This window comes from Corynebacterium sp. 045007 (assembly GCF_040743205.1).
GTDB lineage: Bacteria > Actinomycetota > Actinomycetes > Mycobacteriales > Mycobacteriaceae > Corynebacterium > Corynebacterium jeikeium_D.
Genome location: NZ_JBFLKW010000001.1, coordinates 114,626 through 229,968 on the forward strand (window position 1 = coordinate 114,626; position 115,343 = coordinate 229,968).

The 115,343-nt window shown below is 59.6% G+C and carries 97 protein-coding genes (2 of these 97 running past the window's edge); 30 read left to right on the forward strand and 67 right to left on the reverse strand.

All coding sequences use genetic code 11. From position 1 onward, the window contains the following. From AB1Z34_RS00540 to AB1Z34_RS00600, 13 genes are all read right to left on the reverse strand, one after another. Positions 1-476 carry the beginning of an acetyl-CoA C-acetyltransferase gene (locus tag AB1Z34_RS00540; RefSeq protein WP_256881076.1) on the reverse strand. 733 nt of this gene lie to the left of the window's left edge, so only the first 476 of its 1,209 coding nucleotides appear in the window; it begins with the start codon at positions 474-476; its stop codon lies off the left edge, out of view. 58 nt (positions 477-534) lie between these two features. Then, complete coding sequence (locus AB1Z34_RS00545; protein ID WP_005509864.1) at positions 535-1,203, reverse strand: CoA transferase subunit B; 669 nt, start codon at positions 1,201-1,203, stop codon at positions 535-537. Further along, positions 1,204-1,956, reverse strand: coding sequence for a CoA transferase subunit A (locus AB1Z34_RS00550; RefSeq protein WP_367157746.1), 753 nt, complete (start codon positions 1,954-1,956; stop codon positions 1,204-1,206). 4 nt (positions 1,957-1,960) lie between these two features. Continuing rightward, positions 1,961-3,715, reverse strand: a complete 1,755-nt coding sequence (locus AB1Z34_RS00555; protein WP_016422174.1) for an AMP-binding protein — start codon at positions 3,713-3,715, stop codon at positions 1,961-1,963. Positions 3,716-3,819: 104 nt separating this feature from the next. After that, positions 3,820-4,698 (reverse strand): CoA ester lyase, encoded by an 879-nt coding sequence (locus tag AB1Z34_RS00560; RefSeq protein WP_311505422.1) that lies wholly within the window; start codon positions 4,696-4,698, stop codon positions 3,820-3,822. A 7-nt stretch (positions 4,699-4,705) separates the two neighbouring features. Beyond that, positions 4,706-5,248, reverse strand: coding sequence for a MaoC family dehydratase (locus AB1Z34_RS00565; protein ID WP_070706027.1), 543 nt, complete (start codon positions 5,246-5,248; stop codon positions 4,706-4,708). Between the two features lie 2 nt (positions 5,249-5,250). Next, entirely contained in the window at positions 5,251-6,420 is a 1,170-nt protein-coding gene (locus AB1Z34_RS00570; protein ID WP_048731615.1) for an acyl-CoA dehydrogenase family protein, read from the reverse strand. Between the two features lie 79 nt (positions 6,421-6,499). Beyond that, positions 6,500-8,593: an acetyl/propionyl/methylcrotonyl-CoA carboxylase subunit alpha gene (locus AB1Z34_RS00575; RefSeq protein WP_150961137.1), complete on the reverse strand. Its 2,094-nt coding sequence runs from the start codon at positions 8,591-8,593 to the stop codon at positions 6,500-6,502. A 53-nt stretch (positions 8,594-8,646) separates the two neighbouring features. After that, entirely contained in the window at positions 8,647-10,227 is a 1,581-nt protein-coding gene (locus AB1Z34_RS00580; RefSeq protein WP_367157747.1) for a carboxyl transferase domain-containing protein, read from the reverse strand. Between the two features lie 306 nt (positions 10,228-10,533). After that, the gene (locus tag AB1Z34_RS00585) at positions 10,534-11,127 is read right to left on the reverse strand and encodes a TetR/AcrR family transcriptional regulator (protein WP_038627845.1); all 594 of its coding nucleotides are present in this window, start codon (positions 11,125-11,127) and stop codon (positions 10,534-10,536) included. A 199-nt stretch (positions 11,128-11,326) separates the two neighbouring features. Then, entirely contained in the window at positions 11,327-12,874 is a 1,548-nt protein-coding gene (purH, locus tag AB1Z34_RS00590) for a bifunctional phosphoribosylaminoimidazolecarboxamide formyltransferase/IMP cyclohydrolase (protein ID WP_070862611.1), read from the reverse strand. Continuing rightward, a complete protein-coding gene (gene purN, locus AB1Z34_RS00595) occupies positions 12,871-13,524 on the reverse strand; it encodes a phosphoribosylglycinamide formyltransferase (protein WP_070438550.1) in 654 nt (217 codons plus the stop codon). The genes purH and purN overlap by 4 nt, the downstream gene beginning before the upstream one ends. A gap of 57 nt (positions 13,525-13,581) precedes the next feature. After that, positions 13,582-15,402 carry a DUF6350 family protein gene (locus tag AB1Z34_RS00600; RefSeq protein WP_367157748.1) on the reverse strand — a complete coding sequence of 607 codons (1,821 nt, stop codon included), beginning with the start codon at positions 15,400-15,402 and terminating at the stop codon, positions 13,582-13,584. A 533-nt stretch (positions 15,403-15,935) separates the two neighbouring features. Between AB1Z34_RS00600 and AB1Z34_RS00605 the strand changes: the two genes are divergently transcribed. Next, positions 15,936-16,643, forward strand: coding sequence for a M23 family metallopeptidase (locus AB1Z34_RS00605; RefSeq protein ID WP_016422164.1), 708 nt, complete (start codon positions 15,936-15,938; stop codon positions 16,641-16,643). 151 nt (positions 16,644-16,794) lie between these two features. After that, positions 16,795-17,286, forward strand: coding sequence for a hotdog fold domain-containing protein (locus AB1Z34_RS00610; protein WP_038627827.1), 492 nt, complete (start codon positions 16,795-16,797; stop codon positions 17,284-17,286). Between the two features lie 21 nt (positions 17,287-17,307). Here the strand turns inward: AB1Z34_RS00610 and AB1Z34_RS00615 are convergent, their stop codons facing one another. Next, entirely contained in the window at positions 17,308-20,013 is a 2,706-nt protein-coding gene (locus AB1Z34_RS00615; RefSeq protein WP_367157749.1) for a UvrD-helicase domain-containing protein, read from the reverse strand. 65 nt (positions 20,014-20,078) lie between these two features. On the opposite strand from AB1Z34_RS00615, the gene AB1Z34_RS00620 reads away from it, so the two are divergent. Beyond that, positions 20,079-20,453 carry a chorismate mutase gene (locus AB1Z34_RS00620; RefSeq protein ID WP_049171980.1) on the forward strand — a complete coding sequence of 125 codons (375 nt, stop codon included), beginning with the start codon at positions 20,079-20,081 and terminating at the stop codon, positions 20,451-20,453. Between the two features lie 22 nt (positions 20,454-20,475). Here AB1Z34_RS00620 and AB1Z34_RS00625 read toward each other — a convergent pair whose 3' ends face one another. Further along, entirely contained in the window at positions 20,476-21,957 is a 1,482-nt protein-coding gene (locus AB1Z34_RS00625; RefSeq protein ID WP_367157750.1) for an NAD-dependent succinate-semialdehyde dehydrogenase, read from the reverse strand. Positions 21,958-22,181: 224 nt separating this feature from the next. On the opposite strand from AB1Z34_RS00625, the gene pgi reads away from it, so the two are divergent. The 5 genes from pgi to AB1Z34_RS00650 all read left to right on the forward strand — a co-directional run bounded on the left by pgi (position 22,182) and on the right by AB1Z34_RS00650 (position 26,527). Then, the gene (gene pgi / locus AB1Z34_RS00630; protein WP_049190297.1) at positions 22,182-23,819 is read left to right on the forward strand and encodes a glucose-6-phosphate isomerase; all 1,638 of its coding nucleotides are present in this window, start codon (positions 22,182-22,184) and stop codon (positions 23,817-23,819) included. A 168-nt stretch (positions 23,820-23,987) separates the two neighbouring features. Beyond that, the gene (locus AB1Z34_RS00635; RefSeq protein ID WP_049190299.1) at positions 23,988-24,743 is read left to right on the forward strand and encodes a 3'(2'),5'-bisphosphate nucleotidase CysQ; all 756 of its coding nucleotides are present in this window, start codon (positions 23,988-23,990) and stop codon (positions 24,741-24,743) included. 16 nt (positions 24,744-24,759) lie between these two features. Continuing rightward, positions 24,760-25,596, forward strand: a complete 837-nt coding sequence (locus AB1Z34_RS00640) for a thymidylate synthase (protein WP_149421026.1) — start codon at positions 24,760-24,762, stop codon at positions 25,594-25,596. A 23-nt stretch (positions 25,597-25,619) separates the two neighbouring features. Next, positions 25,620-26,150, forward strand: coding sequence for a dihydrofolate reductase (locus AB1Z34_RS00645; RefSeq protein WP_149421027.1), 531 nt, complete (start codon positions 25,620-25,622; stop codon positions 26,148-26,150). Between the two features lie 98 nt (positions 26,151-26,248). Next, positions 26,249-26,527, forward strand: a complete 279-nt coding sequence (locus tag AB1Z34_RS00650) for a mycoredoxin (RefSeq protein WP_088611943.1) — start codon at positions 26,249-26,251, stop codon at positions 26,525-26,527. 98 nt (positions 26,528-26,625) lie between these two features. Here AB1Z34_RS00650 and AB1Z34_RS00655 read toward each other — a convergent pair whose 3' ends face one another. Then, positions 26,626-28,035, reverse strand: a complete 1,410-nt coding sequence (locus AB1Z34_RS00655; protein ID WP_016422155.1) for an NAD(P)H-quinone dehydrogenase — start codon at positions 28,033-28,035, stop codon at positions 26,626-26,628. A gap of 75 nt (positions 28,036-28,110) precedes the next feature. Continuing rightward, positions 28,111-29,337, reverse strand: a complete 1,227-nt coding sequence (locus AB1Z34_RS00660) for a M20 family metallopeptidase (protein ID WP_126107898.1) — start codon at positions 29,335-29,337, stop codon at positions 28,111-28,113. Between the two features lie 196 nt (positions 29,338-29,533). On the opposite strand from AB1Z34_RS00660, the gene AB1Z34_RS00665 reads away from it, so the two are divergent. Further along, entirely contained in the window at positions 29,534-30,217 is a 684-nt protein-coding gene (locus AB1Z34_RS00665) for a hypothetical protein (RefSeq protein ID WP_141744775.1), read from the forward strand. Between the two features lie 9 nt (positions 30,218-30,226). Here AB1Z34_RS00665 and upp read toward each other — a convergent pair whose 3' ends face one another. Then, entirely contained in the window at positions 30,227-30,862 is a 636-nt protein-coding gene (upp, locus tag AB1Z34_RS00670) for a uracil phosphoribosyltransferase (RefSeq protein ID WP_016422152.1), read from the reverse strand. 345 nt (positions 30,863-31,207) lie between these two features. On the opposite strand from upp, the gene AB1Z34_RS00675 reads away from it, so the two are divergent. From AB1Z34_RS00675 to AB1Z34_RS00685, 3 genes are all read left to right on the forward strand, one after another. Further along, a complete protein-coding gene (locus tag AB1Z34_RS00675) occupies positions 31,208-31,528 on the forward strand; it encodes a hypothetical protein (protein WP_367157751.1) in 321 nt (106 codons plus the stop codon). Continuing rightward, on the forward strand, positions 31,528-32,571 hold the full coding sequence (locus AB1Z34_RS00680) for a C40 family peptidase (RefSeq protein ID WP_070628792.1): 1,044 nt from the start codon (positions 31,528-31,530) through the stop codon (positions 32,569-32,571). The genes AB1Z34_RS00675 and AB1Z34_RS00680 overlap by 1 nt, the downstream gene beginning before the upstream one ends. A 132-nt stretch (positions 32,572-32,703) precedes the next feature. Then, positions 32,704-33,945 carry a hypothetical protein gene (locus AB1Z34_RS00685; RefSeq protein ID WP_038627792.1) on the forward strand — a complete coding sequence of 414 codons (1,242 nt, stop codon included), beginning with the start codon at positions 32,704-32,706 and terminating at the stop codon, positions 33,943-33,945. Between the two features lie 30 nt (positions 33,946-33,975). On the opposite strand, the gene AB1Z34_RS00690 is transcribed toward AB1Z34_RS00685, so the two are convergent. Then, on the reverse strand, positions 33,976-35,205 hold the full coding sequence (locus AB1Z34_RS00690) for an adenosine deaminase (protein ID WP_367157752.1): 1,230 nt from the start codon (positions 35,203-35,205) through the stop codon (positions 33,976-33,978). A 156-nt stretch (positions 35,206-35,361) separates the two neighbouring features. On the opposite strand from AB1Z34_RS00690, the gene AB1Z34_RS00695 reads away from it, so the two are divergent. Beyond that, positions 35,362-36,612, forward strand: coding sequence for a D-alanyl-D-alanine carboxypeptidase family protein (locus AB1Z34_RS00695; RefSeq protein ID WP_193394157.1), 1,251 nt, complete (start codon positions 35,362-35,364; stop codon positions 36,610-36,612). Here AB1Z34_RS00695 and AB1Z34_RS00700 read toward each other — a convergent pair whose 3' ends face one another. The 3 genes from AB1Z34_RS00700 to AB1Z34_RS00710 form a co-directional block, all read right to left on the reverse strand. After that, the gene (locus tag AB1Z34_RS00700; RefSeq protein ID WP_016422146.1) at positions 36,613-37,638 is read right to left on the reverse strand and encodes a YhjD/YihY/BrkB family envelope integrity protein; all 1,026 of its coding nucleotides are present in this window, start codon (positions 37,636-37,638) and stop codon (positions 36,613-36,615) included. It lies immediately after the preceding gene. A 62-nt stretch (positions 37,639-37,700) separates the two neighbouring features. Then, positions 37,701-38,756, reverse strand: a complete 1,056-nt coding sequence (trpS, locus tag AB1Z34_RS00705) for a tryptophan--tRNA ligase (RefSeq protein WP_049171954.1) — start codon at positions 38,754-38,756, stop codon at positions 37,701-37,703. A gap of 96 nt (positions 38,757-38,852) precedes the next feature. Then, complete coding sequence (locus tag AB1Z34_RS00710) at positions 38,853-39,284, reverse strand: hypothetical protein (RefSeq protein WP_016422144.1); 432 nt, start codon at positions 39,282-39,284, stop codon at positions 38,853-38,855. 190 nt (positions 39,285-39,474) lie between these two features. Between AB1Z34_RS00710 and AB1Z34_RS00715 the strand changes: the two genes are divergently transcribed. Next, positions 39,475-42,162 carry a DUF6541 family protein gene (locus tag AB1Z34_RS00715; protein ID WP_367157753.1) on the forward strand — a complete coding sequence of 896 codons (2,688 nt, stop codon included), beginning with the start codon at positions 39,475-39,477 and terminating at the stop codon, positions 42,160-42,162. Positions 42,163-42,190: 28 nt separating this feature from the next. On the opposite strand, the gene AB1Z34_RS00720 is transcribed toward AB1Z34_RS00715, so the two are convergent. Continuing rightward, positions 42,191-43,147 carry an exodeoxyribonuclease III gene (locus tag AB1Z34_RS00720; RefSeq protein WP_070603504.1) on the reverse strand — a complete coding sequence of 319 codons (957 nt, stop codon included), beginning with the start codon at positions 43,145-43,147 and terminating at the stop codon, positions 42,191-42,193. Between the two features lie 43 nt (positions 43,148-43,190). After that, positions 43,191-44,501, reverse strand: a complete 1,311-nt coding sequence (locus AB1Z34_RS00725) for an MFS transporter (protein WP_367157754.1) — start codon at positions 44,499-44,501, stop codon at positions 43,191-43,193. Between the two features lie 395 nt (positions 44,502-44,896). On the opposite strand from AB1Z34_RS00725, the gene AB1Z34_RS00730 reads away from it, so the two are divergent. From AB1Z34_RS00730 to AB1Z34_RS00745, 4 genes are all read left to right on the forward strand, one after another. Next, positions 44,897-45,886: a molecular chaperone DnaJ gene (locus AB1Z34_RS00730; protein WP_070604440.1), complete on the forward strand. Its 990-nt coding sequence runs from the start codon at positions 44,897-44,899 to the stop codon at positions 45,884-45,886. A 265-nt stretch (positions 45,887-46,151) separates the two neighbouring features. Further along, complete coding sequence (locus tag AB1Z34_RS00735) at positions 46,152-48,374, forward strand: NADP-dependent isocitrate dehydrogenase (RefSeq protein ID WP_367157755.1); 2,223 nt, start codon at positions 46,152-46,154, stop codon at positions 48,372-48,374. Positions 48,375-49,050: 676 nt separating this feature from the next. After that, positions 49,051-50,373 carry an O-acetylhomoserine/O-acetylserine sulfhydrylase gene (locus AB1Z34_RS00740; protein ID WP_048731554.1) on the forward strand — a complete coding sequence of 441 codons (1,323 nt, stop codon included), beginning with the start codon at positions 49,051-49,053 and terminating at the stop codon, positions 50,371-50,373. Between the two features lie 45 nt (positions 50,374-50,418). Beyond that, on the forward strand, positions 50,419-51,555 hold the full coding sequence (locus tag AB1Z34_RS00745) for a homoserine O-acetyltransferase (RefSeq protein ID WP_070595947.1): 1,137 nt from the start codon (positions 50,419-50,421) through the stop codon (positions 51,553-51,555). A 6-nt stretch (positions 51,556-51,561) separates the two neighbouring features. On the opposite strand, the gene AB1Z34_RS00750 is transcribed toward AB1Z34_RS00745, so the two are convergent. From AB1Z34_RS00750 to AB1Z34_RS00770, 5 genes are all read right to left on the reverse strand, one after another. Then, a complete protein-coding gene (locus AB1Z34_RS00750) occupies positions 51,562-51,930 on the reverse strand; it encodes a DUF3017 domain-containing protein (RefSeq protein ID WP_005510063.1) in 369 nt (122 codons plus the stop codon). Positions 51,931-51,950: 20 nt separating this feature from the next. Continuing rightward, a complete protein-coding gene (locus AB1Z34_RS00755) occupies positions 51,951-52,808 on the reverse strand; it encodes a bifunctional methylenetetrahydrofolate dehydrogenase/methenyltetrahydrofolate cyclohydrolase (RefSeq protein WP_049169923.1) in 858 nt (285 codons plus the stop codon). A 67-nt stretch (positions 52,809-52,875) separates the two neighbouring features. Next, positions 52,876-53,415 (reverse strand): tRNA (cytidine(34)-2'-O)-methyltransferase, encoded by a 540-nt coding sequence (locus AB1Z34_RS00760; RefSeq protein ID WP_049169925.1) that lies wholly within the window; start codon positions 53,413-53,415, stop codon positions 52,876-52,878. Positions 53,416-53,446: 31 nt separating this feature from the next. Beyond that, complete coding sequence (locus AB1Z34_RS00765) at positions 53,447-55,411, reverse strand: alpha/beta hydrolase family protein (RefSeq protein WP_367157756.1); 1,965 nt, start codon at positions 55,409-55,411, stop codon at positions 53,447-53,449. 18 nt (positions 55,412-55,429) lie between these two features. Further along, positions 55,430-58,669 (reverse strand): error-prone DNA polymerase, encoded by a 3,240-nt coding sequence (locus AB1Z34_RS00770; protein WP_367157757.1) that lies wholly within the window; start codon positions 58,667-58,669, stop codon positions 55,430-55,432. 248 nt (positions 58,670-58,917) lie between these two features. Here AB1Z34_RS00770 and AB1Z34_RS00775 point away from each other — a divergent pair, with 248 nt between their 5' ends. From AB1Z34_RS00775 to AB1Z34_RS00785, 3 genes are all read left to right on the forward strand, one after another. Beyond that, positions 58,918-59,784, forward strand: a complete 867-nt coding sequence (locus tag AB1Z34_RS00775; protein WP_016422131.1) for a MetQ/NlpA family ABC transporter substrate-binding protein — start codon at positions 58,918-58,920, stop codon at positions 59,782-59,784. Between the two features lie 64 nt (positions 59,785-59,848). Beyond that, a complete protein-coding gene (locus AB1Z34_RS00780; protein ID WP_049190340.1) occupies positions 59,849-60,898 on the forward strand; it encodes a methionine ABC transporter ATP-binding protein in 1,050 nt (349 codons plus the stop codon). A 65-nt stretch (positions 60,899-60,963) separates the two neighbouring features. Continuing rightward, positions 60,964-61,596, forward strand: a complete 633-nt coding sequence (locus AB1Z34_RS00785) for a methionine ABC transporter permease (protein ID WP_224433327.1) — start codon at positions 60,964-60,966, stop codon at positions 61,594-61,596. A gap of 24 nt (positions 61,597-61,620) precedes the next feature. Here the strand turns inward: AB1Z34_RS00785 and AB1Z34_RS00790 are convergent, their stop codons facing one another. Next, a complete protein-coding gene (locus tag AB1Z34_RS00790) occupies positions 61,621-62,532 on the reverse strand; it encodes a sucrase ferredoxin (RefSeq protein WP_070549721.1) in 912 nt (303 codons plus the stop codon). Between the two features lie 164 nt (positions 62,533-62,696). Between AB1Z34_RS00790 and AB1Z34_RS00795 the strand changes: the two genes are divergently transcribed. Beyond that, complete coding sequence (locus AB1Z34_RS00795; RefSeq protein ID WP_070549720.1) at positions 62,697-63,377, forward strand: hypothetical protein; 681 nt, start codon at positions 62,697-62,699, stop codon at positions 63,375-63,377. A 40-nt stretch (positions 63,378-63,417) separates the two neighbouring features. Here the strand turns inward: AB1Z34_RS00795 and AB1Z34_RS00800 are convergent, their stop codons facing one another. From AB1Z34_RS00800 to AB1Z34_RS00810, 3 genes are all read right to left on the reverse strand, one after another. Beyond that, positions 63,418-65,082 (reverse strand): DNA polymerase Y family protein, encoded by a 1,665-nt coding sequence (locus AB1Z34_RS00800; RefSeq protein ID WP_070549719.1) that lies wholly within the window; start codon positions 65,080-65,082, stop codon positions 63,418-63,420. Further along, positions 65,082-65,777, reverse strand: coding sequence for a hypothetical protein (locus AB1Z34_RS00805; RefSeq protein WP_048731702.1), 696 nt, complete (start codon positions 65,775-65,777; stop codon positions 65,082-65,084). Before AB1Z34_RS00805 ends, AB1Z34_RS00800 begins: the two co-directional genes overlap by 1 nt. A 216-nt stretch (positions 65,778-65,993) precedes the next feature. Beyond that, positions 65,994-66,299: an antibiotic biosynthesis monooxygenase gene (locus tag AB1Z34_RS00810; RefSeq protein ID WP_070549744.1), complete on the reverse strand. Its 306-nt coding sequence runs from the start codon at positions 66,297-66,299 to the stop codon at positions 65,994-65,996. Positions 66,300-66,364: 65 nt separating this feature from the next. Here AB1Z34_RS00810 and AB1Z34_RS00815 point away from each other — a divergent pair, with 65 nt between their 5' ends. After that, a complete protein-coding gene (locus tag AB1Z34_RS00815) occupies positions 66,365-67,126 on the forward strand; it encodes a hypothetical protein (protein WP_016422123.1) in 762 nt (253 codons plus the stop codon). Between the two features lie 4 nt (positions 67,127-67,130). Here AB1Z34_RS00815 and guaA read toward each other — a convergent pair whose 3' ends face one another. The 4 genes from guaA to guaB all read right to left on the reverse strand — a co-directional run bounded on the left by guaA (position 67,131) and on the right by guaB (position 73,315). Next, positions 67,131-68,705, reverse strand: coding sequence for a glutamine-hydrolyzing GMP synthase (guaA, locus tag AB1Z34_RS00820; RefSeq protein ID WP_048731530.1), 1,575 nt, complete (start codon positions 68,703-68,705; stop codon positions 67,131-67,133). Between the two features lie 13 nt (positions 68,706-68,718). Then, positions 68,719-70,467, reverse strand: a complete 1,749-nt coding sequence (locus AB1Z34_RS00825; RefSeq protein ID WP_070549717.1) for a GMC family oxidoreductase — start codon at positions 70,465-70,467, stop codon at positions 68,719-68,721. 119 nt (positions 70,468-70,586) lie between these two features. After that, positions 70,587-71,735: a GuaB3 family IMP dehydrogenase-related protein gene (locus tag AB1Z34_RS00830; protein ID WP_016422120.1), complete on the reverse strand. Its 1,149-nt coding sequence runs from the start codon at positions 71,733-71,735 to the stop codon at positions 70,587-70,589. Positions 71,736-71,785: 50 nt separating this feature from the next. Continuing rightward, positions 71,786-73,315, reverse strand: coding sequence for an IMP dehydrogenase (gene guaB / locus AB1Z34_RS00835; protein WP_016422119.1), 1,530 nt, complete (start codon positions 73,313-73,315; stop codon positions 71,786-71,788). A 263-nt stretch (positions 73,316-73,578) separates the two neighbouring features. Between guaB and AB1Z34_RS00840 the strand changes: the two genes are divergently transcribed. Continuing rightward, on the forward strand, positions 73,579-73,947 hold the full coding sequence (locus AB1Z34_RS00840; protein WP_038629374.1) for a DUF5319 domain-containing protein: 369 nt from the start codon (positions 73,579-73,581) through the stop codon (positions 73,945-73,947). Positions 73,948-74,084: 137 nt separating this feature from the next. Then, on the forward strand, positions 74,085-74,408 hold the full coding sequence (locus AB1Z34_RS00845; RefSeq protein WP_016422117.1) for a WhiB family transcriptional regulator: 324 nt from the start codon (positions 74,085-74,087) through the stop codon (positions 74,406-74,408). A 118-nt stretch (positions 74,409-74,526) separates the two neighbouring features. On the opposite strand, the gene groL is transcribed toward AB1Z34_RS00845, so the two are convergent. The 10 genes from groL to AB1Z34_RS00895 form a co-directional block, all read right to left on the reverse strand. Further along, on the reverse strand, positions 74,527-76,131 hold the full coding sequence (gene groL, locus AB1Z34_RS00850; RefSeq protein WP_070858131.1) for a chaperonin GroEL: 1,605 nt from the start codon (positions 76,129-76,131) through the stop codon (positions 74,527-74,529). A gap of 19 nt (positions 76,132-76,150) precedes the next feature. Beyond that, a complete protein-coding gene (groES, locus tag AB1Z34_RS00855; protein ID WP_005510054.1) occupies positions 76,151-76,450 on the reverse strand; it encodes a co-chaperone GroES in 300 nt (99 codons plus the stop codon). 156 nt (positions 76,451-76,606) lie between these two features. Next, on the reverse strand, positions 76,607-77,251 hold the full coding sequence (locus AB1Z34_RS00860) for a hypothetical protein (protein WP_049193258.1): 645 nt from the start codon (positions 77,249-77,251) through the stop codon (positions 76,607-76,609). A gap of 103 nt (positions 77,252-77,354) precedes the next feature. Continuing rightward, positions 77,355-78,434 (reverse strand): tRNA (adenosine(37)-N6)-threonylcarbamoyltransferase complex transferase subunit TsaD, encoded by a 1,080-nt coding sequence (tsaD, locus tag AB1Z34_RS00865; protein ID WP_070438201.1) that lies wholly within the window; start codon positions 78,432-78,434, stop codon positions 77,355-77,357. A gap of 58 nt (positions 78,435-78,492) precedes the next feature. Next, positions 78,493-78,921 carry a hypothetical protein gene (locus tag AB1Z34_RS00870; RefSeq protein ID WP_042388422.1) on the reverse strand — a complete coding sequence of 143 codons (429 nt, stop codon included), beginning with the start codon at positions 78,919-78,921 and terminating at the stop codon, positions 78,493-78,495. A gap of 55 nt (positions 78,922-78,976) precedes the next feature. Next, positions 78,977-80,713, reverse strand: a complete 1,737-nt coding sequence (locus AB1Z34_RS00875) for a pyruvate dehydrogenase (RefSeq protein ID WP_069359418.1) — start codon at positions 80,711-80,713, stop codon at positions 78,977-78,979. A gap of 38 nt (positions 80,714-80,751) precedes the next feature. Next, a complete protein-coding gene (gene rimI, locus AB1Z34_RS00880) occupies positions 80,752-81,231 on the reverse strand; it encodes a ribosomal protein S18-alanine N-acetyltransferase (RefSeq protein ID WP_016422111.1) in 480 nt (159 codons plus the stop codon). Next, a complete protein-coding gene (gene tsaB / locus AB1Z34_RS00885) occupies positions 81,228-81,878 on the reverse strand; it encodes a tRNA (adenosine(37)-N6)-threonylcarbamoyltransferase complex dimerization subunit type 1 TsaB (RefSeq protein WP_367157759.1) in 651 nt (216 codons plus the stop codon). The genes rimI and tsaB overlap by 4 nt, the downstream gene beginning before the upstream one ends. 30 nt (positions 81,879-81,908) lie before the next feature. Further along, entirely contained in the window at positions 81,909-83,522 is a 1,614-nt protein-coding gene (gene alr, locus AB1Z34_RS00890; protein WP_367157760.1) for an alanine racemase, read from the reverse strand. Further along, positions 83,519-85,189: an NAD(P)H-hydrate dehydratase gene (locus AB1Z34_RS00895; RefSeq protein ID WP_367157761.1), complete on the reverse strand. Its 1,671-nt coding sequence runs from the start codon at positions 85,187-85,189 to the stop codon at positions 83,519-83,521. The genes alr and AB1Z34_RS00895 overlap by 4 nt, the downstream gene beginning before the upstream one ends. Before the next feature lie 24 nt (positions 85,190-85,213). On the opposite strand from AB1Z34_RS00895, the gene AB1Z34_RS00900 reads away from it, so the two are divergent. After that, a complete protein-coding gene (locus tag AB1Z34_RS00900; protein ID WP_367157762.1) occupies positions 85,214-86,275 on the forward strand; it encodes an esterase/lipase family protein in 1,062 nt (353 codons plus the stop codon). A 218-nt stretch (positions 86,276-86,493) separates the two neighbouring features. Further along, positions 86,494-87,846, forward strand: a complete 1,353-nt coding sequence (locus AB1Z34_RS00905) for an HNH endonuclease signature motif containing protein (RefSeq protein WP_367157763.1) — start codon at positions 86,494-86,496, stop codon at positions 87,844-87,846. Here AB1Z34_RS00905 and glmS read toward each other — a convergent pair. Continuing rightward, positions 87,829-89,703, reverse strand: coding sequence for a glutamine--fructose-6-phosphate transaminase (isomerizing) (glmS, locus tag AB1Z34_RS00910; RefSeq protein ID WP_088611931.1), 1,875 nt, complete (start codon positions 89,701-89,703; stop codon positions 87,829-87,831). The two genes, AB1Z34_RS00905 and glmS, sit on opposite strands and share 18 nt — an antisense overlap. Before the next feature lie 111 nt (positions 89,704-89,814). Between glmS and AB1Z34_RS00915 the strand changes: the two genes are divergently transcribed. Continuing rightward, positions 89,815-90,666, forward strand: a complete 852-nt coding sequence (locus AB1Z34_RS00915) for a dienelactone hydrolase family protein (protein ID WP_367157764.1) — start codon at positions 89,815-89,817, stop codon at positions 90,664-90,666. Between the two features lie 15 nt (positions 90,667-90,681). Here AB1Z34_RS00915 and AB1Z34_RS00920 read toward each other — a convergent pair whose 3' ends face one another. The 18 genes from AB1Z34_RS00920 to eccCa form a co-directional block, all read right to left on the reverse strand. Further along, on the reverse strand, positions 90,682-90,963 hold the full coding sequence (locus AB1Z34_RS00920; RefSeq protein ID WP_049190377.1) for a hypothetical protein: 282 nt from the start codon (positions 90,961-90,963) through the stop codon (positions 90,682-90,684). Continuing rightward, positions 90,963-92,258, reverse strand: coding sequence for a hypothetical protein (locus tag AB1Z34_RS00925; RefSeq protein ID WP_367157765.1), 1,296 nt, complete (start codon positions 92,256-92,258; stop codon positions 90,963-90,965). The genes AB1Z34_RS00920 and AB1Z34_RS00925 overlap by 1 nt, the downstream gene beginning before the upstream one ends. Continuing rightward, positions 92,258-92,593: a hypothetical protein gene (locus tag AB1Z34_RS00930; protein WP_049169972.1), complete on the reverse strand. Its 336-nt coding sequence runs from the start codon at positions 92,591-92,593 to the stop codon at positions 92,258-92,260. Before AB1Z34_RS00930 ends, AB1Z34_RS00925 begins: the two co-directional genes overlap by 1 nt. A gap of 99 nt (positions 92,594-92,692) precedes the next feature. Next, positions 92,693-93,883, reverse strand: coding sequence for a hydroxymethylglutaryl-CoA synthase (locus tag AB1Z34_RS00935; RefSeq protein ID WP_367157766.1), 1,191 nt, complete (start codon positions 93,881-93,883; stop codon positions 92,693-92,695). Between the two features lie 210 nt (positions 93,884-94,093). Further along, the gene (locus AB1Z34_RS00940) at positions 94,094-95,149 is read right to left on the reverse strand and encodes a hydroxymethylglutaryl-CoA reductase (RefSeq protein ID WP_049190384.1); all 1,056 of its coding nucleotides are present in this window, start codon (positions 95,147-95,149) and stop codon (positions 94,094-94,096) included. Between the two features lie 93 nt (positions 95,150-95,242). Further along, a complete protein-coding gene (locus AB1Z34_RS00945; protein ID WP_367157767.1) occupies positions 95,243-96,328 on the reverse strand; it encodes a phosphomevalonate kinase in 1,086 nt (361 codons plus the stop codon). A 12-nt stretch (positions 96,329-96,340) separates the two neighbouring features. Next, positions 96,341-97,318: a diphosphomevalonate decarboxylase gene (mvaD, locus tag AB1Z34_RS00950; RefSeq protein ID WP_367157768.1), complete on the reverse strand. Its 978-nt coding sequence runs from the start codon at positions 97,316-97,318 to the stop codon at positions 96,341-96,343. Further along, complete coding sequence (gene mvk / locus AB1Z34_RS00955; RefSeq protein ID WP_101687816.1) at positions 97,315-98,340, reverse strand: mevalonate kinase; 1,026 nt, start codon at positions 98,338-98,340, stop codon at positions 97,315-97,317. The genes mvaD and mvk overlap by 4 nt, the downstream gene beginning before the upstream one ends. A 4-nt stretch (positions 98,341-98,344) precedes the next feature. Further along, positions 98,345-99,001, reverse strand: a complete 657-nt coding sequence (gene idi / locus AB1Z34_RS00960; protein ID WP_016422095.1) for an isopentenyl-diphosphate Delta-isomerase — start codon at positions 98,999-99,001, stop codon at positions 98,345-98,347. A 16-nt stretch (positions 99,002-99,017) separates the two neighbouring features. Further along, a complete protein-coding gene (gene glmM, locus AB1Z34_RS00965) occupies positions 99,018-100,361 on the reverse strand; it encodes a phosphoglucosamine mutase (protein WP_016422094.1) in 1,344 nt (447 codons plus the stop codon). Positions 100,362-100,462: 101 nt separating this feature from the next. Next, the gene (locus AB1Z34_RS00970) at positions 100,463-102,151 is read right to left on the reverse strand and encodes a VanW family protein (RefSeq protein ID WP_367157769.1); all 1,689 of its coding nucleotides are present in this window, start codon (positions 102,149-102,151) and stop codon (positions 100,463-100,465) included. A gap of 43 nt (positions 102,152-102,194) precedes the next feature. Continuing rightward, positions 102,195-104,117 carry an acyltransferase family protein gene (locus AB1Z34_RS00975; RefSeq protein ID WP_070858120.1) on the reverse strand — a complete coding sequence of 641 codons (1,923 nt, stop codon included), beginning with the start codon at positions 104,115-104,117 and terminating at the stop codon, positions 102,195-102,197. A 219-nt stretch (positions 104,118-104,336) separates the two neighbouring features. Beyond that, positions 104,337-104,897: a 30S ribosomal protein S9 gene (rpsI, locus tag AB1Z34_RS00980; protein WP_016422091.1), complete on the reverse strand. Its 561-nt coding sequence runs from the start codon at positions 104,895-104,897 to the stop codon at positions 104,337-104,339. Next, positions 104,894-105,337 carry a 50S ribosomal protein L13 gene (gene rplM, locus AB1Z34_RS00985; protein WP_005509852.1) on the reverse strand — a complete coding sequence of 148 codons (444 nt, stop codon included), beginning with the start codon at positions 105,335-105,337 and terminating at the stop codon, positions 104,894-104,896. The genes rpsI and rplM overlap by 4 nt, the downstream gene beginning before the upstream one ends. A gap of 317 nt (positions 105,338-105,654) precedes the next feature. Further along, entirely contained in the window at positions 105,655-105,942 is a 288-nt protein-coding gene (locus AB1Z34_RS00990; RefSeq protein WP_016422090.1) for a WXG100 family type VII secretion target, read from the reverse strand. 73 nt (positions 105,943-106,015) lie between these two features. Then, a complete protein-coding gene (locus tag AB1Z34_RS00995) occupies positions 106,016-106,342 on the reverse strand; it encodes a WXG100 family type VII secretion target (RefSeq protein ID WP_005510029.1) in 327 nt (108 codons plus the stop codon). A gap of 202 nt (positions 106,343-106,544) precedes the next feature. Continuing rightward, positions 106,545-107,933, reverse strand: a complete 1,389-nt coding sequence (locus AB1Z34_RS01000) for a type VII secretion-associated protein (protein WP_367157770.1) — start codon at positions 107,931-107,933, stop codon at positions 106,545-106,547. Further along, positions 107,933-111,760: a type VII secretion protein EccCa gene (gene eccCa / locus AB1Z34_RS01005; protein ID WP_367157771.1), complete on the reverse strand. Its 3,828-nt coding sequence runs from the start codon at positions 111,758-111,760 to the stop codon at positions 107,933-107,935. The genes AB1Z34_RS01000 and eccCa overlap by 1 nt, the downstream gene beginning before the upstream one ends. Before the next feature lie 221 nt (positions 111,761-111,981). Here eccCa and eccD point away from each other — a divergent pair, with 221 nt between their 5' ends. Both eccD and mycP read left to right on the forward strand, forming a co-directional pair. Then, positions 111,982-113,373 carry a type VII secretion integral membrane protein EccD gene (gene eccD, locus AB1Z34_RS01010; RefSeq protein WP_070603531.1) on the forward strand — a complete coding sequence of 464 codons (1,392 nt, stop codon included), beginning with the start codon at positions 111,982-111,984 and terminating at the stop codon, positions 113,371-113,373. Positions 113,374-113,387: 14 nt separating this feature from the next. Next, positions 113,388-114,626 (forward strand): type VII secretion-associated serine protease mycosin, encoded by a 1,239-nt coding sequence (gene mycP, locus AB1Z34_RS01015; RefSeq protein ID WP_367157772.1) that lies wholly within the window; start codon positions 113,388-113,390, stop codon positions 114,624-114,626. On the opposite strand, the gene eccB is transcribed toward mycP, so the two are convergent. Next, positions 114,585-115,343: the 3' portion of a type VII secretion protein EccB gene (eccB, locus tag AB1Z34_RS01020; RefSeq protein WP_049190399.1), read on the reverse strand. The gene runs 684 nt beyond the window's last position; only the last 759 of its 1,443 coding nucleotides appear in the window; its start codon lies off the right edge, out of view — the gene reads right to left on this strand; the stop codon is at positions 114,585-114,587. The genes mycP and eccB overlap by 42 nt on opposite strands.

Below are 115,343 nucleotides of genomic sequence, written 5' to 3' on the forward strand. Positions count from 1 at the left end.
GAGTCGACCAGACCGTCGCGCTCCAAGGTGTCCTCCAGCTTCAGCGCACCGAAGGACTTGCCCTGACGAACACCGCGTGCAACGTGCGGAGCGTGCGTCATGGACTCCTGACCACCTGCAACAACGACGTCTGCATCACCGAGACGAATCAAGCGAGCGGCGTGAATGACAGCGTTTAGGCCCGAGAGGCAGACCTTGTTAACGATCTCAGCAGTCGTATTCCATGGCAGACCCGCCTTAATGGCGACCTGTCGAGCCGGGTTCTGGCCAGCACCTGCGAGAATCACCTGGCCCAGAACGACGTGCTGAACCTCTTCCGGGGCAACGCCGGAACGCTGGACAGCGTGCTTGACAGCATGAGCGCCAAGTTCGACGGAAGTAAGCGGTGCCAGCTGACCGAGCAGCTTGCCCTGCGGGGTGCGGGCACCAGCGAGGATAACGACATCATTCGGGCTGGGAGCTGGAAGGTTACTCATGGATGGATTCTCCTAAGTCAAAACTGATGAGTGTGGACTGACCATGATTGCTGCGTATTTAATTCTCGAGGTCAACCACGTATGCGGCTTCGGTGTTGGCCTCGATATCTGCCAGCGTCACCCCAGGTGCCAGCCTGCGTAGCACCAGGTGATCATCAGCGACATCGAAGCTTCCCAGGTTGCTAATAATCCTTTTCACTACTTTTGCACCTGTGAGGGGCAGTTCGCAGGCTTTTACCAATTTTGGTTTGCCATCTTTGGAAACATGATCGGTCAAAACCACCACTCGAGGGGTACCGGCGACCAAGTCCATCGCACCGCCCATGCCCTTGACCATCTTTCCCGGAATCATCCAATTGGCCAGGTCACCGCACTGGCTCACCTCCATCGCACCCAACACGGCCATTTTCACGGCACCGCCGCGAATCATGCCGAAACTGGTGGCGGAGTCGAAGATTGCCGCGCCCGGCACCAATGTCACGGTCTGCTTCCCCGCATTGATGAGGTCAGCATCCTCTTCGCCTTCATATGGGAAGGCACCCATTCCCAGAATTCCGTTTTCACTCTGCAGCAGAACGCGCACGCCTTCGGGAATATGGTTTGCCACCAGTGTCGGAATGCCGATACCCAGATTCACATAGTCGCCATCGCGCAGCTCTTCAGCGGCCTGCTGTGCCATCTCGTCACGGCTCCAGCCCTTGTCCATAATTGTCTTCGCAGGTGCCATTTAAATCTCCTCCCCTGCTGCCGCGTCACCGGCATCGTGGCTGGAATCGGTATTGCGTGGCCGAGTTGTGCGCTTTTCAATGAGCTTCTCGCGTCCGTCACCGCGAACGATGTGCTGGATATACACACCCGGAGTCATCACCAGATCCGGGTCGATCTCGCCGCGGCCAAGCAAGTACTCCACCTCTGCAACGGTCACCTTGCCGGATGCTGCGCACAGCGGGTTGAAGTTCTGCGCGGTCCGGCGATAGACAAGGTTGCCGTCAATATCGCCGTGGTAGGCGTGCACCAGGCCGATGTCGGCAACGATGCCACGCTCCTGCACGTAGGTCTGTCCGTCGAAGTCGGCGTGGGGCTTGCCCTCTGCAACGAGCGTGCCGACGCCGGTTGCGGTGTAGAACACGGGAATACCTGCGCCACCTGCGCGAAGACGCTCTGCCAGAGTGCCCTGTGGGGTGAACTCCACCTCGATTTCTCCTTCGAGGTACTGGCGAGCAAACTCCTTGTTCTCGCCGACGTAGGAGGCCACTACCTTTGCCACCTGCTTGTTCTCCAGCAGAATGCCGAGCCCAGTACCGTCAATGCCCATGTTGTTGGACACGATGGTGAGGTCTTTTGCCCCGGAGTCGCGCACGCCCTCGATGAGGGTATATGGCACACCGCAAAGGCCGAAACCGCCGACTGCCAGGGTCATTCCATCAGTGACGAGGCCTGCGACAAGCTCGCGACCGGTCTGATCAGTTGTTTTTGACATTGTTCTACACCCAGCCCAGGATTCGCGGAGCCATCTCACGCATCTCAACCTTGCGAACCTTGCCCGACGCGGTCATCGGAAACTCCTCGACGACGTGGACGTAGCGCGGAATCTTGTGACGCGACAGCTTGCCGTGGGCAAAGGCCGCCACGTCCTCAGCGGTGAGGTCTTCCACATCGTCGTGCAGAATTACCCATGCCATGATTTCTTCGCCATACTTGTCATCCGGCACGCCGATGACCTGTGCATCGACAACAGCCGGGTGAGTGAACAGGAACTCTTCAATCTCGCGCGGGTAGATGTTCTCACCACCGCGGATGAGCATGTCCTTGATACGTCCGGTGATGGACAGGTAGCCCTCGTCGTCAAGCACACCCAAGTCGCCGGTGTGCATCCAGCCGTCGGCGTCGATGGCCTCGGCAGTCTTTTCCGGGTGCTCCCAGTACTCCTTCATCACGGAGTATCCACGGACGACGACCTCGCCCTGTTCACCTCGTGGTAGGGTCTCGCCGGTTTCTTCACAGATGATGCGGGCTTCCAGGTGCGGCATGATCTGCCCGACGGTGTTGACGCGCTTTTCCAGCGGGGAATCCGCGCGGGTCTGGAAGGACACCGGCGAAGTCTCGGTCATGCCGTAACAGATGGCAATCTCACGCATATTGAGCTTGTCCATCACATCACGCATGGTCTTCGACGGGCACGAGGTACCTGCCATCACACCTGTGCGCAGCAGCGACAGGTCGTAAGGGGAGCCGTATTCCTCCTGGTCGTGGGCTTCTTCAAGCTCATTGATGAACATCGTCGGCACGCCGTAGAGGCTGGTGGCCTTAGCCGAGTGCACAGCCTTGAGCGTTTCACGCGCCTTAAACGACGGAGCCGGAATGACAATAGCGGCACCGTGGGTGAAGGCAGCGAAGGTGCCAATCACCATGCCGAAGGTGTGGAAGAACGGCACCGGCACACAGATGCGGTCGGCCTCGGTGTAGCCCAACAGCTCACCGATGAAGTAACCATTGTTCAGCAGGTTGCGGTGCGTCAGCGTAGCGCCCTTGGGAAAGCCTGTCGTGCCCGAGGTGAACTGGATGTTGATCGGATCATCCGGCTTCAGCTGGGAGGTGTACTCGCTCAGGTCATCGATTTCGCTGTGCATGTGCTCGTACCACTCGGAGGAGCCGAAGTAGATGACCTTGTCCAGGCGCACACCGCGCTGCTTGGAGGCCTCGATCAGCATGGTTCGGTAATCGGAGTCCTTGTAGCGGCGGGCGGCAAACACCATACGCACACCTGCCTTTTCCAACACGTAGTTCAGCTCGTGCTGGCGGTAAGCCGGGTTGATGTTGACCAGCACCAGGCCGATGTGGTGGCAGGCGTACTGCACCACGGTCCACTCCCAGCGGTTGGTGGACCAAATGCCGATACGATCTCCTGGACGGTAGCCCTCACGGATGAAAGCGCTGGCCAGACGCAGAACTCGGTTGTAGAAACGCTCAAAGGTAAAGGAGACATCCGCGTAGACGTCAACGACGGCGTCGCGGGACGGGAATTTCTCCACAATCGCACGCAGGTTCTCACCGAGAGTCTCATCGCGAAGTGGAGCGGCACCTTGCTCGACACCGGCGCCGAACACGTGGCTCATCTTGTTGCCATCAGCATCGACAACATCCTTGCCGTATGGTGCCGGCACAGTGGTGAAGCCCTCCGGCAGCTTCGAAGGATCAGCAGTGCGCTGTTCTGCGTGGTTCTTCAATGTCGCGGTCATGGGGAGATCTCCTTGGTTTAAGTGACTCCGCATAGTGCGGAGTGTGAGAGGGAATTGTGTTCTTTAGGGGGGGGATAAATCAGTGGTAGTTACCGGCTGTGGGACTAACCGGTTACAGCGGCTCGCCGAGCAATGGCTTCTGCTTGACGGAAGAGCGGCGCATCCACCATCTGGCCGTCAAAACTGAAGGCACCGGTGTTCTTTTCCGCTTCCGCCAAGAGCCGACGCGCCCAGTCAATCTCCTCGTCGCTAGGGCGATAAGCCTGGCGGATTGTCGGGACCTGACCTGGGTGAATACAGACGGTGGCAGCGAATCCCAACGCAGCGGCATCGGCTGCCTCCGCAGCTAGCCCATCCGCGTCGGAGATATTGACGTAGATGGAATCCAGACTGGCCTTACCGTGCGCCGCTGCCGCCAGGTGAACGTGGCTGCGGGTATGCACCGCCACACTGCGGTAGCTGCCCGCATGGATACGGCCCGGCGCGAGTGCAGCCTCTGCTTCGCTAAAGCGTGATGACGTTCCCGCCAAGCCCGCCACCAGGTCCTCTGCGCCCCAGAACAGCGCAACGACGCCATCGGCCTGCGCCAGCTCTTCGGCGCGCATGACCCCAAGCGGAGTTTCGATAAGGGCAATGACCTGGGTCTTCTCCCCCAGTGCCGCTACCAACTGATCCACTTGCTGCGCCGAGGAGGCCTTGGGCAGCATCACCTGGCGGAAAGCGGTGCCACGCAGCATGTCAATATCCGCTGCGTAGTCCTCAACCTCCGGTGGATTGACACGCACAATAGTGCGGGCCGGATCGAGGTCACAGGAGACGATAGCCTCGCGGGCAGCCTCACGGTTTTCTGCGCGACAGCCGTCCTCCAGGTCCAGGATCACCATGTCGGCACGGTCAGCAGCTTTAGCGAACCGTTCCGGCCGGTCGGCTGGCGCAAACAGAATTGCAGGACCCAGGGGCTGCCAGGAGTTATGCGTAGACATGGGTCACTCACTTCCCCGCTGAAGCTGCGTTCTCGGAGCCGTCGTCAAGCGAAATCGGTGCGCATTGGACGAGCGTGGAACGGACTGCGCGGCAGACGACGGTGCCGTCCTGGTTGCGTCCGATGTGCTCGAGCTCGACAATGCCCTGGTTGGGGCGGGACTTGGACAGGCGTTTGTTACGGCAGACGGTCTCTGCGTACAGGGTGTCGCCGTGGAACATCGGTGCGGGAAACGCCACTTCGGTAAAGCCGAGGTTGGCGACGATGGTGCCGAGCGTGAGCTGCCCGACAGACAGCCCGACAACCGTCGACAGCGTCCACATCGAATTGACCAGGCGCTCGCCTCCGAATCCCGGCTGCTGGCTCGACCAGTGCGCATCCAGATGCAATGGCTGGGTGTTCATGGTCAGCGTCGTGAAGAGGACGTCATCGGTTTCAGTGACGGTTCGCCCCGGACGGTGCAGGTAACGCGCGCCAACCTCGTACTCTTCGAACCACAGTCCGCGCTGCACGACGTCGCGGGTGACTTCGGTTGCGTTGTTGTCAGCCATTTTTACAGCCCCAATCCGCGTGCGATCAGCATGAGCTGCACTTCTGTGGTGCCCTCGCCGATCTCCAGGATCTTGGAGTCGCGATAGTGGCGTGCCACGCGGTACTCGTTCATGAATCCGTAGCCGCCGAAAATCTGCGTCGCGTCGCGCGCGTTGTCCATCGCAGCCTCCGAGGCAATCATCTTGGCGATGTACGCTTCACGACGGAACTCTGCGCCCGCGGCCATCTTTGCGGCTGCGTCGTACCACGCCATCCGTGCGGCATGCGCACGCGCTTCCATACGGGCAATCTTGAAGGAAACAGCCTGGTACTCGCCGATTGCACGGCCCATGGAGTGACGTTCCTTGGCGTGGCGAACCGACTCATCAACACAACCCTGCGCAGCACCGGTGGCAAGCGCTGCGATTGCGACACGCCCCTCGGCCAAGATGGACAGGAAGTTAGCGAAGCCGCGACCACGGGTGCCCAGCAGGTTCTCCTGCGGGACGCGAACATCGGTGAAGGTCAGTGGGTGGGTGTCGGAGGCATTCCAACCGACCTTGTCGTAAGCTGGTTCCGCGACAAAGCCCTCCGTGCCACTCGGCACGATGATGGTAGAAATCTCCTTCTTGCCATCTTCCTTCTGGCCGGTGACTGCGGTGACAGTAACCAGCGAAGTAATATCCGTGCCGGAGTTGGTGATGAACTGCTTGGCGCCGTTGATGACGAAATCATCGCCGTCTTCACGGGCTGTGGTGCGGGTGGCGCCGGCGTCGGAACCTGCATCCGGCTCGGTGAGACCAAAGCCAGCGAGCTTCTTACCAGCAGTCAGCTCGGGCAGGTAGGTCTCCTTCTGCTTGTCATTGCCGAAGTGGAAGATTGGCATGGCGCCCAAACCAACGCCGGCTTCCAGGGTGATAGCGACCGACTGATCGACTTTAGCCAGCTCCTCCAGGGCGATACCGAAGGACAGGTAGTCACCGCCCATGCCACCGACTTCCTCGGGGAATGGCAGACCGAACAGGCCCATTTCGCCCATCTGCGAGACAATCTCGTACGGGAAAGTGTGGTTGCGGTCGTGCTCGGCGGAAACCGGGTCGACAACTTCGTTGGCAAATTCGCGAACTACTTTCTGCAGTTCCACGTATTCGTCGTCGAGGATCGCGGTTGCAATCTTGGTGCTTTCGGACATGATGAGTGCTCCTTAAAAGATTTTGTAGGTGTGGGACTTGATTGGCGTTAGACCTGGTTGGTGCGTTTCGTGTGGGTTTTTATTCCTCGGCTTCGGCCACAGTGATGACCGCCAGCTGCTGGTCACCGGTGACCTGATCGCCCGGCGCGACGGTGAAGCTGACCTCACCCGCAATTTCGGCAGTGAGAGTGTGCTCCATCTTCATGGCCTCCATGACCAACAGAGCATCACCAACTTCGACGCGGGTTCCCTCCTCCACCGCCAACGCGATAATCGCGCCGGGCATCGGAGCTTGGATGACTCCCGAGCCTCCGGCATCGGCTTCGGCTCCGGTGGTGACTACCTCGGTGCGAGGCAGCACCCACGTGCCGTGAGCGCCGGCGACGACGTATTCTTCATGGTTCGCAGCCCCCGCATTGTCGATGGTCTCGACCAGGAAGTGCTGTGCGACACCGTCGCGGACGATGCGCAGGTGTTCCCCGTCGCGGTAGACCGAAACCTTGTAGTTTCGCGGTTCTGGAACGTCGATCTCTTCGTTCTCCGCCTCGGCGGACAGGCCCGCGACCACATCACCAACGATGACGTCGGCGCTCGACGGCGTGCCCACAATCGAGATCAGACGCGAGTCCTCCCCCGTTCCGAAGCGGATGCGCTGCGCGGCCGGGGTACTGGCGCGCCAGCCGTCCGGGGTCAGCCACGGCGAGTCGGTGGCCTCTTCAAAGCGAGAAGTCAGCCAGTCCATCGCAGCGGCGAGGTAGACATCGTCCGGTGTTTCGGAGGTGGCGAAGCCTTCCGCCACACGGTCGAGCAGACCGGTATCAAGATCGCCGACGCGAACCTCGGGGACGTTCAGCAGGTAGCGACAAAAGTCGATATTGACACCGACACCTGCGACAACGGTGTCTCCGAGCGCCCGGTCCAGCCGCTCGAGCGCCTGCTCACGGTTTTCCCCATGGGAGATGATCTTCATCAACATCGGGTCATAGAGGGATGAGACCTCGGAACCGTCGACAATGCCGGAATCCACCCGGATTCCCGCCCCGCTCGGCTCGACGACACGTGTGACCGTGCCACCGGTGGGCAGGAATCCCGCCGCTGGGTCTTCGGCATACACGCGAGCTTCAATCGAGTGACCGGTGAGAGTTACATCTTCCTGAGCAACCGGCAGTGGTCGTCCCGAGGCAATGTCAACCTGCAGTGCCACCAGATCCAGGCCGGTGACCTGCTCAGTTACCGGGTGTTCAACCTGCAGACGCGTATTCATCTCCATGAAGAAGAACGACGACGGGTCCTTCGCCGGCACAATAAACTCCACCGTGCCCGCACCGACATAACCAACCGAGCGGGCCGCGTCACAGGCCGCTTCACCGATTGCGCTGCGCGTTTCCTCATCCAGCAGGGGGCTCGGCGCTTCCTCGATGACCTTCTGATGGCGTCGTTGCAGCGAGCACTCACGCTCGCCCAGGTGGATCACATTGCCGTGTTTGTCTGCGAGGATCTGTACCTCGATATGCCGCGGGGTGTCGACGAAGTGCTCGATGAACAGGGAGTCATCGCCGAAGGCACCCGCCGCTTCACGACGAGCCGTTGCGAGCGCAGCCGGCAGGTCAGCAGCGTTTTCCACGCGGTGCATACCCTTGCCGCCACCGCCTGCCGATGGCTTAATCAGGACTGGGAAGCCGATCGATGGGGCTGCCTCAATGAGGTCCTCGTCGCTAAGCCCTGGGCGAGATAGACCCGGCACGGTGGGAACATCGCGGGCTTCGACGGCAGCGCGGGCGGAGATTTTGTCACCCATGGTGTTGATGGCGCTGGCCGGTGGGCCGATGAATTCAATACCTGCTTCCTCACAGGCGGTCGCGAAGTCAGCGTTTTCAGAGAGAAAGCCGTAACCGGGGTGGATTCCGTCCGCGTCGCAGCGGCGAGCGGCATCGATGATCTTGTCGATAACTAGGTAGGACTCGCGTGCCGGAGATGGGCCAATGTGGATGGCCATATCCGCCATGCGTACGTGAGGGGCGTCGGCATCGGCATCCGAGTAGACCGCGACGGAGCGAATTCCGTTGTCACGAAGGGTTCGGATAATGCGGCAGGCAATCTCCCCACGGTTTGCGACCAATACGGTACTCAGGCTGCCGCCAGCTGCGTGGGGCTGCGTGTTGTGCGCTGTCATGTGCCCTGTGTTTCCTTTCAGAAAATGCGGTGTCGAGAGTTTTTAGCTGGTTACTACATGCGGAAGACGCCGAAGCCCCGTTCATCCAGGGGTGCACCACTTGCCACGTCGAGGGCCATGCCAAGAATTCGGCGGGTATCTGCGGGGTCGATGACACCGTCATCCCACAGGCGAGCCGATGAGTAATAGCAGTGCGACTGGCGCTCAAACTGCTCGCGGATCGGAGCTTCAAACTCCTCCTGGTCTTCCTGCGACCAGCTCTCACCTGAGCGTTCAATCTGGTTGCGACGAACCGTCGACAGCGTCATCGCCGCCTGTGGACCGCCCATGACGGAAATGCGAGCATTCGGCCACATCCAGAGGAAGCGCGGCGAATATGCGCGACCGCACATGGAGTAGTTGCCGGCGCCGAAGGCACCGCCGATGACTACGGTGAACTTGGGCACGCGGGTGGTAGCCACGGCGTTGACCATCTTGGCGCCGTGCTTTGCGATACCGCCGGCCTCGTATTCGCGACCAACCATGAAGCCCGTGGTGTTCTGCAGGAATACCAGTGGGATGCCGCGCTGATCACACAGCTCGATGAAGTGCGCGCCCTTCTGTGCAGATTCCGCGAAGAGAATGCCGTTGTTGGCGATAATGCCGACGCGGTGCCCGTGAATGCGGGCGAAAGCAGTGACCAGGGTCGTACCAAATTCGGCCTTGAACTCCTGGTATTGGCCTCCATCCACAATAATTTCAATGACCTCGTGAACGTCGTAAGGCACTTTGGCATCGACGGGGACGACATCGTAAAGATCGGTCTGGTTGCGAGTCGGCGCGACGGTGGGCTCTGTGTCCCACGGAACTTCCGGGTCCTTGGGGAGCGTTGCGACGATATCGCGGACACGACGCAGTGCGTCGGCATCGTTAACTGCGAGATGGTCAGTAACGCCGGAGGTCTTGGAGTGCAGTTCGCCGCCACCGAGTTCCTCTGGTGTGACATCTTCACCAGTTGCAGCCTTAACCAGTGGTGGGCCTGCCAGGAAGATGGTGCCCTGGTTTTTCACAATGACCGCTTCATCGCTCATCGCCGGCACGTATGCGCCCCCGGCGGTACAGGATCCCATCACGGCGGCAATCTGCGGAATCCCGCGAGCGGAGAGGTTGGCCTGGTTGTAGAAAATGCGACCGAAATGATCGCGATCAGGGAAAACTTCATCCTGGTTGAGAAGCATGGCCCCGCCGGAGTCGACCAGGTAAATGCACGGCAAGTGGTTAAGGCTGGCAATCTCCTGTGCGCGCAGGTGCTTCTTGACAGTCAACGGGTAGTACGTTCCGCCGGAAACGGTTGCGTCATTGGCTACAACCAGGCAGCGACGACCTTCGATGATGCCAATGCCGGCGATGACGCCAGCAGCCGGAACCTTGCCGCCATACATTTCGTGGGCCGCTAGAGGTGCGACCTCAAGGAAAGGGCTGCCGGGGTCAAGCAGTTGGTTGATGCGCTGACGTGGCAGCAGCTTACCGCGGGAAATATGGCGAGCACGGGCACGTTCGGAACCACCGCGTGCTGTCGTGCTGAGCAACTCTTTGAGCTCTGCGACGAGCTCTTCGTGGCGCTGTCGGTTGGTCAATGCTGGGGCGTGAGTCATGGGCGAAATACTTTCCGTTAATGACTATTAACTTTCTTGACGGAAAGGTTAATGTGACCACAGTCACTTCACAACAAGTTTTGTTTCCTAGGTCATACTTTTACCCCCGGATGCCTTTCAGACAGCTTGAAGTACACACCCCTCCCTGAGGTCACAACATGTTTCCAATAGAGATTTAAGTTTGTCCTAGAAATCTGTTTCGGGGGTAAATTCACTTGGATAAGACCGACCGCTCCACACAATAAAACCGCCTGACCTCACACTGCTGAGCACAGTGAGGCCAGACGGCACAAGAATAAATACGGATTATTGGTTGTTAATGCCCAGCGCAGCAAGGGCCATCTCAAAGGCATTATCCCTTGTCGCCTCGGGACCCGCCCATTTGAGCACATGTCTGGAAGAGTTAATCAACCCAGCGGTGAGCTGGACTTTAAGCTGCGCCTCGTCGGAGGTGAGTTCGGGCTGTAGTTCACGCAGAGCGTCCACCCATAAGACCATGTAAAGACGCTGCAAGGAACGCACTTTTGCGCTCTGCTCTGGCGCTAGATTTCCGCCTTCGCGTTCTTGGACACGAATGCGATCGGGCTCCGTGACTGCAAAATGCACGTGATGCGCAAGGAGGCCCCGAAGAGTCTCCTCTGGACCCCAGTCATTGCTCTTTGCTCGATCGAGAACTGCTCGCGCACCATCGACAAGTCGGATAGAAATATCGATGAGGATCTGCGCCAACAGCTCTTCCTTGCCGCTGAAGTAGCGGTAAAGAGCTGGGCCAGAAATGCCAACAGCGGAGCCAACATCCTCCAACCGAGTCTGATGAAACCCTCGGTCGGCCAGGATCGCAGCAGCAGCGGAGAGAATCTCTGCTTCTCGACGCCGTCGCGCTTCGGTTCTACGTGACATAAGCCCTTATGTTAAACGCATTGGAGCCATTTCGTCTGCATAATTACCACCAGCGCCCGCCCTCAGCGTGTGTTCACATAGACCACGGCTCGACAACAGACACACATCCTCGCCCACAGGTCCCCACACGTCCGGGTAGAGAAAAACCGCCGAGGTGATAGTTAGCACCGCGGCGGTTAGCCCCTAATCCAGCAAGGAATTAGTGGAAGAAGTGGCGAGTACCTGTCATGTACATAGTGACGCCAGCTTCCTTGGCAGCAGCGATGACCTCTTCGTCACGGATGGAGCCACCTGGCTGGACAACTGCCTTCACACCGGCATCAATCAGGACCTGCAGACCGTCAGCGAACGGGAAGAAGGCATCGGACGCAGCGTAGGCCCCCTGGGTACGGTTTTCTCCGTCGGCAAGCGTATTTGCGCGCTCAACGGCGAGCTTTGCGGAGTCCACACGGTTGACCTGTCCCATGCCGACACCGACGGTGGCGTTGTTCTTGGACAGCAAAATGGCGTTGGACTTCACAGCGCGGACGGAGCGCCATGCGAATTCGAGCTCAGCCAGCTCTTCGGCATTCAATGCCTCGCCGGTGGCCAGCTCCCAGTTCTCCGGCTTATCGCCCTCTGCCTGGTAAGTATCCGGCTCCTGGGTGAGCAGGCCGCCCGAGATGAACTTGTTCTCTGCGGTCGGTGCTTCGTACTCAGCGACAAGAATGCGCAGGTTCTTCTTGGCCTTCAGTACCTCAACGGCACCGTCTTCGTAGGACGGAGCGACGATAACCTCGGTGAAGATGTCCTTGACCTGCTCGGCCATCTCAACGGAGACCTCGCGGTTGACGGCGATGACACCACCGAATGCGGACATCGGGTCACATGCGTGAGCTGCGCGGTGAGCTGCGGCGATGGACTCATCCGAAACTGCGATACCGCACGGGTTAGCGTGCTTGATGATTGCCACACACGGACGCTCATGATCCCAGGCGGCACGCCATGCGGCGTCGGCATCCTGGTAGTTGTTGTACGACATCTCCTTGCCGTTCAGCTGCTTGGCGTTAGCCAGCCCCTTGGTACCAATGCGGGTCAGAGTTGCCGACTGATGAGAGTTCTCGCCGTAGCGGAGCGGAGTCGGGGCGGCCCCCTCAGCGCCACCGAGCTGCTCAACAAACCAGTTGGACACAGCTGCGTCGTAATCGGCGGTGTGCAGGAATGCGTCACGAGCGAACTCACGGCGCTGCTCCAGGGTGAAGCCGCCTTCCTTCACGGCGGTAGCGACATCGCCGTAGCGAGCCGGGTCGACCACGATAGCGACCGACGGGTGGTTCTTCGCCGCAGCGCGAACCATCGACGGGCCTCCGATGTCGATCTGCTCCACGCACTCGTCGTAGGAAGCGCCCGAGGCAACGGTCTCACGGAACGGGTACAGGTTAACGACAACGAGCTGGAAAGCCTCCACGCCGAGCTCCTTCAGCTGAGCCAGGTGGTCTTCCTTGCGAGTATCAGCCAGAATGCCGGCGTGAACACGCGGGTGCAGCGTCTTCACACGGCCCTCGAGACACTCCGGGAAACCAGTGAGATCCTCAACCGGGGTCACCGGCACGCCAGCTGCAGCAATCTTGCCAGCCGTGGAACCGGTGGAAACGATTTCCACGCCAGCCTCGTGCAGGTCACGAGCCAGCTCCTCGAGCCCAGTCTTGTCGTAGACGCTAATCAGAGCGCGCTTGATTGGTTTACGCTGCGTGTTGTCGTTGGTCATTTCAGATAAGCCTTTCGTCCGTCACGCTCAATTCCGTGATCGGCAATCGAGTGCAATACATCAACCAGGAGTCGGCGTTCGACAACCTTGATTCGTTCGTGCAGGGTCTCCACCGTGTCGTCGTCCTCGACGGCCACTGGCTGCTGCGCCAGAATCGGCCCGGTGTCCACTCCATTATCAACGATATGCACGGTCGTGCCGGTGACCTTCACCCCATAGTCAAGTGCATCCGGTACCGCACGCGCCCCTGGGAAGGACGGCAGCAGCGCTGGGTGCGTATTAATGATGCGATTGCTGTAGGCCTCTACAAATGTTGGCCCCAGAATACGCATGAAACCCGCCGAGACAACGATATCCGGCGAAAAACTGTTCACGGCCTCTAAAACACGAATATCCCAACCTTCTCGGTCCTTCTTTGCCTCAGCATCGAAAGGCACCTGAAAAGTTGGGATATTGAGGTTTTGAGCCCTCTCCAGCGCCGGACAATCCTTGTCCGAACCAACCGCGACAATCTGAACCTTTTCAGCGTCGAGCAGTTCCAGCATCGACTGCAAAAGGGAGCCCAGGCCAGAGGCCAGGACTACGATGCGGAGCTGCTTGCTGGAGGAATTATTGTGCGAAATTTCTGCGACGGGCTGTGCTTCAGTCACGGCGTTTAGCTTACCCAGCCCGACAGAGACCCCAAATTCCACTCCCCCTAAGTTGGCTTAGCTCTTTTGGCTTGACGACGGTTCCCCGTCGCCGCCCTCCTCCGAGTCTTCGGTGTCCTCATCGGATTCGTCCTCGTCGGTCGCATCTACTTCGCTCGGTTCTTCTCCGCCTGCGGCGCTTTCCGAATCCTCTTCAGAGTCGTCTGATTCCTCAGCGCCTTCTGAAGTGTCTTCAGACTCAGCACCGGACTCTGATTCCTCCTCTGTGTCGGACTCGGCTTCATCGTCGGAGGTCGCTACGACTTCCCCGTCGACAATCTCCTCCGCCTCCTCTGACTCCTCCGAGCTGTCCCCGTCATTGTCGGACTTATCGGCGTCGCCGGCATCCTCAGCCTCAGCGTGACCGTCCCCATCTTCTGCAGGCTTCGGCGGGAACTTCTCGGCGGCCACTTCCGAGACACCCTTGTCCCTACCAAGTGACGGCACACCGGTCATCGCAACAACCACGATGGCCCCCGGAACAACCAGCCACATCGAGCCGAGCAGTCCAGTCAGCCACCAGGAGGCACCGGCCCACCCAAAGATGCCAACCTCACCGCCGAGCAGCCAAGCCAGCCCCATGAGGAAGATGATCGACCACACGGCAGCGAGAACGACGACCAGGTAGGGCTGCTTCGGTGCAGATTTCTTCAGGAATGCCACGACGCGCCAAGCCGCAACGGCTGGCGGTAGCACAATCAGCACTCCGAAAGCCCAGTGCACCAGCGACTGAGGCATGGCAGCCAAAATCGGCAGCGGTGGCAGCTGAGCCGGGTGCACTGCGAACAGCCCAGCCTCCGCTGGCCCAAACGTCGATTTTCCGCCCACCAGCACACCGACAGCACCGAAGGCCACATTTGGCAGGTACAGCAGCGAGAGGCCGCTGACCGCAACACTTTCACCGACGGTATCCGTGATTGCAAATGTCTCTGCCAGCAACTCTCGATGCCAAATCAGCGAAACGAGTGTCACCACAACACCGGCCAGCCACAGCCATGCCACGTAGCTGCCCGCCAGACGGGCCGACCCGAGCAACCACTCCGGCAGCTTCCGGCGCAGCAGTAGTGCACGCAGCAACCGCTGCCCCATTCCCAGCACCAAGGCCACGAGATTTACAAGCAGCGCGGCTGCAATCGCAAGGCCGAAACTAGGGGTCTGAACGCGGGGAAACACCTTCGACGCGTCGTAAAGCATGAGCCACGCGATGATGGTGAGAACAATGGGCGTGCCCAGATACGCGCCGACCAACGCGCGGACATCCTTGATGCTGATGCGATCAGCGACTTCGCGGCGTACACGCCAGGCGATGAACAACACCATCAGCACCGCGGGCAGTGCTGGTGTGAGCCCCAGCGTCGTGCCGTTAAAACGGAACGGCGCGAGGTTAAAGATCATCCACATCGACGCGATACTCGCTGGAAGCGGAGACATTCCAGCGCCACTGACGATGACGCCAATCAGAGCTACCGAGATGATGAACAGCAATACGACGCCGTAAGAACCGGCAACAGACAGCCCAAACCGGCGTGTACGAGGCGAGTTAATGAAACGACGGAACCCCGAGGGACGCCCCTTGCGTGACGACGTTCCGGAGCCCCCCGCTTTCATCTTCGTCGTGGCGGCTCGATTGCTGTCGGCACCGACGCTGCGCGCACCGCCAGTCTGACCGGCCTGCGTATTCTGCCATGCGCGGGCAGTGCGCTCGCTGCGGACGCTACGGGAACCCCCGCCGCTGCCACCGGCACCGGTGCGGCTTCGCCGATTTCGATCGCTACCGGAGGAACCTCTCCGCGAATCCGCGCCTTTCACAGTGACATCGTCCTTCCCGCGTCTAATCATTGACAGCTGATTGCCCACCTATATAGATAGGGTGCCACGCAAGGGTGCGTCACAGCCATGGCCATATAGTGCCATACATACAACGCCTCTTTGTTTAGGCATTGCAGAGTCTAATTTGAAGGTACGGATCCCAGGACGGACGGTATCCGTTGAGTCCGATCTCCTTTTGCCCCCTCCCCCCCAAAGTGGCTTCACCTTTGGTTTCCATTTGTCAACGCCGATGGGTTACTTTTTGCCACCCCCGCGACCACACCCTTAGTTCACCCGGAAACTACTTGCCGATCCCCCTACCCAGCCCCTCGATTAAGGGGCATCCGCCATAAATCCCCTGGCAACACACCGGTTGCGCTTCACCGGATCCGTGATACAAGACAACAGCCCCACGGCCACAGCACGGCCCTATTGAACTGAAACTGACGAATCAGCGAACAAGTTCTCTAAAAACAAGTTGCTTGCCCTATATCGAACCGTTATTATCGCAGAAGTTAGATAACAGTTGGGTTACAAAGAGTTTCGTTGGCAGGGAGATTGAAGTGACGTTTTTCAATGCTCGTCGCGGAGGCGGAAAGCACCGCAAGGTAGAGGTTTCCGCAACTTCTCGCGCAGCACTGGTCGCACTGTCCGCATCGACGATCGCTTCCTCCAACGCGGTCGCCCACGCAGCTGAGACCGAGAATAAGGCTCCGGAGAACTCAGCTTCGACTCAGACCCGCGCTGCTCAGCCGAAGAACAACGCTCCGATGGTGCTGGCCTCCAGCTCCTTCAATCCGAGCACTAACCTCAGCGACCACCTCGCTACGGCGTTGCAGTACAACCAGGAGCGCGTTGCTCGCGACCAGGCTGCCCGCGCTCCGAAACTCTCCATCCCGACCGTGGGGCTGCTGACCTCACCGTTCGGCTCACGCTGGGGAACCTTCCACTACGGTGTCGACCTGGCTAACGTCACCAACACCCCAATCATGTCCGTCATGGACGGCACTGTTATCGATGCAGGCCCGGCTCAGGGCTACGGCCAGTGGATTCGCGTTCGCCATGACGACGGCTCTGTTTCCGTCTACGGCCACATCGAGTCCATCTACGTTGCTGTCGGAGAAGCTGTCCGAGCTGGTCAGGTCATCGCCGGTATGGGCAACCGCGGCTTCTCCACCGGTACGCACCTCCACTTCGAGATCCACCCGGATGGCACCACTCCGGTCGACCCGGTGACCTGGTTCATCCAGCGTGGTCTGAACCTGAACTAATCAGGTATCGACACAGGTACGAGCAGGCCTGGTCGCTCTGCAAAGGCCCTACCTGTGCACCGCCCCCTGTTTGACCGCGGCGGCAAGCCTCCCCTGATTAATTTTTCAGAAACCGGCATCGCCGCCGGTACTGGGGCTTTACTCTTGACACATGGCAGAGACTCAAACATTCCGCATGTGGAAGAAGTTGGCTGCGACTCCAGTCGTCGGCAAGCGTCTATTTTCCTTAACCGCCGCATTGACGGCGCCATATTTTCGCACGATCTGCCCCAAGCTAGAGACGATGCAGCCTGGACTGGCGGTAGCGCGCATGCCCGCTTGGTGGGGCGTGCGTAATCACATTAAGTCCGTGCATGCGATTGCTGCGTGTAACCTCGCTGAATTCGCGATGGGCATGCTCTGTGAGGCCAGCGTGCCAACAACGCATCGCTGGGTGCCAAAGGGCATGACGACGAACTACAAGCGCATCTCCGTCGGTGGGCTGACGGCTGTGGCCAAGGCTGAGTTGCCGGACTTCTCCACCATCACACCGGAAACTGGTGGGGTAGATTTTCCCGTCCACATCGTGCTGACCGACGCCAACGGCACCGAAGTGCAAGATGCCACCATCAACTGCTGGGTGACAGCGAAGAAGCCTAAGTAGCCTCCAGGCGGTGATGGATCTTTACAGCTTCTCCATTGGCACACCGCCGATAAGCATCATGCGGACCTTACCTGCGGATCCAAAGTCAATCATCGCAGTTGCCCGGGGCGCGACCCCTTGGACTTCAAGCACAGTGCCTAAGCCGTACTTGTCGTGAACAACCTTGTCACCGGGCTCTAGGTGCAAGACCTGATTCTTCTTTCGGGATGACGCACCAGAGCTGGCGGACCCACCCGAGCCCGAGCCGAAGCCCGAACTGGAACCGAAGCCCGACGAGGCACCATGTCCACGACCGAACGCGCTGCCCGCGCCGTAGCCACCAGAGCCAAAACCACCAGAACCGGCGCCCCAGCTTCGGGCCGGAGCCTCGCGCAGCCAATCAATCAGGTCGCTTGGGACTTCCCCCAGGAAACGTGAGGGAGGATTATTCTGCGGCGAACCCCACGAGGACCGAGTCACAGCTCGCGTGAGATACAGCTGCTTGCGAGCACGGGTAATACCGACATAGGCCAGACGCCGCTCTTCGGCCAGCTCCTTCGGATCGCCCAGGGCGCGCAGGTGCGGGAACAGTCCGTCTTCCCAGCCGATGAGAAATACCACCGGAAACTCCAGGCCCTTGGCCGTATGTAGCGTCATCAACGTCACTACACCGGTGTCATCATCCGGAATCTGGTCCGCATCCGCCACCAGAGAAACTCGCTCGAGGAATGCCTGCAGACTTCCCGGCTCTGCTTCCCCATCGTTGTCGAAGTCGGCCGTGAAATCACGCGCGAGGTCATTCGCGATCTCAGATTCCACCTCGGACTCGCCACTGGTATCAGCACCGCTTTCAGCATCAGCTGCAGCGCCAGAACCTTCATTTACATCAGCGCTAATATCCACCGACGACATCATCCGCGCCTCTGCAGAGAACTCCCGCGCAACGCTGACGAGCTCATTGAGGTTGTCCAGGCGCGTGGCATCTTGCGGATCATTGGAGCGCTCGAGCTCCGACTTGTATCCACTGCGGTCAATAATCGCGTTGACCAAGTCACCGATATCGGCCAGTTCACCGGATGCCATATCCGCCGCCAGAGCATCAATCATCTCGACGAACGCCGCCATCGCGTTTCGACTCCGCGCCGCCACCGCCGGAACCTTGCCCTCAGCTACGGCACGTAGCGCCGTGCCAAACGAGCACCGCTCGTCTTCGGCATAGAGCGACACATGCGCCACCGCACGGTCACCGATTCCACGCCGCGGCGTATTGATAATGCGACGCAGCGAAACATCATCGTCGAAGTTCTCAATAACGCGCAGGTAGGCGACAATATCGCGTACTTCCTTACGCTCATAAAACCTGGTGCCACCAACCACCGTGTACGGCACGCCCATACGAATGAAGACATCCTCTAGAGCACGGGAGGAATTATTGGTGCGGTAGAAAATCGCCACATCCGAGTACGAGTACGGCCCGTAATCGACCAATTGCTCAATCTCGTTAGCGATAAACCGAGCCTCATCGTGCTCATTGTCCGCTACGTAGCCCTTGATCTTGCCGCCCTCACCGAGATCGGTCCACAGCTTCTTCTCCCGGCGATTCTCATTGCGCGCAATCAACGCATTGGCCGCCGACAGAATCGTCTGCGTCGAGCGATAGTTTTGCTCCAGCAGAATCGACGTGGCCTCCGGATAGTCCTTCTCAAACTCCTCAATATTGCGAATAGTCGCACCACGGAAGGCATAAATGGACTGGTCCGAATCGCCCACCACACACAGCTCACTCGGAGGCACATCTCCACCGGGCTTGCCGACGAGCGTCGAGACCAAAACATACTGCGCATGGTTGGTGTCCTGGTACTCGTCCACCAACACATGCCGGAAGCGGCGACGGTAATACTCTGCGACCTGCGGGTGACTGGTGAAGATCCGAACGACCTCACCGATTAGATCGTCAAAATCCACGGCATTAGCCGCCCGCAGCCTGGTCTGGTACTCCAGGTAAACCCGTGCAACGACGTCATCAAAAGGATTGCGCGTCGTCGAGGCATCCGCGATGGCCTTCTCCGGGTCAATCAACTCATTCTTGAGATTGGAGATACGCGACGAGAGCACGCGGCCGGTGAACTTCTTGGCATCCAGGTCCATGTCCTTAGCAATCATGGACAGCAAACGCCGGGAGTCGTCCGAATCATAAATAGAGAAATTGGAATTAAGCCCCGGTACTAGCGCATGCTGCATGCGCAGGATGCGCACACACATGGAGTGGAACGTGGACACCCACATACGCCGCGCCTGGTCACCGACCAGTCCCGCCACACGCTCGCGCATCTCGGCTGCGGCCTTATTGGTAAAGGTAATAGCCAAAATTTGGCTTGGCAGGACCCCACGCGCACCGATCAGGTATGCAATCCTGCGCGTCAGCACAGATGTCTTTCCTGAACCCGCTCCAGCCACAATCAACAGTGGTGAACCAATGTGCTCCACTGCTTGGCGCTGCTGCGGATTAAGCCCCTCTAGCAGCGACTCTGAATCAAAACTGGGCTCGAAGCCACCGCCAAAACCGCCGCCAAAGCTGGCAGCGTCACTCGGTGCGCTATTGCTACCAGCGCTGGCGAAGTGGCCGAACCCACCACGGCCAGGCGTAGCACCGCCCGCCTCACCGTGGTTCGAACCAGCATGGCTATCGCCACTACGTCCATCGTCAGCATTGAAGGACCCGAACAGCATTCCAGTTTCATTTCCCATGATGGCTACTACAGTAGCCGAGCCCCCGGATTGGACTGTTCGAATCCTTTGGCACAATAAGAACTATGAGCGAAAACCCTGCGGACACTCGCGCCGCACACACCGACAACACCGACGGCGCCGAGCACAGCCAGCAGGCGGCGGCAGTATCCCCTTTTGAAGTCCGCACCCCCACCGGTACCGATGACCCGTTGAGCTCCGCGGAGATCGAACAGTACCGCAAGGAAATCAACCGCCTTGACGGGCTGATTATCGATGCCATTCAACGCCGCACCGCAATCAGTAAGGCCGTCGGCAAAACCCGCCTGGGATCTGGCGGCACGCGTCTCGTGCACGGCCGAGAGGTGCAGATCATCAACGAGTTCCGCGACGCACTTGGCCCAGAGGGCCCGGCAATCGCGTCGGCGCTGCTGCGCATGGGACGCGGTCGCCTGGGCTAACCCTCGCCAGCTACCTGTCCTGCTAGCCTTCCAGGGAAATCAGCTTTTCCTCTAGGAACTCATTGATACCGGTGAAGCCGCCCTCACGGCCAAGACCGGACTGCTTGACACCACCGAACGGCGCCGACGGGTCCGACAGCGAGCCCTTATTGACCGCAACCATGCCGGACTCCAATGCCTCTGCCGCACCAAGTGCCTTGGTCAGGTTCTCACTGAACACATACGCCGCCAGACCAAAGATCGTGTCATTTGCCTGCTCAATCGCGTGCTCATCGTCCGTGAAGGTTGTCACTGCAACCACCGGACCGAAAATCTCTTCGCGGACAATATCCGCATCCTCGGGCACATCGGTCAGAACTGTGGGCTCGAAGAAGTAGCCGTCGGAAAGCACGCCTCCGAGATCCGGAATCTTGCCGCCACACTCAACCTTCGCACCACGCGTGACCGCATCGTCAACCAGATCACGAACCTTTTCCTGCTGATCGCGCAGTGCGAGTGGGCCAAGATCCGTGGCAGGATCGGTACCCTCGCCCAACTTCAGTTCCGCAAAACGCTTGACGACGCCCTCGACGAACGCATTCTTCTTGGATTCATGAACAATAAAGCGATTCGGGGCGATACACACCTGGCCGCCATTGCGGAGCTTGGCGTCACTGACTGCCTGCACAGCCTTATCAACATCACCATCAGAGAGAATGACAAACGGAGCATTCCCGCCGAGCTCAAGGGAAACTTTCATCGAAGTTTCCGCGGCCTTCGCAGCGAGCATCTGGCCAACTTCGGTGGAACCGGTGAAGGTGAGCTTGCGCAGGCGGTCATCGGAAAGCAGGGCAGAAACGTTGGCTGAGTGCCCTGTTGGCAGGACGGAAATCACGCCTGCGGGAACACCGGCCTCGATAAGTAGTTTGCCCAGGTAGAGCATGGTCAGCGGAGTTTTGGACGCGGGCTTAATAATGACCGGGCAACCGGCGGCCAGTGCCGGGGCGATCTTGCGAGTCCCCATAGCCAGCGGGAAATTCCACGGCGTAATAGCCAAAGCCGGGCCGACCGGCTGCTTAATCACCGCGACGCGCGAGGTCCCGCTCGGAGAAATTCGGTAATCGCCGGAGATACGCACGGCCTCCTCAGCGAACCAACGAAAAAACTCGCCACCGTAGCCGACCTCAGCCTTGGAATCCGGCAACGCACGGCCCATCTCCAGGGACTGCAGCTGGGCCAACTTGTCTGCATCCCGACGGATGAGTTCAAAAGCGCGGTAAAGAATCTCGCTGCGCTTGCGGGGCGGGGTTACCTTCCACTCCTTCTGGGCTGCGACGGCGTCGTCAAGCGCCTGCCTGGCGTCCTCCTCTGTGGCGGAAGCGACCTGGACCAGCGGCTTATCTGTCGCGGGGTTAACGACATCGAAGGTCTCACCATTCGATGCGGGACGGAACTCGCCGCCGAGGAGAAGGCCTGTGGGGACATCTTTAAGGATGTTGTCGTAATCAGGGGTGAAATCAGTCATATTTTCCAGGGTAGGTGCCTTTGCTGAAGCGGGCTAGGGACTCGTAGGTGGCGGATAGTCGACGGATGGTCGGCGCATAGGCGGAGCAAAGGCACCGCGGAATCGAGCTGCCAGCAGATTGTGGTCACGCCTGATCGAATACTGTCGCCCGGCGAGAGCGCCAAAACGCAACTAGTCTGGGGAGGTATAAAGTGCATTTCGTCAAAACTCACCTGGGAGCAGGAATGACTGTAGATATCACCGCAACCGAACAGTGGGCTCAGCTGGCTAAGCGCGTGGACAATGTTCGCGCCACCTCGCTGCGTGAGCTTTTCGCCAATGAAGATGGCCGCACTGAGAAGCTGACTTTCGATGCAGGCACTCTCCACGTTGACCTTTCCAAGAACTTGATGTGCCTCGACGGTTTTGCCGAGCTGGTTGAACTTGCTCGCGCCGCTGGTATCGAGGAAGCACGCGAAAAGATGTTCCGCGGTGACAAGATCAACACCACTGAAAACCGCTCCGTGCTGCACACAGCGCTGCGCCTGCCAGCAGAGGAAAATTTGACCGTCGGCGACCAGGATGTCGCTGCCGACGTGCATGAGGTGCTCGGCCGCATGCGCGATTTCGCTCGCAGCCTCCGCAGTGGAGACTGGCTGGGATACACGGGTCACACTATTAAGACTGTGGTGAACATCGGCATCGGTGGCTCCGACTTGGGCCCGGCAATGGTGACCAAGGCGCTGCGCACCTACGCCACTGCCGGCATTGATGCCCGCTTTGTCTCTAATGTTGACCCATCTGACCTGCAGGCGGTTCTGGATGAGGTCGATCCGGAGTCCACGCTGTTTATTGTCGCTTCCAAGACCTTCACCACGCAGGAGACGCTCTCCAACGCTCACGCAGCTCGCCGCTGGCTTATCCAGCAACTGGGTAGCGAAGAAGCCGTCGCCAAGCACTTCGTTGCCGTTTCCACGAATGCCGAAAAGGTCGCTGAATTCGGCATCGACACTGAGAACATGTTTGGCTTCTGGGACTGGGTCGGCGGCCGCTACTCCGTCGACTCCGCCATCGGCCTGTCCATCATGGCCGTCGTCGGCCCGATGGACTTCATGCGCTTCCTGCAGGGCTTCCGAGCAATGGATGAGCACTTCCTCAACGCTCCGCTGGAGCAGAACGTGCCGGTACTGATGGGCATGCTGAATGTCTGGTACTCAAACTTCCTCGACGCCCAGTCGCATGCCGTACTGCCCTACTCCGAGGATCTCTCTCGCTTCCCGGCGTACCTTCAGCAGCTCACCATGGAATCGAACGGTAAGTCCGTGCGTACCGACGGCAAGAGGGTGGACTACAACACCGGAGAAATCTTCTGGGGTGAGCCGGGAACGAACGGCCAGCACGCTTTCTTCCAGCTTCTTCACCAGGGAACTCGCCTGGTTCCGGCTGACTTCATCGGCTTTGCCCGCCCACGCCAGGATCTGCCGACGGCATCTGGCGAAGGTTCCATGCACGACCTGCTGATGAGTAACTTCTTCGCACAGACCAAGGTGCTGGCCTTCGGTAAGACCGCAGAAGAAATTCGCGCAGAGGGCATTGCTGAGGAGCTCGTGGAGCACAAAGTCATGCCGGGTAACCGTCCGACTACGACCATCATGGCTGAGGAACTGACCCCGGACGCTGTCGGTGCGCTGATTGCACTTTACGAGCACATTACTTTTGTCGAGGGCATTGTCTGGGGCCTGAACTCCTTCGACCAGTGGGGCGTCGAGCTGGGCAAGCAGCAGGCTGGCGACCTACTGCCTGCTGTTACCGGTGAAGTGGCGCCTAATTCTGGCGACGCTTCTACCGATGCGCTGCTGACGTGGTACCGCGACAAGCGCTAACGTCTTCTGGCCAATTGGCCTAGATAGCTAAGAGTCCGCCTTCGGCTTGAACTGATTCTCGCTGCGGGCGGACTTTTGTTATTTGTATGGCCACTCGGTTGCGGTGAGGATGGGGCGCGGCATCCCGTCGTAAAGCGGGGTCGGGAAAAAGCGAATAGTATCTAAGTCATGTCTGCCTACATTGAAGATGATGTTCTTGCCTATCGACTTGCCGTGGGCGCCAGTGAAATTCTCAAGGGTGTCCGCAACGTAGGCCTGCTGCGTGGCCGCATTCTGGGAGATGCCGGCGACGCACTGGCACAGGAGTGGATTGCCCGCGTACTAGAGCAGCACCGTCCGGACGACGGACTGCTGTCGGAGGAAGCCGCGGATAACCGTGAGCGCCTGGACTCAAAGCGGGTGTGGATTATTGACCCACTCGATGGCACGCGTGAGTTCGCTTCGGGGCGCCAGGACTGGGCAGTTCATGTCGCTCTAGTAGAGGACGGTCAGCCGACCCACGCTGCTGTTGGTCTGCCGGATCACGGCCAGGTTTTCCACACGGGTGAGGCCAAGGCTGTGCAGGGGCCGCGTGCGGGCAAGATTGTCGTATCGCGTACTCGCCCACCGGCTGTGGCGAAGTACGTCGCTGACAAGCTAGGCATGGAGCTGGTGGAGATGGGCTCCGCTGGTGCGAAGGCAATGCACGTGCTGCTCGGTGACTACGACGCCTACATCCACGACGGTGGTCAGTACGAGTGGGACTCGGCAGCGCCGGTTGGTGTCGCTAAGTCCGCAGGGCTTTTTGTCAGCCGCCTAGACGGCTCCGCGCCGACCTACAATAATGTCGATACTTTCCTGCCGGATATGCTGTTCTGCCGACCGGACCTGTCGGAGGAGATTCTGGCACTGGTAAAGGAATTCAAGGATCAAGAGCAGAAGTAGGTAAGCTAGGGCGGCTATGACCGACTCCACTGACATCACGACACAGGCTCATCAGGGCATTAAGACTCCGTACGAGGATTTGCTGCGCGAAATTCTCGCTGACGGAGCAGCTAAATCAGACCGCACTGGCACGGGCACTCGCTCAGTGTTCGGCCGCCAGCTGCGCTTTGATCTGAGCGAGGGCTTCCCACTGATCACCACTAAGAAGGTGCACCTGAAGTCCATCGTGTACGAGCTGCTGTGGTTCCTCCGCGGCGATTCAAACGTCCGGTGGCTCCAGGATCATGGGGTGACTATTTGGGATGAGTGGGCAGACGACAACGGCGACCTCGGCCCAGTCTATGGCGTACAGTGGCGCTCCTGGCCCACTCCAGATGGGCACCACATCGACCAGATTGCACAGGCGCTGGAGACTTTGAAGTCCAACCCGGATAGCCGCCGCAACATCGTCAGCGCCTGGAATGTCTCCGAGATTTCCAATATGGCGCTGCCGCCGTGCCATCTGCTGTTCCAGTTCTACGTCGCGGATGGCAAGCTCAGCTGCCAGCTCTACCAGCGCAGCGCGGACATGTTCCTGGGCGTGCCGTTTAACATTGCTTCCTATGCACTGTTGACGCACATGATGGCGCAGCAGGCGGGCTTGGATGTTGGTGAGTTCATCTGGACCGGTGGTGATTGCCACATCTACGACAACCACATTGAACAGTGCGAACTGCAGGTCTCCCGTGAGCCGCGCCCCTACCCCACGCTGAAGCTTCGGAAGGCCGACAGCATTTTCTGCTACGCTTACGAGGACATTGAGGTCATCGGCTACGACCCGCATCCTCTGATTCGCGGTCAGGTGGCTGTCTAAGTCAGCGAAAGGTGAGTGTCGACATGAACGAGTCCACCGCTTCCACCAGCGCAAGACCCCCGTTTGTAGGGATGATCTGGGCGCAGTCTCGAGCCGGCATTATCGGCGACGGTGCGACTATGCCCTGGCATCTGCCTGAAGATCTTCAGCATTTCAAAACAACGACGATGGGCGCACCGGTCATCATGGGGCGTCGCACGTGGGACTCGCTGAATCCCAAGTTCCGACCACTCCCCGGTCGTCGAAACATCGTCCTTTCACGCTCCGTGTCCGATTTCCCCGGCGCCGAGTCCGCAACCAGCCTCGAAGCCGCGCTCGCAGCCGTCGCCGACGAACCTGCAGCGTGGGTAATCGGAGGCGGGCGCGTCTATCGTGACGCACTTTCGCTTGCCGACGAATGCGTGGTCACCGACATTGATACTGATGTCAGCGTCCCGGTACCGGTCATGGCTCCCGACCTCTACGACTGGGTTCGCGTCGAGGATGGTCCGTGGCAGACGTCAACGACCGGCCTACGCTACCGCTCCTGCACGTGGCGGCGGCTAGAGGATTAGCTTGGAAGCCTGTCCAGCAAAGCTCTGAGGCGGGACTACTGCCCGGCGAAAGTATTGCTCAATGGAATATCGGCCTTGGTCCGCGCGTTGACCTAAGTATGACTGATGTGAAGACTCCACAGACCACCGAACACGTGACCATTTACGCTGCGTCCTGGTGCCCTTTCTGCCAGAACCTTATTGCTGGCCTGAAGGAAAACGGCACTCCGTTTGAGGCTTGGGATGTCGAAAAGCACGACGACCTCTCGAAGTGGGTTGAGTCCGTCAATGATGGCAACCGCGTTGTTCCGACTGTGCTGTACTCCGATGGCGTGCACGCCACGAATCCGTCGGTTGAGGAAGTCACCGCTAAGTACGCTGAGCTTTCCGGCAAGTAATTAACAAGCTAAGTATTTAAAAAGCCGAGCCCCACTTTCGGGGCTCGGCTTTTTAAGTATGAATACGACCGGTCATGCTGCCAGTCGCGATACCAGTATTAGTCCAGATCGTCGTGTGCCATCAGCTGACGAGCAGCCTCAGTAATCGAGCCAGACAGCGACGGGTAGACAGAGAAGGAACTTGCCAGGTCATCGACGGTGAGCTGGTTGGAAACACACACCGCAATTGGCAGAATCAGCTCCGAGGCGGTCGGAGCGACCACCACACCACCGATAATCATGCCGGAGTTCTTACGGCAGAACAGCTTGACGAAACCGTGGCGCAGCGAGCGCATCTTCGCACGCGGGTTACCTGCCAGTGGGAAAACCTCAACGCGAGCGGAGACCTCACCGGACTCAATCTGAGCCTGGGAGACACCGACAGTCGCAATCTCCGGGCGGGTGAACACTGCCGACGAAACGGTGCGCAGGCGAATCGGAGATACGCCTTCACCGAGGGCGTGGTACATCGCAATACGGCCCTGCATAGCTGCAACGGAAGCCAGCGGGAACAAGTCGGTGCAGTCACCGGCAGCGTAGATACCCGGCACGTTGGTACGGGAAACACGGTCAACGTGAATATGGCCAGACGGGGTCAGTTTTACGCCACTGGCTTCCAGCCCCATATCCGCGGTGTTCGGAATCGAGCCGACGGTCATCAACGCGTGGGAACCGAAGACCTCACGGCCGTCGGAAGTGACGACGCGAACGCCGCCATCCTCCGTGCGTTCGACAAGATCACAGCGGGCGTTCTTAACAACGTCCACACCGCGCTCCAGCAGGACCTCCTCCAGGGCATCTGCAGCGTCGGCGTCCTCGTGCGGCAGGATGCGATCACGCGACGCGACCATGGTGACCTTCACGCCCAGCTCGGTGAACGAGGATACGAACTCAGCGCCAGTCACACCGGAACCGACCACAATGAGGTGCTCCGGCAGCTCCTCCAGTTCGTAGACCTGACGCCAGGTCAGAATACGATCACCATCAGGAATCGCACCCGGCAGAATGCGCGGGGACGCACCGGTGCTGACCAGCACCAGGTCGGCTTCAAGAGTGACCTCGCCGCCCTCGAGCAAGTCGACGGTGACGTAGTGAGTTACACGGCCCGGGTCGTGGTCATCGAGGCGACCGCGGCCCTGCAGCATCTTGATGCCCTCACGCTCCATCTGCGCGCGAACATCGTCGGACTGCTGCTGTGCCAGGCGCTTAACGCGCTCATTGACCGCAGTGAAGTCGATTTTGCGCTGGGAAAAGTCCGGACGCAGACCCATCTCGTCCGCACGGCGCATATCGGTACGAACGCCCGTCGCCGCGATGAAGGCCTTAGAGGGAACGCAATCCCACAGGACGGAAGAACCGCCCATCCCGGCATCCTCAACCACAGTGACTTCAGCACCGTACTTGGCGCCAACCAGCGCTGCTTCGTAGCCGGCTGGGCCGCCGCCAATGATTACGATCCTCTGTGCCACAAATCCTCCAAAGTTGCCGTGGATATCACAATGTAACTACCGCGGGAGGCATTTTCCCCGCTTTGCCCCCATAGTCTAACGGACAGTCATGGTTGACTGCGCGCCGTCCTCATAGCGAGCAACAATGCCAGCGAAGAGTTTCACACCAACGCCCAGGCAACGCTCGTCCACGATTAGGTCATCTCGGTGCAAATCGTGCTTGTCGCCGCGGCCGGACCAGCAGCCCAAGCGGGCCATCGCGCCCGGGACGTGCTCGAGATACCAACCGAAGTCCTCGCCACCGGACGACTGTGGGGCCTGAATGACAGCATTCTCGTCCACTCGTCGCACTGCTTCCGCAATCAGGGCGGTGCAGTATTCGTCGTTAAGCACAGGCGGCACGCCACGCTCGTAATTGATGGTGCACTCTGCGCCGGTCGGGGCGAGGACTTGTTCAATGAGTTCGCGGACCAGTGGATCGATGTCGCGCCAGGTCTTGATGTCCGCGGTGCGCAGGGTGCCGCTGACGCTGCCTTCCGACGGAATCGCGTTGTGCGCATACCCGGAGTGCACGGAACCGAACGTGAGCACGGTGCCGGTGCGCGGGTCGACGCGTCGCGACAGTAATCCGGGCAAATCGACAATCAATTTGCCCAGTGCATAGACAACATCGGCTGTCATCTGCGGACGGGAGGTATGCCCGCCCGGGCCATGCACCTGAATCTCCAGCGTGTCGGCCGCAGAGGTGATGGCACCTGTTCGAACGCCGACGTGACCGACGCGCAGCTTCGGCTCACAGTGGACGGCAAAAATACGCTCAACGCCATCGAGCGCACCGGCAGCGATAACCTCGGGCGCACCGCCAACCATGACTTCCTCGGCAGGTTGGAAAATGAAACGCAGCGGCGTCGGCAACGTGTGCTTCTCGTGGTACTCAGCCATAGCCAGAGCCGTCGCGAGCGTAATCGTGGTGTGAAAATCATGCCCGCAGGCGTGCATGACGCCATCGTTGGTGCTGGCAAACTCCAGCCCCGTGGTCTCTGTAATTGGAAGCGCGTCTATATCGCCGCGGAAAGCGAGACGCCCCGGCAATTCACCTCCGGCTTCGCTACCGGCGAGTTCATCTTCACCAATGTCGACCATCAAGCCGGTGTTGGGAAACAGCACTGGTTTCAGCCCTGCAGCACGCAGCTTCTCCTCCACAAAAGCCGTGGTGGCGTGCTCCATGTGAGATAGCTCTGGGTGCGCATGAAGATGCCGCCGCCACTCGAGAATCTCGTTCGCGTGCTCGGCCCACCAGTGCTTAATAAACTCCTCAATCACAATTCTCCAGTGTAAGCGCTCCACCGACAGGCCGTAACAAGAGGCCTACCGACGACTGCGCCAGCGACAGCAGTGGCCGGCAAGCGTTTGAATATCAGCGCCAGACGTACACATGACCAGGGGCCACTTCTTTCACTTTGACCCCTTCAATTATCAGATGTTTCACATTTTGAGGAAGTCTGCGATGATATTAGGCATGTCCGGCAATGGCACACCTAAGTCTCTCAGCATCCCCATCATCATCGTGGCCACCGCACTCGTGGTCGTCATCGGCATCGCCATCGGCCTGTCGCTGAACAATAGTGATGAGCCCCAGCGTCCGGAGGTCCCCTCCTCCTCGCAGCCGACGTCGCCCAGTTCGACACCGCCGTCCTCGACGAGTTCGACTTCTACGAGCAAGACGACCACCACGACCACAACTACGTCGAAGTCCTCCGAGACGTCGTCAAGCACGCCGAGCACTTCGACATCGTCCTCGTCGTCGACGCCGAGCACCACGTCTTCGCCATCCACGACGACGAGTTCAGAGCCGACATCAGCTCCGGAGGGGCAGGACTTCGGCACTGGCCGCTCCGACTTGGACGGCCTGGGCTTCGTGGGCAGCTCCGCACGCTGCGACAACGGTGACCGCGCTTTTGCTGTTATCGCCGCTGAACAGGGAATTAAGGCTGCTGCTTGTGAGACGCGCTCCGGCGAGAAGTACTACCGCTCGGATACACCACAGGGTTCCGGATCGATGGACATCATCGTCGATGAGGGCGACCGCGTTGTTGCACAAAACGGCTCGTACAAGTACCAGATGTCCCCCGACGGAGTTCTTGTGACCAAGGACAACGAGGTCGTCAAGAAGTACGCTGCAGAAGCCTGGGGAACTGCCTAAGAGATCAATTTAAAGATCAATGTTGCGGGGACCGTAGAGGCGGTCGCCCGCATCTCCCAGACCCGGCACGATGTAGGCATCCTCGTTGAGATCCGGGTCCACCACAGTGGTGACAAGACGCACCGGGAAACCGGATTCCTTCAAGGCGTCGACACCCTGCTGTGCAGAAATGATGCACACGGCCGTGATGTTGTCCGCTCCGCGATCCACCAACAGCTTCAGGGCATGCAGCAGTGAACCGCCGGTTGCCAGCATTGGGTCGACCAGGAAGACAGTGCGACCGGACAGATCCTCCGGCAGCGCCTCGAGGTACGGCACCGGCTCATGGGTTTCCTCATTACGAGCCAAGCCAATAAAGCCCACCTGCGCATCCGGAATCATCGACAGCGACGGATCGATCATGCCAAGCCCCGCACGAATGACGGGAACAATAATCGGCGGATCCTGCAGACGGTAACCCGGCGCGGTGGTGATTGGGGTCTGAACATCGAAGTTATCGACGGGCAGCTCCCGGCTTGCCTCGTAAATCAGCATTGCGCCCAGATCGGCGAGTGCCGCACGGAAGCCCGCGTTATCAGTGCGCGCGTCGCGCAGAATGGTCAAACGTGACTGTGCCAAGGGATGGTTGACAACGGTAATCTCCATGCCTTCCAAAATACATTGCTTTGCTTTTGCCGCTCTGGTGCCGGCATCACAAGTTTCTGAAAACGCGTTCCCAAAAAAGATGGAACCGAATCGGCCTTTTTCGCGCCTAACAATACGAGGGCTTTTTACTGCGCCCCATTTGCGTAAGCCCGCTTACTACCAAACCACTTGCCGCTCAGCCGCCGTCCGAACCCCGCTAGCCGTTCAGCCACAGCACTGAGTGTTGAACCACACGCGAATTTCCTAGAGAGGCCGTCAACATTGTCCCGTCCATCACCACACAGTTCCCACAGCCAATCGTTTCTCTCTCCGGCCACTAGCGGGAATGACTCAGTCTTTACGCTGGTGCCAGAGATTATTTCTGCCAATGCCGCGCGCCTTGACGCGTTGTCGCAGCAGGTCAGCGGCACTGACTTGGGCATCAGCGCACTGCTCTCGCTTGGCGACGTCCCGTTTGCTGGCCCCTTCTGTCACGCTGCAGCCACTGCTCTACAGCACCAACACGAGCATGTGGCTGAGCTGAATGAGTACGGCACCAGCGCTGCTCGTGCACTGAACGCTCTTGTCTCTGCGGTGTCCACTGCTGAAGATGCAGGCGCACATGCGTTGCAGTCCATTTCACCGAAAATGGGAGCCGTTGCAGCTCGCGGGATTGGAGGTGCGTGATGCTTCCCACCAATCTACTTACGGAAGTCCCCAGCGCGATTGCACAACAGCTAAGTCCTGCCATCGCGCCCGCACTGGCAGGACTTGCTGGGGCCGCAATCCCCGCCGCGAGTACTGCCTGGCGCTCTGTGGCAGATTCCGTTGACCGCAACTGGGGCGATGGTGCTCGTTCCGGGGCAGGAGCCGCGGGAACAAGCCTCAAACAGGCTGCAAATGCGGCAGCCGACTTGGAAGCTCGCGCCGGAACCATTGACAGTGACATTGCCAAGGGCCTAGCCGCAGTAATGTCAGCGGCCACTGATTTGGCCCGGATTGCCATGGATTTTGTTACTTCCGCCATGGGCTCGCTGACTGCGACGGCTGCGGGGCCCGCAGGTCTCGCCGCAACCGGTGCCAGCCTAGTCTCAGCGGCCAGTTCCGCGATCTCACAGGCCATTGCGCGGCTCATGAAACTAGAACAAGAACTGCGGCCTCTGGTGCAGTCGCTGATACAGCAGGCAAGCACCGCGGTGGACACCCCTGCCCCACCCCGTCCGACGCAGTTGGAGGCCCCAGCAACCACTCAAGCCGCCTTCGCTTCTACGTCTACGAACACCCCAGGATTGGCCAGCGCTACCGACGCTGCAGATGGTTCGTGGGCGTCGTCCGATTCGGGCGGCGCGCCGGTGCCTGCGGATGCGGGGGCTGGCGCGCCGACACCAGAAGCCCAAGCTGCGGTGAAAGCTGCACTCAGTGCCGTGGGAACGCCCTATGGTTGGGGCGGAAATACTCCGGGGCAGGCGCTCGATTGTTCAGGCTTGACGCACTGGGCCTACGGGCAAGCTGGTGTTGATATTCCCCGCACGGCAGAAGCACAGGCCGTCGGCCGACAGGTGAGCCAGGATGAACTGCTGCCTGGCGATCTTGCAGTGTGGGACGGCCATGTCGCCATGGTTATCGGCGACGGAAAGATGGTCGAAGCGGGCGATCCGGTACAGGTAAACCCCGTGCGTACAACCAACATCGGCATGCCGTTTAAGGGGTTCTACCGCCCGACCGGATAGTGCGGTGGGTATCTGCGTCGTAAAACTTCTAAGATAGGACTACGCAAACTTGCCACCCGTGGGGGCGCTGCAGGTATGACAATTTTTGAGTTTTAACAATCACCGACAAGCAGAAGGGCTGCGACGAAAACTATGGCCAGGAAAGGCATCGTTCCTATCGAACTCGAGCTGACCTCGGGCACCTTTTACACGTTGTGGGCTCCAAGCTGGCGTGAAGGTGGCTCCGAGTGGCAGGCTCTGCTCGGCCGCGGCGATGACATCTATTTGTTCTCATCAGCGGCAAAGCTCCTGGCTTTCCTTCAGTCGGATGCTCCTCACGACTTCACGCAGCACCCCAGCTGGCGCAACTTCAACCAGCAGCTACCGGGAGCGGCCATCGCGGCGCCACGCCACCGCTATGACCTGATTGGGCTGCCAGAAATTTTGGCTGGCCGGGCCGACTACGACCATGTTTCGCGCGCAGACCGCATTCTTGCCATCACTCGCTCGATTGGTGCGATCGCGGATCTCAATCCGATCAACCAGATGTTCGCCTCTCACTCTGTCCTGGCTGCCACACAAAATGGTGCTGATCACTTCCAGGGCGGTGGCGCCGCTCAGTGGTCAGCTATCGGCAGTGTCATCTTGACCAACTGGGACAATTGCATTGACGCTATCGACGCCATCGGCGCAAATACTCCGAACATCGATGAAGAGTCTGAAACCACTGCTGCAGTCGCACTAAAGGAAGCAGAGGCCGCGGAGCGTGAGCGTCGTGAAGCAGCGGAGAAGAAGCGCGAAGAGGAAAAGAAGGCCGCAGAGGAGACCGCCGGCGATCCGTACGATCAGACGGTGTGGGCCAACGCTGGCATCGACCCGATCAAGATCTCCATCGCTGGCCGCACGCTCTACACCTTGCGTTGTTACATGGGGCGTCGCCCGCTATTCCTGGGCAGCGCCGGTGAGATTCACACGTTCTCGCAGCCACGCACGATGGTACGTTGGCTGCTGGAGAACAAGCATCACGACATGTCGGCGCTGACGACGTGGGATGAAATCATCACTGCAGCCAACGCAGGTGAGCTAGAGGCCGTGGTGCACGAGGACAATGAGTACTCGTTTACCGGTCTGGCCGAGGATATTGAAAAGGGCCCGAACGCCGTGGACACCGCCCAGCTCGCCCGCGCGTACGAGCTACTCGCAGATGCCGCTGACTGGGCTGGTGATGATGCCGTGAACGAGGTACTGGCGGGCAATCAGCAGCTGCAGTGGCTGCTGAACTTCCTGCTGGACACCGGAGAGCTGTCCGAGCCAGTTCCGCCTTACGACGATGAGGCCAAGGGCTGGAGGCAGCTGGAGAAGGACTTGGCCGCTCGGTTTACGACCAAGATCTAGCTCCCACCCAGCAAAGCTGGCCGGCGCTGGCTAGTCCAGCGTCAGGTTCAGCTCGTCTTCGGCACCGAAACCCGCACCGTTGACATCAGTTTCGATGTCCTCGTCGCTGTTGTCGATAAGCTGCAGGTAAGCGGGGTAAATAATGGTGTCCATGATGTGCTCGCGGGTCGGCAGATCCACGAATGCATTGTTTAGCGCATTCGAGGTCAGTTCGAACAGCTCGCTGTAGCCGTAACCGAAGTTCTCCACCAACTCCATGCACTCCCGGGTCATGGAAGTCGCACCAATCAGACGGTTATCCGTGTTGACCGTGCAGGCGAAACTCATATCGTCGAGAAGCGAGAACGGGTGATCCGCAACGCTGTCACAGACACCAGTCTGAACGTTGGAGGTCGGGCAGATTTCCAGCGGCATCTGGCGGTCACGAATAGCGGAGGCAACCTCCTGGCATTCGATGCCCTCGAGGGAAGCACCGAAGTCCTCGTAGATGCGCACGCCGTGACCCAGGCGGCGAGCACCTTGCACGACAGCGTCCTGCAACGAATCCACACCGGCGTCTTCACCTGCGTGAATGGTGACCGGAATGAGGTTTTCCCGCAGCATGGTGAATGCTTCGGCATGGTTAGCCGGTGGGAAGCCGTTTTCCGGTCCAGCGATGTCAAAACCGACAACGTACCCGTCGGAGTTCTTCCCGTAGTTGTCGATGACCAGCTGTGCGACTTCCTTGGAATTGTCATTCTGGCGCATCGCACAGACCAGCAGACGTGCGGTGATGTGCTTTCCCTCAGCGGCGGCATGGGCTTCACCCTGCGCCAGGCCTTCGACCAGCGCGTCGATGACAGCCTGCATATCCAGGCCCTTTTCCAAATGGTTTTCCGGAGCCAGGCGCAGCTCAGCGTAGACGACGTTGTCGGCGGCCAGATCCTCGACGGCCTCACGCGCCACGCGCGTCAGCGACTCAGCGGTCTGCATGACGGCGCAGGTGTGCGCGAAGGCGGTCAGGTAGCTCGGCAACGAGCCAGAGTTGCCGGTATCAATGAACCACTTCTCCAGTTCATCCACGTCGGTGGTGGGCAACTGATCGGTGTAACCGCAGTCCGCGGCCAGGTCGATAACGGTCTGCGGGCGCAGGCCGCCATCGAGGTGATCGTGAAGCAGTACCTTGGGCAGGCTGGCGACAACCTTGCGCATCTCATCGAGATTCGATGCCGAAGACTGTGTGTCCAGAGACTGAGCATCACTGTGCAAAGAATTAGTCATAATGGCCAGACTATCGGTATTGTGCCCTCCGCTTCTACTTCACTGCCGGTGAATCGTAATTCTGCTTTGTACAAAGGCTTCCGCTCCCCCGTTTTCCCCCATCCACACACGACGAATACGTCATTTCGGGTGACGTTTTACTACCCTTATCTCATCATGTTTCCCTCTCGCCGCTTCTCATCTGCCGTTACGCTGCTAGCTACCAGCGCTCTGCTTCTGCCGAGCACCGCCCCCGCAGCCATGGCGCAGAGCACCTCGCTTACCGACGACGCCCCGATTGTCGGTCCCGCACCTGATATCCGTGACACGGAGGGCTGCCCCTACAAGACCTTTCCACCAGCACCAGTGGATTCCTCTGAGGTTCCGGCTCCCGGCGAAACATCTCCCGCTCCACTTCCGGTTCCTCAAAAGCCGGCTGGAGGTAGCAAGATGTCCGCCTGCGGCATTGTCAGCGGTGAGGGGTTTGACGTTCCGAAGGACCTCTCCGCCTCTGCATGGACGGTGTTCGATTTGAAATCCGGCGATGTCCTTGCGGCGAAGGACCCGCACGGCCGCTACCGTCCGGCATCGATTATTAAGGTGCTGCTGGCGATGGAGGCAATCGAGAATTTGAAGCTCGACACCCCAGTCAAGGCGACCTTCGAGGACGCGAACATGGAGGGCTCTCGTGTCGGCATCGTCGAGGACGTGAACTACTCGGTAGAAACGCTCCTGACTGGTCTGTTGCTTAACTCCGGCAACGACACCGGCCACGCCTTGGCTCGCGAACTTGGTGGCATGGATAAGACCACAGAGAAGGTCAATGCCCTGGCAAAGAAGTTGGGGGCGACGGATACGCGAGTGGTCAACCCGACTGGTCTCGATGCTCCGGGACAGATGACGTCGGCATACGACATGTCACTGTTCTTCCAGCACGCATTCAACAATGAGACCTATCGCAAGCTCTCGGCCACCCGCCTGGCCACCATCCCCGGAGACAAGGCTCTCGAGGTCGATGACTTCGAAATCGCCAACGACAATCAGCTGATTGCCCAGGACTACCCCGGCGCCCTTGGAGGCAAGACTGGTTTTACCGACGATGCCCGTCACACCTTCGCTGGGGTGGCTGAGCGCGATGGCCGTCGTCTCGGCGTCATCGTTCTCGACGTCACTGTGGAGGATTCACCGCGCCCCTGGGAGCAGGCGGCATCGCTTCTCGACGCCGGCTTCGCGGCACCGCAGGACAGCTCTGTCGGTGTCCTCGAAGCGGAAGCGACTGAGGATAAGTTGGTAGAAAAATTGCCCGATATCCTGGACAACGAGTCAACAGGAACCGGGCTAAAAATTACTGTCAGCGCTGCCATCGTAGGTGTCATCGCATTGATTGCGATGGTCACCTACCGCTTCGGCAGACGCGATCGCGGCTAATTATTTCGAACCGAGCAGGCGGTTCAATCCGGACGGGTTGGCCGCTTCCGCACGGACGTTAATGACAGCAGGAGCAGGTGCATCCAGCTCCTCGTCGGCAAGCGCTTCTTCGGTCGTCGCCGTCCAGGCGGTGGCGTACATAGTGATGCGCCAGATGAGGTAGAAAACGACCATCAAACCGATGACCGGACCGAAAACTGCACCGGCCGGGTTCGACAGGGCGTTGGAGAAGAAAACGCTACCGAGCTGCTTGACAACCTCAAGGCCAATCGCACCGATAATCGCACCCTTTGCCGCAGAGCGGAACGGGGCGCCCCCGCGCGGCAGGAAAGCGAGCATCCAGAAGAACAGCAGCCAGTTGGCAACGAGACCAATGGCGATGGCAATCAATCCCGCAATAATTGTGATTCCCGGGACATGAGCCAGACCAATCTTGTCCAGCAGGGACTGGGTCAGTCCGGAAGAGCCGGCTGCGGTGACAGCGAAGGTCAGCAGGATCATAACCAGCATGCCCAGCAGACGCAGCAGGTCGCGAACCTTTCCCACCACGAAGTTGCTAGCGCCCAGCGGGCGCTTCCACAGCTGTGTCACTGCGTTGGAGAGGTTGCCCATCCAACCAAGACCCGACCACAGGGTGGCAATGAAACCGACGGTGAAGACGCCACCTGCCTGATCGATCGCGCCTTCGATAATTGCGTTGATGGTGTCGCCCATCGACCCATCGATGGAGTCGGTGATAGCGGACTGGATTTGCTCAAGCAGCTGCTCATTGCCACGCAGCACAAGCGCGAGGATGGCAAATGCCGTCATGATTAGGGGGAAAATCGACAGCACGGAGAAGTACGTGACAGCGGCGGCAAAAAAGTTGCCACCCTGCTCGGAGTAGCGCTCCTGCATCCGCATAACGTGATCGAACCACGCCCACTTTTCGCGGAGGCGGTCGATTGCGCTCGGTTCATCGGCGTGTACACGCTCGATGCCATAGCGGTCCGTTCTCTTCGGATCTTTTTGAGTAGAGGTTGCCATGTCCCCTACCTTAACGTGCCAGCTTTCGGTACGGAGACTGAAGCGCAGAGTCTACAGCTGAATTAACGGTTGGCGGCCTTCAGGAACCCGACTCGCTCGTACACATCTGCAAGTGTCTTGGCGGCAACTTCACGGGCACGGTCAGCGCCTTCGGCCAGGATCCGTTCCAACTCACCACGATCGGCCATGAGCTCCTCATAGCGTGCACGCAGTGGCGTGGTGAATGCCTCCAGCGCATCTGCGGTATCAGCCTTCAGCTGGCCGTAGCCAGCGCCTTCGTAGCCGGCAACGAGCTCGTCGACAGGCTTGTCGGTCAACGCCGACTGAATGACCAGCAGGTTGGAAACGCCCGGCTTGTTCTCACGGTCGAAGCGGATCTCTCCGTCATTGTCGGTAACGGCCGAGCGAATGCGCTTGGCGGAGACCTTCGGGTCGTCCAAGAGGTTAATAATGCCCTTCGGATTTGCACCCGACTTGCTCATCTTCGAGGTCGGATCCTGCAAGTCGTAAATTTTCGCGGAGCCTTCCATGATGTGTGGATCCGGCACCACGAAGGTCTTCTTGTAGCGGGAGTTGAAGCGCTGCGCCAGGTTACGCGTCAGTTCGAGGTGCTGGCGCTGATCCTCCCCCACCGGCACCAGCTGTGGGCGGTAGAGCAAGATGTCGGCAGCCATCAACATGGGGTACGCGAACAAACCAGCGGAGGTATGTTCCGCGCCCTGACGAGAGGACTTGTCCTTGAACTGCGTCATACGGCTGGCTTCACCAAAGCCAGTCAAGCAGGTCAACACCCATCCGAGCTCCGCGTGCTCGGGCACATGCGACTGCACGAAGAGCACCGACTTCTCCGGATCAATACCGAGTGCAATCAGCTGTGCGGCACCTGCGATAGTGCGCTGACGCAGCTCCTTCGGATTCTGCTCGACAGTGATGGCGTGCAGGTCTGGAATGAAGTAGTAAGCGTCGAAGTCATCCTGCAGATTAATCCAGTTCTTCAATGCACCCAGGTAGTTGCCCAGGTGGTAGGAATCTGCGGTCGGCTGAATGCCGGACAGAACGCGCTGCTTACGAGCACTCGGTGCAGGATTAGTTGCCTCAGGACCCTTGCTTTCACTCATAGCCAATAAGTCTAGCGCGAGGCCCGCAGTTGAGAGTCGACGACGTACCCGTTTCGACAACACCACGGGCTTTTGCAGGAAACCGACTGCCAAAAGCTAGCCCCGACGCCCCTCGTCCCCCTGCTCCACAAGCATTCGATCGGATAGCAATTTGACGGTGCGCGCCGCAGCGGCTGGCGATTCCTCGGGGTACAGTGCGCGCACCAACGTGATCGCTGGGCGAATGCCGTGTTCAGAGAGAACACGGCGAACACGCTCACGCTCCCCCTGGGTCAACTCGAGCGGGGCTACGGGTGGCCTACGGGTGTAGGACACGACCATCACGGCTCCCAGCAGAACAATGAGTCCGAGGGAAATCCACAGTGGCCACGCGTAGGCAAAAGACAGCACGATAAACGCAACAATGACACCGGAAGTCACGACCACTGGGACATTGACAGCAGTGCCAGGGTCGTTCTGCAGACTCCGTGCGATGGCTTCCAAATCGGCCATCTGGTGCCGCTTGTTATCGCTCTCGCCGTTTTTCACTGGGGATGTCCTCTCCTTTCCTGGTCCGCACCGAGCTCGCTTCAAGTCCCGCGCAGATTCGCGCTTGGGTTTTACAGCGGCTGAAGTCCCATCAGTCCTTCTTCAAATCTTAGGCGCTCGCGTCCCAAGTGCCGAACTAACCCACAGGTATTATTGGACTAATTCAATTCTCTTATCCGTCAGGAGTCCCATGCTCGCTGCCATTGCGGTTGCCGTCTTCATCCTGCTGGTCCCAGGCGCAGTTCTCGGTTGGGCCAGTGGGCTACGTCCCACGCTCGCGTTGGCATCTGCCGGCCCATTAATGCTGGGTGTGACCGGTTTTTCCGCATGGTTGTCTCACGCGCTCGGGCTGGATTACACCTGGCTCTTCGTGGCCGGCATGTGGGCATGGTTCTGTGCTATTGGCTATCTGGTGCGCAGATTCGTCCCCCGAGCAACGCCCGAAGACGGCTTCGATTCCGGCGTTGTCACCGCGATGATTGTCGTCGGAGTTACGGTAGTCGGCTCGATGCGCGCCATGCTCGTGCTTAACGACGTCCCTGGCGGCCCCGGCGCTATCCGCGAAGCCTGGGACATGCTCTGGCATACCAACTTCCTCCGGTTCATTGACGAGCATGCAATAGCCTCGCCCACCGCGGCCGGTGACCTGATGAATCAGGAGACCGGGGCCGAAATGTTCTACCCCACCGGCTGGCATGCCATGGCGGGGCTGCTGCCCGGCTCGGTCTTCCTCGATTCCAACGTGTTTGCGTTCTTGGCCCCGGCGCTGCTTGTTCCCGCAGCAACTGCGGTGCTAGCCCGCACCGCAGTTGGCCCTAAGTGGGCGGCCTATGCCGGTCCCGCAGCTGCCGTCGCGACGCTGATGCTTCCGGAGATTTGGGCGGCTCTTTGGCGCACATCCTCCATGCCGTATCTGCTCGCGGTGGCCACTTTGCCGATCGCTGCGGCTTTGACCATGCGGGGCTATATTGTCCCCGCTACGCTTGCCCTGGTCGGCACGTTTATCACCCACCCGGCCGGCGCAATTGCTGCTGTGCTCTTTGTTGGCTTGTGGTTGATCACCCAACCGAGTGTCAGTGGCCTCGCTCGCACACTAATTATCGGAGCGCTCTCACTGGTGATGACTCTCCCGGCAGCTTTGTCCGCGAGGGGGCAAGGCGAATCCGTTGCGGGCTTTACCGGCCAAATTGAGATTTCCCGCTCCGAATCACTGTGGCGAACTCTGATTGGGTTTTCCCGCTATGCTGACGAGCCCATCTTTTCCCGGACTGTTCTGGTTCTTGTGCTCATCGGCCTGGTGGTGGCGCTTGTCTCTCGCCTGCCAGACAGCCCATGGGCGCCGTGGCCGGCACTGGTTTTCGGGCTGCTCTTTGTGGTGTCCGATAGTGCGCAGTCCCGTTGGTCTGAGCCGTTCGGCACCTATCTGAAGTTTATTGGCACTTTCTTCTACGACATGCCGTACCGCATGCAGGCGGTTATGGGAATTCTGCGCGCAGTGCTGGTCGGCTACGCAGTCGCGGCTGCCGTTGTCGGGATTGTGGCTGCGGCGCAGTGGATCGTCGCAAAGCGAGATCAGCCGACCAAGTCGTGGAATCCTGCGCTGGCGATGGGGCTCGTAGCGGCACTGGCGATTGTGCCTGCGACCTGGGCGAGTGGGCCTGCTCAGCGCGAGGCAATTCGCCAGAGTTTCGGAAGCACGTTTGTGACCGCTGCGGACATGGAAGCTATTGATTGGCTGTCCGCACAGCCGCATGCGTTTGAGGGGCATATTCTCAATGACCGTCGTGACGGTTCTGCGTGGATGTATGCCATCGCCGGACTGCCGACCCTGTTCCGCCATTTCTCCTTCTCTGACAAAACTGCCGAGGCGAGCAACAAGCTGCCGATAAACGTTGACCTGCTGGGCTCACATCCAGAGTTCGATGCCATGGCGAAGAAATTGGGAGTGCACTACATCATTAGTTCCCCGCCGGGTGTGAACACGGATGGCACGGAGGCGCTGTCGATGCGTTCCTGGGCATGGCACGCGCCGGGGCTCACGCCTGTGTATCACGACAGTTCGGTGATGATTTTCGCGGTCAACAAGATGTTTTCACCTGAAGAGTTGCACGCTGTTGTCAACAGTTCCCCACACCGCCCGGCGCGCCCCAATCCGCTGTGGATGCCTCCGCGCCAGCCGATCGTCCCCTCCCCTGACGAGGCTGTCGATCCGCTCGCCGGCGCGCACATCACCGTCGACTCTCGCCGCGAGGCCATCGAGGCTATCAACGCCGACCTGCCTCGCGCGCTGCGTTTGAGTGGGGATACTTCCGCTCACATCGACAGCATCGTGCAACGCGCCAGCGACAAGCTCCGTCAGCGCGGCGCAATCGTTGGCGCACATTCGCTTGCCGACGACACGGCGAGCGCAGCCACCGTAATCGTCGGTCGCTCATCAGAGGGCCAGACTCTTTCTGGGGATAACATCGGCGATCGTGGCTTTTCGGTATCCGCTGTGGTGAAGTCTCTCGAACCTGAGGACGATGCTCCTGCCGATTGGCAGTTGGCGGCGGGTGTGCGCGACGGAATGGTGTACCGAGGTTTCAATCCGCACAGCAGTTACAGCACAAACGGGGTGCCAACCGAGTTTCGCACCGGCCTGGCGCCGGCAGTGGCGGTGAACCAGAGTTCGCGGCCACATGCGCCGACAATTGCGCTATCGCTGGGAGCGGTGGGCGCTGAAAAACTCACCCGCGATTTGGCCGACCCCGCTATGCAGGACAAATGGGCCGACGCCATCGTTGACGGCATCGCCTCCATGTTGCGGCAGAACCGGCATCTCGTAACTGCTCCCGAGCCTGAGATAATCCCAGAGTTCGCTGACGTCGGAGCACACTAGTCCGCTCGGGGTTAGGCGTATGCCGGGTTTAGGCGTACTCCACGATCACCGGCGCGTGGTCCGTCCAGCGAAGGTCGTAGGCGGCAGGCTTATCCACTACCGAGCTGACGGCACGCTTGAGCATTGGTTCGGTTACCGCCTGGTAGTCGATCCGCCAGCCGGCATCGGTATCGAACGCCTTACCGCGGTAGGTCCACCAGGACCAGGGACCGTCAGCCTCTGGGTGCAGACGGCGAGTGACATCAAACCACACCGGATCTGCATTGAGCTTCGGGGCCTCCCACACAGAACCATCGGAGAAGGCACCGGATTCCAGCTCCTTGTCGCTGGCCTGTACCTGCGAATCCTGGGGAACCTCATCGGGCCAGCAGCCGAAGACCGAGTCCATCCAGGCACGCTCCTGCGGTAGGAAACCGCTCTTGCGGCGGTTGGTCTTCCAGTTCTTCAAATCCTGTTCGCGGTGGCAGATGTTCCAGTCGCCGCCGATGACTGCGTGGTGACCGTCGCGCCCCTTGGCACCCAGTTCGGCCAGGTAGTCGGAGAAGGCATCGAGGAAGCGGTACTTCTCATCCTGCTTCTCGCTCAGGGCGGCACCAGAGGGCAGGTAGAGGCTGGCAATCTGGACATCCACATCCAGGCCGGTGTCCGCTGCCGGGGCAACACCACTGATAAACCGACCGGATTCTTCGAACTCCTCGGAGCCGATGCCCACCTGGACGTCGTTAAGCGGAAAGCACGAGAGAATGCCCACGCCGGCGCGCCCCTTGGCACCCAGGTTTTCAGCACCGACCCAATGCCATCCGGCATCGAAAGCGGGCGCGAGGGCCTTGCGTGCCTGGTCGTCGGTGGCGCGGACTTCCTGCAGCAAAACGACATCGGAACTGGTGTGCTTCAGCCACTCCAGCAATCCCAGATTGGTTTCGCTGCGCTCCTTGACGGCGGCGCGGATGCCGTTGACATTGATTGTCGCGATTGTAAGGCTCATGCCCTCATACGTTACCTATGCGTGCACTACGCCTTGAAGACCCCTAGCGCAGTTCGATGCGCTCGGCCTTCTTCGCCTGTGAGCGGCGGTAAAGAACAATGGTCGGCAGAGCGATGAAGATAGCCAACATCGCCAACGTCGCGCCGCCCAAAGCCGGTGCGCGGTAGCCATAACCGGACGCAATGACCCAACCACCGAGCGCCGCTCCGAATGCGTTGGCCATGTTCAATGCGGCCTGGTTGAGTGCTGCCGCCAGCGTCTGTGCGCGACCGGCGACATCCATCAGACGGGTCTGCAGATTAGGCACCAATACCGATCCCAGCAGACCGATAAGGAGGAAGTTGATCGTGCCCAGCACAGCATTCTGTGAGGTGAAGTAGAAGACGCTGAGCATGATTACCATCAGCACCAGCGCAACCATGATGCCCCACTCCCCGATGTGGTCGGAGAGCCAGCCACCGATGTAAGTACCGACAACCATGCCGATGCCGTAGGCCATCAGCACAATCCAGATGTGGTTTTCGCTCATGCCCGCTTCGCGAGTCATAGTCCAGGTGATGTAGGTGTAAACCGCGAACATGCCGCCGAAACCAACGGTGCCAATCGCGACGGTCAGCAGCACCTGCGGTGTCACCAGAGCCGAGAGCTCATCCATCGGACGTGTCTTCGGCATGCGGTTCATATGCGGCACGGCGAACCACAGCGAAACAAATGCAATCAGCCCGATGACCGCGACAAACGCGAAGGCGCTGCGCCAACCGTAAATCTGTCCCAGCACCTGCGCGGCCGGCACACCAATCACAGTCGCCACCGACAACCCCACGCCCGACAGAGCCACCATCTTGCCGCGCTGTCCCGGCTTAGCCAGGGAGGCCGCCACCAGCGCCGCCACCGAGAAATACGCGCCGTGCGGCAGACCGGCAATGAAGCGCGAGACCATGACTGCTTCGAAAGAGCCCAGTGTGCCTGCCCAAACCGTGGCACCATTGCCGATGGTAAATGCCGCCATCAGCAGCAGGAGCATGCGCCTGCGCGGAATCGAGCCGGTCAGCACGGTAATTAGGGGTGCGCCCACGACAACACCGAGTGCGTACATCGAAATCATGCGCCCTGCGGCATCCTCATCACGTCCGAAGGCATCAGCGATGTAAGGCAGCAGGCCCATGGCCACAAACTCGGTAACGCCGATGCCGAATGCACCGACCGACAGAGCCACAATCACCAAGATTCGGCGTAGATCAGAGATGTCGTCCTGCACCGGAACAGGACGGCGATGCGAGCTAAACGCTCCCGCACGACGCGCACGCGGTTTGTGGTCGTCGTTGTGGGTTGTTACTTCGCTTGACGACGTCATTGCGACCGTCTCCTTTTCTCTTCTTACGCCAGTTGGTGGACTCTCAGTTCCCCTCGACTTTCGACCCAAGACGGGCTCCCAAAACCGTGAGGGGAGCCGCAAGGGAAAAATGAGACTCTACTCCGCAACACAAAAATTTCGCTATTTAATCCGCCTGTTCCCCGGGTATTTGTGCGCGGAATAACATCTACGGCCATTAGTGGAAGTCGCTCACTCAAGTTCTTCTAAACCATTTTGCAATCGGCATTGTTTGCCGAGGACTACCATTCCCTCCGAGCGCCACGGACTTCCTACCCATCGAGCGCTCCGGGTCTTCGATGCTTCCGTACTAGCTACCGGGTAAATTGTTTTAAAAGATATTTCGAACTGCAATACCGATAGGATCTTGATCCACTATGGGCGACCGCTATAACCTCTACGAGTCTCTGAAGCTGGATAGCGCAGCCAGCACCGAAGAACTCCATGCAAATCTTTCTAATCAGCTCTCCGAACTGCGAGATGCTGGCGTCTCGGAGTACTCCGGCGAGTTCCAGGAGAAGCTCACTGCGCTGCAGGTGCTTGGCGATGAGGGACGTCGTCGCGAATACGACGCTTTGCTGTCCGATGAGAACGCCACCATCACCATCGCGACGCTGCGCGAGCTGGCAAATCGCCCGGTACCCACTGCGCAGGAATCCTCGTTCCAGACGCAAACCCAGCAAGCACAGTGGTCCGCCCCGACTCAAACCAGTCCTGCGACAGTAACCACCACGGTGACCACGGATGTACCACCGCTGCCTGCAAACGCCACACTGCAGAACATGTGGCAGCGCATGCCACTCATCCCCCGAATCACTACCGGCTTGGTCGGTTTTTCAACTCTGATTGGCATCATCGCAGTTCTGTACGCAATCACGCTCGGCATCCAGGGCGCCAACGATCTCGGCAGCCTAGAGTCATCGTTGGGTGATTCTTGGGATGACATCGGCTACATTATGGGCGCTGCAGCCGCCCTCGTTCTTGTTCCGCTCCTGTTACTGCTGGGAATGATGCTTGTCACCTTGACCGCATACTGGATTCACTCCATCCTCCGCGGTGAAGACTCGACGGCACCAATCTTTTTCTGCGTCACCGTGGCACCACTGGCGTTGGCTATGACCATCATCCCCCTCCTGTTCTTGAGCTCCTGGGTGGATGTAGTCCTCTTCCTCGCAGGTGCCATGCTGATCGCGGCTTGCGTTCTTATGTTCCTCAAGGACATGCGCGCATGGTTCCGCGGCCAGAAACTGGTCAGGACTACCCAGTCGGCGCCGGGGCAGGGCTATGCTCCGCAGTACCCCCAGTCTCAGAACATTCAGGGTTACCAGTTCGGCCAGAACAATCCTCCGAACAATACGCAGAACTAACTAGGCTGCCCTGAACAACCGCGCCGGCGTGCACGACACCCCAGCGCGGTTTTTCGTATTTGAAGGGTTTGAGCGCGGGGGCCGTCGTAAAGCGAAAAATGGAATGAAAAGCGGCGAATAAGCGACAAATAATTGCGCATTTCGTGACTTACCTCACATAATTGCGTTATTCATATCACTATCACTGTTTTTGCGCTATGCCCCGACACAACCCAAGATTCAAAACTGGGTTATCGTGGAACAAAACAGATAGGAGACATGAATTATGGCGACAATTATTTGGACCCGTACTGACGAAGCCCCTCTGCTGGCGAGCTACTCGCTGAAGCCAATCGTGGAGGCATTTGCAAGCCAGGCTGGTGTCAATGTTGAAACCCGCGACATCTCCCTCGCAGGCCGCATTCTGGCTCAGTTCCCGGAGCGCCTTTCGGACGAGCAGAAGGTAGAGGATGCGCTGGCAGCCCTGGGCAAGCTGGTCAAGGAGCCGGACGCCAACATCATCAAGCTGCCGAATATCTCTGCATCCGTCCCGCAGATTAAGCGCGCTGTCGCAGAGCTGCAGGAAAAGGGCTATGACATTCCGAAGTACAAGTCGCAGCCGGAAGGCGAGGAAGAGACCGCCGACCGCGCCAAGTTCGACAAGGTCAAGGGCTCTGCCGTTAACCCGGTACTGCGTGAGGGCAACTCCGACCGCCGCGCTCCGGAGCCGGTGAAGAACTACGCCCGCAAGCACCCGCACCGCATGGGCGCTTGGTCCGCAGACTCCAAGACCAACGTCGCCACCATGGCCTCCAACGACTTCCGCCACAACGAGAAGTCCGTTGTCATGCCGGCCGACGACAAGCTGACCTACCAGCTCGAGGCTAACGACGGCCAGATCATCACCCTGAAGAAGGACATGCCGGTCCTCAAGGGCGAGATTATTGACGGCACGGGCATGAACGTCCACATCCTGGACAACTTCCTGCGCGCTCAGATCCGTCGCGCACAGCGCGAGAACATCCTGTTCTCCGTCCACTTGAAGGCCACCATGATGAAGGTCTCCGACCCGCTAATCTTCGGCGAGGTTGTCAAGGCCTTCCTGCCATCTGTTTTCCCGAAGTTCGAGTCCAAGCTGGCTGCCGCCAACCTGACTCCGGACAACGGCCTGGGCGCCATGCTCGATGGTCTACACAAGCTTGACGACGCTACTGCGGCGGCCGTCAAGTCCGCTATCGAGAAGGACCTGAAGGAAGGTCCGGCCCTTTACATGGTCAACTCCGATAAGGGCATCACCAACCTCCACGTTCCGTCTGACGTCATCGTTGACGCTTCCATGCCGGCCCTGATCCGCAACGGCGGCAAGGGCTGGGGTCCGGATGGTGAGGAGCGCGACACCCTCGCAGTCATCCCGGACTCTTCCTACGCAGGCGTCTACCAGGCTGTTATCGAGGACTGCCGCGCCAATGGCGCTTTCGACCCGGCCACCATGGGCTCTGTCCCGAACGTCGGCCTGATGGCTCAGAAGGCTGAGGAGTACGGCTCCCACGACAAGACTTTCCAGATTCCGGTTGACGGTGTCCTGCAGGTCATCAACTCCGCTGGCGAGGTTCTGATTGAGCACCACGTCGCCGAGGGTGACATCTGGCGCTCCTGCCAGACCAAGGACGCCCCAATCCGCGACTGGGTGAAGCTGGCCGTTAACCGCGCTCGTATCACTGGCGACCCTGCAGTGTTCTGGCTGGACCCGCAGCGTGCACACGACAACAACCTGATCAGCAAGGTCAACGAGTACCTGGCAGATCACGACACCGAGGGTCTGGATATCCGCATCATGGATCCGGTGTCCGCTACCAAGTTCTCCCTCGAGCGCATCCGCCGCGGCGAGAACGCCATTTCCGTAACCGGTAACGTTCTGCGTGACTACCTCACCGACCTGTTCCCGATCATGGAGCTGGGCACCTCCGCCAAGATGCTGTCGGTCGTGCCGCTGATGGCCGGGGGCGGCCTGTTCGAGACCGGCGCAGGCGGTTCCGCACCGAAGCACGTCCAGCAGGTTCAGGAAGAAAACCACCTGCGCTGGGACTCCCTGGGTGAGTTCCTGGCACTGGCCGAGTCCCTGCGCTACGCCGCTGAGCATGACGACGACCCACGTCCACGCGTCCTGGCTGAGGCCCTGGACAAGGCAACCGCTACCCTGCTCGACGAGGGCAAGTCGCCGTCCCGCAAGGCTGGCGAAATCGACAACCGCGGCTCCCACTTCTACCTGGCTCTCTACTGGGCACAGGAGCTGGCCAAGCAGGACGAGAACTCCGAGCTGAAGGAAGTTTTCGCACCGGTCGCTAAGGCTCTCACGGAGAAGGAAGAGTCCATCGCCAAGACCCTGATTGATGCTCAGGGTTCCCCAGCTGATCTGGGTGGCTACTTCCTGCCGGACGATGAGAAGACCTCCGCAGTTATGCGTCCGTCCGCTGAGTTCAACGAGATCATCGACGGTCTGAAGAAGTAGGACTAGCTGCTTGCTCCTGGCTGGTCTGGCTGACCTGGTTGGCCCAGGCTGGTCTAGGCCGACCTAGGCTGACCGCCGGTTTCGGGCGATAGCCCCTCGCTCATGTTGCATTTGATGCACATGGCGCGAGGGGCTTTTTCTATGCCCTGACTTCCGTAACGGTCTTGACAGTACCCAGTGCTTTTCGGCGCTTTACGGTACCCTTCGCCCATACTCAGTCCCCTGTTTGGCTCACCTCGACACTCGGCACCGCAGCGCCCGATGCCCCGGCACCGCAGTGCCTCACCCCATGAGTTAGTGACTACCTTTATGACACTTTTGCCCAGAAAATTGCATTGAAACTGTCATAAAGGTAGTCAGTAACTCCTTCGGCAAACCGCCACCCGTCGAACACCACTCGCCACGCGCCACCCACCACGCGCCACCCACGCCCCCTATACGCAGCAGCCCCACACACAACTAGCCACAGCTCCCTACACACCCCACCCCCGCAACCGACCACGTCCTCAGAACCAATCAAGCCAATCCGTACTAAGCGGGCTATAGCACTCTCGACACAGATACACACACCCTCTTACCTTGGGTTTTTCCAAAACTTTGCAATAGACAGCTTGGTTCACTATTGTTTGTAAGCAACGTTTTGAACAATCTCAAAAACCGCAAGGAAGTATCTGAAATGACCACCAAGTACGACAACAGCAACGCCGCCAACTGGGGCCTGTCCACTCGCGCTATTCACGCCGGTTTCGCTCCGGACGCACAGACCTCCGCGCGCAACCTGCCGATTTACAACACCTCCTCCTACGTCTTCGATTCCGCTGAGCACGCTGCCAACCGCTTCAACCTTTCGGATGCAGGCCCGATTTACTCCCGCCTGACCAACCCGACTGTGGATGCCGTCGAGCAGCGCATCGCCAGCCTCGAAGGCGGCGTCGCTGCCGTACTGTTCTCCTCCGGCCAGGCAGCTGAGACCGCTGCTGTCCTCACCCTGGCTCGTGCAGGCGACCACTTCGTCGTTTCGCCACGCCTTTACGGCGGTACTGAGACCCTGTTCAAGGTCACCCTGCCGCGCCTTGGCATCGACTGCACTTTCGTCGAGAACCCGGATGACCCGGAGTCCTGGCAGGCAGCAGTTCAGGACAACACCGTCGGTTTCTACGGTGAGTCCATCGCCAACCCGCAGATCGACGTCCTCGATATCCCTGCCATCGCCGAGGTTGCACACCGCAACAACGTTCCGCTGATTGTCGACAACACGGTTCCGACCCCGGCCCTGCTGCGCCCGCTCGAGCACGGTGCTGACGTCGTGGTTTCCTCCACCACCAAGTTCCTGACTGGTAACGGCTCCTCCCTTGGCGGTGTCATCGTCGACGGTGGCAAGTTCGACTGGACTCAGACCCGCAACGGCCGTTCCATCTTCCCGAACTTCACCGAGGCCGACGAGGCTTACCACGGCCTGAAGTTCGCCGACCTGGGCGCCCCGGCCTTCGCACTGCGTGCTCGCGCTGGCATTCTCCGCGACACCGGCGCTGCCCCGGCTCCGTTCAACGCCTGGGTTCTGGCTCAGGGCCTCGACACCCTGGCTCTGCGCATCGAGCGCCACAATGAGAACGCCAAGGCTGTCGCTGAGTTCCTCGAGAACCACCCGCTGGTCGCCAAGGTCAACTACGCCGGCCTGCCGAGCTCCCCGTGGTACGAGACGCTGAACAAGCTGGGCCTTTCCGGCGCCAGCGGCGTACTCTCCTTCGACCTGAAGGATGCCGACACCGCCAAGGCTTGGAAGTTTATTGACGCTCTGAAGCTGCACTCCAACGTCGCCAACATCGGCGACGTCCGCTCGCTGGTTGTCCACCCGGCCACCACCACCCACTCCCAGTCCGATGAGGAGGGTCTGACCCGCGCCGGCATTTCCCAGGCCACCGTTCGCCTCTCTGTCGGTATCGAGAACATCGATGACATCATCGCCGATCTCGAGGGCGGCTTCGCAGCACTCGCGTAGACCGTTTGTACACAGACACAGAACGGACTAAGTAGTCTATAAGGCATGAGCTTTTCCCCATCTACCCCGGCCGCCCTCCCACCCGAGGGCGAGCCGGGGCGTGTCTTTATCGGCGATGTCACAACCGAGGCTGGCGCGGTCATCCCCGACGTCACTGTCGAGTTCGAACGCTGGGGTCGGCTTAACGACGACTGCTCGAATGTCATCCTCCTCGAGCACGCTCTAACCGGCGACGCCCACGCTTCCGGCCCCTCGGATGAGTACCACCCGACTGCGGGTTGGTGGAACGGGATGATTGGCTCTGCCCGCGCACTGGATACCGACGAGTACTGCATTATCTGCACCAACGTCATCGGTGGCTGTCGCGGTACAACCGGCCCTTCCAGTCCACATCCGGACGACGGCAAGCCCTGGGGCTCTCGCTTCCCCGCAATCTCCGTGCGCGACACGGTGACGGTGGAGCACCTGGCGCTGCAAGAACTGGGAATTTCCCGCCTCCAAGCTGTCATTGGTGGCTCCCTGGGTGGGGCTCGCGCACTTGAATGGTCACTGATGCACCCGGATTTCGTCGGCAAGGCATTGGTGATGTGTGTCGGCGCACGTGCGTCTGCTTGGCAGATTGGTATTCAGTCTGCGCAGATTCAATTCATTGAGTCCGATCCCGATTGGCATGGCGGCGACTACTACGACCGCGGTGTGACTCCGGCCCGAGGTCTGGGTTTTGCACGCAGGGTCGCGCATTTGACGTACCGTGGCGAGCTGGAGATGGATGACCGCTTTGGCGCGGCAGCGCAGCCCGGTGAGGATCCGTTGGGCGCGATGCGCACGGAAGATCGATTCCAGGTAGAAAGCTACTTGGATCATCAGGCGAAGAAGCTGGCTCAGCGTTTCGATGCCGGCTCGTATGTCGTGCTCACCGATACCTTGAATCGGCACAATATTGGCCGTGGTCGCGGTGGCCTCAACGAGGCGCTGCACTCGTCAACCGTGCCGACCATGGTTGCCGGTGTGGACACAGACATTCTCTACCCCTTCCACCAGCAGGAGCACCTCGCCCGCAATCTGGGCAACTGCTTGGGGCTAGAAAAGATTGAATCCGCCGTGGGGCACGACGGATTCTTGACGGAGTTCGAACGAGTGGATTCGATTGTGCGTAATTTCCTCGCCCGCGATGTCAGCTAATGTCAGCTAGCTTCCCAGCGCATCCACGCTGACTGCAAGGAATACGATTCCCATCCCGATTATGGAGCAAAACCATAGGTCAAAGGCCCGGGATCGCACAGAGAACACACCTAAAATGCTGTCCGGCAGGTACTGCCTAGCCACGCCGAGCAGCATCATTGTGCTTCCCAGCATGAATGTGGCACGTCGCCACCGCTCCAGCCCCAGGAACACAACGAAGGCGGACATGCCGAAAAAGAGCGCGCCGTAAATCGTATACTGCACCCACATTGGCCACGATGCCCCCGGCGGCGGGGTCTTCGGGCTGTGCGGGTTCAGCATTGGATCCGGCAGATCTTCCCGCCGGGCACGCTGCGCAATTTCCCTTTTCGACACGAGTTGTTCCTCCTGGCTGGCTAGGCCAGACCAGCGAGCTTTTCAGCGCGCTCGACGACATTGCGTACGAGGAAAGCGCGAGTCAGTGGGCCGACACCACCTGGGTTCGGGGATACGTAACCGGCAATGTCCCAGACGTCATCAGCAACGTCACCGGCCAGCTTGCCGTCGACACGCGAAACTCCCACGTCGAGTACAGCAGCGCCAGGCTTGACCATGTCTGCAGTAAGCATATGAGCGACACCAGCGGCTGCGATGATGACATCAGCCTGACGGGTTTCAGCGGCCAAGTCCTTGGTGCCGGTGTGACATAGCGTCACGGTGGAGTTCTCGCTGCGGCGAGTGAGCATCAGGCCGATTGGGCGACCAACGGTGACACCGCGGCCGATAACAACAACCTTGGCACCGTTGAGCTCGACGCCGAAGCGTCGCAGCAGGTGGATACAGCCGTTTGGAGTACACGGCAGTGGTGCTGGCTCATTGAGGACCAGCTTGCCCAGGTTTACCGGGTGGAGGCCATCGGCATCCTTCTCCGGATCGATGAGCCCCAGAATACGGTTTTCATCCAGGTGCTTCGGCAGTGGCAACTGAACAATGTAGCCTGTGCACTCCGGGCTTTCATTCAGCTCGGTGATTACTGCCTCGAGCTCTTCCTGCGTGGTGTCAGCCGGAAGGTCACGGCGGATAGAGGCGATACCAATCTGCTCACAGTCGCGATGCTTCATCTTGACGTAAGAGTGGCTGCCTGGGTCATCACCAACCAACACGGTGGCCAGCCCCGGGGTGTAGCCGGCTTCCATCAAACGCTCAACGCGCTTTTCCAGGTCTTCAAAGATTTCGTCTCGGTAGAGTTTGCCATCAAGCTTTGTCGCTGCCATGGCATTTATCTTAGGCACAGGAGCGAATAATGCCCAGAAACGCCCCGTAACCGCCCTCGCCTTGGCCCTATTTACCGCCCACAAAGCCCTGCTGACGCCAGACTTCATAAGCAGCCACTGCTGCGGCGTTGGAAAGGTTCATGCTGCGACGAGCTGGCAGCATCGGAATTCGGATTAATTGTGTAATTCGCGGATCATCGAGCACTGACTGTTCCAACCCGGTTGGCTCCGGGCCAAAGAGCAGTACATCGGTATTCGTGTACTCAATATCGGTGTGCCAAGTGTCAGCGTGAGCGGTGAAAGCAAAGATGCGGCACCCTTGGCTGGCAAAGGTCTCCAACGCTTGATCGATGGAATCGTGAATACGCACATCAGCCAGGTCATGGTAATCCAGCCCGGCGCGACGCAGATTCTTGTCATCGAAGTTGAACCCCAATGGCTTGGCCAGATGCAGCATAGCTCCAGAGCCCGCACACATGCGGATAGCGTTTCCGGTGTTCGGCGGGATGACAGGCCGGTCAAAAAGCACGTGGCAGGTGTGGCTCGTAATCCAGTCTGTGGAGTTGGTTGGCTCGGCGTTCGTTGGCTCGGTCGTGGCGCTATTCATTTCTTCCGTCAGTTCTTTTCCGCTGCTTCTTTTACTGCTCGTTGTTGGTTTCTGCTGCCGCTGTCGTGGCAGGCGCCGCATCGCACACACCGTGCTCGGTGAAAAACGCGATGATGGTCTCACCGATTAGCGCTCGGCTCCTCGGCTTCGAGAACTTATGGCCCTCTCCCTCGACCACTAGAAAATCGGTGGGCACGCCGTATGCGTCCATGGCGTTGCGCATCTGACCGGACTCTCGCGGAGGCACGTTGGTATCCCACTCGCCGTGGATAAAGAGAGTTGGAACCTTCATTTCCTCCGCACGGTGCAGCGGCGAGATATCGCGCAGAAGCTCAGCATCCTGGTACGGGTAGCCGTATCGGGGGAACGCGGCCTGCGCCAACCAGGGCTCGGTGGATTGGTAGTAGGTTTCAAAACTTGTCATTCCGCAGGCATCGACGATGGCCGCAAACTGATCCGGATACCATGCCGAGGCCAACAACGACATGAAGCCACCGTAGGATCGCCCGCCCAGAGCAATGCGTTCTGGGTCCGCCAACCCGGCATCAACGAGGAAGGCACGCGCCGCTGCGATATCCGCAATAGCGGCAAAGCGTCCATAGCGGTCACCTGCGTGCTCGAATGACCTACCGGACCCCGAGGAACCGCGCACGTTAGGAGTGAACACCACGAAGCCCGCCTCCACAATGCTGGCTAGAACATCGTGGTGGATGGGTTTCGCCTGCAGCTCTGGTCCGCCGTGGATGTGGATAAAAGCCGGCGGTAGTGCGTTTCCGGAAACGTCATTAGAACTATTGCGCACCGACTCCGGAAGGTAGAGCCAACCAGACAGTTCCAACCCATCGCGGGAGACAAAGTAGACCAGCTCTGGGGCCGGCATAGTCTCCAGATTCTTCTCTTCCAGAGCCAAAATCCGTTCGGTGCGATCCATGTCCAATGGCTCAATGACACCACCGATATTGCGCAGAATCTCCACCGTTGGCGCAAGGCCTGGCCCTTCTACTGTCAGGGAGATCAGCTCACCGTCACCGGAGATTGACAGCTCACGCGCAACCATGCCCGGCAATTCCACATTGCGGCGCACCATCACCCGCATGTCGTCAGTCTGCGGGTGAAGGCCAAGGGTAAGCACCTCAAGCGTGCTGACCCCACCGCTGTTCCACAGCACAGCCGCAGTGGAGGAATCCTCACTGATGACAAATTCTTCGACGTCTTGATCCGGATTGCCAATGAACTCCTCGACATCAACTTCGATGCCGATCTTCATATCCAAAATCTCCGCTGCGGTCGATTCCGCTGTGCGCGGCTCAGTAGTGCTGATACCGCTATCGGGAGTAATACCCAGGCGCAGGATGCGACGCTGTTCCGCGCCATGATCTGAGAGTACGAATGCGGTCAGCTTCTCCTGCCCCGGATGCGCCAATAAGACACCGGCATCTGTGGTGGAGCCGGGATCGGACGGCAACAGCGGCTGCCACTGCTGCCCCGGCCCGACCAGCAGTAGCTCACGGTGGCCTCGCGGCCCCACCCGCACGAGGCCAAACCCGCCTTCAGCCGCTACCAGCTGGCTGTCAGTGCGTTTATCAATGACCTCATACTTTGAGTTCGTCGGGTTGACCAAACGCGCATAGTTAATGCCCTGGGCATCGACCGCGTTCATCGCTAGGAGATCGTTATCCCATTCCACCAGTGTGGCGCGCATATCCGCATCCATACGCAGGGGGCGGGCACCGTCGACCTCCGGATCGGTGGATACCAGCCAGGTCTGCAGTCGCTCCGTACCGTACGGAGAGACCTCGCAGGCGATCCACTTTCCATCCGGGGAGTGCAGCACCCTGGTAACCGGGCCTTCCACCGGCAGTTTCACGGGGCGCTCCGCCCCTAGCCCCTCCGGAGTAATCTCCTGCTGTACCGCATGCGGGTAGCCGCTATCGCGGACAATAAAGGCGATTGCACTCCCATCCGGTGCTAACGAGGATTCATAGGTCTGGCGCATGACAATCCATTCTAGTAGTCAGCGAAAATCTCTACTTCGACCTGCCACCACTGGCCGCCCCAGTGCCTCGGACATATCCACCAGACGATCGGCCACGATTGTCACCGCACCAGAGGCTGTCTGCGCGATACCGCGCACCACCATCGCCCGCGAATTCACCGCTACCGGCCGAAATCGATTCCACAGCCCCGGCGTACACAGCACATTCACCAGCCCAGTTTCGTCCTCCATTCCCAAAAATGTCACTCCGCCAGCGGTCCCCGGACGTTGCCTATGCGTCACGACTCCCGCCACTTCTACTCGTGTTCCATCGGGCACTGTTTTCAGTTCCGCCGCAGGCACCACTCCACGTTCCTGCAGGTCTGCCCGCAACGCGGCCACCGGGTACTGCCCCGGGGTCACTCCCGTTGCCGTCAAATCGGCAGCTGCCAGCTCAAACTCCGTCATGCCGGGCAACGCAGGTGCGTCGGCAAGCGTGAGCCCCGGCAGCATGCCCTCACTTTCCGTCGCCGCCACGCCCGCCGCCCACAGTGCTTGACGACGGTCAATCCCCAGCGACCCAAGTGCTCCTGCGCGCGCCAGTGCTTCCATGTGCCCAACACCCAGCCGAGCTCTGCGGGCGACATCTGCTGCGTTGACAAATGGCCGCGCTGCGACGATACGTTCCGCCACGTCATTGCCCACACCGGCAATGGCGCCGAGCCCCAACCGAATACGCCCATCGATGACGCTGGCTTCCACGCCTGAAACCGAGATATCCGGACCATCGCAGCCGATACCGTGCCGGCGAGCATCGGCAATCAACGACTGCGGAGAGTAAAACCCCATGGGCTGGGCACGGAGCAATGCGACACAGAACTCCGCCGGATAGTGGTACTTAAACCAAGCCGAGAAATACACCAAGGAGGCAAACGACTGCGCGTGTGATTCCGGGAAACCGTAGGCGGCAAAGGCCACTATCTTGTTCCACAGTTGTTCCCCAATATCCGCATCAATGCCACTGGTGCGCTCCAGCCCAGCCAGAAAACGGGCATGAAGCGCTTCCATTTTGGCCACTGAGCGCTTCGACCCCATAGCGCGACGCAGCGAGTCCGCTTCCGCCCCGCTGAAACCCGCCGCATCGACGGCCATTTGCATCAGCTGCTCTTGAAATAGCGGGATGCCCAGTGTCTTCCCGAGGGACTTCTCCAGCACTGGATGCTCATAGGTCACCGGTTCGAGTCCATTTCGGCGGCGAATGTAGGGGTGCACGCTACCGCCTTGAATGGGGCCTGGGCGAATGAGTGCCACCTCCACCACCAGATCAAAGAACTCCCTCGGCTTCAGTCGGGGCAAGGTGGCCAGCTGCGCGCGCGATTCCACCTGAAACACGCCCACCGCGTCCGCGCGTGCCAACATCTCGTAAACCTCCGGTTCAGCGACATCTATTTCCCACAGGTTCACTCGGCGCCCATGCTGTTCATAGACCAAGTCAATGCAATGGTGGATGGCCTCCAGCATTCCGAGGCCAAGCAGGTCGAATTTCACCAGTCCCGCTGCCGCACAGTCATCCTTATCCCACTGCACTACCGAGCGACCTTCCATGCGTGCCCATTCCACTGGCACGACATCCGCAATCGGCCGATCACAAATCACCATTCCGCCAGAGTGAATGCCTAAATGACGAGGCTGCCCACGAAGCTGCTCCGCCAGTTGCTGCACCGGCTCCGGCGGGCACGCCTCCCGGTCTCTGACCCACGCATCGATAACGCCCGGCGAGTACCCCAACACCCGCGCCGCATCGCGCAATGCACCGCGCCGCCGGTAGGTAATGACATTGGCCACCTGCGCGGCATTGTCACGACCATACTTTTCATAGACGTACTGAATGACCTCTTCCCTACGGCCAGACTCGATGTCTACATCGATATCCGGTGGCCCATCCCGTTCTGGCGACAAAAACCTCTCAAACAACAGCCCGGCACTAATGGGGTCAACATTGGCGATCCCCAGCGCAAAACACACCACCGAGTTAGCGGCCGAACCGCGGCCCTGTGCCAGAATTCCCGCCCGGCGACAGAACTCACAGATGTCATGCACGATGAGGAAGTAGCCCGGAAAACCCAGCTCTCGAATCACAGTCAGCTCATTCTCTAACTGCGCCCACGCCCGCGCTTGCACGGAGCTATCCCCAGCTCCATCGACCGGACCATACCGCCGCCGTGCCCCTGCACGAGCAATTTCCCGCAACCATGAGTCCTCATCGTGACCAGCAGGAACCTCCCAGCGAGGCAACTCAGGCGCAATGAGATCAAGCGTAAAAGCACACTCACCTGCAATGTCCTGTGTTGCCTGCAGTACCTGCGCCCCCAGATACCGTGTTGCCGCCGATAGCTCCTCCCACGAACGCAACCAAGCTCCGCCTGCGGGCTCCAGCCGTGACTCGAACCCGTCTAGGTCCTCCCGCACAGCAAGGGCCTGCTTCGCCCCGGCCAACCGGCTTGCCGCAGGCGAGGCCGCCGTCGCAGCAGAGGAAACCACCTCTCGCAGGCCATACTTCACAGCTGCGGCCGAAATCGCCTCCGCGTCATCGGCCACCTGTGCGGTGGGGCTCAGGCGGTGCTCGAGCGCCACGTTCTCCGCACCGAAGGCCGCAATGAGCTCTTCCAAGTCGCCGACCCAGCTGACGTCGGCAAGCACCTGCCAGAAACCACCTGCGGCCTCCCCTAACTCTGGCAGCGAGGGATAGCAGACGACGGATTTCTCCCCTGCCGACATATGCGCATCACACAGCGTGTGGCTCAGGCGCCGATAGCCCTCGGGCCCCCGCCCCAGCACCGTGAGGGGCCGCTGCGGAAGCCCCAGCTCCGCGCCGATGATTGTGGCGATACCAGCCTCCGCTGCAGCCTCGGCAAAACGAGCGATTCCATAGAAACCATCGCGATCTGCCAGCCCCAACACGTTTAACCCCAAACGCGCAGCCTCGGACACCAATTCTTCCGGATCCGATGCGCCATGCAGGAATGAATAGCTCGAACGACAGTGCAATTCCGCCTTAATATCCGCAGGCGAAAATGACACGCCACCTCCGCCACTAACACCGCTTTCCGGAGCTTCAAAAGCCCCAACGATGGAATCTGACAGCTGCCCCCGCCAGCCATTGAAGCTGCCATTAGGCTGTAGTTTTCCTGAAAATTTACCCGATAGAATACGCTCAATCCGCGACCAGCTCAGTGGCCGACCGGACTGCTCCGACTGTCCGTCCGAGATGTTTTCCATGCCATGAACATTAACCCACCCTACGGACTGCATTCAAACGTATTTTCGATTAGTATGTGCATTAAGCGCCACCCCCCGGGACGCATCCGTAAGTCACACCTCAGCCACGTTCGACTGTTTAGGCTGAAGTTGAATTTTCAGCACTACCTGGGCAAGTGCTAGCCTTAACCCCAGAATTAAAGACAGCTTGGTCTAGTTCTGCCTTAAAACTTCAGCTAACAAATCCCATTAAATAAGGAGACCCCTCGATGAACCTCAAGCGTTTTTCCGCCGGTGTACTTACTGTCGCGTTCGCCGCAACCGGCCTTACCGCCTGTGGCAGCTCGGATGACGCCATTCGTATCGGCACCACGGATGCCGGCAAGAAGGCCTGGACCGTTTTCGAGCAGAAGGCTTCTGAACAGGGCATCGATCTGGATGTTCAGCCCTTCTCCGACTACCAGACCCCGAACCGTGCACTCGATGAGGGCCAGCTCGACGTCAATCTCTTCCAGCACATCAAGTTCTTGGCTGAGTACAACGTCGGCGCTAAGTCGGACCTGACTCCGATTGGCTCGAGCGAAATTGTCCCGCTGGCTCTGTTCTGGAAGGACCACAAGTCGGTTGATGAGCTGGAGAAGGGCACCGAGGTCGTCATCCCGAACGACCCGTCCAACCAGGGCCGCGCTATTAACGTGCTGGTTCAGGCTGGCCTGCTGAAGCTGAAGCAGGATGACCTGCTGACCCCGTCCCCTGCTGACATCGATAAGGAAGCTTCCAAGGTCACGGTTCTGCCGGTGGATGCCGCTCAGACTCCGGCCGCCTACGGTGAGGGCAAGCCTGCCATTATCAATAACTCCTTCCTGGACCGCGCTGGCATCGACCCGAACACCGCCATCTTCCAGGATGACCCGAACTCCACGGAGGCAGAGCCGTACATCAACGTCTTTGTCACCAAGGCTGAAAATGCTGACAACCCGAAGTACGCGGAGCTCTCCAAGATCTGGCACTCCAAGGAGGTCCAGGACGCAGTCGCTGAGGACTCCAAGGGCACCTCGGTTCCGGTTGACCGTTCGGCTAAGGAGCTGCAGGACATTCTGGATCGCGTCGAAGAGCAGCAGCGCGAGCAGAACTAACGCCACTGCCACCTAAGCACCGCCCAACACCAGGGAACACAGACCAAGGGGCACTGATTCACTCGTGACCAACAAGGGAACGAAGCTCGAATTCCGCGAGCTGAACAAGCAATTCGGCGACGTCACCGCGCTCGCCGACATCAACCTAACCGTTGAACCCGGCGAAATCCTCGGCGTCATCGGTTATTCCGGCGCTGGTAAATCAACGCTCATCCGTATGATTAACGGCCTGGAAAAGCCAACCTCCGGGCAGGTTTTGCTAGATGACACCGACATCGTCGGCATCTCCGAGCGCCAGCTACGGGGTCTGCGCCGCAATATCGGCATGATTTTCCAGCACTTCAACCTCTTCCATTCGCGCAACGCGATTCGCAACGTTGAATATCCGCTGGAACTGGCCGGTATGCCGAAGGCCAAGCGCCGCGCTCGCGCCCAGGAACTGCTGGAGTTCGTCGGTCTCGGCGACAAGGCGGAGTCCTTCCCCGAGCAGCTCTCGGGTGGGCAGAAGCAGCGTGTCGGCATCGCCCGTGCGCTCGCCACCGAACCGACGCTCTTGCTTGCCGACGAAGCCACCTCGGCACTCGACCCGGAAACTACTTCCGGCGTCCTGGATCTGCTGCGTCGCATCAATCGCGAAATGGGTGTCACTATCGTGCTGATTACTCATGACATGTCGGTTGTACGCGGTATCGCTGACCGCATGGCCATCATGGAAAATGGTCACATCGTCGAAACCGGTACGGTCCACGAGGTCTTTGCCAACCCCAAGACTGAGGTTGGCCGCCGCTTCGCCACCACCGCACTGCGCGATGTTCCAATTGGCCGTGAACGCGATTCGGTGAATCAGTCTGCCGAGAGCGCAGCGGCTCGCCTGGTCACCATCACTATCAATGACGGTGTTGACCTCGGTGCCCTAGCACAGGCCACTAGTGCCCACGGTGTCGCCGCCTCGGTGGCACACGGCGCAGTCGCCAATGTGCAGGCGAAGTCCTATGGTCGCCTTACTTTGCGGTTGACTCCGCTGACAGGTAATTCCGCCTCGGATTCCTCTGATTTCGATGCCGCCATTGCTGCTATTTCCGAACTGACACAGGTAGAGGAGCTTGCATCATGATCGGTCTCTTAAACTCTCTGCCATCGGTGAGTGGCAAGGACACCAACTGGGATAGCCTCGGCCCAATGCTGGGCGAGGCATTCGGCCAGACGCTCTACATGGTCTGTGTCGCCATGCTGATTGGTGGTGTTGCAGGTCTGGCAATCGGCGTGCTGCTCTACACCACCCGCGACGGTGGCGTGTTGCGCAACAAGTTTGTCTACCAGGTCCTCAATGTCCTGATTAACTTTGTTCGCCCAATCCCGTTCATCATCTTGGTTACGGCCATCGGCCCACTGACAAAGAACGTGGTCGGCACCACGATCGGCACCGAAGCCGCGGTGTTCGTCATGTCGATTGCCGCCACATTCGCCATCGCGCGACTGGTGGAGCAGAACTTGATGTCCATCGACCCCGGCGTGATTGAGGCCGCCCGTGCGATGGGCGCAAGTCCGTGGCGCATCATCCGCACGGTCGTCGTGCCGGAGGCACTGGGCCCGCTGGTACTGGGCTACACCTTCGCCTTCATCGCCGTGGTCGACATGTCAGCTATGGCCGGCTACATCGGCGGTGGCGGACTGGGCAACTTCGCAATCACCTACGGTTACCAGGCATTCGACTGGAACGTCACCCTGGTGACAACCCTGGTCATCATCTTCATCGTCCAGTTGGCGCAGATCTTCGGCAACTGGCTCTCCAAGAAGATTATGCGCAGGTAGCCGCGCACATTAGCTAGCCACTAGCTAGCGGCGGGTTACTTCGACCGCAGCCCAGCCCTTCTTTGGCCCTGGAGCATCACCGCAGGAAGACACAACGCCTTCCGTGGTGATTTTCTCCAGGGCCACTTCATATTCCACGACCTTGTCGCGGTCGCTGGGGCCGTCGTAAAGCGCGACGACTGCAGTCGTGCCGTCGACGTCAACGCGTGCGACATCGTCTACGCCCCACGTATCGGCTTGACGACGCACAGCCAACTCGGCCGCCTGCCCCTGCGGGGTGTAGATACCACGGCCGCGGCAGCCCTCTGCATGCACGATGCCCTGCTGAGCGTCTTCGATGACCCCCTTGGCATCCACCGCACTCAGACGTCCAAAGCTGTAATTCCATGGCAACAGCACACTCGCCGGCGCAAAGCGGTGCCCCTTAGAGTGCGAGGTTTCCCACACGACCTCTGGGTAGAGATTGTGCATCGCAGCAGCGAGCGGGCGACCTTTAATCGCACAGCAACGATCGCGCTTACCGTGCGTACAGATGAGAAACAGTGGATGGTCCAGACGAGTGGCCCCCTCGGTGGGCTGGCCAGGGCGGATATCCAGAGTCATCAGGTCTTCAACATCAGCAACCATGCGATGTTCGAGAAAAACCTCAGAGCCATCCACTGATTCACAATGCGCGATATAGACGTTAACGCCATCACACGGCTGCTGGCCGATTCGGCCTGGCTTTCGAATCAGCTGCAACGCGCCGCCGCGTTCAGACAACCAGGCCTCTACCTGACCGGTGATCTCTGCTCCCCATACCCCGCCGTCAAAAATATCGTGCGACCAACCGAGTTGGTGCTCCAACGCAATAAAGAGCTTTCCGGTCTTCGCAGTACCGGGAAGCGGCTCAGTCATCTGAGCAGAACAGGTGGTATCAAATTTGGCCTGGCTCATACGCCTAAGCGTAATTGAGTGCTCCCTGCGATTGGGTCTTAGGTCGCAGCGTTCACCCCTGTTTTATTACTATTGTGCAACACTTTGACAACAAATACTTCTGACCTCGACTTTTGTAGTTCAGCTTGTTGAAATTCCGTAACTGCGCACATACCGTCAGACGTATGAATACGAAATCGCTGGATGTTTCGCGCACCCGTACCCGTATCGCGGCATCCCTGTGCCTCGCATTGGGCCTGGCTCTCGGCGCTTGCTCCTCTGACTCATCCCCAGACTCGGCTGCTGCAGTGTCTATGAAGACTGACTCAACCGCTGGCACCTCCGATTTGTCAAGCAGCTCTAGCAGCTCCACTAGCTCGTCTGCGGCAGCGCAAACCACCATGGATGACGATGCTGCTCCGGAGGGCGATTTCAATAGTTCCTCCTCAGAAGCTGCCCCTTCCGATGGCGCTTACTTGGGTATTGAAGATGTTCGTGTCGGTTCCCACGACGGTTACGACCGCATTGTCTTTGAACTCACGGGCGAGGGCACTCCGGGATATTTCGTCCGTTACGAGGATGTGCCGACCCAACAGGGCTCCGGCAAACCGATTTCGGTCGACGGCACAGCCAAGCTGGTAATCGACTTGCGGGGCATGGGCTACCCCTTTGATTTCCAGATGGAGGACTTCCCCTCTGACTCGGTCAAGCCGACATCAACTTCCGTTATTAAGGAAGTCGTCGGCGCCGGCACCTTCGAGGGACAGACTCAGTATGTCGTCGGGCTCAAGGGAGATAAGACCCCATTCAAGGTTTTCTCGTTGAGCAATCCGAACCGCCTGGTTATTGACTTCCAATCGAAGTAATCGGGTTGCCCATCCCCGGTGCCGGCCCCTCGCTACGCCTCTACGCGTAAGCCCCCTCGATTCTCCATGCGCCGGCATGCCCTATGAGCAACCAGGCGGCGATGGTACCGTCATGCGCTACCGCACGGATTTGTAGTCTTGCCGCTCGGCGAGCCTCATCGGGTACCCACCAGCGCTCGTCAATCGGCCAGGGCCCAGCCCACGATGACACGCGGTACGTTGTCACTCCATGCCGCACCAGAGATGGTTCCGCCGTCATGGTCGCTCGCCCAGTTACGCCCACGATCTGCCCATTGGCATCGAGCACTTCCACCTCAGCATTAGCAGTCGCGGGAATAGTTGCCGGATTGGGAGCAAGAACGGCTCCCGGCCACGGCTGATTATTTTCCGCGGTTTTTGTGTTTTTGGGGTTTTCTCCGAAAGCGACAAATCCCACTCTTTCCCCTGGGCCACGCCCGCCCTGCATGATTGGTTGCTGTACTGCCTCTGACCCCAGTAACCCCTGCACACGCTCGGCAGCCCGGCGCGCTTTGGCTCGCGCATCATCACTACCGTGCCACAGATCCTGCTTTACGGCCCCGGCGGCGACCACATCCAGTGGCTCTAACTGCAGCTCTACAATTCCGCGGCTGTCATCTCCATCATTTTCCTCAGCGCCGTCAACAGTTCCAGCAACAGTGCCGCTGTCCCCTCGTGGCTGCTGCCGATTCCTGTTATTCAGCCAGCCATCGAGCTGCCACCGAACCCTGTCAGCCGTAGTCTGTTCTGCCAGTGGCTCAGTGCAGCGCCATACTCTGCGCACCTCTGAGCCGTCACTAAATTGCGCCACTACCGCTAAGCGGTAACACGAATACCCATGGTTAAAAAGTTTTTCATGCAGTTGCCCAGCTAGAAAGCGCGCGACGAATGAGGCCTCATCCACTCTCCGGAGTGGACTCTCCCAAGACTGGTAACTCACAGCCAGTCCGGGCGGCAAAGATCGCGGCGCCACCAACCGCACTTCCCCACGGCAGGCCAAATCGTGCCATCTAGCCCCCTGCGCCCCAAACCTGTTGGCTATATCCCGCTTCGGTAACGCAGCGACATCCCCCAATGTGCGCAGGCCGAGTTCCTGCCACGACTTCGCAAGCTCTGCGGGCATCTCCAGTGCACTTTCCGCCCTCAGCTCCACCAGAGAGATTCCCTGCCGAAATCTTTTGCCTTCATCTTCCCCGGGAGCTACCAGCACTCCCCTGCGCGCTGCCAAAATAGCTGTCACAATATCGTCCGCGAGCCCCAAGCTGCAGTCCACGCCCGGTACCGCAGCGGCATCAAGCAGCTTTTCCAAGGCCACATCCTGTCCGCCGTAATAACGCATTACCCCTCGCGCTGCCACAACCGCCAAGCCTGGCCGTAGAGCTTCGACCCCAGCTGCCACCGCCTCCAACCGTTGCAGCACGGACTCGAATTCTGCAGCGTCGCGCACCGCACTTTCCTCGACAACCTCCAGCTCCGGGCACAACGCTTCCGCATGGCGACGGCTTTGCCCGCGCCGTACCCCTGCACGGCGCGCACTCGGAGAACAAGCAGCTACTCCGCTATCACCCACAATCGCAACTGGACTGAGCGGATTAGCCTGCGACGTCACAGATGCTAGATGTGCTGCCTGCACTGGCCAATCAGGAAGCCATAGCGCCACCACACGGCTCGATTCCGCCGCTACCACTAGGACCTCCTCTGCGCGGGAAACGCGACCACATTGTTCTGTTCCACCTGTTCCCCCACCCGCCAACGGCACTGCCTCCGCGGAAACCGCGTCCCCGACACACTGACTTGGTAATCCACTGCTCGAATCCGGCCATAACCAGTGCCAAGCCCGGAAACACCAGCGACAGAGCTGGAAATTTCCGCAGCAGCGCCCGGCCACTGCTGCCCGACAAAAACCAGAGCACAACCACTCGTGCGCAGTCGTGCCTGCAGCGGACGTGCCTGCGACGGCGGCGGAGTGCGCGCCAACGAAGCCACCACCAAGTCAACGCCGTCCGCCAACAGCCCAATTACTTCAAGCGGCTGCATTCCAGGATCTGGCACACAGACAATGTTCGATAGCTTCCCGCCCAACTCCACCACGGAGAGCAACCCCTGTTCAGCGAGTCCAACTAGCGCAACATGACCTGTCTTCGTAACTTCCGCGATTAGACCTGCCAATACCGCACCGGGCTGTTCAATGACACTGACAGCCCCTTTTCGCACTGCTCCCGCCAACGTATTTTCCAACGCCTCCGGCACCGGCAGAGCCTCACCGAGCCCAAAGGTTGCACCAGTTGCAGTCCCACCAGACTGGGCTGCCATCGCCTGCCGCAATGCCGCAATAGTCTGTTCCTTAGACTGCCCCGCAGCAATATTGACCGCCGTTGTCACTTCTTGTTCCACCTCATCCCGCTGCTATCCCACTGCCATCTCACTGCCATCCCCACTGCCCTGCCCACCACGAACACTGCTCGAATATTCTTTCCCAACAAGCGGATTAAACACTACCCTAAATAGAATGTACGTTCGATATTAATGTGCGAAGAAAAGCGCCGCACACCACCGCGCGACGCTCTAACCTCAGCCGAGTACTACATTTCGTACTACTTAGGCCTTCACATCGAGAACTACATCGAATTCGAGCAAATCAGCCGACGACGACACCGGCTTGCGCTTTTCGCCCTCATGCGAAGCCTTGAAGGCACGGCCCTCACGCCACCCCTGGTAGGCCTCCTCGCTCTCCCACTCGGTAAAGACAAAGTAGCGGCTCTCTCCTGCAGTTGGACGCAGCAGCTGGAAACCAATGAAGCCCGGCACATCGCTCATCTTTGAAGAGTTTGCGGAAAAGCGACGTTCGAGCTCTTCTCCCGAACCCTCAGGAACGGTAATAGCGTTAATTTTTACAATGCTCATGGTCATAACACTAGCCACACAACTCTCAACAATCTATAGTTCCATCGCTACTAAAATTAAGAAGTATGACAGATTCCAGCCGGCACCAACACTCTTCAGGCTCTTACCAAGACGGGGCCGAACGCACGACAAAATTTATCAATAGTCCCGTGCGCCTGGGGACGGCAATTGGCGTCACCACCGCAGTGATCGCACTGCTCGCATTGCTTAAAGCCCACATCATCGGCTCCATTGGCTGGTGGATCATGATAGCGCTTTTACTGGTACTCATCGGCACCACACTTTTCGTGCGCCAGGCAAAAACACCCACCAAAGAAACTCGGCCCTCCTACTTCGCAGAGCCGATGCGTGAGTCACCAAACGACATCTCGTGGAATAGCAGTATAAGCGTGCTGCTCATCTTCCCCGGAGCATGGATCATTGCCGCCGTCGCCGAACGAATTTCCTCTACACCGGTCGCCTGCATAATGACCCTAGTTCTGTCCGCCATCACCGCTACCTGCGCAATCCTGCCGCGGCAATTCGGATTCCTCCCTCTCGCCGCGCATCTTCCTGACAATTTCGCCCAGCGCTGCCCCTACCCCGCCGACTCACCAGAGGCCCGCATCCTCACAGTCCTCTTCATCGCACGTCTACGCGACGGCTACGTCTTCTTCACCGACCAGCTCCCCTATTTCGCCATGCTTGACGACGATACCGTGAGCGCAGCTCTCCACACCCTAGCCGCCGATAAGCGCATCACCATCGCCAAGAACAATTCGGCCCTGACGGAAAAGGGCCGTGCCCGCGAGTTTGCACAACTCACAGACACGGCCCTTGCCAACTAGTGGCTTACTCCCACTCAATGGTTCCCGGTGGCTTGGAAGTCACATCCAGGACCACGCGGTTGACCTCAGGCACCTCGTTGGTGATACGAGTGGAGATTTTCTCCAGCGTATCGTAGGGAACACGAGTCCAGTCAGCGGTCATCGCATCCTCAGAGGAAACCGGGCGCAGCACGATTGGGTGGCCATAAGTACGACCATCACCCTGGACACCAACCGAGCGGACGTCGGCAAGCAGGACGACCGGGCACTGCCAGACAACCTCGTCCATACCTGCGGCCGTCATTTCCTCGCGTGCAATGGCGTCGGCGCGACGGAGGGTATCCAGACGCCCCTCATCGACAGCGCCGATGATGCGGATACCAAGACCCGGACCCGGGAACGGCTGGCGAGCGACGATTTCTTCCGGCAGCCCCAGTTCGCGACCGACCGCACGGACCTCGTCCTTAAACAGCAGGCGCAGCGGCTCAACGAGGGTGAACTCAACGTCATCCGGCAGACCGCCGACGTTGTGGTGGCTCTTAATGTTGGCGGTACCAGAACCGCCACCGGACTCAACCACATCCGGGTACAGGGTGCCCTGGACCAGGAAGTCCACGGTCTCGCCCTCCGGAGCGCCCTCCAGCGCCTGTGCGACAGCGCGCTCGAAGGAGCGGATGAACTCACGGCCGATGGTCTTACGTTTGGTCTCCGGATCGGTGATACCAGCCAGAGCATCCAGGAAGACCTTGGAATCGTCGACGGTAATCAGCTTCGCACCAGTTGCGGCAACGAAATCCTTCTCAACCTGCTCGCGCTCGCCCTGGCGCAGCAGCCCATGGTCGACGAAGACACAGGTCAGACGGTCACCAATAGCGCGTTGCACAAGTGCGGCGGCAACTGCGGAGTCAACGCCGCCAGACAGACCGCAAATTGCGCGACCGGTCTCACCGACCTGATTACGGACCTGCTCAATCAGCTCTTCCGCGATGTTAGCGGCAGTCCAGTCCGGCTCCAGGCCAGCAATCTCATACAGGAACTTCTCCAGAACCTGCTGACCATACGGCGAGTGGTTGACCTCCGGGTGGTACTGCACACCGGCCATGCGCTTTTCCAAGCACTCGAAAGCCGCTACCGGAGCACCCTTGGTGGACGCCGTAACGGTGAAGCCCTCCGGCGCCTTAGACACCGCGTCACCGTGGCTCATCCACACCTCGTGTGTCTCCGGCACACCAGTGTGAGCGACACCGCCACCGTCGACGACGTTCAGCTGCGTGCGGCCGTACTCACGGTCACCGGTAGCAGCAATCGTGCCGCCGAGCACCTCAGTCATCGCCTGGAAGCCGTAGCAAATACCAAACACCGGAATGCCCAGCTCAAGCCACTCTGGGTTGAGCTTCGGGGCACCTTCGGCGTAGGCACTGGACGGGCCGCCGGACAGCACCAGCGCAGCCGGGTTCTTGGCCTTAATTTCTTCGGTCGTCGCATCATGCGAGACCACTTCGGAATAAATTTTTGCCTCGCGCACACGTCGCGCGATGAGCTGCGCATACTGCGCACCGAAGTCCACGACGAGGACGGGCTTAGTCACCTGTTCAGACACGCCCTAAAGCTTATCAAGACTTACGGACTGCAGGCATACCCAGGTTCAGTGCAGCCGGAGCATCTTCCGGCACAGCCGGGTTCACCGGAGCAATCGGATCCAGGCGCACGTAGGACTCACCCTGCGCCGGACGCTGATCTTCCTCACCCTTATTCGGCCACAGCGACGTTGCACGCTCCGCATTCGCGGAAATCGACAGTGACGGGTTCACTCCCGGGTTGGCTGCCATCGCCGAACCGTCGTGAATCGAGAGCGTCGGGTAACCCCACACACGCAAGTACGGATCAACAACGCCGTTTTCGGGTGAATCCGAAATCGTTGCGCCGCCAATGAAGTGAGCTGTCAAAGGAATGTTTGCCAACTCACCGATAGTGCCCCCAGCCAGCACACGACCATTCCGACCACGTGCACTGAGCTTGTCCGCCGCACGTTGCGTAGCTTCGTTACCCGACGGAATCCACGTCGGATTCGGCTCCCCCTCGCCCTGCTTACTCATCAGGAAACGCACCGGCCCGATCTTTTGCAGGTACGTCGTAATCGAGTTGTCGCGATTCTGCATCACCAGAGAAATCACGGTGCGCTGCGACCACTTACGCAGATTCACGAGCTGCGTCAGGTAGTTAGGATGCTTTACGACGGTTCCCACAGCCTGCAACCATCGCGGAGTCCGACGACCTCCTTCGGTCATAATCATCTGCAGCATTGCGATGGCATTAGAGCCCTTACCGTAGCGCACTGGCTCGATATGGGTGTCCTCGTCCGGGAAGAATGACGAAGTGATGGCTACACCGTTAGAGAAGTCATTTTCCGGGTCCACCTTCGTACCCATCGCGCCCAAAATAGCCTCGGAGTTGGTGCGGGTCAGCTTGCCCAAAGATTTCGGCAGCAGCGGCAAGTGCCCATCGGCCTGCTGGCGATGCAACAAATTCTGTGTGCCCCAGGCACCGGCGGCGAGAATGACGCGCTTAGCGCTAAACTGCTGCTTGTCCTTAGCTACCCAACGGCCAGTGCGCTCAGTGTCAATAACCCAGGAGCCATCAGCCTGAGGATGCAGGCCAGTAACGGTAGTGCGGTCAAAGACCTGCGCACCAAACTTCTCCGCCAAGTAGAGGTAGTTCTTAACCAGGGTGTTCTTGGCATTGTGACGGCAACCAGTCATGCACTCACCACATTCCGTACAAGCAGTACGGTCCGGGCCGATCCCCCCGAAGTAAGGATCGGAAACTGTTTGCCCTGGCGCACCCTGTCCACCTGTCTTGGCTCCGAAGAACACACCCACCGGAGTCGAGCGGAAAGTATGACCCACCCCCATATCTTCGGCTACTTCACGCATGACGACGTCGGCAGGCGTGTCGGATGGGTTGGTGACCACCCCGAGCATGCGAGATGCATTGTCATAGTGCGGAGTGAGTTCTGACTCCCAGTCGGTAATGTGCCCCCACTGACGGTGCTGGAAGTATTCAGTACCCGGCTTATACAGAGTGTTTGCGTAGTTAAGAGAACCACCGCCGACGCCGGCACCAGCGAGAATCATGACATCTTTCAACATGTGCACACGCTGGACACCAAAGAGTCCCAGCTTAGGAGCCCACAGGTACTTGTGAAGCCGCCAGCTGGTCTTGGCAAAGTCTTTATCTTCGAACCGTCGACCAGCTTCGAGAACTGCCACTCGGTAGCCCTTTTCGGTCAACCGCAAAGCAGAAACAGAACCACCAAAACCGGAACCGACGATTACAACATCGAAATCACGTTGTTTACTCATGGGAAAAGCCACCTTCTCTAAGGGCGTAACGCTAATGCGCGGAACTCATGTTCCTAACCCTAAGCGGAGATGGCTTTTCAGTAAGGTAGTTTTGCGAAAAAACCATCCGATTACTTTAATTAAAAACCTTTTGGACGTACCGACAGCTCAACGCGGTGGAAGGACTTCAGGTTGGTAAAGCCGCACTTGGCCATTGCGCGACGCAGGCCACCGGCGAGATTGCGGTCACCGAACGGCGAAGCGGAAGGGCCAAACAGAGCCTCTTCCAGGCTGACCAATTCCTTCTCATCGTCGACGACCGGCCACACCGCACCGCGCGGGTACTTCGGGTGTGCCGCAACAGACGGCCAGGCGTAGCCCTGCCCCGGAGCTTCGTGGACGGTTGCCAGCACACTGGACAGTGCCACAGCATCCGCACCGCAGGCGATTGCCTTGGCAATGTCACCGACGGTATCAATGCCGCCATCGGCAATGATGTGGACGTAGCGCCCCTCGGTCTCATCGAGGTAGTCCTTACGAGCAGCTGCAGCATCCGCAATAGCGGTAGCCATTGGCACATCGATACCGAGCGCATCCGGGGACGTCGTAAAGCCCGTACCGACAATCACACCAGCGGCACCTGAACGCATTAGATGCAGCGCAGTCTGGTAGTCGACAACGCCACCGGCGATAACTGGAACGTCCAGGCTGCCGATGAAGTCCTTGAGGTTTAGTGGTTCACCCTGAGCCGTGACATGCTCTGCGGAAATCAGCGTGCCCTGGATAACCAACAAGTCGATGCCGGCCTTGATAGCCAGCGGAGCCAGCTCACGGGCATGCTGCGGGGAGACACGAACTGCAGTGATCGCGCCGGTTGCGCGAATCTCCTTGATGCGCTCAACCAACAGGTCAGTATCAATTGGAGCAGAGTGCAGTTCCTGCAGCTTGCGGTTCACTGCCTCGGATTCACGCTTGGTGGCGGCATTCTTTGCCAACTCCACCAGCTCGGCGATCTTGTCCTGCGCATCGGCGTGACGGGCCCAGATACCCTCGGCGTTGAGAACCGCCAAACCGCCCAGGCGAGCAAACTCAGCGACGGATTCCGGGCTGGCGATGGCATCTGTCGGATGCATCATCATCGGGAGTTCGAAATCGTAGGCGTCAATTCGCCAGGAGGTATCGACGTCCTTGGACGACCGGGTACGACGAGTGGGAACGAGTGCAATATCGTCCAACTCGTAGGTCCGGCGTGCCTCGCGGCCAATACCGATTTCAACGATGTCGCGCATGAGCTTTCCTCACATGCCCTTTCCGTGGAATTTAACTCGACTAAGCCAGTTTAGCGCTGGTAGTAGTTCGGCGCTTCGACAGTCATCTGGATATCGTGCGGGTGCGACTCGCGCAGGCCTGCAGCGGTGATCTGGACGAACTGTGCGTCGTGCAGCTGCTCGACGGTAGCGGAACCGGTGTAGCCCATAGCTGCACGCAGACCACCGACCAGCTGGTGAACGATGGAGTCGATGCTGCCGCGGAACGGAACACGCCCCTCAATGCCTTCCGGAACCAGCTTCTCTTCGCTCTTGACATCAGCCTGGAAGTAGCGGTCCTTGGAGTAGGAGCGCTTCTCACCGGTCAGGCCGCGGCCCTGCATAGCACCCAGCGAGCCCATGCCACGGTACATCTTGTACTGCTTGCCGTTGACGAAGGTGACCTCACCCGGAGCCTCAGCGGTACCGGCCAGCATCGAACCGAGCATGACGGAGGATGCACCGGCTGCCAGAGCCTTGGCGATGTCGCCGGAGAACTGCATACCGCCATCGGCGATAATCGGAACGCCAGCCTTCTTAGCTGCGACAGAGGCTTCCATGATGGCGGTGATCTGCGGGGCGCCCACACCTGCGACAACGCGAGTGGTGCAAATCGAGCCTGGGCCGATACCGACCTTGATGGCATCTGCACCCGCGTCAATCATGGCCTGTGCAGCGCCACGGGTAGCCAGGTTGCCGCCGATAATCTGGATGTTCTCGCCGAATTCCTTCTTAACGCGGGAGACCATCTCAAGTACACCTGAGTTGTGGGCGTGAGCGGTATCAACAACGAGCACGTCTACGCCTGCGTCAGCCAATGCGTGCGCGCGCTTCCAGGAGTCCTCGCCGGTACCGATACCAGCACCGACCAGCAGACGGCCGGAACCATCCTTGGAAGCATTCGGGTACTGATCCTTCTTGACGAAGTCCTTGACGGTAATCAGACCAGTCAGGCGGCCTTCGCCATCGACAATCGGCAGCTTCTCCACCTTGTGAGCGCGCAGCAGGTTCAGCGCCGCATCGCCAGACACACCCTGCTCAGCCACGACCAGCGGCATCGGGGTCATGATTTCGGAAACCTTGCGGTTCAGGTCTGCCTCAAAACGCATGTCACGGTTGGTGCAGATACCGACCAACTTGCCGTCCTTATCGACGACCGGCAGGCCCGAGATGCGGTAACGAGCGCACTTGGCATCTACCTCGGCGATGGTGTCATCCGGGGAACAGGTCACCGGGTCGGACACCATGCCAGCCTCAGAGCGCTTCACAATCTCGACCTGCTGAGCCTGCTCCTCGATAGACAGGTTGCGGTGCAGGATACCCATACCGCCCTGGCGGGCCATGGCAACAGCCATGCGGGCCTCGGTGACGGTGTCCATAGCAGCGGACACAACCGGAATGTTCAGACGCAGCTCACGAGTGAGCTGCGTCGAAGTATCAACGCCGGAGGGGATAACGTCCGAAGCATCCGGCAGCAGCAGGACGTCATCGAATGTAAGGCCGACTAGTGGAATCTTGTTGGGATTGTCTCCGCCGAGGCTAATTCCCGTGGGGTTGGTCATGGACTCCTCCTGCTCCACCCTTGCCGACATCCGGCCAGGGGCGCTATCGCTTCGTGGTTGCCAAACGTTATATACAGGGTAGTCCTTCAGTGATGAAACGCGACAATTAGGCGGAGCGACAGGTGCCCGACAAGGGTTAGCCGAAAGCTAGCTGAGGGTTATTCCAAGGTGAACTAAACCCCAACTAAGTGCATCGCCAATCGACAGGATTGCCGTACAGAGCTGTTACGGTAGTGGTTGTGAACCACAACTTTTTCTCATCCATGCCGCGGGATCCGTTCGAAGGAGATCCCAATGACCCGGCAAGCTTTCTCGAGCCGGATGAGCCGTTTGCTCCACTGACAGACCAGGAACGTCGAGAGGTTCTTGAAGATCTGGCCGCAGTTCGCCTATTCCGTACCGCTTTGAGCCCAGAGGGATTACTGGGCGTCTGTATGTTGTGTGAGGACTGCGGTGACGAGCACTTTTACAACTGGGAGGTTTTGGAAAACCACTACCTGATGCTCCTGTCTGGACAGGCATCTCCGGTTCACGAGCCACAATTCGATCCAGACCCCTCCCGTTACGCCCCATGGGACTACTGCGCAGGCTTTGTCGACGGTTTGCGTTCTCGACGACCTGGCCGTTTCTAAAAATTTGGTAAGAGTTTGACGGAATTGTTTGCGTAGTATCCCGGCTGGCCTCCTTAGGTTTACCAACCGTTCATTGTTGGCCTCCACACTTGAGCTCACTGCTTCAAGAAAGCTCAATGAAGGAGACATCAATTCCGATGACGTACATCGACCACTTGCCCGGGCCCAATGCGGATTTGTGGGATTGGCAGCTGCACGGCTCGTGCCGCGGGCAGGACTCCGCGACCTTCTTCCACCCGGAAGGCGAGCGCGGACGCGCACGCAGCCTGCGTGAAGCCCGTGCGAAGGCTATCTGCCGTTCTTGCCCTGTTCTTATGCAGTGCCGTAGTCACGCACTCAAGGTTGGTGAGCCATACGGTGTCTGGGGCGGTCTCAGCGAATCTGAACGAAATGAAATCCTTCGAGCTAAGCCGGCTGCACGTGAACGCGAACTTGAACGCGTTCTAGTCACTGCCATGTAGTCCCTCTCCTCTCTCGGACTCCATCCAGTTCACATAAAAACCAAAATGCTCCCCACCCTCAGATTGAAGGTGGGGAGCATTTTACGTGCCAAAGGCCCGGGCACTAGCTCACTGACAATTAGTGAGCGTGATCGTGCTGCGGCTCTTCCTCCGGCTTGTCCACAACAGAAGCCTCGGTGGTCAGCAGCATACGCGCCACGGAGGTTGCGTTGACGACTGCGGAGTGAGTGACCTTGACCGGGTCAATGACGCCGGACTCAATCAGGTTCTCGTAAGTGTCAGCAGCAGCGTTGTAGCCGTTGCCGTTCTCCAGCTCACCAATGTGGTAGACAACGACAGCGCCGTCCTTACCAGCATTCTCAGCAATCCAGAAAGCCGGACGGGTCAGAGCCTTGGCAACTGCACGGACACCGACTGCCTCGTCGCCCTCGAACTCGTCAGCGAATGCCTCGAGTTCACGGGAGATCTGCACCAGTACGGAACCGCCACCGGCGATGACGCCTTCCTGAGCTGCCGCACGAGCAGCGTTAATGGCGTCCTCGACGCGCAGCTTGCGCTCGTTGACCTCGGTCTCGGTAGCAGCGCCGACCTTAATGACAGCCACGCCGCCAGAGAGCTTCGCCAGACGCTCTTCCAGCTTCTCGCGATCCCAGTCAGAGTCAGTGCGCTCAATCTCGGCACGAATCTGGTTACGACGCTCTTCCACAGCCTCAGCGGTGCCGGCACCGTCAACCAGAACGGTCTCGTCCTTGGTAATGGTGATACGGCGTGCGTTACCCAGCACCTCAAGTCCAACGTCCTTCAGCTGCATGCCAGTGTCAGCCGTAACGACGGTTGCACCGGTGACAACTGCCAGGTCATCCATGAACGCCTTACGACGGTCACCGAAGTACGGTGCCTTCACTGCGGCAACCTTCAAGGTCTTGCGCATAGCGTTGATGACCAGTGCGGACAGAGCCTCGCCCTCGATATCCTCAGCCATGATCAGAGTCGGCTTGCCGGACTCGGCAATCTTCTCCAGAATCGGCAGGAACTCCGGCAGGGAGGAAATCTTCTCGCGAACGAGCAGCACCTGTGCACCGTCAAGAATTGCCTGCTGAGCCTCGACGTCGGTAATGAAGTACGGCGAGAGGAAGCCCTTGTTGAAGGACACGCCCTCGGTCACGGACAGCTCGGTGGCAATCGACTGCGACTCCTCCACAGAGACGACGCCGTCCTTGCCAACCTTGTCCATGGCACCTGCAACCAGGTCACCAATTTCAGTGTCGCGCGAGGAAACGGTTGCCACCTGTGCGATGGCAGCAGAGCTGCTGACCGGGGTGGCGCGCTGCTTCAGCAGCTCAACCGCCTTGTCGGATGCAGCGTGAATACCGCGGTTCAGCGAAATCGGGTTTGCGCCGGCTGCAACGTTGCGCAGACCCTCGTGGACCAGCGCCTGTGCCAGCAGCGTTGCGGTAGTAGTACCGTCACCGGCAACGTCATTGGTCTTGACCGCAACGGACTTAACCAACTGCGCGCCGAGGTTCTCAAACGGATCCTCAACGTCGATGTCGCGGGCGATGGTCACACCATCATTGGTGACCAGCGGACCGCCGAAGGCCTTGTCCAGGACAACGTTGCGACCCTTCGGGCCAAGCGTGACCTTGACTGCGTCGGCAAGCGTGTCCACACCGCGCTTGAGGCCTTCGCGAGCCTCTTCGTTAAAAGCAATAAGCTTCGCCATGTGTGGGTACGTCCTCCCTTTAGTTCTCGATAACAGCCAGGATGTCGCGCTGCGACAGCAGCAGGTACTCTTCGCCCTGGTACTTCAGCTCAGTGCCGCCGTACTTGGAGAAGATGACGATGTCACCCTCCTTGACGTCCATAGGAATGCGGTCATCGTCATCGGCCCAACGACCCGGACCAACTGCGATAACGGTAGCCTCCTGCGGCTTCTCCTTAGCGGAGTCCGGGATAACCAGGCCAGAAGCCGTGGTGGTCTCTGCTTCGTTGATCTGGACGAGGACGCGGTCCTCCAGCGGCTTGATGTTGACGTTCGCCACGATGAATTCCTCCATACATGCGGTGATGTGATGTTCTTGTGCCGGTTGGTCTGCCGTGCACAGCCGTCGTCGCGGGTGAACAACTGTGTGTCAAACAACCTTCGTTAGCACTCTACCCCTGCAAGTGCTAACACTCAACAATAGTGAGCGCTAATGCTAATTGGTCAGCTTGTCGGGGTTACACGCCATACGACCGAACGCAGTAACCGTCATTCCGTGTTCCTTGATGTACTCATCGCTAAAGCACGGGCCACCAGAACCGGTTGTGTAACGACTGTCTGGCTCCCTCCTTTGCCAGGCACCTTCGTCCCATTGGTAGACCGCCAGTCCACCACTGTTTGCGCGCCCACCCAGCGCCCACCATCCGTCACAGGCGACGATCGTAAAGTTTTCCTCCGTAGTCGGGAACGCCGACGCCTCGCAATCCCCACTAATCGGATAATCGGGCGCAGCCGTACTCGTGGTTTCCCTCGTCTTGGTTTTCTCCGGCGACTTCACCTTCACGGTCTCCGTCGCAGTCGCAGTAACAGTGAGCTTCGGCGCTACTTCATCCTTGGCACCTGCACCAAACCATTGCTCACCTCGACCACTCACAACTAGGTAAAGCACCACTGCTACAGCGACGATCACCACAAGCAGCAGAGCGATGACTGCCCATAGCACTCCCCCAGCACGACCGCGCTGATGTTCAACTTGCGGTGCTTGCGTTGTTTGCGGTTCGCCCTGCGGTGCAAACAGCTCAGTCTGATTATGCGAATTATCGGATGGCTGAAGTTCCCACTCGCTGTAGTCTTTACTCATTTTTGGGCAAGCGCTTTCCTGTAATTGTCCTGCGATCCATGGCAGAGAAACAAGTCAAAGTCAGTTAACGAAATTTAACATGGATCCGAGGGGCAATCACTGCTTATTGCATTACAGGATCTTCCACTGGCATCGATGGGTCGGTCGGGCAGGCGTAGCCAGAGGGCTTGACCCCCGCGGCAATGAGGTAGGCGGCAGCTGCGCCAATCATGACACCGTTGTCGGTGCACAACTTAATCGGTGGCACGTGCAGCGTAATTCCCGCCGAGGTAGCTCGCGCCGCTGCGAGTTCACGCAACCTCGAGTTCGCAGCTACACCACCACCGAGCAGCAGCGTAGTGGCCCCCACATCCTGAGCCGCACGGACAGCCTTTTTGGTCAACACATCGCAGACCGCCTCCTGGAAGGAAGCACAGACATCCTCTACGGAGTATTCACGACCTTCCTTCTCCGCCGCCTCGACATAGCGGGCCACGGCGGTTTTCAAGCCGGAGAAGGAGAAGTCATGGCGCGCATCCTGCTGGCGCATCATGGCGCGAGGAAACGCGATGGCCTTGCGATTTCCCTGCTTAGCCAACTTATCGATAATCGGGCCGCCCGGGTAACCCAACCCAAGCAGCCTCGAAACCTTGTCGTATGCCTCTCCGGCTGCGTCGTCAAGCGTCGATCCGAGCTCCTCCATCGGACGACCAACCCCCTGTACGCGCAGCAGCTGCGTGTGCCCGCCGGAAACCAAGAGCGCCACTGCGTTGGACAAATCCGCGCCGTCGAGAGCTCCGACAGCAACGTGGCCACCAAGGTGATTAATGCCGTAGAAAGGCACACCCCAGGCGGCGGCATAGGCCTTCGCGCCTGCCGAACCGACCAGCAGCGCACCGGCGAGACCGGGCCCCACGGTAGCGGCGACGGCATCTGGGATAAAAGTATCGATACCGAGCTTGGCAGCTGCTTGCGCGCGCGCCTCGGAGACTACTGGCTGCAAGGCTTCCAAATGAGCGCGGGAAGCAATCTCCGGGACCACACCACCGAAGCGGGCGTGCTGCTCCATGGAGGATGCGACGACGTCGGCAAGCACTTCCACCTCGGGAATGGCGGGGGTGCTGGTGTCGGTGTCGTCGTAGCGCACACGCATCACTGCAGCGCCAGTCTCATCGCAGGAACTCTCGATTGCCAGCAGGGTCAACTCGGTCATAGCAGTCATGGTACTAGCGCACCACCGGGTCGCTTACCAGCGACCGAGTTTAAATTTCGAGGCGACCGAGGTTCCGCACAGCGGCACGCCAGAGAGCGTATTCCTCTGGGTAGTCATCGCGGTAGTGGCGCACGGCGCGCATACCGTGCTTAATACGCTCGATTTCCTCGTCGCCGATATCCTTGCCCTCGGCGTCGACAAATACGACCGTTCCGCAAATTGCGGTGGTGGGGTCGGTAAAGAAAGCCGAGTTACCCGTAGCAGCCTCATTGCGGCCGAGGGACGCGACCGGATTCGGTTCAGCGCCCTCAGCCTTGGCCGTCGGGTTGTAGAGAGCGGCGTAATCGGCGCCGTCTTCTTGGAATGCCACCGAAACACGGTCGGAGGAAACTCCGCCGAGGAATGTAGCAGCGGCCTCCAACTCAAATTCGACGATGCGATGCGTCAGGTCAGGGTTCACCAGAAAACCTTTAATCATGGAAACAGAGGTACCGCACCGCACCCGCTCCCGCATCTCGAGAGCGCTACCCCCACTATGGCCGCGGGATGTTGCGGAGGTTCGACCGTGCCATGTTGATCATCTGACCAACGCCGCCGCCGAAGACGGTGCGAGTAGCGGCCTTGGAGAATCCCATCAGCATGTCCCAGGTGATGTTTGCCGGGATGGACAGGGCATTCGGGTCGGTGACCATATCCACCAGCACCGGGCCGTCGTATGCCAGCGCCTCTTGAATCAGGCGAGGCGCATCGGCCGGATCTTCAATTCGGATGGCCTTGATACCCAACGACTCTGCGACTCCGGCGTAGTCCACTGCGTCGTGGTCGGTCTCGTGCTCCGGCAGCCCCTGAACCAGCATTTCCAGCTTGACCATGCCGAGCGAGGAGTTATTGAACACAAACATCTTGATGGGCAGCTGCTCCTGCTTCACGGTGATGAGCTCACCGAGCAGCATTGACAGGCCACCGTCACCGTTGAAGGTAATGACCTGACGGTCCCGGTCAGCAGCCTGCACACCAATGGCCTGCGAAAGTGCATTGGCCATGGTGCCGTGACGGAAAGAACCAATCTGCTCTCGCTTGCCATTCGGCGTGACGTAGCGTGCAGCCCAGACATTGCCCATGCCGGTATCCACGGTGAAGACGGCATCGTCATCGGCGTACTTATCAATCAGGTCGGCCACATACTCCGGGTGAATCGGTCGCATGTTCTCAACGTCGTGGGTGTATGCCTCGATGACGTGGCTGAGCAGGCGCTCGTGGTTCCGCAGCTGCTTGTCCAGGAAGGAACGGTCAGTCTTTTCATCCAGGTGCGGCAGGATGGTTTCAATCGTGGCAGCCACATCGCCGACGACTGGGTACTTCACCGTGGTACGACGACCGATGGCACGACCATCGATATCGACCTGGGCGACGTTCTTGGTCGGCAGGAAGTCGTTGTACGGGAAGTCAGTACCGAGCAGAATCAACAGATCAGCATCGTTGGAGGCATCGTGGCAGGCGCCGTAGCCCAGCAGGCCGGACATGCCGACGTCATAGGGGTTGTCGTACTGGATGTACATCTTGCCACCCAGCGCATGTCCCACCGGCGACTTAATCTTCTCCGCAAGCTTGAGCACCTGTTCGCGGGCGTCCTTCACACCTGCGCCACAGAAAAGCGTGACGGTTTTAGCCTCGTTGATTGCGTCGGCAAGCGCGGCGGCCTGGCCGGCGTCAGGGAATACGACTGGGCGACCGCTGCTGATTGTGGAGGTGACGAACTCATCATTTTCCACTTCATGCGTTGTAATGTCGCCCGGCAGAACCAGCACGGAAACACCGTGGCCAGTCATGGTCGACTGGATAGCGTGATGCAAAACGACGCCACCCTGCTCAGCGGAGTTGACCATCTCGCAGTAACCGGAGCACTCGTTGAAGATGAACTCCGGATGGGTCTCCTGGAAGAAGTTCGAGCCAATCTGGCGGGAAGGAATGTGCGATGCCAGCGCCAGCACCTTTGCGCCGTTGCGGTGGGAGTCATACAGGCCCTGAATGAGGTGGGTATTACCCGGGCCACAGGAGGCCGCACACACTGCTAATTCGCCGGTGACCAGGGACTCCGCGCCGGCGGCGAAGGCGGCAGCCTCTTCGTTGCGAACGTGCACCCACTCAATGGAGGACTCGCGCACAGCGTCGACAATGGGGTTCAAACTATCTCCAACGAGTCCGAAGATTCGCTTGACACCCTGCTTCTCTAGGGTTTCTACGAGCTGTTTTGCAAAGGTTTTAGCCATGTGCCTGGTTTAACGCAGATTAGTCAATACGTCAACATCTAGCTGGCCAACTCAGGCCGACACATCGTGTACGCATCCGCCCCAGAGCCCGGATAATAGTTCTTTCGCAGCCCCATATTTTCGAAGCCATAGCGCCGATACATGGCGATTGCGGGTTCGTTATCTGTGCGAACTTCCAAAAACACCGGGCCCGAATCCTCCGCCACAGCTGCCATCAGCGCGTCCATCAGCTGCGTCCCAAAGCCCCGGCGCTGCCACTTCTTCCCCACCCCGATGGTGTGAATCTCGTACTCGGCGGCACCCGCAGGCCCCAGCTTGGTAATCCCCGCATACCCGCACAGTTCTTCGTCCTCGTCCACATCTGCAATCAGCCCGACGTAGAAATTGTTCGGCGCGGCCAGCTCGGCCATAAAGGCCGATTCCGACCAGGGATCGTCGCCGGCAAATAGCTCCGCCTCAATCGCCGCACACGCCTTGGCCGCAGGAGGCCCGAGACGCACTAGCTTGACGACGCTCATCTCATAGCCTTCGGGACAACGGCATCCGGACGGCGCAAGTACAGCGGCACCAGTGGGCCCGGCGCGGAGTCAAAGTCGACCGCTTCAACCATGGCTGTCGGAGTGGGAAAGACTTGTTCGGCAGCAACCTCAAGCCCGGTAACTTGCTCGATGTGGCTGAGGCTGCCGCGGGCCTGGCTCGGCGCGAAGTCGGCGGCTTCTGCTGCAAGTTCTTCCTTGAGCAGCTCCATGACGTCGGCTGGCTTGGCCACTGCCGGACCGAAAACCCGCTGGCCATCGCGGTAGGCGGCGAAGTACACCTCGCGGCGGCGGGCATCGGTGACGACCAGTTCATCGCCAACACCACCCGCGAGCGCATCCAGGCTGCAGATGCCGTAGCAGGGAATTCCCAGAGCGTCGGCGAAGGAGGCTGCGGTGGCCATACCAACGCGCAAGCCCGTAAACGGCCCCGGCCCACAGCCGACAACCACGGCATCCAGCTCGGTTGCCTCCACCCCACTGTCAGTGAGGCACTGCTGAATCAGCGGCACCAGCACCTCGTTGTGCGCACGGGCATCCAGGTGCAGCTTTTCGGCCACGGTTTCACCATCGCGGACAATTCCCGCGGTGACCTGTGGAGTCGATGTGTCAACGGCCAAAATGTTCATACTCAGTAACCTACTTGAACCGACTTGAAGCTACTTGCTCCACGTCCAGGTGACGACGCGGGCATCGTCGTCACGCGAACGATCGATACTCACCTGTAGATAGCGCTCGGAGAGCACCTCGGCGAGCCCCATTCCCCACTCGGCGACCACGACGCTGTCCTCAAGGTCGGTGTCCAAATCGAGCGAGTCCAGCGCATCGAAGGCCTCGCCATCGGAGCCGGGTCCCTCTTCGCCGAAGAGTCGATAGGCGTCGACGTGGATGAGGGTGACGCCGTCGGTTGCCAGCGGACGGTGCTCGCGGGCGATGGTGAACGTCGGCGACGTCACGCGACCGCGCACATTCATGCCGCGGGCGATGCCCTGCGTGAGAGTGGTCTTACCCGCGCCGAGTGGGCCATCGAGAATCACCAAATCCCCGGCGGCTAGCTCCCGGCCAATCTCCTCGCCGAGGTCACGCATGTCCTCTGCGGTTGGCGCGATGCGGCTGCGCACCCACTTTCGCTCGCTGCGTCCCTTCGGCGCGGTGAGGATTTCGTAGTTAATGGTGCCGGATGCCTCCGCGAGGTCATCGAGACCGGGCTCCCCCAGTGTGGGATCACCGACGATGACCGCAGTGTCGCCGGCCTCGACATCACTGTCTGGACCAAGGTCGACGACGAACTGATCCATGCACACGCGTCCTACCTGCGGATAGCGTGTGCCATTGATGCTGACTTCGAAACGACCGGATGCCGAGCGCATCATGCCGTCGGCATAGCCGCAGGGCACGATGCCGATGGTGGTATCGCGGTCAGTTGTCCACGTCTGCCCGTAGGACACCGACTGCCCCTCCGGCAGCTTTTTGACCAAGATGACCGACGCTTCCCACCTCATCGCCGGACGCAATCCATGGGTGGCCCCCACAATTGGCTCGCCACCATAAATCGCCAGCCCTGGGCGCACCATGTCGAAGGCCAGGTCCGGGCGCGACAACGATGCCGGCGAATTCGCCGCATGGTTAATCAGCTCGTCCAGCCCCGCCTCACGCAGTGCCGCAATCGCAGCACGGAAATTCTGCGCCTGCTTATCGACGCTCTCGTTGCCCGGCTCATCCGCGCACGCAAAGTGCGTGAAAGCACCGGTGATGTTCAGAGCACCGGTCTTGTGCAGCTCGACCAGCTGATCGACCGCATGCTCAAAGTCCCCATTGGCCATAGAGAATCCCGAGCGACCCAAGCCCGTATCGACCATCACCGTCACACGTGGTGTCACCGATAGCGCCCGCCCGGCATTGGCCACGGCCAGCGCATGAGCCATCGACGGCAGGCCGAGGTCAATATCTGCAGCCACAGCACGCTGCAGCAACGAGGTGGCTGCCGCGTCCCAGATCCAGGCGAGGATGGGGATGGTGTGGCCGTCGTCAAGCGTGGTGCGGAGTTCCTCGCGGAGGGAGAGCGCCTCGTCGATTGTTGCGACGCCGAGCTGTGTTGCGCCGCCGGCCAGTGCGGCACGCGCGGTCTGCAGCGCACCCTGCGAGTAGCCGTCCGCCTTGACGACGGCCATGAATTCCGACACCCCTGCGATGGCCTTGACGGTCTTCACATTGTGGGTGATTGCGTCGAGATTAACGGTATGGGTCAGGATGGCTGGTGCCGAGGAAGTCATAGCCGTATTTTGCCACTGCTGCCTTCATTGGTGAACCATGCGGTGGCATCTCGGATGGATTCAGCGATGTCCTGGGCGCTGCAGGGTGCTGGCCCGAACTCTGTCTGCGCGGCCAAGAATGCGGCGCGAGCGTGAATAATTACTGGTACGTAGAGGGCTTCGCCACGCGCTACCCAGGCGCCAAGGAGTCCGGACAGTACATCGCCGGAGCCCGGCGTGGCTGCCCAGGAGCTACCCGCGTCAATCACAACTGTGCGCTGCGTTGTCGGATTGGCAATCACGGTGCGACGTCCCTTGAGCAACACTTCGCAGAAGAACTGCTCGGCAAGTTCACGGGCATCTGCGATGGCGTTAGTGACCTCGTGCCCGGTAAGACGCTCAAATTCGCCGGCGTGCGGCGTGAGAACAGTGCGCAGGTTGCGCTCCTGGCCGCGCTCGCGGACGAGCTGTCGGATATCCTCATGCTTCGACAGCAGCGTCAGGGCGTCAGCGTCGATGACTACTGGTTTGTCGGTGGCCAGAATGTCGCGCAGTTCCTCGGCCGCGCGCTCATCAGTGCCCCGACCAGGGCCGGCAACCCAGGCATCGACGCGTACCTCTTTACGATCCACCGAGTCCGACTGCGCAATGACCGTCGGCAAGGCCGCGGTGATGCGGTTGCGGGCGGCCGCGTCGCCGACATAGATAACCGCGGGACTGGTCGCGTGCACGGCAGCGGAGGCACACAGCTGACCAGCGCCCGGATACGCCTCGCTACCGGCGGAGATACCTGTAACTCCAGTGGAGTACTTGTGGTCTGCAGCACCGGGTTCGAGCGGGGTCATCGCGCCAAGTGGTGCCGGAAAGCTCCCGCCTAGGGCTTCGTAGAACTCCACGGTCGGAGTCTGGTGGTGGACGGCATTGTAGGTACCGTTTTCATAGAGCGTCTGCCCCAGTCCTGGAAGTTCGAGGGAGAAGGAGTCGAGGGAAATTTCATGTAATTCGACGGTGCCACAGGATTCGGACAGCGAGTGCGCGTAGCGCAGACCGCCGAAAGTCACCGTTGTCGTGGCCTCGACGTGGGATGGCAGGTACGGGTTCTGTCTCTCCTCCAAATCAGGGTCTGGATTGATGGTCTGGGCAGGCGGGTCAAAAGTACGCCCAGTATCGGCTTCTATGCCGCTCGGCACATCAACCGCGAGAATGGGAACTTTGCCCAACCGCGCTTCGCGCACCAACCACGCGGCCTCTTCACGCAGCGCGCCGTGACCTCCGAGCCCCACGATGCCGTCGATGATCAGTGCGTAGTCTTCACTAATCGACCACAGAATCTTCGATAAATCCGTCTCCCGGTCACACCCCAACGGCAGCACCCGCCCGCCTGCGAGCTCAAAAGCTTCCAGTGCCCGCTCGTGTGGCTTCGAGCCCAGCAAAACCGCATCCACGCCATGCCCATCCGAGGACAAGTTTCGGCCAGCATAGAGTGCATCGCCACCATTGCCTCCCGATCCAACCAACAGCAGCACGCGACCGCGACCAGGCTCCGGAGATGCCTCTGAGAGCATCCGCTCCGCCACCTCCGACACAGCGGCGGCTGCGTGGCGCATGAGTTCGTCGTCACGCGTTTGTGCGTCCAGATAGGGCTGTTCCGCGGCGCGAATTTCGGCAGCTGTGTAGCAGTACGTCATAACCCCAGCCTACGATTAGCCCCTATGGATGACTACTCCCCGAGCACGCGAGTTTTCGGCCCTCTACTGCGCGCCTTTCCGCAGGCATACCTGCGCTCGTTGCGTCATCCCGAATGGATCCCCCACGGCGTGCAGGACGTTCGCGAAATCCTCGACGGCAAAATCACTCCCGACCTGGACAGATACAACGGTCGCATACCAATTGTCCTGGTTCACGGCACCTGGATGAACTCGTTCAACTCCTTCGCCATGTTGGGGCCGTTCCTCGCCCGGAATCGCCCCGTATTCTCACTCGATTACGGCTCCGACCCCGCCGCGCTGGTCAGCCGTCTCCGTAGCGTCAAAGCCACCACCGATTTAAGCGATGCGCTCGCCGAAGTCACCGACCTTCTCGACCGCTTCCGAGCCCAACTCTCCCTACCCCGCATCGACCTCATCGGTCATTCCCAGGGCGGTCTACACTGCCGCAGTTACGCCAACGCGAGCATCGATTCGCTTTACGACGACGCACTCAACCATGGCCTCAACGAAGAAGAAGCCGAGCAGTACGCCTCCGACAACAGCCCCGTGCGGGCAGTGATCTCGCTTGCGGGAAACCACCGAGGCACTACTGCGTGGGGCATGCGCCGAAGGCTCAGTGCCCTTGAGCGATGCGGCCTACCGATGCACAAGCTCGTCGACCGCCTTGTCGGCCGTGCCTGCATTCAACAGCTGCTGGACTCTGACTACATCGCGACTCTGAACCGCGCAGCGCGTGGCATTACCCGACGTGGTCCGCACTACCTGAATATCGGCACCCCTTTTGACACCGTGGTTCGCCCGTGGACCGGCGCCTTTTTGCCCGAACAAGAGGGGCACCACATTACGAACGTCAACAATGCCACTGGCGGTGGCGACTGGTCTGATCACCTCGCACTGCTCTACTCCCCCAATACGCTCGAACGCATTCACGAGTTCTTGGAGGAACTGGATGGCGCTGAAGCTGGTGATGTTCCGCATCATCCGCGACAGCGAGTCCTGCCTATGTACGGTGCCCTGCCGAGGAGGCTCGGGCGGAGGGGTCTCGGACGGAGGGGCCGGATCTAATTCAGCACAGAATTTTAGAACATATTTCCAGAATTCTATTGACAGTTTTTCAAACAGGTGTACGATTTGGGTTGTAGGGAAAATTTGTAAGCGAAAGTTCTTTGTCCGGTGCACAGGGGTTGGCGGGACTGGTTGACACAGCCTCTCCATGCTTCTCTCCACCACAGAACTCAATCTTCAATTCTCCGGCGGACACGTAGTAATCAGGGGGATAACCAATGTCATCGCCGCCCACAGAACTTCCAGCACCAGGTCAAAAGCCCTCATGGGCCAACCAGCAATCCGACGACCCGATTAGCAGCGCGGCCCGTGCCATCAACGCCGCAGACCTTCAACTGATCGATATCTGCGCTCCCGGTGACGAGGTCGATGTCAATCACCATCTTGCCCGCATAAGCATTCGAACCGGCCTTAGCCGCGGCAAGTGTTCTACGCTGTGCGAAATTGCGCTGATGTTCGAACGCCTACCAAAAGTCCGGGCTCTCATCGAATCCACCTTCTGTTTCTCGTTAGCCCATCTCCGCGCCATCGCCAATGGCGTTGCCGGGCTGTCACCAGATCAGTTCGACACGGTAGAGCCCCATCTTTTGGAAATGCTCACTCCGACGCGACCTCGACAAGCAATGGTTGGTGTCTACACGCTGTCTCGTCTAATCGGCGACTTGGTTTCTGAGTACAACGACTGCGCCCGCAACGACGGCGCCCAACGGGTTCCAGAAGGCGAAGCGGTCGCACTCACCGACACGGGCGATGGCAAGCACAAAAAGGTCACAGCAATCCTTGAAAACGACCGCGCGACCGAGCTCATGGCAAGAATCCAGGGGATTCGCAACACCGCAATCAATCGCGGTGAACAGTGCACGCAGGCGGAAGCGCTACTACAGCTGGCACAGAAATCGACCAATGCCGAGATTGTCATCAATGTCTACCGCGAGGTCGGCGGTGGGCCAGCATGGATTGATGGCGTTGGCTGGTTGAGCGAGGTAGCCACCGAAGAATGGATTGCTCGCGCAACTCACATCCGTATCTCCGCCGATAGCAAGGTGGATGGTTACCGCCCCACCGAGAGCCAGGTGGCTCGCGTCCGTGGGCGTGACGGTACCTGCCGCTTCCCCGGCTGCGACGTCCCGGCAGCCAAGTGCGACCTGGACCATATTCAGCCGTACAACCACGACAATCCCAAGCAGGGCGGGCCGACTGACACGGAGAATCTGCACTGTCTCTGCCGCCGACACCACAATCTAAAAACGCACGAGGGCTGGGATATCGACAGATACCCCGACGGAACAGAAGTGTGGACTTCCCGTAATGGGGACACCGCGACTAGCGTTCCGGTTGGGCCGCTAAAGAACGTCGGCAAGCAAACTTTTCATCAGCGTGTGACACGGAAGATGAAGACGATTCAGAAACGCAACCTCGATTGGATGTTGTCATTTTGCCATGTATCCGATGAGGTCTGGGACCTATCCGAGGAAGAAGCAAAACGCATCGAGTCCCTCACGGATGAAGAACTCGATGCGGAGATTGAGCAGTACCGACGAAAGCAGGACGAACTACTCGACGGTGACTGACTTAGCCAGGTTGCGCGGCTTATCGATGTCCTCGTTACCGCACTGGCGAGCGATCTCAGCTGCCAGGAACTGCATCGGAATCGTAGACAACAGCGGCTGGAGCAGCGTGGACGTCTCCGGGATTTCAATCAGGTAGTTCGCAAAAGGAACCACCGACTGATCCCCTTCTTCGGCAATCACGATGGTCTTGGCACCACGGGCACGAATCTCCTGGATGTTGGAGACAATCTTGGAGTGCAGCACGGCGCGCCCCTTCGGCGATGGCACTACGACGACCACCGGAAGATCATCCTCGATGAGTGCAATTGGGCCATGCTTGAGCTCGCCTGCCGGGAACCCCTCTGCGTGAATGTAGGCAAGCTCCTTGAGCTTCAGCGCACCCTCAAGTGCGACTGGGAAACCAACGTGACGGCCGAGGAAGAGCATCGTCGGAATAGCACCGATTTCCTTGGCCATGTCGATGAACTCATCGCCCTTAGCGACGACCTTGTCAATCAGTGCCGGGATGGTCTCCAGCTCTTCAAACTCGCGAGTGACCTCATCCGGGTACTTAGTGCCGCGTGCCTGGGCAAGAGCCAATCCGACCAGGTAGTTTGCGGCTACCTGCGCCAGGAACGACTTGGTTGCAGCAACACCAATCTCCGGGCCGGCGTGCGTATAGAGCACGGCGTCAGACTCACGTGGAATCTGTGCACCGTTGGTGTTACAGACAGCCAGCACGCGGGCGCCCTGGCTCTTTGCGTGTCGCACGGCCTCAAGGGTGTCAGCAGTCTCGCCCGACTGCGAAATAGCGACCACCAGCGTCTGGCGGTCCAGCACCGGATCGCGGTAGCGGAACTCGGACGCGACCTCAATCTCGACCGGGATACGAACCCAGTGCTCAATGGCGTACTTGGCCAACAAACCGGAGTGGTATGCGGTACCACAGGCGACGACGAAGACCTTCTCGATGTCACGCAGATCTTGGTCACTCAGGCGGGACTCGTCGAGAACGATGCGGCCGTCAACGAGGTGACCGGCCAACGTATCGCGGACGGCGGCAGCCTGCTCGTGGATTTCCTTCATCATGAAGGAGTCATAGCCACCCTTTTCGGCTGCGGCGAGATCCCAGTCGATGGTGAATGGTCGACCCTGCTGCTCGTTGCCGGCGAAATCCAGGATGCGGTAATCATCTGCGGTGATGATGACGACGTTGTCCTGACCCAGCTCCACGGCCTCGCGGGTGTGTGCGATGAAAGCCGCAACATCGGAGCCGAGGAACATTTCGTTTTCGCCCACACCGACAATCAGCGGAGTGGAGCGACGAGCAGCGATGATGCGGTCCGGGTGGTCTGCATGAGTAAACAGCAGCGTAAAAGCACCCTCGAGGCGGTTGAGCACGGACAGCGCAGAGGCCTCGAAATCACCAGCGGTAGATCCGCCGTCGGAACCGTCCAGGGCACGGGCGAGCATGTGCGCGGCGACCTCGGAGTCGGTTTCGGACTTCAGCTCAATGCCGGCATCCTCCAGCTCCTGACGTAGCGGAGCAAAGTTCTCGATAATGCCGTTGTGGACGATAGCCACCTTGCCGTCATAGGACTGGTGTGGGTGGGCATTCTCATCAATTGGGCGACCGTGGGTAGCCCAGCGGGTGTGCCCAATTCCGGTGGTTCCAGTGATTTTGTCGCGCCCATCCGCATCAAGGGCAGCCTCGAGGTTGGCGAGTTTACCGGCCTTCTTCTCTACAGTGATATGCCCCTGATCGTCGACAATGGCAACACCCGCGGAGTCATAGCCACGGTATTCCATGCGTCGTAGCGCATCGACAGCAATATCCAGGGCGGGCTGATGGCCCGCATATCCAACGATTCCACACATGCCCTACAGAATAACCCGCGAAGCGGAAAATCGTCATAACGAAATAGACATTCTCGCTCATCCTGGCACTTTTTCAGCAAAGGTATGCACCTTATAGTTAAGCTATTCACTGTGGCTGACAACTTGAAGACTCTGACATCTAATCTTTCCAAGCGTGGACCGCACCGCGTCATGGTCGGTGATCTCGCTTTTACTGGCCTGCCGGGAAAGGTCTACACGCCTGCCGAGGGCAATGGCATCCCCGGTATCGCCTTCGCACACGATTGGCGCACACCGATTGAGGAGTACCACGCCACGCTGCGTCACCTAGCTTCGTGGGGCATCGCGGTCGCTGCTCCGGACACCGAAAATGGCATCGTGGCAGATCACCGTGGTCTCGCCAACGATTTGGAGACAGCGCTCCAGATTCTCGCTGGTGTCCGCCTCGGTGAGGGCAAGGTCGTCGTCCACCCGAAGAAGCTTGGCGTTGCCGGTCACGGCATGGGCGCGGGTGTAGCCGTCCTCGCCGCTGCTGGTCACGACCTCATCTCCGGCGTTGGCTGCGTCTTCCCCGCAACTACCGCGCCTTCCTCCAGCGCCGCTGCAACTAATGTCTCGGTCCCGGGCCTCGTCCTGGCCCCTGGCGAGGATCAGTGGCTCGATCGCGGCAACCCGGCTCGCCTGGCTGTTCAGTGGAAGGGCGATGTCGTTTACCGCGAAGTAGACAAGGCTGACCAGGGCAGCTTCTCGGAAACAACTCTTCTCCGTCGTCTAGCGGGCTTCTCTTCCTCCAAGGTGAAGTACCAGGAGGTCGCGCGCGCCGCACTCACAGGCTTCCTGCTGGCCACGGTCGGTGACGACAAGAAGTACTCAGATTTCGCAGACCCGACCGCCACTATCAAGGGCACAACTAACCGCGACATGGAGTGGCTCATCAAGGAGCTGCCGGAAAATCCGGAGCACTCGCTGATTCCCGGCAAGTAGTCACTAGGCCACGCTTCAGGACACGCCCCGAATCGACTTCACCGTCGGCGTCCCTTTCCCCGCCCGCCCGAACAACCGCGTAACGGTTCCCTTCGGTCGGGCGGTTTTTTGTTGCTTTTCGACGCCCGCCGCCACCTCCCTCTCCTTAATTTCGCGTGCTTTACGACGCTCCTCCAAACCCTGCAATTCTTTCTGTGCCCTCTGTACCGCCGTATCGAACTCCTGCCTAGTCATTGCAGCAGCGTCGTAATAGGCCTGCCCAATCCGGTCATATTTCGCGGCATGCTTACTCCCCATTACCACTCACCTGCCGTTGGCGAATTGACCGCGCCCACAAGCTCCTGGGCGTTGGGCTGCTCAGGGGGCTCGGGCACAGCTGAAGCAGATTCCTGCACTGATGCTGCCGAATCCTGGGCTGGTGCTGGCTGCGGCTCTGCTTGTGGTTCTGGCTGCGGTTCCGCTCGCTGTTCTGCTTGCGTCTCCTGTGGCAGCTCGATTCCCAAGTGCTTTAGTTTCTCAGCTGGAGGAGGCGGTTCAGGAACATTTTCAGGTTCGGGCTTGGGTTCAGGTTCGGGCTTGGGTTCAGGTTCGGGCTTGGGTTCTGGTTCGGGTTCCGGCACACAGTCCTCCGGCGCAGGAGCTGGTGCTGGTGCTGGTGCTGGCGCAGGTGCCTGTTCGCACACTGGCTCTTCCGTCTCCGTGCACATGTCTAAGTTGAGCAGTGAGGACGCGACACTGCCTGCAACCCCGACAGCTCCCGCAATTCCAGCGATACTGGCCGCCCCGGCAGCGCCAATGGCACCTCCAACGGATATTCCAGCAGCAACGCCTGCCTCTATCCCAATATCAACGTTGGCAACGACCCCAATTCCACCAGCGGTAGCACCGTTGCCACCGGTTACAGTAGCTCCTTCGCCACTCCCAGACTCAGCCACCTCTGCACAGGCCGCCGAGGTAGCACCCGAACTGGCTGGAACAGTAGGAGGCTGCGGCGGGGTGGCGACCACCGCGGCCTCAGTGTCACACGCTGCCTGCTCAAGACACTGCTCGATGCAACTATTACGCGCATCGTAGAGCTGACCAGTGGAGTCGACGAGACTGTTACACACCTGCTGGGCCACTTGTGCGGCTTCGGCGCCGACCTCCGGATCGTCGACAAGCGCTTCGCACTGAGAGAGGATGCCGTCGGTTTGCTCAGCCATATCTTCGGCCTGCTTTTCGCAATCCTCCAGGACCTCGTCGACTTTCTTGCCGCACTCGCCGACGCTCTGCGCGCCATTGGCGGACTGCTCATCCTGATTCGCACAGTCCTGCGCAGCTTTATCGCAGCGCTCCTTGGCGGCGTCGGCGGCATCGCCTTTCAAACCGCCCCAATCGAAAGCCATAGCAATAGTTATCGCGGAGGCTATCAACCCCACGGAGTTAGAGAACTTGGACAGGGCGCTGCCCTTCCAGCCGTCAGCGCGTCGCACCTTATCCAAGACTTTGGGCAGATTCTTGCCGATGCCGCCAACCCCGCGCTTGGCTCCAATACGGCTTCCACGGCCAATAACACGCACCAATATCGGAAGAATTCGAGCAACCCATGGCATCAGTCCACTACCTCAATTCCACCGAGGTCGGCGCTCCCGGCGCTGTCACAGCCTGCAAAGACACGCCACTGTTCCCGCACTGCCGGAGCATGATTGCCAAGTCCCGCGTACATCGATTGCCCGTGCTCACGCAGCCTCGCTGCCGCCTGCTGCAGACGGCGCCCCTGGGCGGCAAAACCCTGGCCACAATCTGCTGCGGAAATATCAGGAGCGCTTCCCCACCGCTCATGGCCTTCACGGCCGCGCTGCTCGATCTCTCGGGCAGCCGCTGTCACTGCATCTTCCGAAAAGTGCAGCAAGCCTCCGCCACTGCCTCCAGTAAAACGTGCGGACACGAAAAATCCCCTTCCCCGCGAAAAACAGTTCTTATTACTGTTAGGCGCGAAAAAAGGGGATTCGGTTCCGTTGAGGTACTAGCGCGGGTGCCCCCGGGGCTAACGAGCGCGGTAGATGCGCTTACACCCCTCAACACCGGTGAAGCTGAATGGGCCGGTGCCAATCAGGGCGTCGTCTCCCAGGTTGGAGTACTCACCCGGATCTTCATGCGTCACCTGAGCGTGGCGGTAGTAGGTCGGATCATCGAGCTTTACGCGTTCATCCAGTTCACGAGCATTATCTTCGGCGCGCAGCTGGGACTCGTAGCCCTCGACCACATTGCCGGTGAGGAACTCAGCAACCGAGCCGGAACCATAGGAGACAACAGCGACCTTCTTACCAGCCAGGTCCTTCTCGGTGTCCAGCAGCGAGAGCAGGCCGAAGTAGGCCGATGCTGTGTAGGAGTTACCGATGATGCGGTTGTACTCAGTAGTTGGGCCGAGCTGGCGGGCCTCGTCCTCTGCGGTGAGCTCCACACCGTTATTGGCCGAAAGCTGCCGGTGCGCCTTGTAGGCCATTTTGGTAAACGGCTGGTGGTAGCTGAAGTAGTCAATCTCGCTGAAGTCCACACCGCCGCGGGCACGGTAGTCCTCGTAAGCACCCTGAACAGCGTCGATGTAAGCACTAATAGAGAGCTTGCCCTCCACCAACGCCTGGCGGCGGTGGTTCGGACGCCAGAAGTCCATAACTTCGCGGGTAAAGACGCCCGAAGCCGCATCGATAGCCAGGATGCGCGGATTAGCGGTCACCAGCATGGCTACAGCACCTGCACCCTGGGTCGGCTCCGCAGCGGAGTCCAGGTCATAGCGGGCAATGTCGGAGGCGACAACGATGACCTTCTCCTCCGGATTGCGGGCCACCAGAGCGCACGCGAACTGCAGCGCCGCGGTACCGGAGTAGCAGGCCTGCTTCAGCTCGACAGAGCGCGCATGCGGGTCAAGACCGACCAACTCATGCACATAGACAGCAGCGGCCTTCGACTGGTCAATACCGGTCTCAGTGGCGAACATGATGGTGCGCACGCCGTCGATACCGTGGCGGTCGACGATCTTCTTCACCGCGGTCGCGGCCATCGTCACCGGATCTTCATCAGAGGCAACCACGCTGGAGCGTTCCTGCCCCAGGCCCTTGTGGTACTTTGCCGGTTCCGCTCCGAGTCGGGGCGCAATATCGGCGAGGTCAATGCAGTACGAACCCGTCGCAAAGGCGATGTCATCAATACCGATCGGGGTCACATTGCTTGTTGTCATCAAAACCGTGCCTTCACTACCTCTACAGATTTTTAAGAAATAACGGGCAACGAAACATCCCTATGTCATCAGAACGGCCATCAGAGCAGTCATCAGACCACGGGATATTTTGCCCACAAAATGTTAATTGCCTACTACAGAAATCTAGCGCGTTTACCTGAGATTTGTCTTAGGTTTTGCGAATTGTCGCAAACGACTATTCACAAACCACTACTTCGCACGCTCGATAGAAACGTGTGCCTCCATCAGCTCACCCGGGTTCGTCTGTGCCGCGAGCAGGGAAAGCTCACCACACCAGACGATTGCCGCGCAGCACGCTGCTAGACGACGGGCATTCTCGCCCGGCTCACGGTCCTCCTTGCAGCCCAGCGCTGTGAGATTCTTCTCCACGAAGTCCAAGCCCTTGCCGTTGCCCACGGAACCGACGATCAAATGTGGCAGGGTGCAGCTAAAGCGCACGGAGCCGTCGTCAAGCGCCTCTACCTGCGTCAGCCCCTGCGAGCCTTCGACGATATTCGCAGCGTCCTGACCGGTAGCGAGGTAAAAGCCCAGCAGCATATTGGCGTAGTGCGCATTACCGCTGCGCAGTGAGCCCGCCATGATGGAGCCGACGAGGTTCTTGCGTTCGTTGAGCTCAGCCAGGCGCTTGGCGGTAGTGCGCAGACGCTCGCGGACAACCGGCTCCGGAATGACGGCCTCGGCGATCACGTACTTACCGCGGCCCAGAATGCCATTGACGGCGGAAGTCTTCTTATCGGTACAGAAGTTGCCCGAGATCGAGCCATAGCCCAACTCTGGCATCTGTTCCATCAGGTAGGACATCAAACGCTCAGACGCCAGCGTGGCCATGTTGTGGCCCGAGGCGTCACCGGAGAAGAAGTCAAAGCGGACAAAGAGAAGACGCGATGCGATCTGGAAGTGAATATCTACCAGCTTGGCAAAACGCGAGGAGGACTCCACGACCTTCTTCAGCTCGTCATAACGAGACAGGATGTTGTCGCGCGCAATGACGGCATCAGCTGCCGAGTCGAGAGTGAAAATCACCGATCGGGTCATCTTCTCACCGACGAAAGTGCAGGTAATGCCACCTTCGATCATGCGGGAGACCTTCGCACCGCGACCACACGACGGCCACAGCGGGGTCTCGTAAGTCGCCAGCGGAATCTTCACCTCGTCATTCATGACGTTGCCACTAATGCGCACCGGACCAATCCAGCTCAGCGGTACGTGTGCATATTCCAGGTCGTGCGAGCTCTTTTCAGCCATTGTCCTAAGCGACCCTTTCTAGCTGCATGCAGCTTCGGTTCCCAGCTTCTGTAAATTTCAGCTGTCTTAAATTCTACGGTCAAAAAACTGTGGTCAAAGTTGAGCGGCCAGCTTCAGCGGCAACGGCCGGATGCCAGCTGCTTGCCAGCGCGCGGTGATGTCCGCGGCAGTCTCCTCGGCATCGACACCATCTGAGACTCCCACCAGCGCGATTCCACAGTCACCGCCACCGGAGCCGCTGCTCTTGCCCGCGGCCCCCGCGCCATCGGCGATGTCGGCGAGCGCTTTCAGTTTCTCCGTCTCGATGCACACAGCACGCTCACGCTCATAGTCCTGCAGCAGCGTCCGATTCTCACGCAGGCAGGCAAACGCCGCGGTGTGGTCGCCGTCGGCAAGCGCCTGCCAGAGCCTTTCGCTTATCGACGAGACCCTGCGCACAAAATCACGGTCTGCGCCACCGGCCTTCTTCAACTGCGAGTCCGTCTTCACCGGACTGCCCGTCCAGCCGACCAACAGTTGTAGCCCACCGAGGTCGGTGCGGGCGTCAATGCGAAGATTCGGCCACGGTGCCGCCACGGCAGCGACAGGATCAGCCGCCACGAGCTCTGCGAGCGCCGTCGGATTCGGCCGGCGATAGAGCACCACCCCGCCGTGCGCGGAGCACGCGATATCGCCGCCGGAACCAGCTGCACCAGCCAGAAGCGTGGCCACCATCGCAATCTTGTACACGTCCAGTGAATCCAGCTCCAGACCTAGGTGCGTCCCCAGCGCACGAGTTACAGCCACAGCGACAGCCCCGGAGGATCCCAGGCCATACTTCGCACCACTGTCGGCGTCATCGAGGTCTGATTCAATGACGATATTGATGGGGCACTCTGGGGTGTTTTCCAGCTCGCCCGCTGCAATGCGATAGACCAGGGAAATCGTATGGGTAGCGATGTCATCTGGTGCATCAGTATCAATGACGCGTCCCTGTGGGCCGTAATAGCTGGAGTACACGCGAGAGACCGGCTGCGTTGGGTCGGCATCGTGGCACCGAACCGTCACATAGCGGTCGACGCCTGCGATGACGGCCAGCCCCTCGACATCCATCACCGCATATTCGCCGGTGAGATACAGTTTGCCACAGCCGCGGCCAATCGATTCACCTTCGATAGGTTCGCCCTTAGCGTTGCTCAACTACTCCCCCAGCTACACCAGGTATGCGCCAGGGCCGGAGCCGGAAACCAGCACGTCAATATCCTCGAACTCTGCGCGGAAACGATCCGCGATGTTCTCGGCATCGCCGCTGCGGCACAGCACCTTCACGTTCGGGCCGGCATCCATGGTGGCGTAGCACTCAGTGCCCCCGTCACGCAGCGTAGCGACGAGATCGAGAGCCGCCACCGAATCCGGATTCCAGTAACGCACCGGAGGAAGAGCCCCCAGCATAGTGGCGTGCATGCGCATGGCATTGGCCTCGGCAAGCTCGCCGACCGCCGTGAAGTCCGCAGCGGCGATGGCGGCCTTCATGTCCTCGATATCGCGGGGCACCTGCTCCACCCAGGCCGGGAAGAACGGTGATGTCTCGACCGTGCGACGCATGGCGGCACGGCTGTCAATCTTCTTGCGCCCCGGGGCCAAAACCGCCACGACCAGGGAGAGGTCCAGGCCGGAATCCGGCAGAGCCACTGCGTGGCTGGAAGCATCGTCATCGCCGGGCAGCCACTCGACGAGGCCGCCGAAAATAGAGCGACAGGCCGAGCCCGAACCGCGACGGGCCAGAGCCGAGAGCTGTTCCGGGGTGTAGTCCAGGCCGTAGGCCTTCGCCGCGGCCAGCGCGAGAGCGCCAAAACCCGACGCGGACGAAGCCAGACCCGCACCCGTCGGAATCTCGTTGGTGCTGGTCACCTCTGCGAAGCTAGTGCTGCCCGCACGCTCGCGGACCAAATCCAAAAACTTCTGGACACGGGAGAGGTCCTTACCCACCATCTCCTGGCCGTTCAGAGTGCCCGAGTCGGCGGTGACGCTGGGATCATCGATAAGCGACACCGTGGTCGTCGTCGGAGCGATGCCCAGAGTAAGGGACAGCGAACCTGTGGCCGGTAGCTGCACGGCCTCATCGCGCTTGCCCCAGTATTTAATCAGGGCGATGTTGGGATGAGCGACGGCGGTAGCGGTCGTGGTCACGAGGGATTTACCTCCACAGTCCAAGTAGCAACGGCATTGGCGCCCATCATGGCATGGCTAATCAGTTCCGCGTGATCGGCGGACTCTGCCAGCGCCATCACACAGCCACCGCAGCCGGCACCAGTGAGCTTTGCCCCGTGGGCACCTGCCAGACGCGCGGCAGTGACGAGATCAGTGATGGACTCATGCCCAACACCTAGTTCTTCTAGCGCTTCCTGTGCCGAGTCCATGCGATGTCCCAGACGGGCAAAATCGCCCTTGGCCAGGTTGTGCACCGCGCCATCGGCCAGCTGCCCCAAGTGGTCCAGCAACTCTTGGCCGTGGACTCGGTGGGAATCGACGAAACCACGCACGCGGGCAACGGCCAGCGACGTCGAACCACGCACACCGGTATCCCCCAGCACCAGCCACATCTTCTTGGCCACCTTCAGCGGATGGAACTCACCCTGCTTGAAGTAAACCGGACGCGATGCGCGGGCAACGGTGGCATCCAGGCCAGAGGGGTTACCGTGCGCCAGACGCTCAGCTTCCTGCACCAGGTCAAAGCGCTGACGCTCGGTCAAAGTGCCATCGGCGAGGTCACGCACTGCGTCGATAAGCGCATGTGCGACTGCGGCAGAACCACCCAGCCCTGCGGCGGGCGGGATACCGGAGCGGAGACGAACCAGCAGGTCGCGTTCGGGAATACCGAAGGTACGCAGGCCAGCGCGGAGTGCAGCGGCGATGGAGGCAAAGCGCTCCGGCAGCTCGTCGATGTCAATGACCTCGCCGTCCATGGAAAACAGGACTGGAGAATCCTCCACGCGGTCAATCCACGCCATCGTGCGCAGCGACGTCACCGGCAGCGCGATAGCCGGCTTGCCATAGACGACAGAGTGCTCGCCCAACAGAATCGACTTGGCATGGCCTTCACCGAATGCGGCACCCTGTTCATTGGCCAGGGCATAGAACTCCCCGGTCTCCAATTCCTCGGACTTGTCGAGGCCGAAGTCGTCGACGCTGGCGTTTTCTACGCTGGTCACGAAGCTACACATCCTTTTCCGAAACCGACTGTGCGGCAGCCTGCGCCTCCGCGGGGCCATGGATACCCGGCACACCCGCAATGTCGAAACCGTACTTGGAGAACTTCTCCGCCCCGACACCCCAGACGTGGTTAAACCACTCCGTCATCGGTTCGTTCGCACGACGTTCTGCGAGCTCCTGCGGGGTCACGTACACCACTTCATCGACCTCATCGGGGTTGATATCCACCGACTTCGGATCGACGATGCCGGCGTACACGTGGTTGTACTCGTGCTCCGCCAATCCCGAACGATCATCGATGACCTGGTAGATAACAATGCCGATTTCCTCCAACTGGGATACATCCGCACCGAGCTCTTCCTTCGCACGACGCTCAACGGCATCGGCCACCGGCTCCCCCGGCAGTGGGTGCGAGCAGGTCGCATTCGTCAGTAGCAGTGGTGAGTGATACTTCGACTCCGCACGGCGCTGCAGCAGCATGCGTCCCTGCTCATCGAAGAGGAAAAGAGAAAAAGCACGGTGCAAAATTCCCGGCGGAACGTGTGCTTCAAGCTTGCCGACGGTACCGAGAACCCGACCGTCACGATCGACCACCTCTACCTGGATGTCGGCTTCACCCGGGGCAAAGCGGGCTTTAATGTCCTCTGGCGCATCATTCATTTCCACACTCCTGACTCTAGACTGCGGCCACAACCGCAGCTAACTCCCCGGCAATCTTGCGGGCCGATTCCGCATCGGCGGCCTCCACCATGACGCGGAAGAGCTCCTCGGTGCCGGACGGCCGCAACAACACGCGACCGGTGGAACCTAGCTTCTCCTCGGCCGCATCGATGGCGGCCTTGACCTCATCAGACTCCAGAATTGCGGCCTTGTTGGACACCGGCACGTTGATAAGGGTCTGCGGCAGCACCTTCATTACGGAGGCCAGCTCAGCCAGAGACTTACCGGTGCGTGCCATCCGCGCCATGAGGTACAGACCCGTGAGGGTGCCGTCACCAGTGGTGGCATGATCCGGAATGACCACGTGCCCCGACTGCTCACCGCCGAGCGAGTAACCGCCAGCGTTCAAATCAGCCAGCACATAGCGGTCGCCGACCTTGGTGGTACGCAGGGCGATATCGTTTTCCTCCATCGCCAGCTTGAGGCCGAGGTTACTCATCACAGTGGCCACCAGCGTGTTGTGGTGCAGTAGCCCCTCTTCCTTCATGGCGACGGCCAGGATGGCCATGATTTGGTCACCATCGACGATGTTGCCCTGCGAGTCCACAGCCAGGCAGCGGTCGGCATCGCCATCGTGAGCCAGACCCAGATCCGCGCCGTGCTCCAGCACTGCCGCGCGCAAAACCTCAATGTGGGTGGAACCGCAGTTGTCGTTGATGTTGTAGGAGTTCGGCTTGTCGTGAATAGCGACGACGTCGGCACCGGCGGCCGCGTACGCCATCGGGGCGGCCTGCGAAGCAGCACCATTTGCACAATCCACCACGACACGAATGCCGTCGAGCTTGGTGCTGACCGCACGGGAGAGGTGGAACAGGTAGCGGTCGAGCCCGTCTGGGGCCTCCTCGATGACACGACCCACTCCGGTGCCCGTGGGGCCGGTCTCCGGCAGGTTGTGGAGAGCGTGTTCGATTTCCTTCTCCACCGCGTCGTCAAGCTTGGTGCCGCCCGCGGCGAAGAACTTGATGCCGTTGTCCGGCATGGGGTTGTGAGAAGCCGAAATCATCACACCCATGTCGGCACCGTAGTCGTCGGTGAGGAAAGCGACAGCCGGAGTGGGCAGCACGCCGACACGCAAAACGTCGACGCCCTGGGAAGCCATGCCGGCAGACAGCGCTGCGGCAAGCATCTCACCGGAGACACGCGGATCGCGGCCAACAATGGCCAGGGGACGACGCCCCGACGGATTCGTACCGCTAGTCAGCACAGTGGCCGCAGCAGCACCCAGCCGCATTGCCAGCGGTGCGGTCAGAGTCTTATTCGCCAAACCGCGGACGCCATCAGTTCCGAAAAGACGTGCCATTGTTGCTAGACCACTCCTTGGGGTTTTATGAGTTTTGGTATCGCGGACTATTGCATTGTCAATGCTGTATTACTTTAGCCGGTCGCGCAGGCGAATCCAGACTAGCCACAGGACACAATTGGCTGCGGGTCATAAACCGTAGTCTGAGTTTCACGCGATATTTCCGCGCCCGAGAGGTCCCGAATGACGCGTGTGTCGGAAGTGGTGAAGCCCTGCGCACCCGACGACGGCTGGCAAGAGCTGCCACTGACCTGCATGCGCTGCGGTTGCGTGTATGCCCAACGGCCACCATTGATGGACTCAACGTTGACCTTCTTCACACCCTTGATGCGCACAGTGACGTCGGAGCCAGTAGTAACGGCCTCGATAAGAATCGGAGTGTCGGAGCTGTTCTTAAACGCTAGGTCGATTGCACCCTCGTACACCGTCGCCTCACGGCCGGCCGGGTAACGCGAAATGTAGTAACTGTGCGGAGTGTGCGCGACATCCTCCATGCCCGCAAAGTACGAAGCATTGTACAAAGTGGTGGCGAACTGGCTAATGCCACCACCGACAGCCTTATCCGCATGGCCGTTGAGGATGATGCCCGACTCGACAAAACCCTGCGCAGTACCGCGCGGACCCGTGTAGCCGTTCAGGCTGAATGTATCGCCCGGCGCCACGAATGCGCCGTTGACCATCTGCGACACCAGGGCAATGTTTGTTCCCGATGCCGAGCTGAAGCCACCGGTGGTGAACTCACCAATGACATCATCGAAGGTGGCACTTTCCGCTTGTTCGGTGGTGTAGGTGGCGGGCTTGTCCTCGTAGACCGCATCGAACTCGCGCTTATCCGTCGAAGTCACACGCTCGGCGAAGTCCTTCATAGTTTCATCCCACTTCACGGCTACGCCATCAACCGAGGGGACCACTTCACGCGAACCACCGCTGAAGCGTATCGACGCATTGCGCTTATCAACCTCGGAAGCAGCCAGCCCCTCCTCGAGGATCTCGCGTGCGCGGTCGACATTAATATCGGCGGCCAATCCACCGTCGCGCGACACAAAGCTGATGATTTCAGCCATGCGCTCCGGCGGAATTACACCATCTTTGCCATCACGACCCTTGGCAACAATGGGGCCCGACACCGCATCGGCGGCCTCTCCCTCAGCTGCCTCACGGACCTGATCCTCACCGATAGCCGGGTCGTGCGCGGTGGTCTCTACATCGATGCCCTCCGGCGACAACCACTTGGCGGCCAAATCCCCGCTGACCGCATTGCGGTCGACATCTTGGCCGATGACCGGTGGAGTTGTTTCCACGCGGCCGTCGACAAGCTTGACCTCACCATCGACGGGAGCAATAGTCAGTTCGCCGACGAGACGGTCGACCTGCGGCTCGAACTTAGAGCTATCGATATCGCTGACCAAATCCAGCTCACGGGTAGTAAAGAAACTGCGCACCCAGGTAACTGGGTTCGCCGTCTGCTTACCCGCCTGCGCGACCGTCTTCTCCCAGTCGATGCTCAGCCCCGCCTCCTCGGGCAGAACCTCCGCCGTGCGTTCGCCGGCACGAAACGCCACTGGATGAGTGGAAAGATCACCGAGCTGCTCTTCGAGCTTCGCCTCAGCGTGATTCGCGCTCAGCGTGCTGATGTCAATACCCGCAACGGTAGACCCGCGCGGGACATGGTCCTTGTTCAGCACGTAATCGACAGCGTAAAACACACCGAAGAGCGCGAAGATACCGAGGACGATGCCGAGGAAAATCTTTAATCCACGGTGACTGGAGGAAGACTTTTGTTTGGCCACAGCCACTTACTTTACCGTGGAAACACTACTAACTAGATTTTTATTAGATTCCGCAGGTGTCCGGAATGCGTTTCTTGTTCTTCGCATACTGCTGGAAAGCATCGACCACGGCATTGGCATAGACCTCGGCGCCATCGGGGGTCGGGTGGATAAGGTCCGCGCGCAGCTTGGACAAATCATCACGCACACCATGGCACCAGTCAGCCACATAGACATTGTCGCGCTTCTTTGCCGCGTCGAGGACTTCCCTCTCCGACTGCGGCATCCACACACGATCACCGTACGGGTTGATTAGGACAATGATGCGGTCTTCACCCAGCGAATCGAGGATCTCATCCAACAGGTGTTCGTCCGATGCCGCAGCCGACTGATTGATACCAAGACCCAGCACGACGAATGGATCGAGCGTACCCGCCGCCTTCATACTCGCGATGATCTCCGGGGCGGCCGGATAACCACGGGAAACAGCCGCATCGATATAGATACCGGGCAGCTTCTCTTCCAACGCGGACGCCGAGGCGAGCATCACAGAGTCGCCGATAGCGGTGATCTGGTCACCACGCGGCATAACGCGCTTGGCCAACTCGGCTTCCTCCGCCTTCTGAGCCTGCGCACGGCGCTCAGCTGCCTCCTGTAGCTGCGCCTCCAGACGTGTCATCTTCGGCGCCGTAGCCATTCCCACAACTGCACCAACCACGACGACCAGCGCCAGCCCTGCTGCAACGCGCGGCTTCCAGGAACCGGCAAACTGCGTGCCCGAAAACTGCGCCATCCAACGGCGGTAACCCATCCGGCGAATTGGCGATTCCACATTCTTGTATGACCAGTTCGCCAAAAGCAGCGATAGCGCAATACCTGCGCAGGCAGCGAGGTTCTCATACTGCATGGCCTCACTGCGCTCCAGCAGTTCACGGATGAGCACGATGACCGGCCAGTGCCACAGGTACAGCGAGAAAGAAATCTTTCCCAGCCAGCACAGTGGCTTGAACTCGAAAATCTGACGCACGGGTGAGACACCGCGAACGACAAGATAGAGAATCGCCGCCGACAGCAACGAGGCGAACACCAACCCACCGCGGTAAGTCGCCGACGCGGTATCCGACATCATCAGCAGAACCAACGAAAGGAAGATCAGAGGCAGCGAGGCCACTACGAAAGCTTGGGCGGAACTGCCAAAGAAGTCCCGCAGAAGGGGTTCTGTGCGTGGCCAGGAGTCCGCCTCTGCGCGTGACGACGTCGATGTCAACCACAATGCGAGGGCCGCGCCAAACAGGAGTCCAAAGGCGTGAGTATCGGTACCGTAGTAGACCCTCGTGGGGTCGACCTTCGGATCGTAGAGCGAGACCATCCACACGAAAGAAGCAACCGCCCCAATGCCCGCCACTGCTGCCAGCTTGCGAGATGCCAGCTTCAGGGCGAGAAGAGCCACAAAGATCAATGGCCAGAGCAAGTAGAACTGCTCCTCCACCGACAGTGACCAGTAGTGCGCTAACAGCTGCACTCCGGAATCCGCGAAATAGGACTGAGAACCCGCAATCTGCGTCCAGTTATTGACGAAAAAGACCGTGCCGAGAAACTGCGTCGACAAGCCAACAGCGGGATCCCCGCCGACCAGACCTGCGACGGCGATGGAAATAAACAACACAAACATCGCAGCCGGAGCGATGCGGCGCAGTCGACGGAGCCAGAAGTCCTTTAGATCGATGCGCCCAGTGACCGCGCGTTCGCGCACCAGAAGCGAGGTGATGAGAAATCCGGAGAGCACGAAGAAGATATCCACACCGATGTAGCCACCGGGCAGCACATTATCGAAGTAGTGGTAGATCACCACTGTGGCAACGGCCAGACCGCGCAGCCCATCAATGCCTGGTACGCGTCGAATGCGGAAGGGATGCTTCGCCACCGACGACGAGCTAGAGGAGCTCTTCGTGTCGGAGGTCTTGGTGGCTGTGGTGCTCACCGCCATACGATTTCCTTCTTCCCATCGCACTGCAATCGCACTTTCATCGCACTGCAATCGCACCGCGATAAACGATTCTCGTGGCAGTTTTTAACGGATAAAAGTCTAACGTACGGGGCTTGTCCCAAAAATGCAGCCATGCCTGGTCACTGCGGACTTTAACCAAAAAAGCACCTCGGCTTGCGTGTAATACGCAAACTGAGGTGCTTTTCGAAGCAGTAAAGCTTAACGCTTGGAGTACTGCGGTGCGCGACGGGCCTTGTGCAGACCAGCCTTCTTGCGCTCGACAGCACGAGCGTCGCGGGTGAGGAAGCCAGCCTTCTTGAGAACGCTGCGCTCCTCCGGGTTGAACTCGTTCAGGGCACGAGCGATAGCCAGGCGCAGAGCACCGGCCTGACCGGACGGGCCACCACCGTTGATGTTGGCCTTGATGTCGAACTGGCTCTCGCGCTCGACCAGGACCAGCGGATCCTTGATCTCCTGCTGGTGCAGCTTGTTCGGGAAGTAATCCTCGAGCTCGCGGCCGTTGCAGACAATCTTGCCGGAACCAGCGGTCAGAACGACGCGGGCGACAGCGCGCTTACGACGACCGACAGTCTGAATCGGGCGATCCAGGGTCAGCGGTGCAGCCGGAGCAGCCTCAGCCTCGGTCTCGGTAGCAACTGCGTCGCCGATGGAAGAGGTGAACTCTTCAGTGGCAGCAGCAGCGGCAGCCTGAACATCATCGTAGGAAGCCTCGGTGGCCTCTACGTTCTGGTTCTCATTGACGTCCTGTGGGTTGGTCACTGTGCCACCGCCTTGATCTCGTAGTTTTCAGGCTTCTGACCGGCGAACGGGTGCTCGGAACCGGCGAAGACGTGCAGCTTCTTGATGGACGCACGCGAAAGCTTGTTGTGCGGCATCATGCCCTCAATAGCCTCAGCGATAACACGCTCCGGGTGAACCTCGAGGGAACGACCCAGGGTCATCGACTTCAGGCCGCCCGGGAAGCCCGAGTGGCGGTAGCGCATCTCACGTTCCCGCTTGTTCGAGGAGACGTGCACCTTATCGGCGTTGATGATGATGACGTGGTCACCGCAGTCGACGTTAGGGGCGAAGTAAGCCTTGCCCTTACCGCGCAGCAAGTCTGCGGCGTGAGTAGCCAGACGGCCGAGAACAACGTCGGTAGCGTCGATGACGTACCACTTGCGCTCGATGTCACCGTCCTTCGGATGGAAAGTAGACAACATGACTCCTTTTAGGGTCCGTGTAGATTTGCCAGCCACCGTGCACACTGTTGTTATTCCCCGGCGGCCGGTGGAGACCCGAGGCAACATTCACGTGTGCGCACACAGTTTGACTACTCTACCTTGAGATGGCACTAGAACAAAAAATGCCAAAGCCAGTCTCAGCCGCAAAGTGCTGAGACTGGCCTTTCCCCCCTGGAGTGCTGCTAGCAAGAATACTTCAAAGGCAGATACCTAACTGAAGATCTCAATTGAGCAATGTCCTCCCCTCCCCCGGTTACATAGCTCAATCAAAAGTGCCTCAATCAGGAACCAAGCTATCCCCAGCTAGCTGCCGCGCGGCGGTTAATATCCGCCATTCGCTGGCTACCTGCGCTGACCGTATCCGCGATAGTCGTGAGAATCATATTGAGCTCCTCCGCTGCTGTGTCCCATTCACGCTGAGCCTCCTGGTAAGAATCCGAAGAGTCACCCTCCCACGTAGAGACCATCGGCGCGATGCGCTTCTTCAAATCTCCGAGCAGCCCGTTGATGGTGCCAGAAGTGGACCGAATGTCATCGGCAGCACCGTCGATGCCGCCAAAACTGTACCTAATTGGTTGCATTAAGAACCCTTTCCCCAAAAGGTGATGTGTGTTGTGTGATTCAGTGTTGTGGTTGTGCGATTCGATAAAACGTTTAGAGGTTCAGCAACGACGCACCCGCTGCTGCCACCTGCTTGAACGACGACGCCCCCTCGTCCTCGCCCGCATCGAAGCTGCTGGAATTGGCGCGGATGTTGTCCGCGATATCCGTCAGCGCATTGGACAGACGCATAGCTGCGTCATCCCAACGAAGCATCAGATCATCGAAGCTGTCTTTAGCCTGGCCCTTCCATTCCCCCGCCAGACCGTCCACGACGCCTCGAATGCGACCCAGCTCGCCCTGTACTTCCGAGTTGACGCCATCGACGTCCCCCGCGGTAGTGGTCATTTGATCTGATTCGGCTGCAAATAGGTTTGCCACTGTTTCCCCCTTATTCGTGTTGAGTGACTGATTAACGACGGCATTTTTACCTCCCCGCGCGAGCCAGCCAGCTTCCCGCGTTAAAAACCCGTCATATTGTTTGGCGCGAAAAACCCCGATTCGGTTCCATTTTGGTTTTCCAACCTTTACCCCTGCCTACCCCCGCCCATCCCCCAGTCACTTTCTCTACGCCCCTCGCGTATTACGGCACCGGCCGAGCGCTTACTACTGCCTGGTCGCATACGGGCCGTACCGGCGCAATAGTCCTTCCTCTGAACTGGCACCCCACACTGACTTGAGTTCCGTACATCACTTTGTGATGCCAGAGCACTATCGAATTACCTGACGGCAGCCGCTCCTCTACGACTACGACATCGGTGCCCAGTACTTGTCTGCGTTCCGGCGCGGACTTTGTCTCATCCCCGGCAACGGAGCTGCTCAAAGCGGCGGCTAGATGTTCAAGCGCCATGTCCTGCGAAAGCGGGCTAGCGAGCACCAAGACGCGCATATCTCCGCCATCCACCGCAATCAGACGGTCTAACGGACTTGCCGAGTCAAGCTCCCACCCGCCGGGAAACCGAGCTTCCACGCCCGCATTGGTCAGTTTGACTACTGGAGCAGAATCAGGAACTGGTTTCGATGTGGATGGAGGCGTCGTTACAGGAGGCGTAGTTACAGGAGGAGCCTGTGCGTGCGATGTCTCACGCTGCTTCTGTCTCCCTTCGTTCTCCCTAACTATGCCGCCACTAATGAGCCATGCAGCAATCCCAACAATCAGAACCACCACCGTCAACAAACCAACGGCAGCTACTGACACAACTGTGCTTTGATTCGACGCTGAGCTGACTTCTGCCCTGGCTGCAGGACGCCGCCCCGCGAAATCCTCCGACGGCTCCACTTCACCGGCTTCAGCGTCGCCGATGTTTTTCAACCAGGCCGGATTTACGCACTCCCCGAGCCGCGATGCTGGGCAGTCGAAGACTAAAAATCCACGGTCGCGCAGACGATCGACTAGTAGAGCTCGCCGCGGGTTCGCTAGCCCGGGTGGAACTTCGCCGACGATGAACTCAATATCCTCCTGCCAGCGGGGCGGATACTCAGTGATACCGCGCCCACCACTAACTTCCACATCATCGGGTATCCCCTGGGGCGCATCCGGATACATGGTCAGCTGATAAGCCAGCGCAATGACTGTTTCCACCAATGGTGCGCTGTCGTTCGCTCCGACCAAATGTGTCATCCGACTGGCAATGTGGCCCCCGCTCAGACGAGTGACACAGACACGCGTTTCCTCTACTTCCACCAACACGCTATGAGACACAGTTGCCTCATCGAGTTCCACAACGGCGTCGGCAAGCGTCAGGATGTACGGATTGAGTTCAGCAGCCAATAGCGCGGAGGCCAACCGGCACTGTCGCACAGCACCCCAATAGCTGGGCACAATGACTGTTTGCATGCTCTCGAGAAGCGGTCTAGGGCCATGCACCGCCAGTTCTGCGGTGTCTGCAGGTGCCGCGAGTCCCCACAGGTGCCAGGTGCCGTGGCGCAGCGTCGGGGTCTGGGTGGTGGAAGAAGATTCGACCCGAATCATCAACTGTCCTCCTGGTCACCAGCGGTATCCAACCAACCCAACTGCACAATCTGCGGACTCTGGCCGTGCGCCACCCAATAGCCACGGCCCGGCGGCTGCTCGCAGGGCTTTACGCCGAGGATGGGGCCGTCGTCGCGTGTGCCGTCCATGACAAAGACGCTGGCACCCTGGTCCTTAACCGCACCCATGACCGGGTCGTGGAGGGAACGCAACGCCCCGCTGATTCGACGGGCAAAAAAGATATTGAGCCCAATGTCGGCGGCGTGAGCGATGACTTCCGCCAGCGGCTGCAAGGGGTTACCCCGCGAGCCAGCCACGAGGTCATAGTCGTCCACGATGACATTGATGCTTGGACCACTCCACCAATTTCGGGCCTTCAACTGCGCTGGGGTGATATCCGGTTGCGGGAGACGAGCCTTCAGTACCTCTGCCAGCTCTGCCAGCATGGGTGTCGCCACCGCAGCCGAGCCCGCATAGCCGGCCAGCCGCTCTTGGGGCACGGCCTCCATTAGCCCACGGCGGTAGTCAATCACGACGAATTTCGAGTCCGACTGGGAGTACCGCAGCTGGTGAACGATGCCCCTCAGCGCGGCGGTTCTGCCGCTGCCCGCCGAACCGAATATCAGTAGGTGGCGATCCTTTTCTGGATGGAATATCACCGCGCCCAGACCGGCTTCTTCAAGCCCCACTGCAATCGCACCTCTCGCAGCGGCCGCTGGTCGCGGCAAACGCGCAATATCAATCCGCCGTGGCAACAACTGGAGCTTTGGTGCCTGCTCACCGTGCGGCACTGTCTCTGCAATCCGCTTAGTGTCTGCAGCGCCGGTGAGAGCTACCAGCATCGCAAACCCGCCCGGCGCGACTCCGCGTCCTGGGCTCTCCGGCACCAGCTCCGCTGCCTTACGGTCAATCATTGAATCCATCGACTCCGCCTGCCGCAGCTCGATCCGAGTACCAATCAGGTCGCGAACGGCAGGTCTCATGTCCGTCCAGCGATAGGCCGTGAGCAGGACATGAATTCCCACCGCCAATCCATCTGCAACCAGCGCCTGCACATCGTCACTCAGCGCCGGAAACTCCGTTTTGAACGCACCCCAGCCGTCAATGACCAACACCGAATCCGGCTGTCCTGCCGCCCGCGCTGCTTCCGGAGAGAGCCATCCATTAGTACGAAAGAGCTGTTCCCGACGACTTACCTCACGACGCAAAAAACCAATCGTACGGCGAATAAGCTCCTCGTCTCCACGGTGTGCAACCGACGCGACATGCGGCAACTCAGCCAGGTCGCTCAAGCCGCCCGCACCACAGTCGACGATATAAAAATGCAGGTCACGGGCGCTGATGCCGTCGGCAAGCGCGAGGATCGCTGTGCGTGCGGCAGTGGTCTTTCCTGACCGCGGCGCTCCGACGATTGCCACGTGCCCGCCGGTCGTGCGCAGGTCAATACGCAGTGGGTCCTGACGCTGAAACAGCGGCTTGTCCACCAGCCCAATCACACCGGTCAATCGCTGTCGCGGCAGCTGTTCGTCGGGCTGAAGCTCGATGGCCTCCGGTAGTGGTGGCAGCCACACCCGATGCGCACGTGTCGATACGTGCGACACCGCTGCCACCACGGCACCGAGCACCGTCTGCTCCGATGTCTGCGCAGGCGGGTCCACCATTCCACCATCGCTTAACGACGCACCGAAAGCCTCCCGCGTCCAATTTTCAGCGGTAAATTCAGTGACAGCTGCGACCTGCCCCTGCAGCCTCTGCTCTGCCCCAGCCGTCGCACCGTCAATAGGCCGCGGACGGACCACCGGGCCGGAAACATACGCCGACCGAAACCGCACCGGTTCGGCGGCAGCAGATTTGATATATCCGATGCCCGGGATGGCCGGCAGATGATAGGCGTCCGGAACGCCCAGCACGCTGCGGGACTCCGCGACGGAAAAGGTCTTCAACCCAATACGATAGGAAAGATGGCTTTCCAACCCGCGCAAGCGGCCTTCCTCCAGACGCTGACTGGCCAGCAGCAAATGCATGTGCAAACTACGCCCCAACCGACCAATCGCAACGAAGAGCTCAGCAAACTCCGGGCGTGCGGAGAGCAGCTCCGAAAACTCATCCACCACAATCAGCAACGCAGGCATGGGTGGCGCATCTATCTGCCCAGTGCGTCGGGCTTGCTCATAATCGCTGACACCGGCAAAATTCCCCGCAGCGCGTAGCTGCTCTTGACGCCGCGTCATCTCACCCCGCAGTGCGTCTTCCATGCGGTTGACCAGGATAAGCTCCTGCTCCAAGTTGGTAATCACCGCCGAAACATGAGGCAATTGATCCAGGCCCAGAAACGTCGCCCCGCCCTTGAAGTCCACCAGCACAAAGTTCAACTGATCCGGACTGTGCGTGGCTGCGAGCCCTACCACGGTCGTTCGGAGGAATTCCGACTTACCCGATCCTGTGGCGCCAACGCACAAACCGTGTGGCCCCATGCCGCCCTCGGCACTCTCCTTAAAATCCAGATAGACCGGCGCGCCGCTGTCATCAGCCCCCACAGGAATTCGCAGACGCGCACTGCCGTAGCGCGGTCGGTAGCGCAGAGTTGTCGGAGGCGGATACAGCCCGAGCTCCTCCATCACCGGATCTTCCGAGGTCTTAACGGAATCATCTGCGCTTGTTGGTACTTCAAAACGCGCCAAGCTCCGCCCAAGCACCTCCGCTTCTGCTGGACTCAGCTGATCAGGTACGCCAATCTCCTCCCGTCCGGACGCGGTTTCCGCATGCACAGCAGTAGTGGAAACAACCAGCGCGATGCCATGGTGAACCGCTGCCTCCCACAACGTTGACTGCGCTTCCACGACGGTCAGTAGTACTACCGAGGTCTCCGACCCCGCCGCGTCAAAAATCGGTGTCAGTTCAGTGACATCGTGCTGTCCGTTCGAATCCGCCAGCACAATTAGCACTGCAGCTGGCAGTGTGTCGATAGCCGTGAGCAGCTCAGTCAGCTGCGCACACGTCGCCGCCCGCAACCGCGCTGGGCCACAGGCATCAGTAACTGCGGGGTGTCCGTGGTGTGGCGTCCATTTCAGCCATTCCCACTCATCTCCCACAACTGCAATCAGGCAATCCTCCGGATGATGCAGCGCAGCAGCTTGGGCGACCATCGCTCGAGCCAGCCCCTGCGCCGCGGTATCTCCAGTGAGCGCGATGATCTCAAAGGCCGACACATCTATGGCAAAGGGCACTCCCTCAACCTGACGAGCCGATCGAATAACTTCCCGCAGTGCTACGGCGGAAACCGGATCCAGTTTCTCCGGCGCCGGAATTGCCGGTGGTGTTACGGGCGTTGCGGGCTGCTGCGTTGCCACCCCGATGCGCAGCTGCAAGAAATCCGGGTCCCCCTTTCGGCGTTCGCACGCCCGCCCCATCACCCCCAGCTGCCACAGAGTTCCAGGCCGAGGGTGGATAAACTGCGCCGATTCACGCTGCATCCTCGCTGCTTTCGCCACCGCGCGGCGAATACTGGACAAATGCCTCTGATAGTCCTTCCGCGCCGGTGCCATGTCCTTATTTCCCGCCCCTCCCGACACCATCATGCCCACAGTGGAAAACACCATCATCAGCGGAAACATAAACGACATCGGGTTACGTCCCATCCCAGAGACAAACATCAACACCACCATGCCGACCACCGCCACGACCATGATTAACGGCATGAGTGCACGCATCAGCGGCACCGGCTGTGGCTCGGGCGCTTCTGGAGGCGCATCCGGCGCGATTGTGCCCGTCATAGGCTGCGGCCCCGCTTTTCGGGTAGCCGAAATCTCCGCCTGTGCACTAGTCACAAAAATCCCCCCCCCGCTATGTGTCGCCCCTTGTGTTCACTCGACGGCCAATCCCCCGACCAATCGGTGTACGCATAGCTTAAAACACACTCCGGATTCTCGCAGCGCATGACCGAAACTGATAGCGGGGGCACGCGCAGTTACTACTCCGAGTAGCGCTCTAGCGAGTTGTACGACACTCTAGAGGGACTAAAGCATGCAGAATTCATGGGGGGAAATACATGCTGGGGGAACTCATTCGCGTGCGCATTGATGCCGCACACATGCCCGAAGACACCAACCGAGCACACGCAGACCTTGCGTTACCGACCAACGTCGCAATCGCCGCACTTGTACCGGATATCCTGCAAATTTTCGATATCGACATTGCGGACTTCCCGCTGGCACAGTGGCAGCTACGGACCGCCACTGGCACGATTTTGCTTGCCGACGACACCCTGAACGATGCCGGTATTGCACCAGGCGAACGCCTGGTTGTTATCAACGACCCAGGTCCCGTGCCCAAACCTCGACTCTTCGATGCCGCCGATGCTATTACCGACACCACCTATACCGACGGTATCGGGACGGCTGATTTGGTTGTTGGCTGTACCGCCGCCCTCGTGGCCACGGCTTCAATCGCAGCTGCCTCACTGAGCTTGAGCAGTACCGATTCCACACTGGCCGCGGCAATCAGCTTCATCGCGCTGCTGGCAGTAGCGGGTGGACTGCGCCTGGCTCTGTTGCGTAGCGCAAAACCGGCGATTGTCATGTCCCTGGAGCTGCAAGTGCTCATTCTGGGCACCGCTTCGGGACTCTGCTTCGTTGGCCTCGACCTACACCGCATACTCACCGACTGGCCGCCGACTGCTGCGATTAGTGTCGCGCTTGCCGTCATCGGTTTGATTTTTCTCATTTCCAACACCGGCGACGGCGACAACCGCATCACCGTTACCCTGGGCGCGACGAGTCTCAGTGCTGCAGTTACCTTCGGTATTTACGCTGCGGCTGTCGCACTTTTCCACAACTCGGTTCAATCAGGAGCGCTCACCGCTGCTAGTGCAGTCATCCTGATACTGCTGGCACCTTCCATCGCTATCAAGGCTGCCGGTATTCGCGTACCCAAAGTCCCTGCCGCCGGCGAGAGCTTCGATGACAGCGAAACTCCCGAAATATCCCACAACGCACCTAAGCGAGCGGGGTGGATTCTCGATGGCATCCTCTGCAGTGGCACCGGAAGTCTCAGCATCTTCACCCTGGTGGTACTTTTCTCCGGAGCCTATGCGAACAAGTGGTGGCCTCTAGGCATGGCTGCTGCTGTCATAGTCTTTTGTGCAATTCACTCCCGTGGCCAAGCCCGGAAAGTAGCTTCCACCTGTACTGCTTTAGCTGGTCTTGCCGTCATTGTGGCCGTCGCCTTTCAACAGTGGTTCGAGGGCAATTGGCCAGTCGCCGCTGGCCTGGTCGTCCCCATGCTTGCAGCCACCGCCTTAGCCGCATTTCCCGCGTCACGCATCTCACCTACAACGCGCCGCATAGCTGAGCTAACCGAGGCCTGCAGTATCGCCGTTATTTTGCCCATTGCGGCCATCATTGCCGAATTCCCTGAGTTCGTAAGTGGGTTCTTCCAGTGAAAAACCCACTTTTCATGAATGCCATAAAAACTCGTCTCACCGCCACGGCCGCACTTTCCACAGTGCTTATCTCGACGTTGACGGCGGCCACCGCAGTAGCACCGTCGGGCATCGCACCAATAGCGGCTGCCCAGAACAGCCAGGACTGCGTGGCCACGATGCTGTCGTCGGAAAGCGCACTGCATGAACCGACGGTGATCGAAAAAGCTCTTCGGTTTCGCCAAGCATGGCAACTGACGACGGGTGCGGGGATTACGGTGGCGGTAATCGATACCGGGGTCTCACCCAATGAGCGCCTGGGCGAGGTTCTCGACGGTGGCGATTTTGTCGACGGCAACAGCGGGTTCGTAGACTGCGACGGTCACGGAACTCTAGTAGCCGGCATTATTGCAGGTCGGCCCGGCGCCGATGGTTTCGCCGGACTGGCGCCCGACGCGCACGTGTTGTCGATAAGGCAAACGGCCGATGGCGAAGGCAATTTGGAGTCGCTGGCACAAGCTATCGACAGGGCCGTCGCGGAGGGCGCGCGGGTCATCAATATCTCGCTCACATCGTGTGCCCCGGCAGGCGTAATGCCCCAAGGTGCAACGGATGTTGCCGAGAGCGTCGCTCGCGCGGAAATCTCGGGCGCAGTAGTGGTCGCAGCGGCAGGCAATAAGGGCGATAGCTGTCAGGACGGATCCGTAGCGTGGCCCGCAGTCCTGCCGGAGGTAATCGCAGTATCAGCAGTACAGTTCGACGATGCTGGCCAAGCACAACCCGCGGAGTATGCAATCACGGGACAATGGGTCAATGTCTCTGCTCCCGGCGGCCCCGTACTTGGTCCCGATCCGCGCACCCCCACCGGTCTGATAGATCGCCACGTGTTCGGGTCCGGGGATAACACCCGAGCTCAACAGATTGCCGGCACCAGCTTTGCCACGCCAACCGTGTCGGGCACAGCCGCCCTGCTGCTGGCACGAAACCCAGAGCTTTCCCCAGCACAGGTTCGCGACATCATCCTTAGTTCCGCGAGCCCAATTAGTTCCGGGCTCGGCCTTGGCCGCGGCATCGTTGCACCTTATGACGCCCTGATTTGGACCACGGTGGACACCGCCGCGCAGCACGCAGCCAATCCCGCTGCCGCACCGGCTCCACCGGATCTGCTTTCTTCGCAGGAGCGCAATGCACCGCTCCGGGCGACTGGACTGCTCCTGATATACGCACTGGGCCTAGGTGCCTGGCTGCTCTCGCGCCCCAGACAGCGGCCCTAGCGCCGCCTGCTTACTCAGCTCAGGGCCTCCGCGCAACGCGGCCAGCACTTCCCAGTCCACTGGTCGCGTGCCACCGCTATCGGCATTGGTTGATGCATTAAACCCGAGGGCAGCCAACGTCGTGCGATCGTGCACAGCAAAGCGCATCCCCTCTGGCGAAATGACGTGTACGGCCCCATTTACGCTTACTGCAATCGAGCTGCGCTCACGGCTGCGACCATCCACGAAACCGTCGACGGCCGCACCCGAACCGTCGGCATGCGGGTAATCCACGTGCCGCCCCTCCGGAGCATGCTGCGACCACTGCACGAGAGCTTGCGGCCGTCCTGCTATCCGGCCGGCACACAACCAGCCATCAGCATCGGCAAACGTCAGCGGCTTTTCAGGTAGCCCCGGGACTGCTGGCGCATTCGCAACGGGAACTGCCGCCAGCTGCCCCTCACTGGCCTGCAGAACTGGGCTATGCGCAGCTAATAGCTCTCCTAGCACCGGGGAGAGAATCGCGGCACCGTCGTCAAGCACGATAACGCGCCGCTGCCCGACCTCAACCACATTGCCGACTGTGTCGAATGGAGCGGCGAAGTGCGTGGGTGCGCCGCGGTTCGGGATTGCTGGCGCGGCCAGAATCGGAACCTCCGGAATCGTTCTGAGCAACGCAGGGCTGACAGGCCGGACTGCGGCGCGTTCCAACCCCAGCGCTCGAGAAACAGCGGCGTG

Excerpts from the sequence above, each read along its gene's own strand:
- AB1Z34_RS00545 (WP_005509864.1), bottom strand. The coding sequence starts at position 1,203 with ATGGCACCTGCGAAGACAATTATGGACAAGGGCTGGAGCCGTGACGAG.
- AB1Z34_RS00550 (WP_367157746.1), bottom strand. The coding sequence starts at position 1,956 with ATGTCAAAAACAACTGATCAGACCGGTCGCGAGCTTGTCGCAGGCCTC.
- AB1Z34_RS00555 (WP_016422174.1), bottom strand. The coding sequence starts at position 3,715 with ATGACCGCGACATTGAAGAACCACGCAGAACAGCGCACTGCTGATCCT.
- AB1Z34_RS00560 (WP_311505422.1), bottom strand. The coding sequence starts at position 4,698 with ATGTCTACGCATAACTCCTGGCAGCCCCTGGGTCCTGCAATTCTGTTT.
- AB1Z34_RS00565 (WP_070706027.1), bottom strand. The coding sequence starts at position 5,248 with ATGGCTGACAACAACGCAACCGAAGTCACCCGCGACGTCGTGCAGCGC.
- AB1Z34_RS00570 (WP_048731615.1), bottom strand. The coding sequence starts at position 6,420 with ATGTCCGAAAGCACCAAGATTGCAACCGCGATCCTCGACGACGAATAC.
- AB1Z34_RS00575 (WP_150961137.1), bottom strand. The coding sequence starts at position 8,593 with ATGACAGCGCACAACACGCAGCCCCACGCAGCTGGCGGCAGCCTGAGT.
- AB1Z34_RS00580 (WP_367157747.1), bottom strand. The coding sequence starts at position 10,227 with ATGACTCACGCCCCAGCATTGACCAACCGACAGCGCCACGAAGAGCTC.
- AB1Z34_RS00585 (WP_038627845.1), bottom strand. The coding sequence starts at position 11,127 with ATGTCACGTAGAACCGAAGCGCGACGGCGTCGAGAAGCAGAGATTCTC.
- purH (WP_070862611.1), bottom strand. The coding sequence starts at position 12,874 with ATGACCAACGACAACACGCAGCGTAAACCAATCAAGCGCGCTCTGATT.
- AB1Z34_RS00600 (WP_367157748.1), bottom strand. The coding sequence starts at position 15,402 with ATGATTAGACGCGGGAAGGACGATGTCACTGTGAAAGGCGCGGATTCG.
- AB1Z34_RS00610 (WP_038627827.1), top strand. The coding sequence starts at position 16,795 with ATGGCAGAGACTCAAACATTCCGCATGTGGAAGAAGTTGGCTGCGACT.
- AB1Z34_RS00615 (WP_367157749.1), bottom strand. The coding sequence starts at position 20,013 with ATGGGAAATGAAACTGGAATGCTGTTCGGGTCCTTCAATGCTGACGAT.
- AB1Z34_RS00620 (WP_049171980.1), top strand. The coding sequence starts at position 20,079 with ATGAGCGAAAACCCTGCGGACACTCGCGCCGCACACACCGACAACACC.
- AB1Z34_RS00625 (WP_367157750.1), bottom strand. The coding sequence starts at position 21,957 with ATGACTGATTTCACCCCTGATTACGACAACATCCTTAAAGATGTCCCC.
- pgi (WP_049190297.1), top strand. The coding sequence starts at position 22,182 with ATGACTGTAGATATCACCGCAACCGAACAGTGGGCTCAGCTGGCTAAG.
- AB1Z34_RS00635 (WP_049190299.1), top strand. The coding sequence starts at position 23,988 with ATGTCTGCCTACATTGAAGATGATGTTCTTGCCTATCGACTTGCCGTG.
- AB1Z34_RS00640 (WP_149421026.1), top strand. The coding sequence starts at position 24,760 with ATGACCGACTCCACTGACATCACGACACAGGCTCATCAGGGCATTAAG.
- AB1Z34_RS00645 (WP_149421027.1), top strand. The coding sequence starts at position 25,620 with ATGAACGAGTCCACCGCTTCCACCAGCGCAAGACCCCCGTTTGTAGGG.
- AB1Z34_RS00650 (WP_088611943.1), top strand. The coding sequence starts at position 26,249 with ATGACTGATGTGAAGACTCCACAGACCACCGAACACGTGACCATTTAC.
- AB1Z34_RS00665 (WP_141744775.1), top strand. The coding sequence starts at position 29,534 with ATGTCCGGCAATGGCACACCTAAGTCTCTCAGCATCCCCATCATCATC.
- upp (WP_016422152.1), bottom strand. The coding sequence starts at position 30,862 with ATGGAGATTACCGTTGTCAACCATCCCTTGGCACAGTCACGTTTGACC.
- AB1Z34_RS00680 (WP_070628792.1), top strand. The coding sequence starts at position 31,528 with ATGCTTCCCACCAATCTACTTACGGAAGTCCCCAGCGCGATTGCACAA.
- AB1Z34_RS00685 (WP_038627792.1), top strand. The coding sequence starts at position 32,704 with ATGGCCAGGAAAGGCATCGTTCCTATCGAACTCGAGCTGACCTCGGGC.
- AB1Z34_RS00690 (WP_367157752.1), bottom strand. The coding sequence starts at position 35,205 with ATGACTAATTCTTTGCACAGTGATGCTCAGTCTCTGGACACACAGTCT.
- AB1Z34_RS00695 (WP_193394157.1), top strand. The coding sequence starts at position 35,362 with ATGTTTCCCTCTCGCCGCTTCTCATCTGCCGTTACGCTGCTAGCTACC.
- AB1Z34_RS00700 (WP_016422146.1), bottom strand. The coding sequence starts at position 37,638 with ATGGCAACCTCTACTCAAAAAGATCCGAAGAGAACGGACCGCTATGGC.
- trpS (WP_049171954.1), bottom strand. The coding sequence starts at position 38,756 with ATGAGTGAAAGCAAGGGTCCTGAGGCAACTAATCCTGCACCGAGTGCT.
- AB1Z34_RS00715 (WP_367157753.1), top strand. The coding sequence starts at position 39,475 with ATGCTCGCTGCCATTGCGGTTGCCGTCTTCATCCTGCTGGTCCCAGGC.
- AB1Z34_RS00720 (WP_070603504.1), bottom strand. The coding sequence starts at position 43,147 with ATGAGCCTTACAATCGCGACAATCAATGTCAACGGCATCCGCGCCGCC.
- AB1Z34_RS00725 (WP_367157754.1), bottom strand. The coding sequence starts at position 44,501 with ATGACGTCGTCAAGCGAAGTAACAACCCACAACGACGACCACAAACCG.
- AB1Z34_RS00730 (WP_070604440.1), top strand. The coding sequence starts at position 44,897 with ATGGGCGACCGCTATAACCTCTACGAGTCTCTGAAGCTGGATAGCGCA.
- AB1Z34_RS00735 (WP_367157755.1), top strand. The coding sequence starts at position 46,152 with ATGGCGACAATTATTTGGACCCGTACTGACGAAGCCCCTCTGCTGGCG.
- AB1Z34_RS00740 (WP_048731554.1), top strand. The coding sequence starts at position 49,051 with ATGACCACCAAGTACGACAACAGCAACGCCGCCAACTGGGGCCTGTCC.
- AB1Z34_RS00745 (WP_070595947.1), top strand. The coding sequence starts at position 50,419 with ATGAGCTTTTCCCCATCTACCCCGGCCGCCCTCCCACCCGAGGGCGAG.
- AB1Z34_RS00755 (WP_049169923.1), bottom strand. The coding sequence starts at position 52,808 with ATGGCAGCGACAAAGCTTGATGGCAAACTCTACCGAGACGAAATCTTT.
- AB1Z34_RS00760 (WP_049169925.1), bottom strand. The coding sequence starts at position 53,415 with ATGAATAGCGCCACGACCGAGCCAACGAACGCCGAGCCAACCAACTCC.
- AB1Z34_RS00765 (WP_367157756.1), bottom strand. The coding sequence starts at position 55,411 with ATGCGCCAGACCTATGAATCCTCGTTAGCACCGGATGGGAGTGCAATC.
- AB1Z34_RS00770 (WP_367157757.1), bottom strand. The coding sequence starts at position 58,669 with ATGGAAAACATCTCGGACGGACAGTCGGAGCAGTCCGGTCGGCCACTG.
- AB1Z34_RS00775 (WP_016422131.1), top strand. The coding sequence starts at position 58,918 with ATGAACCTCAAGCGTTTTTCCGCCGGTGTACTTACTGTCGCGTTCGCC.
- AB1Z34_RS00785 (WP_224433327.1), top strand. The coding sequence starts at position 60,964 with ATGCTGGGCGAGGCATTCGGCCAGACGCTCTACATGGTCTGTGTCGCC.
- AB1Z34_RS00790 (WP_070549721.1), bottom strand. The coding sequence starts at position 62,532 with ATGAGCCAGGCCAAATTTGATACCACCTGTTCTGCTCAGATGACTGAG.
- AB1Z34_RS00795 (WP_070549720.1), top strand. The coding sequence starts at position 62,697 with ATGAATACGAAATCGCTGGATGTTTCGCGCACCCGTACCCGTATCGCG.
- AB1Z34_RS00810 (WP_070549744.1), bottom strand. The coding sequence starts at position 66,299 with ATGAGCATTGTAAAAATTAACGCTATTACCGTTCCTGAGGGTTCGGGA.
- AB1Z34_RS00815 (WP_016422123.1), top strand. The coding sequence starts at position 66,365 with ATGACAGATTCCAGCCGGCACCAACACTCTTCAGGCTCTTACCAAGAC.
- AB1Z34_RS00825 (WP_070549717.1), bottom strand. The coding sequence starts at position 70,467 with ATGAGTAAACAACGTGATTTCGATGTTGTAATCGTCGGTTCCGGTTTT.
- AB1Z34_RS00830 (WP_016422120.1), bottom strand. The coding sequence starts at position 71,735 with ATGCGCGACATCGTTGAAATCGGTATTGGCCGCGAGGCACGCCGGACC.
- guaB (WP_016422119.1), bottom strand. The coding sequence starts at position 73,315 with ATGACCAACCCCACGGGAATTAGCCTCGGCGGAGACAATCCCAACAAG.
- AB1Z34_RS00840 (WP_038629374.1), top strand. The coding sequence starts at position 73,579 with ATGCCGCGGGATCCGTTCGAAGGAGATCCCAATGACCCGGCAAGCTTT.
- AB1Z34_RS00845 (WP_016422117.1), top strand. The coding sequence starts at position 74,085 with ATGACGTACATCGACCACTTGCCCGGGCCCAATGCGGATTTGTGGGAT.
- groL (WP_070858131.1), bottom strand. The coding sequence starts at position 76,131 with ATGGCGAAGCTTATTGCTTTTAACGAAGAGGCTCGCGAAGGCCTCAAG.
- AB1Z34_RS00860 (WP_049193258.1), bottom strand. The coding sequence starts at position 77,251 with ATGAGTAAAGACTACAGCGAGTGGGAACTTCAGCCATCCGATAATTCG.
- AB1Z34_RS00870 (WP_042388422.1), bottom strand. The coding sequence starts at position 78,921 with ATGATTAAAGGTTTTCTGGTGAACCCTGACCTGACGCATCGCATCGTC.
- AB1Z34_RS00875 (WP_069359418.1), bottom strand. The coding sequence starts at position 80,713 with ATGGCTAAAACCTTTGCAAAACAGCTCGTAGAAACCCTAGAGAAGCAG.
- rimI (WP_016422111.1), bottom strand. The coding sequence starts at position 81,231 with ATGAGCGTCGTCAAGCTAGTGCGTCTCGGGCCTCCTGCGGCCAAGGCG.
- tsaB (WP_367157759.1), bottom strand. The coding sequence starts at position 81,878 with ATGAACATTTTGGCCGTTGACACATCGACTCCACAGGTCACCGCGGGA.
- alr (WP_367157760.1), bottom strand. The coding sequence starts at position 83,522 with ATGACTTCCTCGGCACCAGCCATCCTGACCCATACCGTTAATCTCGAC.
- AB1Z34_RS00895 (WP_367157761.1), bottom strand. The coding sequence starts at position 85,189 with ATGACGTACTGCTACACAGCTGCCGAAATTCGCGCCGCGGAACAGCCC.
- AB1Z34_RS00900 (WP_367157762.1), top strand. The coding sequence starts at position 85,214 with ATGGATGACTACTCCCCGAGCACGCGAGTTTTCGGCCCTCTACTGCGC.
- AB1Z34_RS00905 (WP_367157763.1), top strand. The coding sequence starts at position 86,494 with ATGTCATCGCCGCCCACAGAACTTCCAGCACCAGGTCAAAAGCCCTCA.
- glmS (WP_088611931.1), bottom strand. The coding sequence starts at position 89,703 with ATGTGTGGAATCGTTGGATATGCGGGCCATCAGCCCGCCCTGGATATT.
- AB1Z34_RS00920 (WP_049190377.1), bottom strand. The coding sequence starts at position 90,963 with ATGGGGAGTAAGCATGCCGCGAAATATGACCGGATTGGGCAGGCCTAT.
- AB1Z34_RS00925 (WP_367157765.1), bottom strand. The coding sequence starts at position 92,258 with ATGCCATGGGTTGCTCGAATTCTTCCGATATTGGTGCGTGTTATTGGC.
- AB1Z34_RS00935 (WP_367157766.1), bottom strand. The coding sequence starts at position 93,883 with ATGACAACAAGCAATGTGACCCCGATCGGTATTGATGACATCGCCTTT.
- AB1Z34_RS00940 (WP_049190384.1), bottom strand. The coding sequence starts at position 95,149 with ATGGCTGAAAAGAGCTCGCACGACCTGGAATATGCACACGTACCGCTG.
- idi (WP_016422095.1), bottom strand. The coding sequence starts at position 99,001 with ATGAATGATGCGCCAGAGGACATTAAAGCCCGCTTTGCCCCGGGTGAA.
- glmM (WP_016422094.1), bottom strand. The coding sequence starts at position 100,361 with ATGGCACGTCTTTTCGGAACTGATGGCGTCCGCGGTTTGGCGAATAAG.
- AB1Z34_RS00975 (WP_070858120.1), bottom strand. The coding sequence starts at position 104,117 with ATGGCGGTGAGCACCACAGCCACCAAGACCTCCGACACGAAGAGCTCC.
- AB1Z34_RS00990 (WP_016422090.1), bottom strand. The coding sequence starts at position 105,942 with ATGCAACCAATTAGGTACAGTTTTGGCGGCATCGACGGTGCTGCCGAT.
- AB1Z34_RS01000 (WP_367157770.1), bottom strand. The coding sequence starts at position 107,933 with ATGATTCGGGTCGAATCTTCTTCCACCACCCAGACCCCGACGCTGCGC.
- eccD (WP_070603531.1), top strand. The coding sequence starts at position 111,982 with ATGCTGGGGGAACTCATTCGCGTGCGCATTGATGCCGCACACATGCCC.
- mycP (WP_367157772.1), top strand. The coding sequence starts at position 113,388 with ATGAATGCCATAAAAACTCGTCTCACCGCCACGGCCGCACTTTCCACA.